The 114621-nt window shown below is 73.6% G+C and carries 103 protein-coding genes (2 of these 103 only partly in view); 50 read left to right on the top strand and 53 right to left on the bottom strand.

Features of this window, described 5'->3' with window-relative positions:
- Positions 1 to 802 carry the 3' portion of a methyltransferase gene (locus tag QOL16_RS13175; RefSeq protein ID WP_071282056.1) on the top strand. Its footprint begins 26 nt before the window's first position, so 802 of the gene's 828 nt are visible here — the last part of the coding sequence; the start codon falls outside the window, past its left edge; the stop codon is at positions 800 to 802.
- 130 nt (positions 803 to 932) lie between these two features.
- On the opposite strand, the gene QOL16_RS13170 is transcribed toward QOL16_RS13175, so the two are convergent.
- Positions 933 to 1265: a biopolymer transporter Tol gene (locus QOL16_RS13170; RefSeq protein ID WP_065962197.1), complete on the bottom strand. Its 333-nt coding sequence runs from the start codon at positions 1263 to 1265 to the stop codon at positions 933 to 935.
- Positions 1266 to 1314: 49 nt separating this feature from the next.
- On the opposite strand from QOL16_RS13170, the gene QOL16_RS13165 reads away from it, so the two are divergent.
- Positions 1315 to 2388 (top strand): spore photoproduct lyase family protein, encoded by a 1074-nt coding sequence (locus QOL16_RS13165; RefSeq protein WP_071282054.1) that lies wholly within the window; start codon positions 1315 to 1317, stop codon positions 2386 to 2388.
- 53 nt (positions 2389 to 2441) lie between these two features.
- On the opposite strand, the gene QOL16_RS13160 is transcribed toward QOL16_RS13165, so the two are convergent.
- The 3 genes from QOL16_RS13160 to QOL16_RS13150 all read right to left on the bottom strand — a co-directional run bounded on the left by QOL16_RS13160 (position 2442) and on the right by QOL16_RS13150 (position 4352).
- Positions 2442 to 2618 carry a CsbD family protein gene (locus QOL16_RS13160; protein ID WP_139197513.1) on the bottom strand — a complete coding sequence of 59 codons (177 nt, stop codon included), beginning with the start codon at positions 2616 to 2618 and terminating at the stop codon, positions 2442 to 2444.
- Between the two features lie 193 nt (positions 2619 to 2811).
- Positions 2812 to 3918 (bottom strand): SDR family oxidoreductase, encoded by a 1107-nt coding sequence (locus QOL16_RS13155; protein WP_065962191.1) that lies wholly within the window; start codon positions 3916 to 3918, stop codon positions 2812 to 2814.
- Between the two features lie 35 nt (positions 3919 to 3953).
- Positions 3954 to 4352 (bottom strand): DUF3253 domain-containing protein, encoded by a 399-nt coding sequence (locus QOL16_RS13150; protein ID WP_071282052.1) that lies wholly within the window; start codon positions 4350 to 4352, stop codon positions 3954 to 3956.
- Positions 4353 to 4529: 177 nt separating this feature from the next.
- Between QOL16_RS13150 and QOL16_RS13145 the strand changes: the two genes are divergently transcribed.
- Positions 4530 to 5810, top strand: coding sequence for an alpha-amylase family glycosyl hydrolase (locus tag QOL16_RS13145; RefSeq protein WP_071282351.1), 1281 nt, complete (start codon positions 4530 to 4532; stop codon positions 5808 to 5810).
- Between the two features lie 89 nt (positions 5811 to 5899).
- On the opposite strand, the gene mmsB is transcribed toward QOL16_RS13145, so the two are convergent.
- The 3 genes from mmsB to chvE form a co-directional block, all read right to left on the bottom strand.
- Positions 5900 to 7081, bottom strand: a complete 1182-nt coding sequence (gene mmsB, locus QOL16_RS13140; RefSeq protein ID WP_065962187.1) for a multiple monosaccharide ABC transporter permease — start codon at positions 7079 to 7081, stop codon at positions 5900 to 5902.
- On the bottom strand, positions 7078 to 8619 hold the full coding sequence (gene mmsA, locus QOL16_RS13135) for a multiple monosaccharide ABC transporter ATP-binding protein (protein WP_065962184.1): 1542 nt from the start codon (positions 8617 to 8619) through the stop codon (positions 7078 to 7080). The genes mmsB and mmsA overlap by 4 nt, the downstream gene beginning before the upstream one ends.
- Before the next feature lie 104 nt (positions 8620 to 8723).
- Positions 8724 to 9854, bottom strand: a complete 1131-nt coding sequence (chvE, locus tag QOL16_RS13130) for a multiple monosaccharide ABC transporter substrate-binding protein (RefSeq protein ID WP_065962182.1) — start codon at positions 9852 to 9854, stop codon at positions 8724 to 8726.
- Between the two features lie 248 nt (positions 9855 to 10102).
- Here chvE and QOL16_RS13125 point away from each other — a divergent pair, with 248 nt between their 5' ends.
- The 6 genes from QOL16_RS13125 to QOL16_RS13100 all read left to right on the top strand — a co-directional run bounded on the left by QOL16_RS13125 (position 10103) and on the right by QOL16_RS13100 (position 17899).
- Positions 10103 to 11152 (top strand): substrate-binding domain-containing protein, encoded by a 1050-nt coding sequence (locus tag QOL16_RS13125; protein ID WP_065962180.1) that lies wholly within the window; start codon positions 10103 to 10105, stop codon positions 11150 to 11152.
- Positions 11153 to 11283: 131 nt separating this feature from the next.
- Entirely contained in the window at positions 11284 to 12990 is a 1707-nt protein-coding gene (locus QOL16_RS13120; RefSeq protein WP_065962178.1) for a xylulokinase, read from the top strand.
- Positions 12987 to 13727, top strand: a complete 741-nt coding sequence (locus QOL16_RS13115) for an L-ribulose-5-phosphate 4-epimerase (RefSeq protein WP_071282050.1) — start codon at positions 12987 to 12989, stop codon at positions 13725 to 13727. The genes QOL16_RS13120 and QOL16_RS13115 overlap by 4 nt, the downstream gene beginning before the upstream one ends.
- Positions 13724 to 15247 carry an L-arabinose isomerase gene (gene araA / locus QOL16_RS13110; RefSeq protein WP_071282048.1) on the top strand — a complete coding sequence of 508 codons (1524 nt, stop codon included), beginning with the start codon at positions 13724 to 13726 and terminating at the stop codon, positions 15245 to 15247. The genes QOL16_RS13115 and araA overlap by 4 nt, the downstream gene beginning before the upstream one ends.
- A 10-nt stretch (positions 15248 to 15257) precedes the next feature.
- Entirely contained in the window at positions 15258 to 16517 is a 1260-nt protein-coding gene (locus tag QOL16_RS13105) for an FAD-binding protein (protein ID WP_071247984.1), read from the top strand.
- A 536-nt stretch (positions 16518 to 17053) separates the two neighbouring features.
- Entirely contained in the window at positions 17054 to 17899 is an 846-nt protein-coding gene (locus QOL16_RS13100; RefSeq protein ID WP_071247848.1) for a hypothetical protein, read from the top strand.
- Here QOL16_RS13100 and QOL16_RS13095 read toward each other — a convergent pair.
- Positions 17896 to 18783, bottom strand: coding sequence for a DMT family transporter (locus QOL16_RS13095; protein ID WP_071282046.1), 888 nt, complete (start codon positions 18781 to 18783; stop codon positions 17896 to 17898). The two genes, QOL16_RS13100 and QOL16_RS13095, sit on opposite strands and share 4 nt — an antisense overlap.
- Positions 18784 to 18823: 40 nt before the next feature.
- Between QOL16_RS13095 and QOL16_RS13090 the strand changes: the two genes are divergently transcribed.
- Positions 18824 to 19336, top strand: coding sequence for a MarR family winged helix-turn-helix transcriptional regulator (locus tag QOL16_RS13090; RefSeq protein WP_305410952.1), 513 nt, complete (start codon positions 18824 to 18826; stop codon positions 19334 to 19336).
- A 10-nt stretch (positions 19337 to 19346) separates the two neighbouring features.
- On the opposite strand, the gene QOL16_RS13085 is transcribed toward QOL16_RS13090, so the two are convergent.
- Positions 19347 to 20303 (bottom strand): DUF5937 family protein, encoded by a 957-nt coding sequence (locus QOL16_RS13085; RefSeq protein WP_071247859.1) that lies wholly within the window; start codon positions 20301 to 20303, stop codon positions 19347 to 19349.
- 56 nt (positions 20304 to 20359) lie between these two features.
- Between QOL16_RS13085 and QOL16_RS13080 the strand changes: the two genes are divergently transcribed.
- The 6 genes from QOL16_RS13080 (at position 20360) to QOL16_RS13055 (ending at position 28973) form a co-directional block, all read left to right on the top strand.
- Positions 20360 to 21640, top strand: a complete 1281-nt coding sequence (locus QOL16_RS13080) for an MFS transporter (RefSeq protein WP_065962162.1) — start codon at positions 20360 to 20362, stop codon at positions 21638 to 21640.
- Positions 21641 to 21939: 299 nt separating this feature from the next.
- Positions 21940 to 23607: an ABC transporter substrate-binding protein gene (locus tag QOL16_RS13075; RefSeq protein WP_071282042.1), complete on the top strand. Its 1668-nt coding sequence runs from the start codon at positions 21940 to 21942 to the stop codon at positions 23605 to 23607.
- Positions 23604 to 25355 (top strand): ABC transporter ATP-binding protein, encoded by a 1752-nt coding sequence (locus QOL16_RS13070; RefSeq protein WP_071282039.1) that lies wholly within the window; start codon positions 23604 to 23606, stop codon positions 25353 to 25355. Before QOL16_RS13075 ends, QOL16_RS13070 begins: the two co-directional genes overlap by 4 nt.
- Positions 25352 to 26290 (top strand): ABC transporter permease, encoded by a 939-nt coding sequence (locus QOL16_RS13065; RefSeq protein ID WP_065964161.1) that lies wholly within the window; start codon positions 25352 to 25354, stop codon positions 26288 to 26290. Before QOL16_RS13070 ends, QOL16_RS13065 begins: the two co-directional genes overlap by 4 nt.
- Complete coding sequence (locus QOL16_RS13060; protein ID WP_071247872.1) at positions 26287 to 27285, top strand: ABC transporter permease; 999 nt, start codon at positions 26287 to 26289, stop codon at positions 27283 to 27285. The genes QOL16_RS13065 and QOL16_RS13060 overlap by 4 nt, the downstream gene beginning before the upstream one ends.
- A 155-nt stretch (positions 27286 to 27440) precedes the next feature.
- Entirely contained in the window at positions 27441 to 28973 is a 1533-nt protein-coding gene (locus QOL16_RS13055) for an NlpC/P60 family protein (RefSeq protein WP_139266273.1), read from the top strand.
- Between the two features lie 195 nt (positions 28974 to 29168).
- On the opposite strand, the gene QOL16_RS13050 is transcribed toward QOL16_RS13055, so the two are convergent.
- The 11 genes from QOL16_RS13050 to QOL16_RS13000 form a co-directional block, all read right to left on the bottom strand.
- Entirely contained in the window at positions 29169 to 30491 is a 1323-nt protein-coding gene (locus QOL16_RS13050; protein ID WP_071282035.1) for a GNAT family N-acetyltransferase, read from the bottom strand.
- A 192-nt stretch (positions 30492 to 30683) separates the two neighbouring features.
- Entirely contained in the window at positions 30684 to 32162 is a 1479-nt protein-coding gene (locus tag QOL16_RS13045; protein ID WP_071247883.1) for a cryptochrome/photolyase family protein, read from the bottom strand.
- Positions 32163 to 32305: 143 nt separating this feature from the next.
- On the bottom strand, positions 32306 to 34075 hold the full coding sequence (locus tag QOL16_RS13040) for a hypothetical protein (protein WP_071282033.1): 1770 nt from the start codon (positions 34073 to 34075) through the stop codon (positions 32306 to 32308).
- Between the two features lie 135 nt (positions 34076 to 34210).
- Positions 34211 to 35818: an AtzH-like domain-containing protein gene (locus QOL16_RS13035; RefSeq protein WP_254780132.1), complete on the bottom strand. Its 1608-nt coding sequence runs from the start codon at positions 35816 to 35818 to the stop codon at positions 34211 to 34213.
- A 20-nt stretch (positions 35819 to 35838) separates the two neighbouring features.
- The gene (locus QOL16_RS13030) at positions 35839 to 36903 is read right to left on the bottom strand and encodes an acetamidase/formamidase family protein (protein WP_071282031.1); all 1065 of its coding nucleotides are present in this window, start codon (positions 36901 to 36903) and stop codon (positions 35839 to 35841) included.
- A gap of 97 nt (positions 36904 to 37000) precedes the next feature.
- Positions 37001 to 37789: a creatininase family protein gene (locus QOL16_RS13025; protein ID WP_071282029.1), complete on the bottom strand. Its 789-nt coding sequence runs from the start codon at positions 37787 to 37789 to the stop codon at positions 37001 to 37003.
- Entirely contained in the window at positions 37786 to 39171 is a 1386-nt protein-coding gene (locus QOL16_RS13020) for an FAD-binding oxidoreductase (protein WP_071247898.1), read from the bottom strand. The genes QOL16_RS13025 and QOL16_RS13020 overlap by 4 nt, the downstream gene beginning before the upstream one ends.
- 119 nt (positions 39172 to 39290) lie before the next feature.
- Positions 39291 to 40475, bottom strand: coding sequence for a nitrate ABC transporter substrate-binding protein (locus QOL16_RS13015; protein ID WP_071282027.1), 1185 nt, complete (start codon positions 40473 to 40475; stop codon positions 39291 to 39293).
- 108 nt (positions 40476 to 40583) lie between these two features.
- Positions 40584 to 41453: an ABC transporter permease gene (locus tag QOL16_RS13010; RefSeq protein ID WP_071282025.1), complete on the bottom strand. Its 870-nt coding sequence runs from the start codon at positions 41451 to 41453 to the stop codon at positions 40584 to 40586.
- On the bottom strand, positions 41453 to 42220 hold the full coding sequence (locus tag QOL16_RS13005) for an ABC transporter ATP-binding protein (protein ID WP_254780130.1): 768 nt from the start codon (positions 42218 to 42220) through the stop codon (positions 41453 to 41455). Before QOL16_RS13005 ends, QOL16_RS13010 begins: the two co-directional genes overlap by 1 nt.
- Before the next feature lie 75 nt (positions 42221 to 42295).
- Positions 42296 to 43639 (bottom strand): cytosine deaminase, encoded by a 1344-nt coding sequence (locus tag QOL16_RS13000; protein ID WP_065965083.1) that lies wholly within the window; start codon positions 43637 to 43639, stop codon positions 42296 to 42298.
- Between the two features lie 143 nt (positions 43640 to 43782).
- Between QOL16_RS13000 and QOL16_RS12995 the strand changes: the two genes are divergently transcribed.
- Together QOL16_RS12995 and QOL16_RS12990 are read left to right on the top strand one after the other, a co-directional pair.
- Positions 43783 to 44466 (top strand): helix-turn-helix domain-containing protein, encoded by a 684-nt coding sequence (locus tag QOL16_RS12995; RefSeq protein WP_083394853.1) that lies wholly within the window; start codon positions 43783 to 43785, stop codon positions 44464 to 44466.
- Positions 44463 to 45416 carry a PDR/VanB family oxidoreductase gene (locus QOL16_RS12990; protein WP_071282023.1) on the top strand — a complete coding sequence of 318 codons (954 nt, stop codon included), beginning with the start codon at positions 44463 to 44465 and terminating at the stop codon, positions 45414 to 45416. The genes QOL16_RS12995 and QOL16_RS12990 overlap by 4 nt, the downstream gene beginning before the upstream one ends.
- A 101-nt stretch (positions 45417 to 45517) precedes the next feature.
- Here QOL16_RS12990 and QOL16_RS12985 read toward each other — a convergent pair whose 3' ends face one another.
- The 3 genes from QOL16_RS12985 to QOL16_RS12975 all read right to left on the bottom strand — a co-directional run bounded on the left by QOL16_RS12985 (position 45518) and on the right by QOL16_RS12975 (position 49663).
- Positions 45518 to 46915 carry an amidohydrolase family protein gene (locus QOL16_RS12985; protein WP_071282020.1) on the bottom strand — a complete coding sequence of 466 codons (1398 nt, stop codon included), beginning with the start codon at positions 46913 to 46915 and terminating at the stop codon, positions 45518 to 45520.
- Positions 46916 to 47220: 305 nt separating this feature from the next.
- Positions 47221 to 47673, bottom strand: a complete 453-nt coding sequence (locus tag QOL16_RS12980; protein WP_065965116.1) for a hypothetical protein — start codon at positions 47671 to 47673, stop codon at positions 47221 to 47223.
- 130 nt (positions 47674 to 47803) lie between these two features.
- A complete protein-coding gene (locus tag QOL16_RS12975) occupies positions 47804 to 49663 on the bottom strand; it encodes an alpha/beta hydrolase (RefSeq protein ID WP_071282018.1) in 1860 nt (619 codons plus the stop codon).
- 199 nt (positions 49664 to 49862) lie between these two features.
- On the opposite strand from QOL16_RS12975, the gene QOL16_RS12970 reads away from it, so the two are divergent.
- Positions 49863 to 51155 (top strand): amidohydrolase family protein, encoded by a 1293-nt coding sequence (locus QOL16_RS12970; RefSeq protein ID WP_071282016.1) that lies wholly within the window; start codon positions 49863 to 49865, stop codon positions 51153 to 51155.
- A 130-nt stretch (positions 51156 to 51285) separates the two neighbouring features.
- Here QOL16_RS12970 and QOL16_RS12965 read toward each other — a convergent pair whose 3' ends face one another.
- The 3 genes from QOL16_RS12965 to QOL16_RS12955 are packed head-to-tail and all read right to left on the bottom strand — an operon-like array spanning position 51286 to position 55957.
- Complete coding sequence (locus tag QOL16_RS12965; RefSeq protein ID WP_071282014.1) at positions 51286 to 52296, bottom strand: XdhC family protein; 1011 nt, start codon at positions 52294 to 52296, stop codon at positions 51286 to 51288.
- The gene (locus tag QOL16_RS12960; RefSeq protein ID WP_071282012.1) at positions 52296 to 55115 is read right to left on the bottom strand and encodes a molybdopterin cofactor-binding domain-containing protein; all 2820 of its coding nucleotides are present in this window, start codon (positions 55113 to 55115) and stop codon (positions 52296 to 52298) included. Before QOL16_RS12960 ends, QOL16_RS12965 begins: the two co-directional genes overlap by 1 nt.
- Entirely contained in the window at positions 55106 to 55957 is an 852-nt protein-coding gene (locus tag QOL16_RS12955) for a xanthine dehydrogenase family protein subunit M (RefSeq protein WP_071282010.1), read from the bottom strand. Before QOL16_RS12955 ends, QOL16_RS12960 begins: the two co-directional genes overlap by 10 nt.
- Positions 55958 to 56274: 317 nt before the next feature.
- Here QOL16_RS12955 and uraD point away from each other — a divergent pair, with 317 nt between their 5' ends.
- The 4 genes from uraD to QOL16_RS12935 are packed head-to-tail and all read left to right on the top strand — an operon-like array spanning position 56275 to position 58753.
- The gene (uraD, locus tag QOL16_RS12950; protein ID WP_071282008.1) at positions 56275 to 56769 is read left to right on the top strand and encodes a 2-oxo-4-hydroxy-4-carboxy-5-ureidoimidazoline decarboxylase; all 495 of its coding nucleotides are present in this window, start codon (positions 56275 to 56277) and stop codon (positions 56767 to 56769) included.
- Positions 56766 to 57098, top strand: coding sequence for a hydroxyisourate hydrolase (gene uraH, locus QOL16_RS12945; protein WP_065963483.1), 333 nt, complete (start codon positions 56766 to 56768; stop codon positions 57096 to 57098). The genes uraD and uraH overlap by 4 nt, the downstream gene beginning before the upstream one ends.
- A gap of 5 nt (positions 57099 to 57103) precedes the next feature.
- Positions 57104 to 58117, top strand: a complete 1014-nt coding sequence (pucL, locus tag QOL16_RS12940) for a factor-independent urate hydroxylase (RefSeq protein WP_083394852.1) — start codon at positions 57104 to 57106, stop codon at positions 58115 to 58117.
- Positions 58118 to 58141: 24 nt separating this feature from the next.
- Positions 58142 to 58753 (top strand): NTP transferase domain-containing protein, encoded by a 612-nt coding sequence (locus tag QOL16_RS12935; RefSeq protein WP_254780128.1) that lies wholly within the window; start codon positions 58142 to 58144, stop codon positions 58751 to 58753.
- Between the two features lie 196 nt (positions 58754 to 58949).
- On the opposite strand, the gene QOL16_RS12930 is transcribed toward QOL16_RS12935, so the two are convergent.
- The 6 genes from QOL16_RS12930 to QOL16_RS12905 form a co-directional block, all read right to left on the bottom strand.
- On the bottom strand, positions 58950 to 59525 hold the full coding sequence (locus QOL16_RS12930; protein WP_254780126.1) for a signal peptidase I: 576 nt from the start codon (positions 59523 to 59525) through the stop codon (positions 58950 to 58952).
- A gap of 89 nt (positions 59526 to 59614) precedes the next feature.
- Positions 59615 to 60493, bottom strand: coding sequence for a hypothetical protein (locus QOL16_RS12925; protein ID WP_071282004.1), 879 nt, complete (start codon positions 60491 to 60493; stop codon positions 59615 to 59617).
- Positions 60490 to 61023, bottom strand: a complete 534-nt coding sequence (locus QOL16_RS12920) for a hypothetical protein (protein ID WP_083394026.1) — start codon at positions 61021 to 61023, stop codon at positions 60490 to 60492. The genes QOL16_RS12925 and QOL16_RS12920 overlap by 4 nt, the downstream gene beginning before the upstream one ends.
- 44 nt (positions 61024 to 61067) lie before the next feature.
- Complete coding sequence (locus tag QOL16_RS12915; protein WP_071282002.1) at positions 61068 to 61616, bottom strand: alternate-type signal peptide domain-containing protein; 549 nt, start codon at positions 61614 to 61616, stop codon at positions 61068 to 61070.
- Between the two features lie 459 nt (positions 61617 to 62075).
- Entirely contained in the window at positions 62076 to 62576 is a 501-nt protein-coding gene (locus tag QOL16_RS12910) for a GNAT family N-acetyltransferase (RefSeq protein WP_217637599.1), read from the bottom strand.
- Between the two features lie 2 nt (positions 62577 to 62578).
- Positions 62579 to 63130, bottom strand: coding sequence for a TetR/AcrR family transcriptional regulator (locus QOL16_RS12905; protein WP_065963474.1), 552 nt, complete (start codon positions 63128 to 63130; stop codon positions 62579 to 62581).
- 101 nt (positions 63131 to 63231) lie between these two features.
- On the opposite strand from QOL16_RS12905, the gene QOL16_RS12900 reads away from it, so the two are divergent.
- Complete coding sequence (locus QOL16_RS12900) at positions 63232 to 63984, top strand: SDR family oxidoreductase (protein ID WP_071282339.1); 753 nt, start codon at positions 63232 to 63234, stop codon at positions 63982 to 63984.
- 43 nt (positions 63985 to 64027) lie between these two features.
- On the opposite strand, the gene QOL16_RS12895 is transcribed toward QOL16_RS12900, so the two are convergent.
- On the bottom strand, positions 64028 to 64552 hold the full coding sequence (locus tag QOL16_RS12895) for a hypothetical protein (RefSeq protein ID WP_071282000.1): 525 nt from the start codon (positions 64550 to 64552) through the stop codon (positions 64028 to 64030).
- Positions 64553 to 64709: 157 nt separating this feature from the next.
- Here QOL16_RS12895 and pnuC point away from each other — a divergent pair, with 157 nt between their 5' ends.
- On the top strand, positions 64710 to 65375 hold the full coding sequence (gene pnuC, locus QOL16_RS12890; protein ID WP_071281997.1) for a nicotinamide riboside transporter PnuC: 666 nt from the start codon (positions 64710 to 64712) through the stop codon (positions 65373 to 65375).
- A 124-nt stretch (positions 65376 to 65499) separates the two neighbouring features.
- Positions 65500 to 66129 (top strand): TetR/AcrR family transcriptional regulator, encoded by a 630-nt coding sequence (locus QOL16_RS12885; protein ID WP_065963466.1) that lies wholly within the window; start codon positions 65500 to 65502, stop codon positions 66127 to 66129.
- A gap of 112 nt (positions 66130 to 66241) precedes the next feature.
- Here QOL16_RS12885 and QOL16_RS12880 read toward each other — a convergent pair whose 3' ends face one another.
- On the bottom strand, positions 66242 to 67552 hold the full coding sequence (locus tag QOL16_RS12880; RefSeq protein WP_139266272.1) for an ABC transporter permease: 1311 nt from the start codon (positions 67550 to 67552) through the stop codon (positions 66242 to 66244).
- Positions 67549 to 68475 (bottom strand): ABC transporter ATP-binding protein, encoded by a 927-nt coding sequence (locus QOL16_RS12875; RefSeq protein WP_071281993.1) that lies wholly within the window; start codon positions 68473 to 68475, stop codon positions 67549 to 67551. The genes QOL16_RS12880 and QOL16_RS12875 overlap by 4 nt, the downstream gene beginning before the upstream one ends.
- Before the next feature lie 100 nt (positions 68476 to 68575).
- Between QOL16_RS12875 and QOL16_RS12870 the strand changes: the two genes are divergently transcribed.
- Positions 68576 to 68998, top strand: coding sequence for a chemotaxis protein CheY (locus QOL16_RS12870; RefSeq protein ID WP_065963498.1), 423 nt, complete (start codon positions 68576 to 68578; stop codon positions 68996 to 68998).
- A complete protein-coding gene (locus QOL16_RS12865; RefSeq protein ID WP_065963462.1) occupies positions 68995 to 69309 on the top strand; it encodes a transcriptional regulator in 315 nt (104 codons plus the stop codon). The genes QOL16_RS12870 and QOL16_RS12865 overlap by 4 nt, the downstream gene beginning before the upstream one ends.
- A gap of 133 nt (positions 69310 to 69442) precedes the next feature.
- Here the strand turns inward: QOL16_RS12865 and QOL16_RS12860 are convergent, their stop codons facing one another.
- From QOL16_RS12860 to QOL16_RS12845, 4 genes are read right to left on the bottom strand one after another with little or no spacing between them, the layout of a single operon-like run.
- Complete coding sequence (locus QOL16_RS12860) at positions 69443 to 71104, bottom strand: glycoside hydrolase family 13 protein (RefSeq protein WP_071282337.1); 1662 nt, start codon at positions 71102 to 71104, stop codon at positions 69443 to 69445.
- Positions 71105 to 71157: 53 nt separating this feature from the next.
- The gene (locus QOL16_RS12855; protein ID WP_139266271.1) at positions 71158 to 72078 is read right to left on the bottom strand and encodes a carbohydrate ABC transporter permease; all 921 of its coding nucleotides are present in this window, start codon (positions 72076 to 72078) and stop codon (positions 71158 to 71160) included.
- Positions 72078 to 73034 (bottom strand): carbohydrate ABC transporter permease, encoded by a 957-nt coding sequence (locus QOL16_RS12850; protein ID WP_071248018.1) that lies wholly within the window; start codon positions 73032 to 73034, stop codon positions 72078 to 72080. Before QOL16_RS12850 ends, QOL16_RS12855 begins: the two co-directional genes overlap by 1 nt.
- Before the next feature lie 10 nt (positions 73035 to 73044).
- Positions 73045 to 74343, bottom strand: a complete 1299-nt coding sequence (locus QOL16_RS12845; protein ID WP_071282333.1) for an ABC transporter substrate-binding protein — start codon at positions 74341 to 74343, stop codon at positions 73045 to 73047.
- A 134-nt stretch (positions 74344 to 74477) separates the two neighbouring features.
- Between QOL16_RS12845 and QOL16_RS12840 the strand changes: the two genes are divergently transcribed.
- Complete coding sequence (locus tag QOL16_RS12840; RefSeq protein WP_071281990.1) at positions 74478 to 75686, top strand: ROK family protein; 1209 nt, start codon at positions 74478 to 74480, stop codon at positions 75684 to 75686.
- A gap of 200 nt (positions 75687 to 75886) precedes the next feature.
- Here QOL16_RS12840 and QOL16_RS12835 read toward each other — a convergent pair whose 3' ends face one another.
- A complete protein-coding gene (locus QOL16_RS12835; RefSeq protein ID WP_071281988.1) occupies positions 75887 to 76795 on the bottom strand; it encodes a glycoside hydrolase family 16 protein in 909 nt (302 codons plus the stop codon).
- 258 nt (positions 76796 to 77053) lie between these two features.
- Positions 77054 to 78064, bottom strand: a complete 1011-nt coding sequence (locus tag QOL16_RS12830; RefSeq protein WP_083230306.1) for a low specificity L-threonine aldolase — start codon at positions 78062 to 78064, stop codon at positions 77054 to 77056.
- Between the two features lie 166 nt (positions 78065 to 78230).
- Between QOL16_RS12830 and QOL16_RS12825 the strand changes: the two genes are divergently transcribed.
- Together QOL16_RS12825 and QOL16_RS12820 are read left to right on the top strand one after the other, a co-directional pair.
- Positions 78231 to 79145, top strand: coding sequence for a metallophosphoesterase (locus QOL16_RS12825; RefSeq protein WP_071282331.1), 915 nt, complete (start codon positions 78231 to 78233; stop codon positions 79143 to 79145).
- 277 nt (positions 79146 to 79422) lie between these two features.
- On the top strand, positions 79423 to 80484 hold the full coding sequence (locus QOL16_RS12820) for an NADP-dependent oxidoreductase (RefSeq protein WP_083230304.1): 1062 nt from the start codon (positions 79423 to 79425) through the stop codon (positions 80482 to 80484).
- Between the two features lie 155 nt (positions 80485 to 80639).
- Here QOL16_RS12820 and QOL16_RS12815 read toward each other — a convergent pair whose 3' ends face one another.
- The 7 genes from QOL16_RS12815 to QOL16_RS12785 all read right to left on the bottom strand — a co-directional run bounded on the left by QOL16_RS12815 (position 80640) and on the right by QOL16_RS12785 (position 88753).
- A complete protein-coding gene (locus tag QOL16_RS12815) occupies positions 80640 to 81572 on the bottom strand; it encodes an ABC transporter permease (RefSeq protein ID WP_302847169.1) in 933 nt (310 codons plus the stop codon).
- Complete coding sequence (locus tag QOL16_RS12810) at positions 81559 to 82506, bottom strand: ABC transporter ATP-binding protein (protein WP_065963447.1); 948 nt, start codon at positions 82504 to 82506, stop codon at positions 81559 to 81561. Before QOL16_RS12810 ends, QOL16_RS12815 begins: the two co-directional genes overlap by 14 nt.
- Positions 82503 to 83579 carry a sigma-E factor regulatory protein RseB domain-containing protein gene (locus QOL16_RS12805; protein ID WP_071281986.1) on the bottom strand — a complete coding sequence of 359 codons (1077 nt, stop codon included), beginning with the start codon at positions 83577 to 83579 and terminating at the stop codon, positions 82503 to 82505. Before QOL16_RS12805 ends, QOL16_RS12810 begins: the two co-directional genes overlap by 4 nt.
- 103 nt (positions 83580 to 83682) lie before the next feature.
- The gene (locus QOL16_RS12800) at positions 83683 to 84186 is read right to left on the bottom strand and encodes a ribose-5-phosphate isomerase (protein ID WP_065963444.1); all 504 of its coding nucleotides are present in this window, start codon (positions 84184 to 84186) and stop codon (positions 83683 to 83685) included.
- Positions 84183 to 85922 (bottom strand): dihydroxyacetone kinase family protein, encoded by a 1740-nt coding sequence (locus QOL16_RS12795; RefSeq protein ID WP_065963441.1) that lies wholly within the window; start codon positions 85920 to 85922, stop codon positions 84183 to 84185. The genes QOL16_RS12800 and QOL16_RS12795 overlap by 4 nt, the downstream gene beginning before the upstream one ends.
- A gap of 228 nt (positions 85923 to 86150) precedes the next feature.
- Positions 86151 to 87482 carry an RbtT/DalT/CsbX family MFS transporter gene (locus QOL16_RS12790; protein WP_217637598.1) on the bottom strand — a complete coding sequence of 444 codons (1332 nt, stop codon included), beginning with the start codon at positions 87480 to 87482 and terminating at the stop codon, positions 86151 to 86153.
- A gap of 20 nt (positions 87483 to 87502) precedes the next feature.
- Positions 87503 to 88753 carry a zinc-binding dehydrogenase gene (locus QOL16_RS12785; protein WP_083394851.1) on the bottom strand — a complete coding sequence of 417 codons (1251 nt, stop codon included), beginning with the start codon at positions 88751 to 88753 and terminating at the stop codon, positions 87503 to 87505.
- Between the two features lie 137 nt (positions 88754 to 88890).
- Between QOL16_RS12785 and QOL16_RS12780 the strand changes: the two genes are divergently transcribed.
- The gene (locus tag QOL16_RS12780) at positions 88891 to 89697 is read left to right on the top strand and encodes a GolD/DthD family dehydrogenase (protein ID WP_071245565.1); all 807 of its coding nucleotides are present in this window, start codon (positions 88891 to 88893) and stop codon (positions 89695 to 89697) included.
- 52 nt (positions 89698 to 89749) lie between these two features.
- Positions 89750 to 90715: a sugar-binding transcriptional regulator gene (locus tag QOL16_RS12775; protein ID WP_071281984.1), complete on the top strand. Its 966-nt coding sequence runs from the start codon at positions 89750 to 89752 to the stop codon at positions 90713 to 90715.
- 136 nt (positions 90716 to 90851) lie between these two features.
- Here QOL16_RS12775 and QOL16_RS12770 read toward each other — a convergent pair whose 3' ends face one another.
- Complete coding sequence (locus QOL16_RS12770; RefSeq protein ID WP_071245569.1) at positions 90852 to 91880, bottom strand: GTP-binding protein; 1029 nt, start codon at positions 91878 to 91880, stop codon at positions 90852 to 90854.
- 58 nt (positions 91881 to 91938) lie between these two features.
- Here QOL16_RS12770 and ykgO point away from each other — a divergent pair, with 58 nt between their 5' ends.
- Complete coding sequence (gene ykgO / locus QOL16_RS12765; RefSeq protein ID WP_065963431.1) at positions 91939 to 92061, top strand: type B 50S ribosomal protein L36; 123 nt, start codon at positions 91939 to 91941, stop codon at positions 92059 to 92061.
- 28 nt (positions 92062 to 92089) lie between these two features.
- A complete protein-coding gene (locus tag QOL16_RS12760) occupies positions 92090 to 92746 on the top strand; it encodes a histidine phosphatase family protein (RefSeq protein ID WP_071281982.1) in 657 nt (218 codons plus the stop codon).
- Positions 92747 to 92919: 173 nt separating this feature from the next.
- Here QOL16_RS12760 and QOL16_RS12755 read toward each other — a convergent pair whose 3' ends face one another.
- Positions 92920 to 94662 carry a glycerol-3-phosphate dehydrogenase/oxidase gene (locus QOL16_RS12755; RefSeq protein WP_071245573.1) on the bottom strand — a complete coding sequence of 581 codons (1743 nt, stop codon included), beginning with the start codon at positions 94660 to 94662 and terminating at the stop codon, positions 92920 to 92922.
- Positions 94663 to 94851: 189 nt separating this feature from the next.
- Here QOL16_RS12755 and QOL16_RS12750 point away from each other — a divergent pair, with 189 nt between their 5' ends.
- The 3 genes from QOL16_RS12750 (at position 94852) to ald (ending at position 98203) form a co-directional block, all read left to right on the top strand.
- Positions 94852 to 95814 (top strand): sugar-binding transcriptional regulator, encoded by a 963-nt coding sequence (locus QOL16_RS12750; RefSeq protein WP_065963424.1) that lies wholly within the window; start codon positions 94852 to 94854, stop codon positions 95812 to 95814.
- 84 nt (positions 95815 to 95898) lie between these two features.
- Positions 95899 to 96963 (top strand): AraC family transcriptional regulator, encoded by a 1065-nt coding sequence (locus QOL16_RS12745; RefSeq protein WP_083395118.1) that lies wholly within the window; start codon positions 95899 to 95901, stop codon positions 96961 to 96963.
- 136 nt (positions 96964 to 97099) lie between these two features.
- Positions 97100 to 98203: an alanine dehydrogenase gene (gene ald, locus QOL16_RS12740; protein WP_071285102.1), complete on the top strand. Its 1104-nt coding sequence runs from the start codon at positions 97100 to 97102 to the stop codon at positions 98201 to 98203.
- Positions 98204 to 98467: 264 nt separating this feature from the next.
- Here ald and QOL16_RS12735 read toward each other — a convergent pair whose 3' ends face one another.
- Positions 98468 to 99313 (bottom strand): tryptophan-rich sensory protein, encoded by an 846-nt coding sequence (locus QOL16_RS12735; protein WP_254780305.1) that lies wholly within the window; start codon positions 99311 to 99313, stop codon positions 98468 to 98470.
- Positions 99314 to 99527: 214 nt separating this feature from the next.
- On the opposite strand from QOL16_RS12735, the gene QOL16_RS12730 reads away from it, so the two are divergent.
- The 6 genes from QOL16_RS12730 (at position 99528) to sufU (ending at position 106658) form a co-directional block, all read left to right on the top strand.
- The gene (locus QOL16_RS12730; RefSeq protein ID WP_065963417.1) at positions 99528 to 100511 is read left to right on the top strand and encodes a magnesium and cobalt transport protein CorA; all 984 of its coding nucleotides are present in this window, start codon (positions 99528 to 99530) and stop codon (positions 100509 to 100511) included.
- 221 nt (positions 100512 to 100732) lie between these two features.
- Positions 100733 to 102868, top strand: coding sequence for an alpha-galactosidase (locus QOL16_RS12725; RefSeq protein WP_071245579.1), 2136 nt, complete (start codon positions 100733 to 100735; stop codon positions 102866 to 102868).
- Positions 102869 to 103080: 212 nt separating this feature from the next.
- On the top strand, positions 103081 to 104376 hold the full coding sequence (locus tag QOL16_RS12720; protein ID WP_071285104.1) for a chloride channel protein: 1296 nt from the start codon (positions 103081 to 103083) through the stop codon (positions 104374 to 104376).
- Between the two features lie 186 nt (positions 104377 to 104562).
- Positions 104563 to 104775 (top strand): antitoxin, encoded by a 213-nt coding sequence (locus QOL16_RS12715; RefSeq protein WP_065962308.1) that lies wholly within the window; start codon positions 104563 to 104565, stop codon positions 104773 to 104775.
- An 84-nt stretch (positions 104776 to 104859) separates the two neighbouring features.
- Positions 104860 to 106215 (top strand): SufS family cysteine desulfurase, encoded by a 1356-nt coding sequence (locus tag QOL16_RS12710; protein WP_254780306.1) that lies wholly within the window; start codon positions 104860 to 104862, stop codon positions 106213 to 106215.
- A complete protein-coding gene (sufU, locus tag QOL16_RS12705; RefSeq protein ID WP_065962310.1) occupies positions 106212 to 106658 on the top strand; it encodes a Fe-S cluster assembly sulfur transfer protein SufU in 447 nt (148 codons plus the stop codon). The genes QOL16_RS12710 and sufU overlap by 4 nt, the downstream gene beginning before the upstream one ends.
- A 13-nt stretch (positions 106659 to 106671) precedes the next feature.
- Here the strand turns inward: sufU and QOL16_RS12700 are convergent, their stop codons facing one another.
- A complete protein-coding gene (locus QOL16_RS12700; RefSeq protein ID WP_065962312.1) occupies positions 106672 to 107148 on the bottom strand; it encodes an SRPBCC family protein in 477 nt (158 codons plus the stop codon).
- A 113-nt stretch (positions 107149 to 107261) separates the two neighbouring features.
- Between QOL16_RS12700 and QOL16_RS12695 the strand changes: the two genes are divergently transcribed.
- From QOL16_RS12695 to QOL16_RS12685, 3 genes are all read left to right on the top strand, one after another.
- On the top strand, positions 107262 to 108668 hold the full coding sequence (locus tag QOL16_RS12695) for an LLM class flavin-dependent oxidoreductase (RefSeq protein ID WP_302847145.1): 1407 nt from the start codon (positions 107262 to 107264) through the stop codon (positions 108666 to 108668).
- A gap of 36 nt (positions 108669 to 108704) precedes the next feature.
- On the top strand, positions 108705 to 109238 hold the full coding sequence (locus QOL16_RS12690) for an N-acetyltransferase (protein ID WP_071285105.1): 534 nt from the start codon (positions 108705 to 108707) through the stop codon (positions 109236 to 109238).
- An 82-nt stretch (positions 109239 to 109320) separates the two neighbouring features.
- Complete coding sequence (locus tag QOL16_RS12685) at positions 109321 to 110043, top strand: VIT1/CCC1 transporter family protein (RefSeq protein ID WP_139197281.1); 723 nt, start codon at positions 109321 to 109323, stop codon at positions 110041 to 110043.
- 168 nt (positions 110044 to 110211) lie between these two features.
- Here QOL16_RS12685 and QOL16_RS12680 read toward each other — a convergent pair whose 3' ends face one another.
- Entirely contained in the window at positions 110212 to 110769 is a 558-nt protein-coding gene (locus tag QOL16_RS12680) for a VOC family protein (protein ID WP_065962320.1), read from the bottom strand.
- A 251-nt stretch (positions 110770 to 111020) separates the two neighbouring features.
- Between QOL16_RS12680 and QOL16_RS12675 the strand changes: the two genes are divergently transcribed.
- The 3 genes from QOL16_RS12675 to allB form a co-directional block, all read left to right on the top strand.
- Positions 111021 to 112583: an NCS1 family nucleobase:cation symporter-1 gene (locus tag QOL16_RS12675; protein WP_083395119.1), complete on the top strand. Its 1563-nt coding sequence runs from the start codon at positions 111021 to 111023 to the stop codon at positions 112581 to 112583.
- Positions 112584 to 112816: 233 nt separating this feature from the next.
- Positions 112817 to 113581, top strand: coding sequence for an aspartate/glutamate racemase family protein (locus QOL16_RS12670; RefSeq protein WP_065962321.1), 765 nt, complete (start codon positions 112817 to 112819; stop codon positions 113579 to 113581).
- Positions 113578 to 114621, top strand: partial view of an allantoinase AllB gene (gene allB / locus QOL16_RS12665; RefSeq protein WP_071245586.1) — the 5' portion only. It continues 369 nt past the right edge of the window; 1044 of the gene's 1413 nt are visible here — the first part of the coding sequence; the start codon lies at positions 113578 to 113580; its stop codon lies off the right edge, out of view. Before QOL16_RS12670 ends, allB begins: the two co-directional genes overlap by 4 nt.

The raw sequence follows: 114621 nt of genomic DNA, 5'->3' as shown, positions 1-114621 counted from the left end.
ATCGGATCTCTCCTCTGTCCGGACACGCGTGTTCCACAGAGGGCGCTTGGTCAGGAGCTACGAGCGAGGCGCCCCACGGTCTCTGCTGACAGACGCTGTTCGCTACGTCTCGTCCGGACTTGCGTTGAGACTGGAGGTCATCTTCGAGGAGACGCGGATCGTCTGGGCTCCCGGTGCGTATCAAATCACGCTCGACGCCTTCCGGCTGGTGCGAGCGGCGCGCGCACGCCTCGCTGGAGGGTCGACGCGGACTCTGATCGACGTCGGTTGCGGCTCGGGCGTGGTCGGACTGAACCTCATCGCCGCGCTCGATGGGCTGGAGGCCATCACGCTGCTCGACCTCAGCGAGAGCGCACTTCGGCTTGCTGAGCAAAATTTCGACGGGATCGATCAAGTGGTTCATGGTGCGTTCGTGCTTTCCGACTACAGAAGCCTCGAGCGGGGGCAGGAATTCGACGTGGCAGTGAGCAACCCTCCTTACTTCCCCAGCGGTTCTGTGATCCCAAGGGTCGGGCAAGTCACCATGAGCGATGAATTCGGACTCTACGGATCGCTTGTCGATGCGGTCGGTGTGCACGCAGAAAAAGTGATCATGACTCGCTCCGAGGCTTTCGCTTCGGAGATCGACGCGATCATCGAAACACGATCCGATCTGGTCGTCTCCCGTCTTGCCAGTTGGAGAGCACCGTTACCAGCTCACCTCATCGCGCCGCAGTTCCTGGGGCGGTTCGACGATCTTCCGAGTTCGGCTCACGAGGTTGAACACGAGGTCTCCGTGCTCGAGCTGTGCCTCAAGTCGTGAGAGCGGAACCGTGCTTGCAGGATGTGCCAGATCCGCGACTGACCTGACGAAGTCACCTCAGCAGGGCCGCTGCGGTGATGGACCTGAGCGTCGAGACCCCGCTCCAGTTGAAGCGGGCGGATCGCCGCAGTCACGATCGGTGCGAGTCGGGAACGTCGAGAGTGTCGAGCGCGTCGAGCTCCTCGAGTGCCCGCCGGGCGTCGGCGACCCGGTCGGCCTCGGGGCGCGTCCACCACTCCGGACCGCGTTCGCCGAGCCCGTGCTTCGCCAGGCCGTTCCGGTGCCGGGCCGCAGCGAGCGCGGCGTCGTCGCCCGCACGCTTCGCCTGCCGGACCCCGCCCCGCCCGCGGCCGAGGTGGGACCGGAGCGCCGCGGCGAGGTCCTCGGGGAGCGCGGGGTCGGTGCGGCGCCAGCGACGGCCGTCGACGACGAAGAAGTGGTCGTCGGGTTCGCTCGCGGGCACGACCCGAGTCTGCCAGGCGGTGTCGGCGGTGCCCGGTAGACAGGAGCCGATGACGGAACCACGCGTGCGCCCGATGCTCGACGTCCGACGCATCTACGCCGAGGACGCGGCGCTCGCACTGCCCCGGGGGCAGGAGGTGGTCGGGCGCTGGCCGGACGCCGCGATCGTCCCGGTCGCCTCGCACTGGCAGATCCCCGAGGTGCACGGCGACGAGCGCAACGTGCAGCGGTGGGTCCGGATCAAGACCGAGGCGCTCGTGCTCGGCGTGAAGAAGTCGCTCGTCACCCGGCCGAACGGCCGCTCGGCGGACTTCATCGCCCCGTCCACGGCGAACGGCTGCGCGATGGCGTGCGCCTACTGCTACGTGCCCCGGCGCAAGGGGTACTCGAACCCCGTGACGGTGTTCGCGAACATCGAGCAGATCACGGCGCACCTCGCGCGGAACATCGCGAAGCAGGGGCCGAAGACCGAGCCGAACCAGTGCGACCCCGAGGCGTGGGTGTACGACATCGGCGAGAACAGCGACTGTTCGGTCGACGCGGTGCTCAGCGACAACGTCCGCGACCTGTGCGACCTGTTCCGGATGAGCCCGACCGCCAAGGCCTCCTTCGCCACGAAGTACGTCAACCGCGACCTGCTCGACTGGGACCCCCTCGGCCGCACGCGCGTCCGGTTCTCGCTCATGCCGCACGAGACGGCCAAGGTCACCGACATCCGCACCTCGCCGATCGCCGAACGGATCGCGGCGGTGAACGACTTCGTCGAGGCCGGGTACGAGGTCCACCTCAACTTCTCGCCCGTCGTCCTCACCCCCACGTGGGAAGCCGACTGGACCGAGCTGCTCCGGCAGGTCGACGACGTCCTGTCCCCGGCGGCCAAGGCGCAGCTCGCGGCCGAGGTGATCTTCCTCACCCACAACGAGCCGCTGCACGAGGTCAACCTCGGCTGGCACCCGAAGGCCGAGGACCTGCTGTGGCGCCCGGACCTGCAGGAGCGCAAGGTGTCCCAGAACGGCGCCGTGAACGTCCGGTACCGGTCGGGCATGAAGGGACAGCTCGTCGAGCGGTTCCGCGAGCTGGTCGCCGAGCACCTGCCGAGCTGCCGCATCCGCTACGCGTTCTGAGACGACGGACGCCCGCACCGACGAACGGTGCGGGCGTCAGGGTCGAGCGAGGGTCACTTGCCCTCGAACGCGTCCTTGGCCTTCTCCTTGTCGAGGCGAGCCTCGCCCATGACCTGGTCCTTCTGGCCCTGGTGGGTCAGTTCGGCGTCGTCGGTGTGCTTGCCGACGGTCTCCTCGACCTTGCCGACGACCTTCTGCGTGACGTCCTTGGCCTTGTCTGCGAGCGACATGGTGCTTCCTTCCTGCGGGGATCCGCCGAGGGACCCCGGCGCCTGTGCACCAGACACAACCACGGGCCGCCCGCCCGCTCGCGGCCCAGCCGGAGGTTCGTGTACCCCGTCCACGAGAACGGGGTACGACGACCGGCGGTGCAGGCGCGGGCCGACCGCTGGGTCGGCCGACCGCCAGGCAGTGGCCCGCGGGCTACGGGACCAGTCGGTCCGCCCGGTACCGGTCGAACAGTTCCGCGAACGCGCGGTCCGTGCGGCGGTACCCGGTGAACCCGGCCTCGCGGCTCTTGCCCATGTCGGTGACGACCTCCATCTCGCGCCCGAGGTCGGCGTCGGTGTGCCACCACGAGGCCAGGCGTGTGACGTCCGACTCCACCAGGCCGTGCCGCTCGGCGATCGCGGGCCACGCGGACACGTGCGGCGCCATCTGCTCCTCGAGCGGTCGCGACCGGTCCGCGAAGCCGACGACCCGCGCCGGGTCCACCCCGAGGTGCGCGGCCAGCCGGGGCCACATCCACCGCCAGCGGAAGACGTCGCCGTCGACGACGTTGAACGCCTCGTCCGCGCCCTCGGGGCTCGTCGCCGCCCAGACCATGTGCTCGGCGAGGAGTCCGGCGTCGGTCATGTCGGTGAGCCCGTTCCACTGGGCCGCGCTGCCGGGGAACACGAAGTCGAGGTCGAGCTCCTTGACGAGCGTCGCCTGCACCGCGAGCGTGAGGCCCATGTTCATGGCGTTGCCGACCGCGTGGCCGATCACGGTGTGCGAACGGTGCACCGACCACGTGAAGCCCTGGCGCGCGGCGGCCGCGAACAGCTCGTCCTCCTGCGCGTAGTAGAAGTTCGGGGTGTCGAGCCGCGGTTCCTCCTCGTGGAAGGGCGTGTCCGGGACGACCCCGGCGGCGTACGCCTCGAACGGGCCGAGGTAGTGCTTCAGCCCGGTGACCAGGGCGACGTGGGCGAGGGGTGCGTGTGCGAGCGCCGCGAGGAGGTCACGGACCATGCCGCCGTTGACGCGGATGTTCTCGGCCTCGGTGTCCTGGCGCTGCCACGCGGTGAAGAACACGTGGGTCGGCCGCTCGTCGGCGAGTGCCGCGGCGAGCGAGTCCGGGTCGCGGAGGTCGGCGGCGACGGTCCGGACGCCGTCCCGGGTGAGCGGCCTGCGGGACAGCGCCGTCACCCGCCAGCCGAGGTCGAGCAGGTGGTCGACGAGCGCCGAGCCGGTGATGCCGCTGGCCCCCACGACGAGCGCTTCGGGCCGGTCGGAGGTCTGGTCGGTGGTGGTGCGCGTGGTCGAGGTCATCCCCGACTGCAACGCCCGCGGGTGACGGGTGTTCCCTACCGGGGACGCCGGATCCGGATCGGTCCCTTCGCGGTCGACGGGTCGACGACGCTGCCGTGCTGCGTGATCTCGACCTCGCCGCGGGCGACCATGCGCCGGGCGGCCCGTCGTGCCGGTTCCATCAGGGGCCGCCAGTCGTCGGGATCGAGGGACCGTGCGACCTCGGACGGGCAGATGCTGGCCGTCCGGGCGCGCGCCGCGAGGAGCTCGTCGATGCGTTGTTCGAGCGCCCGGTCGGTGGCGTCGACGCCGTGCTTCCGGCAGGCCGCCGAGCACCACTTCGTGTCCGGCCCCGCCGAGGACGGCATCCGTCGCCCGCACGCGGCGCAGGTGCGCTCGCCGTGGGCCTGCTCGACCGCCTCGGCGTCGGCGGCCGTCCTGATCGCTCGTCCCATGGGTCCATCCTCGTCCCGCTGTCCACCCGGGCGCACAGCCCAGGTACGGGTGGCAGCATCGTCCCGGTGACCGACGACACCGAGCGCACCGACACCGACCGTCCCGACACCGACCGTCACGACGACGCCCCCGGCCGCCCCGCACCCCGGCCGGAGCCCGCCTGGGTCGAGCACGCGATGTGGTGGCACGTCTACCCGCTCGGCGCGGTCGACGCCGCGGTGCGCCCCGACACCCCCGTCGACGAGCGGCCCGTCGAGCACCGACTCGACCGGCTGACGGGCTGGTTGGACCACGTGGTCGACCTCGGGCTGAACGGCCTGCTGCTCGGCCCCGTCTCGGCGAGCAGCACCCACGGCTACGACACCGTCGACCACTTCCGCGTCGACCCCCGGCTCGGCGACGAGTCGGACCTCACCGCACTCGTCGCGGCGGCGCACGAGCGTGGGGTCCGGGTGCTGCTCGACGGCGTGTTCAACCACGTCGGGCGGGAGCACCCCGCGTTCCGCGCCCTCGAGGAGCAGGGGCCGGACGCCCCGACCGTCGACCTGTTCGCCGTCGACCGGTCGGGCTGGAGCGCGGGCGAACCCGTGCCCGTCGCCGACTTCGAGGGGCACGACATCCTCGTCGCCCTCGACCACGACAGCCGGGCGACCGAGGACCTCGTCGTCGAGGTGATGACGTACTGGCTCGACCGCGGGGTCGACGGGTGGCGGCTCGACGCGGCCTACGCGGTGCCGCCGGCGTTCTGGGCCCGGGTGCTGCCGCGCGTGCGCGAACGCTTCCCGGACGCCTGGTGCAGCGGCGAGGTCATCCACGGCGACGCCGCGGCGATCGTGACCGCGTCGACGATGGACTCGGTCACGCAGTACGAGCTGTGGCAGGGGATCTGGCACGGCATCGCCGACCGGAACTGCTTCGAGCTCGCGCACGCTGTGGAGCGGCACGACGCCCTGCTCGGCACGTTCGTCCCCACCACGTTCGTCGGCAACCACGACGTGACGCGCATCGCGAGCGCGGTGGGGGAGCGGTTCGCCGCGCACGCCGCCGCGGTGCTGTTCACGGTGGCCGGCACGCCCGTGGTCTACGCGGGCGACGAGTACGGCTGGACCGCCGTGAAGGAGGAGCGCGAGGGCGGGGACGACGCGGTGCGTCCGGCGCTGCCCGCGGTGCCGCCGGAGCCCACCGACCTGACCCGCACGTACCAGGCGCTCGTCGCACTCCGGCGGCGGATGCCGTGGCTGCACCGGGCGCACACCGACGTCGTGCACCTGACGAACACCGCGGTCGTGCTCCGGACCGCGACCGCGGACGCCGCCGTGGTGACCGCCCTGAACCTGGCGGACGAGCCGGTCGAGGTGCCCGCGGCCGACGCGACGCGGGTCGAGGCGGGCGGTGGCGACCTGCGGGACGGGACCCTGCGCCTCCCGGCCGCGGGGTGGGCGGTCCTGACGTCCTGACGCCCCCGCAACGCAGCGATGGAGCAGGAGACGTCGGGTGCCTGACAGCGACCCGACGTCTCCTGCTCCATCCGGGGGAGGGGAGACCCCTACTTGCGCGCGGACGCGGCCCGACGCTTGTTGAACACGTCGAACGCGACGGCGGCGAGCAGCACCAGGCCCTTGATGAGCGACTGGTACTCGGTACCGACACCGAGGATCGACATGCCGTTGTTCAGGATGCCGATGATGAGACCACCGATGATCGCGCCCGGCACCGTGCCGATGCCGCCGGTGACGGCTGCGCCACCGATGAACACGGCCGCGATGGCGTCGAGCTCGAAGCCGTTGCCGGCACCCGGGGCGGCGAGGTTGAGCTGGCCGGTGAAGACCACGCCCGCCAGGGCCGCGATGACGCCCATGTTCACGAAGAGCAGGAACGTGACGCGCTTGGTCTTCACGCCGGACAGCTGCGCCGCGAGGGCGTTGCCACCGATCGCGTACACGTGGCGACCGAAGACCGCGCTGCGCATGACGACCGAGTAGACGACCACGAGCAGGCCGAGCACGACGAGCACGATCGGGGTGCCGTTGTAGCTGGCGAGCAGGAGCGACACGTAGACGACGAGCACGACGCCGAACGCGAGCTTGACGAGGAACCACACGAGCGGCTCGCTCTCGAGCTGGTACTTGCGGCGGGTGGCGCGACCGCGCAGCGAGACGACGACCATGATCGCGGCGGCCGCGAAGCCGAGGATCATCGTCAGCGGCTCGTAGCCCGAGGTGCCGAACGACGGCAGGAAGCCGGAGCCGAGCGAGCGGAAGCCGTCCGGGAAGGGTGAGATCTGCTGGTTCTGCAGGACGATCTGCGCCGCACCGCGGAAGGCGAGCATGCCCGCCAGCGTCACGATGAACGCCGGGATGCCGAAGTAGGCGATCCAGAAGCCCTGCCAGGCGCCCACGAGGCCACCGAGCACGAGGCACAGGACGACCGCGATCGGCCACGGGATGCCCCACTGCGTGATCATCACGCCGGCCATGGCGCCCGTGAAGGCGACGACCGAGCCGACCGACAGGTCGATGTGGCCCGCGATGATGACCATCACCATGCCGATGGCGAGGATGAGGATGTAGCTGTTCTGGACGATCAGGTTCGAGACGTTGATCGGCGCGAGGGTGATCCCGCCGGTCGTCGCCTGGAAGAAGATCACGATGACGATCAGCGCGATGAACAGGCCGATCTGTCGGAGCTGCCCGGTGAGGTAGCCGGCGGCGGACTTGAGCGCGTTCATTTGACGGTGGTCTCCCGTTCCTGGGTCATGTACTGCATGAGGACCTCGGGCGTGGCCTCGGAGCGGGGCACGTCAGCGGTGATCGTGCCCTCGGAGAGCGTGTAGATGCGGTCGCAGATGCCGAGGAGTTCCGGCAGCTCCGAGGAGATGACGATGATGCCCTTCCCCTGGTCCGCGAGCTGGTTGATGATCGTGTAGATCTCGTACTTCGCGCCGACGTCGATGCCGCGCGTCGGCTCGTCGAGGATGAGCACGTCGGGGTCGGCGTACATCCACTTCGACAGGACGACCTTCTGCTGGTTGCCGCCGGAGAGCTTCCCGGTCACCGCGTTCACCGACGGCGCCTTGATGTTCATGCTCTTCAGGAACTGGCCGGCGACGGTCGTCTCCTTCGAGCCGTTCACGAAGCCCCACTGCGCGAGCTTCCCGAGCGCCGAGCCGGAGACGTTCCGCTTGATGTCGTCGATGAGGTTCAGGCCGTAGCGCTTGCGGTCCTCGGTCGCGTAGGCGATGCCGTTGTCGATCGCCCGGGTCACGGTGTTCGTCTTGATCGGCACGCCGCGCTTGTAGACGGTGCCCGAGATGCCGGCGCCGTACGAGTGGCCGAAGACGCTCATCGCGAGCTCGGTGCGGCCGGCGCCCATGAGCCCGGCGATGCCGACGATCTCGCCCGCGCGGACCGTGAGGTTGGCCTGGTGGATGATCTCGCGCGAGGCGTCGAGCGGGTGGTGGACGGTCCAGTCCTCGATGCGCAGGAGTTCCTCGCCGATCTTCGGCTCGTGCTCCGGGTACCGGTTGGACAGGTCGCGACCGACCATGCCGCGGATGATGCGGTCCTCGGAGACCTCGCCGGCGTGCATGTCGAGGGTCTCGATGGTCTGGCCGTCGCGGATGATCGTGACCTTGTCGGCGATCGCCTTGATCTCGTTGAGCTTGTGGCTGATGATGATCGCCGTCATGCCCTCGGCCTGCAGCGTGCGGATCAGCTCGAGCAGGTGCTCGGAGTCGTCGTCGTTCAGCGCGGCGGTGGGCTCGTCGAGGATGAGGAGCTTCACCTCCTTGGACAGCGCCTTCGCGATCTCGACGAGCTGCTGCTTGCCGACGCCGATGTCCACGATCTTCGTGACCGGGTTGTCCTTGAGCCCGACGCGCTTGAGCAGCGCCGCGGCCTCGAGGTTCGTCTTGTTCCAGTCGATGAGCCCGCCGGTGGCGCGCTCGTTGCCGAGGAAGATGTTCTCGGCGATCGAGAGGAAGGGACTGAGCGCGAGCTCCTGGTGGATGATCACCACGCCCGCGGCCTCGGAGTCGTTGATGGAGCCGAACTTCACCGGCTGACCGTCGAGCAGGATCTCACCGTCGAAGGAGCCGTGCGGGTAGACGCCCGACAGGACCTTCATCAGCGTGGACTTGCCCGCGCCGTTCTCGCCGCAGATCGCGTGGACCTGACCGCGCTCGACCTCGATGCTGACGCCCTGCAGGGCCTTGACCCCGGGGAAGGTCTTGGTGATGTCCCGCATCTCGAGGATGGTGTCCGCCATGTGGACGCCTTTCCGTCGTGCGCGCGTGCGCGCGCTGGTGGAGACGGACAGGAGGCGCGGTGCGCGCTGGCACCGCGCCTCCTGTCCGTCAGATGGGGCAGGACCTACTTGAGGTCGGCCTCGGTGTAGTACCCCGAGTCGACGAGGACTTCCTTGTAGTTGTCCTTCGTGACGACCGTGGGCTGGAACAGGTAGGTCGGGACGACCTTGACCTTGTTGTCGTAGCTCTTGGTGTCGTTGACCTCGGGCTTCTTGCCGGCGAGCAGGTCCTCGGCCATCGTCGCGGACTGCTTCGCGAGCTTGCGCGTGTCCTTGTAGATGGTGGAGTACTGCTGGCCCGCGATGATCGACTTGACCGAGGCGGCCTCGGCGTCCTGACCGGTGATCACCGGGAGGGGACGGTCACCCGAGCCGTAGCCGGCGCCCTGCAGGGCCGAGATGATGCCGATCGACATGCCGTCGTAGGGCGACAGGACACCGTCGAGCTTGGTGCCGCCGGAGTACGACTTCGCGACGAGGTTCTGCATGCGGGCCTTGGCGGTCGCCGGGTCCCACTGCTGCGTGGCGGCCTGCGTGAAGCCGTCCTGGCCGGAGCCGATCTTCAGCGTGCCGTCCTCGAGGTACGGCTTGAGGGTCTTCATCGCGCCGTTGAAGAAGAACGTGGCGTTGTTGTCGTCGGGCGAGCCGGCGAACACCTCGATGTTGAACGGACCCTTCTCGTCCGTCTTCTTGCCGTCCTTGTCGAGCAGCCCGAGGCCGGTCAGCAGCGAGTTGGCCTGGTCGACGCCGACCTTCTCGTTGTCGAACGACACGTAGTAGTCGACGTTCTTGTTGCCGGTGAGCAGGCGGTCGTACGAGATCACCTTGATGCCGGCCTTGGCGGCGGCGTCGAGCTGGTCGGACAGGGCGCCACCGTCGATCGACGCGATGATCAGGACCTTCGCGCCCTTGGTGATCATGTTGCTGACCTGCTGGGCCTGCTGCTGGACCTTGTTGTCGCCGTACTCGAGGTCGACCTTGTAGCCGGCCTTCTCGAGGTCGCTCTTGACGGCGTCGCCGTCCTTGATCCACCGCTCGGAGACCTTGGTGGGCATGGCCACGCCGACGAGCGCGCCCTTGTTGTCGCCGCTGCCGGCGCCGCTGTCGGTCGCACCACGGCCACCGGCCGAGCATGCTGCCAGGGAGAACGCGATGCCGAGGGCCGCGACCCCCGCGATGATCCTGCGCTTCATCATCGAAGTACCTCTGTTCCTCTCGCGTCGACGTCGACGCGCTCAGGTGCTGGGGCTGCTGTGCCCCGCTGGGATGTGCTCGTGTGAGCGCTCACATGATGGGGTGTTCCGTGCCGGGGTGTCAACTCCCCCGTCGCGGTGACGGGATGTTCCGGCGGGGCGTGCGGCTTCGCGCAGCGGGCACCGGGGCCCGCTCGCCACCGCTCGGAGGGGTTGCGGAGCCGGACGACCCGGGCGGTACGCTCAGCCACGTGACGACCACGACCGCGCTCGGGAGCGCCGGCGGCAGACGCCGCAAGGCCCCCACGATCTTCGACGTCGCCGAGCGCGCGGGCGTCTCCCACCAGACGGTGTCCCGGGTGATCAACGGCGACCCGACGGTCCGCGAGCAGTTCCGCTCGCAGGTCACCGACGCCGTGACGGCGCTCGGCTACCGGCCCCGCGCCGCCGCCCGGGCCCTCGCCGGCGGACGGAGCCGGGCGCTCGGCATCATCACCGCGGGCGACGCGCTGTACGGGCCGTCGAGCACCTCGATCGGGTTCGAACGCGCCGCACGGTCCGCCGGCTACCACGTGCTGCTGTCCACGCTGCCCGACGCCCCTCGGCCCGCCGACCTGTCCGGCGCGCTCACCACGCTGCTCGCCCAGGACGTCGCCGCGATCGTGCTCGTCGCGGCCGACAACCGCGTGCTCGCGGCCCTCGAGTCGCTGACGATCCCGGTGACCGTCCCGGTCGTGGTCGCGAACGCCGTGCAGCGCGACGCGGTCCGCACCCCGGTGGCGCCGAGCGTCGCCGCGGTCGCGATCGACCAGGCCGCCGGCACGACCCTCGTCATGGAGCACCTGTTCGGCCGCGGGCACCGGCACGTCGTCCACGTCGCCGGTCCCGCCGTGTCGCAGGAGTCCGAGGTCCGCCGCGACACCTACGTGCGGATCATGCGCGAGGCCGGCCTGACCCCCGTCGTGCTCGACGGCGACTGGACCCCCGCGAGCGGGTTCGCGGCCGCACGCCAGATCGACACCGCGGTCGTCGACGCGGTGTTCGCCGGGAACGACCAGATGGCGCTCGGGGTCCTGCACGCCTTCGCCGACGACGGCCTCCGGGTGCCCGACGACGTGGCGGTGGTCGGGTTCGACGACGTCCCCGAGGCCGCGCACTTCACCCCGCCGCTCACCACCGTGCGGCAGGACTTCATGGCGATGGGGCAGCGGGTGCTCGAGTCCGTGCGCGCCCTGGTCGAGGGCGAGCCGCGCGACGAGACGCTGCTGCTGCCCGAGCTGGTGGTGCGGCGCAGCGCCTAGCCGCGCTGGTCGTCGCCGAGGGCCCCGCGCGACACCTGCCGCCCGCACGGCGAGTCGCACGTTGCGCGAGTGAGCGCTCACGTGCCAGGATGTGAGCGCTCACGGAGGACGACGAGGTCTCAGGAGGACACATGAGCGACGACCGCCGACGACAGGTCGAGGACGGGCGGACGACGCTCGGCATCGAGCTCGGGTCGACCCGCATCAAGGCGTGCCTGGTGGACGAGGACCTCGTCCCGATCGCCGCCGGGTCCCACGAGTGGGAGAACGAGTACGTCGACGGACGGTGGACCTACTCGCTCCTCGCCGTCGAGACCGGGCTCCGTGCGGCCTACGCCGACCTGGTCGCCGACGTCGAACGGCAGTACGGCGTCCGACCGACGAGCTTCCGCGCCGCGGGCGTCTCCGCGATGATGCACGGCTACCTGCCGTTCGACCAGGACGGCGAGCTGCTCGTGCCGTTCCGCACGTGGCGGAACACCTCGACCGGCCCCGCGGCCGAACGGCTGAGCGCCGCGCTCGACTTCAACGTGCCGCAGCGCTGGTCGATCGCGCACCTCGTGCAGGCCGTCCTCGACGACGAGCCGCACGTGGCGCAGGTCGCCGGCATCACGACCCTCGCGGGCTACGTGCACCGACGTCTGACCGGGCAGGACGTCCTCGGCGTCGGCGACGCGAGCGGCGTCTTCCCGATCGACAGCGCGCCCGTCGACAGCGGCCCGGGGGAGCCTGGTCGCCGTGACTGGGACCACGACATGCTGGCGACCACGCAGGAGCTGCTCGGCGAGGCGGTCCCGGACCTCCGCGCCCTGCTGCCCGAGGTGCTCGTCGCGGGCGAGGACGCCGGCGCGCTCACCCCCGAGGGCGCCGCGTGGCTCGACCCGACCGGGACCCTGCAGCCCGGCGTGGCCTTCTGCCCGCCGGAGGGCGACGCCGGCACGGGCATGGTCGCGACGAACGCCGTCGCACCCCGCACCGGCAACGTCAGCGTCGGCACGAGCATCTTCGCGATGGTCGTCCTCGAGCGTCCCCTCGGCACGCCGCACGAGGAACTCGACGTGGTCACCACCCCGTCCGGCGACGCCGTCGCGATGGTGCACTGCAACAACGGCGCGAGCGAGATCGCCGCGTGGGCACGGGTGTTCGGCCGCTTCGCCCAGGCGACGAGCGAGCGCACGGGCGGCGCGGCCGTCGCGATCGACGACGTCTACGCGACGCTGCTCGCCGAGGCGGCCGACGCCGAGCCGGACGCGGGCGGGCTGCTCTCCTTCAACTACCTGGCCGGCGAACCCGTCACGGGTGTCGAGGACGGGCGCCCCCTGCTCCTCCGCACCCCCGGCGCCCGGTTCACGCTCGGCAACCTCGTCCGCTCCGAGGTGCACGGCGCGTTCGCCACCCTCGCGATCGGCATGGAGGTCCTGCACGGCGAGGACGTCGCGGTCGACCGGATGACCGCGCACGGCGGGCTCTTCCGGACCCCGGGCGCACCGCAGCGCCTGCTCGCGGCGGCCCTGCGCGTCCCCGTCGCCCTCGAGGAGACCGCGGGCGAGGGCGGTGCGTGGGGGATCGCCGTGCTCGCGGCGTACCTCGAGCACACCGACCGCACGCTCGCCGACTTCCTGGCCGACACCGTGTTCGGCGGCGACGCCGTGCACGTGGCCGAACCCGACCCGACCGACGTCGCGGGCTTCCGGACCTACCTCGACCGCTACCGCGCGGCCCTGCCCGTGCAGGCCGTGGCGGCCGCGACCACCCGCACCGACGCACCGGCCGACCAGGCCGAGCCGACCGACGAGGCCGAGCCGCGCCTCCAGACCGAGCAGGAGCCAGCCGCATGACGGACCCGACCCCGACCGCCCCGACCGCGCCGAGCGCGCCGACCGAGGAGACGAAGGCGGCCGTCGCCCGCGCGCGCGAGCGCGTGGCCCGCCTGCACGGCGAGCTCGTCCGCTACGGCCTGGTCATCTGGACCGGCGGCAACGTGTCCGAGCGCGTGCGCGGCACCGACCTGTTCGTGATCAAGCCGAGCGGGGTGTCGAGCGACGACCTCACCCCGGAGAACCAGGTCGTCTGCACCCTCGACGGCGTGCCGGCAGAAGGGTGGGGCAACGCGCACGGCCCGTCCTCCGACACCGCCGCGCACGCCTTCGTCTACCGGAACATGCCCGAGGTGGGCGGGGTCGTGCACACGCACTCGACCTACGCGACGGCGTGGGCGGCCCGCGCCGAGGAGATCCCCTGCGTGATCACCGCGATGGCGGACGAGTTCGGCGGCCCGATCCCGGTCGGACCGTTCGCGATCATCGGCGACGACTCGATCGGCCGCGGCATCGTCGACACCCTCGCCGGCCACCGCTCCCGCGCGGTGCTCATGCAGAACCACGGCGTGTTCACGATCGGCAAGGACGCGAAGGACGCCGTCAAGGCCGCGGTCATGTGCGAGGACGTCGCCCGCACCGTGCACATCGCGAAGCAGGGCGGCGAGCTCGTCCCGATCGCGCCGGAGAACGTCGATCGACTCTTCGATCGCTACCAGAACGTCTACGGACAGAACCCCGAAGGAGCCATGCGATGACGCAGGTGAACCCCCAGGCCACCCTGGACAGCTACGAGGTCTGGTTCCTCACCGGGTCGCAGGGCCTGTACGGCGAGGAGACCCTCCGCCAGGTCGAGGAGCAGAGCCGGGCCGTGCACGCCGAGCTCGCCAGAGCGCTGCCGGTGAAGCTCGTGTGGAAGCCCGTCCTCAAGGACGCCGACGGCATCCGCCGCGCCCTCATCGAGGCCAGCAGCGACGACAAGGTCATCGGCGTCACCACGTGGATGCACACGTTCAGCCCGGCGAAGATGTGGATCGGCGGCCTGCAGGCCCTCACGAAGCCGCTCCTGCACCTGCACACGCAGGCGAACGTCGCGCTCCCGTGGGGCGACATCGACTTCGACTTCATGAACCTCAACCAGGCCGCGCACGGCGACCGCGAGTTCGGGTACGCCCTGGCGCGCCTCGGCGTCCGCCACGCGACCGCGGTCGGTCACGTGTCCGACCCGCGCGTGCAGCAGCGCGTGTCCGACTGGACCCGTGCCGCGGCCGGTGCCGCCGCCGTCCGGTCCCTCAAGCTCACGCGCTTCGGCGACAACATGCGGTACGTCGCCGTCACCGAGGGCGACAAGACCGAGGCCGAGATCGAGCTCGGCGTGCAGGTGAACACCTGGGCCGTGAACGAGCTCGCTGCCGCCGTCGCGGACGCGGAGGCGGACACCGCGGCGGTGGACGCCCTCGTCGCGTCGTACGAGCGCGACTACGACGTGGTCCCGGCGCTGCGGAACGGCGGCGACCGCCACGACGCGCTCCGCGACGGTGCCGCGATCGAACTCGGCCTCCGCGCCCTGCTCGAGCAGAACGACAGCGCCGCGTTCACCACGAACTTCGAGGACCTCGGCACGCTCAAGCAGCTGCCCGGCCTCGCGGTGCAGCGGCTGATGGCGGACGGCTACGGCTTCGGCGCCGAGGGCGACTGGAAGACCGCCGTCCTGGTCCGCGCGATGAACGTCGCCGGCGCCGGGCTCCCCGGTGGCGCGTCGCTCATGGAGGACTACACGTACGACCTCACCCCGGGTGCGGAGAAGATCCTCGGCGCCCACATGCTGGAGGTCTCGCCGACGCTCACCACCGCGACGCCGACGCTCGAGGTCCACCCGCTCGGCATCGGCGGCAAGGACGACCCGGTCCGCCTGGTCTTCACCGCCGACGCGGGCGAGGCCGTGGTCGTCGCGCTGTCCGACACCCGCGACGGCTTCCGCCTCACCGCGAACGTCGTCGACGTGGTGCCCCCGACCGAGGCGCTGCCGAAGCTCCCGGTCGGCCGTGCCGTGTGGGAGCCGCGCCCGTCCTTCCCGGTCGCCGCGGAGGCCTGGCTCACCGCCGGGGCCGCGCACCACACCGTGATGACGACGGCCGTGGGCCTGCAGGTGGTCGAGGACCTCGCGACGATGGTCGGCACCGAGTTCCTGGTCATCGACGAGCACACCACCGCCCGCGCGTTCACGGACGAGCTCCGCCTGCAGCAGGCGTGGCACCGGCTCGACCGCGGGTTCTAGGACCGTGACCGTGGCCGCGACGACGCGCACCAACTGGGCCGGGAACGTCACGTACCGTGCCTCCGCGCTGGCCCGCCCCACCTCGGTGGCGGACCTGCAGCAGCTCGTCGCGGCCACACCGCGCCTGACGGCGCTCGGCTCGACGCACTCGTTCAACGAGATCGCCGACACCGACGCCGTCCAGGTCACGCTCGCCGGGCTGCCGCCCGTGCTCGACGTCGACGCCGAGCGTCGGGTGGTGCGGGTCGCCGCCGGCATGACGCACGCGCAGGTGGCCGCCGGCCTGGAGGCCCGTGGCTGGGCCCTCGCGAACCTCGCGTCCCTGCCGCACATCTCGGTGGCCGGTGCGGTCGCGACCGGGACGCACGGCTCGGGCGTCCGCAACCCCTCGCTCGCGCAGGCGGTGGTCGGACTCGAGGTCGTCCGCGCGGACGGCTCGCTCGCGGTCGTCGACGCGTCCTCGCCGGACGGTGCGCTCGACGCGCACCGGGTGGCGCTCGGCGCGCTCGGCGTCGTGTCCGCGGTCGAGCTCGCGATCGAGCCGACGTTCCGGGTCGCGACGACCGTGCACCTCGACCTGCCGTGGGACGCGGTGCTCGGACACTTCGAGGCGGTGGTGTCCGACGCCTACTCGGTCTCGCTGTTCACGGCGTTCGACGACCGCGGCGCCCGCCAGGTCTGGACGAAGCACCGCGTCGACGAGCCCGCGCCGTCGGTCGACCTCGTCGCGCTCGGTGCCCGACGCGCGACCGGGCCCGTGCACCCCGGAGAGAACGACACCGCCGGCGTCACCGAGCAGGGCGGCGTCCCCGGGCCGTGGTCCGAACGGCTGCCGCACTTCCGGTCGACCTTCACGCCGTCCACCGGCGCGGAGATCCAGGCGGAGTACCTCGTCCCGGCGGCGTCCGCCGTCGCCGCGCTCGAGACGCTCCGCCCGCTGCACGACGTGTTCGCGCCGATCCTCATCGCCGCCGAGGTCCGGACGATCGCCGCGGACACCGCGTGGCTCGCGCCCTCGACCGGTCGGCAGTCGGTGGGCCTGCACTTCACCTTCCGTCGGGACCCCGCGGCCGTCGCGGCGGCGGTCGAGCGGATCGAGGAGGTCCTCGCGCCGTTCGACCCGCGGCCGCACTGGGGCAAGGTCTCCGCAGCGGGTGTCGAGCGCCTGCACGAGGCGTACCCGCGGCTCGACGACTTCGCAGCCCTCGCGCGGGACCTCGACCCGACCGGGCGGTTCCGCAACGCGTTCCTGGCGCGGCTGCTGGCCTGACGGCGGGGGTGCCCCTCGCCGCCGGCTGCGACGAGGGGCACCCGCTTCCCTAGCCCTTGCGGAGCAGGTCGACCAGGAGCCGGACGGAGTTCACGAGCAAGCTCGCGACCCCCAGCCACAACGCCTGACGCCTGGTCCGGTCGTCGTCGTCTCGCGACATCGATGACCTCCCGGTGTCGTCGCCGGCGGACACGAGGAGCTTCCGGTCAGGGATGCGGTGCCGAGCGGGCTCGGCTACCATCGATCCGAGCGACGAGCTCGGGGATGGTGATGCATCCCTGGCTTTCCACTCGGAAGGCGAACTGAGGCCCGGATCTGTTCCAGCAGGTCCGGGCCTCGCTCGTCCGCCTGGCTGCGGTCCGGCGGTCCCGCAGCCGCGGAGAGACTACCGGAGTGTCCGGTGATGTACCACGTGCGGGTCTCCACGCGGGAACTGTCGGGTGCCGACGCCTGCCTCAGGAGATGCGCAGGCGTTCGACGGCTGGGGCACGGCTGCGATGCTGAGTGCTCACATGTGTGATCACAAAGGTTGGGTCATGGCGAACCTCAACCGGATCCTCGGCATGGCCTCGAAGGTCATCGACAAGCAGATGCAGAAGCAGCGCGGGCAAAGGAGCCCGGACTCCGCGACCCCGCAGTCGTCGGGTGGGACCGATTGGCGCAACATCGTCCGGACCGCGGCGGACAAACTGACCGGGGACGACCGGCAGCGGGAGCAGGCGCCCCAGCAGCAGTCGTACGGACAGTCGCAGCAGCACGGCCAGCAGTCGTACGGACAGTCGCAGCAGCACGGTCAGCGACCGCAGCAGCGCGGGCACGTCGACCCGGACGCGGTCGCCCTCGCGAAGTACGACTACCTGCTCCGCACGGCGCCCCCGGAGCGTCTCGAGCAGGTCCACCACGACGCCTTCGCCCGGCTCACGCCCGCGCAGCGCCAGCAGGTCCGTGACCGCCTCAACTCCGAGCTGCCGCCACACGAGCACCTGCGCGACGACTCCGCCGGCGGCATGGCCCGTGCGGCGACCCGCGCCGAGGTCGCGCGGCCCGGACTCCTCCGGCGTGCCCTCGGCGGCCGGGGTGGCTCCTTCGCGGGCGGCGCGGCGGTCGGTGCCGGTGCGATGGCGGTCGGCGGCCTCGCGGTCGCCGTCGCCGGGGGAGCGGTCCTCAGTGCCGCTGCCGGGCCGGTCCTCGCGGGTGCCGCGGACCTCGGCGTCGACTTCGAGGGCGTCGCCGCCGGTGGCGGGGAGTTCCTCGGCGGACTCGGTGAGCAGGCCGGCGGGCTGGGTGAGCAGGTCGCGGGCTTCGGCGAGCAGGCCGGTGGGCTGGGCGAGCAGGCGTCGAACCTCGGCAGTGACTTCCTCGGTGGGTTGTTCGACCGCTAGGGGTGTGCGCGCGCGGCGGGAGCCACCGTGGTGGTGCCCCGCGGTCCGAGCAGCAGCGGTCCGGCGATGCCGGTCAGGACGAGCCCGAGGCCGATCAGCTGACGCGTCCCGAGGGCTTCGCCACCGACCATCACGCCGAGCAGCACGCCGGCGACCGGGTTGAGCAACCCGACCAGTCCGATCACGTCCCCGCGGAGGTGGTCGAGTGCCGTGAACCACGTCAGGTACGCGACGGCGGTCGCGGCGAGCGTGAGCCACACGGTGGCCGCGAGCGCCGCCGGCCCGAGGTGGGGCGGCGGACCGTCGACGAGGAACGCGGCCGGCAGCAGGACGATGCCCCCGACGACGAGCTGCCACGCGGTGGACGGGAGGACACCGACCTCCGGGTTCCACTTCTTGCCGAGGACGAAGCCGAGCGAGGACGCCCCCATCGCCGCGACCGACGTCACGACACCGGTGCCGTCGACGTGCCCGGCCCCGCCGAGGAGGAGCAGCGCGACGCCGCCGATGCCCACGGTGGCCCCGGCCAGGCGCCACCCGGACGGACGCTCGCCGAGGACGGCCCAGGCCAGGAGCGCGAGGGTGATCGGTGCGGTCGCCATGACGGTCGACGCGATGCTCGAGGGCAGCAGCTGCGCCGCCTGGTACACGAGCACGAAGAACCCGCCGACGTTCAGCACGCCGAGCACCACGGCCTTCCACCACCACGAGCCGTGCGGGACCCGCCGGACGATCGCGAGCAGGAGGAGTCCCGCCGGGAGCGCGCGGAGGGTCCCGCCCCAGAGGGCACCGGGTGGGAGGAACGTCCTCGTGACGAAGTAGGAGCTGCCCCACAGGACGGGTGCCAGCGCCGCGACGAGGATCCACCGCTTGTTGTCTTCCATGGAAGACAACATAGCTTCCCGGGAAGTTAAAGTGGTGCTCGTGGACGGAGACGACGAACGCCAGGACCGGGTCGCGCGCATCCAGGAGGAGTGGCGCCGCGAGCGCCCCGACGTCGACGTCGCGCCGCAGGGGGTCGTCGGACGCCTGCACCGGTTGGCGGCGCGGCTCACCGAGGAGATCACCGCCGTGTACGCCGAGCACGGCCTCAGCGAAGGGGAGTTCGACGTCCTGGCGGCGCTGCGTCGGGCCGGGGCACCCTACGAGCGGAGCGCCGGCGACCTCGCCGTCTCCACGATGGTGACCAGCGGTGGGATGACGAAACGGCTCGACCGGCTCGAACGTTCCGGGCTCGTGGTGCGGCGTGTGAGCGACGCCGACGGTCGGGGCCGGGCGGTGCGCCTCACAGCGGCCGGGCTGCAGCTGATCGACGCGGCCCTCACGGCGCACATGGCGAACGAGCGGCGACTGCTCGACCTGGTCCCCGCGCGTGATCAGCGGCTGCTCGAGGACGTGCTGCGCTCGTGGCTGGGCCGGCTCGACCCCGGGGACTGAGGGGCGGCGGTCACTCCCGCCGGAGGAGCGCGTCGCCGACCGTGCTGCGGTAGTACAGGACCGCCCTGCCGTACCGCGTGCGGTTGAGCAGCCCGCCGCGCTCCATCACGCGCAGGTGCTGGTTCACCGCCGACGTCGACACCCCGAAGCGCATCGCCAGGTCGGTCGACGACGACGGCTCGCCCAGGGCCTCGAGCAGCGCCGCCCGGGTCCGGCCGAGCAGGTCCCGCACGGCTCCGGCGTCGGGGTGGGACGCGGTCGACCACATGGCGCCCTGCCCGCGGGCCGGGTACATCACCGTCGGGGGCAGGTCGTCGTCGATCGGCGTCGACGCCCGGACGACGAACACGGACGGCACGAGCGTGAGCCCCTCGCCCTGCACGGGCCGGTCCCGGGCGATCGGACTGCTCAGGCGGACGTCCACGTGCCGGCCGTCGAACCGCACGCTCTCGGACAGTCCGGCGAGCACCGCGCCGACCCCCTCGTGCGCAGCGACCCGGCCGCGGTGGGTGACGTCCGCCTGCAGCACGCGGCGCATCCGCGGCCAGTACGGCGCGAAGCACAGCTCCCACGTCGTCGCGAGGGCCTGTTGGAGCCGTTCGACCACGCGGTCGTGGCGTCCGGTGAACACCGCGGGGACCGTGCCGTGCACGCGCTCGAGGTCCCCGCGGAGCCGCTCCGGCCGGATCCGACCGAGGGCACGGAGCTCGTCGTCGAACGACGTCAGCGGTGAGTCGGGCCGCGGGTTCACGAAGTCCGCCACCCACCGGCGGTCGTCGACGAGCCCGGACAGGACCTCGCGGTCGAGCAACGGCAGGACCCCCGCGACGCGATCGGTCCACGGGCGCTGCAACGGGTACCGCTCCGGCTCCCGGAACGCGCGGAGTCCGAGCCCGAGTTCGGACAGCGGCGAGATCCCGAACCGGACGGCCGACACGTCCGACGGTTCGAGGCGGTAGCGGATCATGAAGCCCGAACCTACATCCGTTCGCACGGCACCCCCGTCCCTGCCAGAACTGTGGGATGAGCACCGCCGAGCAGCAGGTCCCGATCCGCGAACTCGTCCGCCGGGACACCACGCTCCGACGCCTGCTCACCGTCACGCTCGTCGACACCCTGGGCCGCGGCGCCTTCTTCACGCTGACGTCCCTCTACCTCATCACGATCGTCGGCATCCCCCCGGTCGCGGTCGGCCTCGGGCTCACGGTGGCCGGTGCGGTCGGCGTCGCGTCCTCGCTGGTGTTCGGGCACCTGGCCGACCGGTACAGCGCCCGTCGCATGCTCGTCTGGCTGCACGTCGTCCAGGGCACGGCGCTGGTCGCCTACGTGCTCGTGCACGACCTCCCGACGCTGATCCTCACCGCCTCGGTCGTCACGCTCGCGCAGCAGGGCGGCGGCTCGGTCCGCAGTGCCGCGGTCGGCCGGGCCTTCCCGGGACCGGACCGCGTCCGGGTGCGCGCGACCATGCGCACCGTGACGAACGTCGGCATCGGGGTCGGCACGGCGCTCGCGGCGATCCCCCTCGCGATCGGGACGGGCGAGGCGTACCGCGTGACGATGGTCGTGTCGGGGCTGCTCTTCGTCTCGTCGGCGTTCCTCGTCGCCGGACTCCGGGCGGCACGCGTCGACCCCGCCCCCGCCGAGCGCACCGACACCGGCACGATCCTCCGTCGGGAGCCCGCGGGCCGCAGCCCCTACCGTGACGTGCGGTTCCTCGCGGTGTCGGCCCTGACGGGCGTGTTCGGCATGCAGTTCGGACTGTTCGAGGTCGCGGTGCCGCTCTGGGTCGTCCAGCACACGGTCGCACCGGACGTGCTCGTGTCGCCGCTCCTGCTCGTGAACACCGTGGCCGTGGTCCTGCTCCAGGTGCGGATGAGCCGCGGTACCGACACCGTGGCGGGCGCGGCGCGGGTGATGCGGCACGCCGGCTGGGTGATGGCGGTCGCGTGCGGGCTGTGGGCGGCGGCCGGGTGGGTGCGCGGGGACGACTGGGTGCCGGTCGCGGTCGCGGCGGCCGTGTTGGTCGTGGCGGCGGTCGCGCACTCGCTCGCCGAGATCACCTCGAGCGCAGCCGGGTGGGCGCTGAGCTTCGAGCTCGCACCGGCCGACCGGATCGGTGCCTACCAGGGCGTGTACGGCACCGGCTACGCCGTGGCGGCGATGCTCGCGCCGACCGTCGTCACGGTCACGGCGATCGACATGGGGACGGTCGGGTGGGCGATCCTGGCGGTGGTGTTCCTCGGCGCGGCGCTCGCCGTGGCCGCCGTCGCCACACGGGCCGCCCGCGCGCTCCCGACCACCTGAGCCGCGGCGCGCCCCCGCGCCCGACCGGACCACCCGCGCGCCGCGACCGGCCCAGCGGCGCCGCACCGCGCCTCCCGGACCCACCGGGGAATACCCGGCACGCACCCGCGTTGCACCTCGGGTCCGACACTGTTGCGTCCTGCAATGTTGCGCCCCGTGTCGTCCGGACCCCGCGGGGTTCGGACGCCCGCGCGGCACGGTGTCAGGATGGACGCCGCCCGGCCACCCGAACCGACGGCGCCAGCCGCCCAGCCGCGGCAGCCACCCCCACGACCCCCCCCCACGAGGAGCAGCACGCCATGCACCGCCCCAAGCGCTTGACGATCACCGCGGCCGTCGCCGCAGCCGCAGCCCTGGTGCTGACGGGCTGCACGGGCGGCAGCGCCTCGGACGACGCGTCCGCCGGCACGAGCAAGGGCGGGACGCTCAACATCCTCACGCCCCAGACCGCGCTGCACTTCGACCCGGCGACGAGCCAGAGCCTCGGGATCACGTCGATGGGTCTCGTCGCACGGCGGCTCACCACGTGGGACGTCGAGCCCGGCAAGACCGCGAAGGTCGTGCCGGACCTCGCCACCACGACGGGCGAGTCGAGCGACGGTGGCAAGACCTGGACGTACACGCTCAAGGACGGCCTGAAGTTCCAGGACGGCACACCGATCACCACCAAGGACGTCAAGTGGGGGATCGAGCGCTCGTTCGCCCCGAACCTGACCGGTGGCCTGAGCTACCACAAGTCGCTGCTCGTCGGCGGTAGCGAGTACCAGGGGCCGTTCGAGGGGAAGACCCTCGACAGCATCGAGACCCCGGACGACAAGACCATCGTCTTCAAGCTGGACAGCGCGTACGGCGACTGGCCGTGGCTCGCCTCGATGCCGGCGTTCGCCCCCGTCCCCGAGGGCCAGGGCACGGACACCGGTGCGTACGACGCCAAGCCCGTGTCCTCCGGCCCGTACCAGGTCCAGTCGAACACGCAGGGCTCGCAGGTCACGCTCGTCCGCAACAAGGAGTGGAGCGCGAAGACCGACAGCATCCGCACCGCGGGCCCGTCGAAGATCGTGTTCAAGGAGTCGCAGGACGCCTCGACCACCACCCAGAGCCTGATCGCCGACAACGGTGACGCCAAGGACTCGTTCGGCGCGATCTACCTCGGCGCCGCCGAACTCAACCAGGTCCGCGCGAACCCCTCCGCGCAGGACCGCCTCGCGACGAGCAAGGCCGGCCCGATCACCTACATGGCGATCAACACGCAGCGCGGCCAGCTCCAGGACCTCAAGGTGCGCCAGGCGCTGCAGTACGCCGTGGACCGCAAGTCGTTCCGCATCGCCGCCGGTGGTGCACTGGCCGGCGAGTACGCCTCGACGCTCATCACGCCCGGCATCGCGGGCCGCAAGGACTACGACCTCTACAAGACGAGCCCCACCGGTGACGTCGACAAGGCGAAGGCGCTCCTCAAGGAGGCCGGTGCCACCGACCTGAACCTCACGCTCGTCACCCAGAACGACCCGACGTACCTCGCACAGGCGCAGGCGCTCCAGGCCGGCCTGAAGCGCGTCGGGATCCAGGTCACGCTGAAGCCGCTCGACTACGACTCCTTCACGCAGGCGACCACGAACGGCACCGACTTCGACCTGTCGCTGTCGAGCTGGCAGCCGGACTTCCCGAGCGCGAACGCCAACCTGCAGCCGCTGTACGACTCCTCGCAGATCGGCGGGGGCGGCTACAACGTCTCGAAGTACAGCAACCCCGAGGTCGACGCCCTCATCGCGAAGGCCACCGGCACGATCGACCAGTCCGACGCCCAGCAGCTCTGGGCCGAGGCCGACCGGAAGATCATGGCCGACGCACCCGTCGTCCCGCTGATCTACGCGAAGCAGTCCTTCCTGGCCGGCTCGAACGTCGAGAACTTCCGGATCGCGGACTTCCCGGCGTACCCGAACTACCTCAAGGTCTCGCTCGCGAAGTGAGTGCGCCGCTGCTCGAGGTCGAGGGGCTCCGCGTCGCGTTCGGCGACGCGGAGCCCGTCGTCCGTGACGTCTCCTTCGCCCTGACACCCGGCCGGGTGCTCGCGCTCGTCGGCGAGTCCGGGTCGGGCAAGTCCGTGAGCGCGATGAGCGTGCTCGGTCTGCTCCCACCCGAGGCTCGGGTCAGCGGCAGCGTCCGGTTCCGCGGCGACGAGCTCGTGGGCGCCTCGGCGGACCGGCTCCGGGCGGTCCGCGGCGCCGGCATCGGCGTGGTGTTCCAGGAGCCGATGAACTCGTTCACGCCGGTCCTGTCGATCGGCACGCAGATCGCCGAGGCCGTCCGCGCGCACCCGACCGACCTCGACCGCGCCGGGGTCTCGGCCCGCGTCGACGAGCTCCTGCGGTCCGCCGGGCTCGACGACCCGCAGCGGATCCGGAAGGCCTACCCGCACGAGCTCTCGGGTGGCCAGCTGCAGCGCGCGATGATCGCGATGGCGCTCGCGGGAGACCCGGTGGCGCTCATCGCGGACGAGCCGACGACGGCGCTCGACGTCACCGTGCAGGCCGGGATCCTCGACCTGCTCCGTCGGCTCGGCGTCGAACGCTCGCTCGCCGTCCTGCTCATCACGCACGACATGGGCGTGGTCGCGGACGTCGCCGACGAGGTGCTCGTGATGCGTCGCGGCGACCCCGTCGAGACCGGCTCGGTCGTCGACGTCTTCGCCCGCCCCGCCGCCGCGTACACGCGGCAGCTGCTCGACGCGGTGCCGGTCCTCGAGACGGGCAGCGGCCGGGAGGCGCGTGCCGCGTCCGCCACGTCGGTCACGCGACCCGGGACGGACGCCGACCGGGAGGCCCGTGACGGGTCCGCCCCGTCGGTCACGCGACCCGGGACGGACGTGGGCGACGCGACGGAGGCGAGCCGCGCCTCCCGTCCGGTCGTCGCGCGCCTGCGCGACGTCGCCGTGCGCTACGCGCGCCGTGGTGAGCCGACCGTCAGCGGCATCGACCTCGACCTGCAGGCCGGGCGGACGCTCGGGCTCGTGGGGGAGTCCGGTTCCGGCAAGTCGACCATCGGGCGCGCGCTCGCCGGGCTCGTCCCCGTCGTGCACGGCAGCGTCGAGGTGGACGGCAGCGACCTCCGCACCGCCCGCGGCAGGCGGCTGCGCGAGCTCCGCAGCCGCGTCGGCATCGTCTTCCAGGACCCGGCGTCGTCGCTCAACCCGCGGCAGACGATCGGGTGGAGCATCGCCGAGCCGCTCCTGGTGCACACGGCGGCGTCACCCGCCGACCGGGCTGCGCGCGTGGCCGAGCTCCTCGCCGCGGTCCAGCTCGACCCGACGTGGGCCGAGCGGTTCCCGCACCAGCTCTCGGGCGGGCAGCGCCAGCGCGTGGCCGTGGCCCGGGCGCTCGCCCTCCGCCCCGCGCTCGTGATCGCCGACGAGCCCACGAGCGCCCTCGACGTCACCGTGCAGGCGGCCGTGCTCGACCTGCTCGCCGACCTGCAGGACGAGTTCGGCTTCGGCATGCTGCTCGTCAGCCACGACCTCGCCGTCGTCCGGCAGCTCGCGGACGAGGTCGTCGTGCTGCACGGCGGCCGGATCGTCGAGCGGGGCACCACCGAGCGGGTCCTCGACGACCCGGAGCAGGACTACACGCGCATGCTGCTCGCCGCGGCGCCGGTCGCCGACCCGGCACGGCAGGCCGAGCGCCGGGCCGCCTGGCGTGCGTGGGAAGGAGTGGCACCGTGACCGCGAACGTCGTCGACAGCCCGGTCCCCGTGGCCGGCGGACGGACGACCGGCTTCCGTGCCGTCGTGCGTCGCGTCGCCCGGGACCGGTGGGCGGTCGTGGCCGCCGTGGTGATCGCGCTGTTCGTGGTCGTCGCCCTCGCCGCGCCGCTCATCGCCGCGGTGAGCGGGCAGGACCCGTACCGGTACCACGTCGACGCGCTGAACGACTTCGGTGCTCCGCGCGGTGCCGCGGGCGGTGTGAGCGGCACGCACTGGTTCGGCGTCGAGCCGCTGACCGGCCGCGACCTGTTCGCGATCGTCACCTACGGCGCCCGGACCTCGCTCGGGATCGGGATCGCCGCGACCGCGATGTCGATCGTGATCGGCGTGCTCGTCGGCGTCACGACCGGGTTCCTGGGCGGCTGGTACGACCGGGTGCTGTCCCGGGTCGTCGACGTCATCTTCGGCTTCCCGTCGTTGGTGTTCATGATCGCGCTGACCGCGGTCGTGCCGACGTCGTTCCCGAAGCCGCTGCTCGTCGTGCTCGTGATCGGGTTCTTCGGCTGGCCGGCCGTCGCCCGGGTCGTGCGCGGGCAGACGCTGTCCCTCGTCACCCGGAACTACGTCGTCGCCTCGACCGCGATGGGTGCCGGCCGCTGGCACGTCATCCGGACGCAGCTGCTGCCGAACCTCTCCGCCACGATCACCGTCTACGCCACGATCTCGATCCCGTCGATGATCGGCGCCGAGGCCGCGCTGTCGTTCCTCGCCGTCGGGGTCACGCCGCCGACGCCCTCGTGGGGTCGGAGCATCGGCGACGCGATCGGCTGGGTGCAGACCGACCCGATGTACCTCGTCTTCCCCGGAGCCGCCCTGTTCCTCATCACCCTGGCCTTCAACGTGCTGGGTGACGCCCTGCGCGACGCCCTCGACCCGCGCGGAGGTGCCCGGTGAACGCCCTCCGCTTCCTGGCCGTCCGCGTGCTCGGCGCGGTCGTCGTGCTGCTCGTCGTCGCGGCCGTCACGTACGCGCTGTTCATGCTCCTGCCGACCAACCCGGCGCAGGCCATCTGCGACAAGCCGTGCACGCCCGAGCGCCTGGCCGACGTGCAGTCGTTCCTCGGGACCGACAAGCCCTGGATCGCCCAGTTCGGCGCGTACCTGGCGGGCATCTTCGCCGGGCGCACGTTCGGCTCCGGTGCCTCGACGATCAGCTGCGCGGCGCCCTGCTTCGGGTACTCGTTCCAGCTGCACGACTCGGTCACGAACCTCATCACGTCGCGCCTGCCCGTCACCGCGTCGATCGCGGTCGGCGCCGCCGTGCTCTGGCTCGTGGTCGGGGTCGCCGGCGGGACCGTGTCGGCCCTGCGCCGCGGGTCGCTCGCGGACCGCGCCGTGATGACCGTCGCGGTCGCGGGGGTGTCCTCGCCCGCGTACCTGATCGGACTGCTCGCGATCCTGCTCTTCGGGTTCACCCTCGGGTGGCTGCCGACCAGCGGGTACGTGCCGTTCGCCGAGGACCCGGTCGGCTGGTTCGTGCACCTGGTGCTGCCGTGGTGCGTCCTCGCGTTCATCAGCGCCGCGATCTACGCCCGGCTCACCCGCGGCGAGATGCTCGAGTCGATGTCGCAGGACTTCGTGCGGACCGCCCGGGCCAAGGGCCTGCGCGAACGCCAGGTCGTCGTGCGGCACGGGCTCCGGACGGCGATCCTGCCCGTGGTCACGCTGTTCGGGCTCGACCTCGGTTCGCTGCTCGGCGGGGCGGTCATCACCGAGAAGGTGTTCTCGATGCAGGGCCTCGGCGCGCTGCTCATCGACGCGGTGCGGTCCCTGGACCTGCAGGTGGTCGTCGGGTTCACGGTGTTCTCGGCGCTGCTCATCGTCACGGCGAACCTGGTCGTCGACGTCGTCTACGCGTTCGTCGACCCCCGCGTGCGGCGCCGGGCCTGAGCGCCCCCACACGCTCGGGCACCGGATCCCGGGCGCGCCGCTGAGACTCCCCACACCTCTGACGGGGCGAGCCCGCCTGGACGCTGGGGCCGTCCCCCGCGTGTCCTCCGAACGCCGGACTTGTCGCGCTCCGTGGACAGGTCGAGCATTCGGCCGTGATCAACTCTCAAGGGGATCCCGCAGTGGTGCCGACGACGGCACGCTCGCGGGCGAAGAAGACGCTCATCGGGATCGCGGCCGCCGCGATCGCCATCGCCGGGACGGTCGGCCTCGCCGCTCCGGCCGTGGCGAGCCAGCCCGGACACGACACGGGCGGCGGTCCCTCGGCCGCGGCGAACTCGGCCATCGCCTACGCCGAGAGCATGTGGAGCAGGACCGACGGGGGGACGGCCAACACCGAGTACGTGCTCGGGGGCAACGGGCCGACGGAGTGGGACTGCTCCGGGCTGGTCTGGAAGTCGTACCTCCAGGCGGGCATCGACCTGTCGAACGGGGCATCGCGCCCCGTCGTCGGTGACGAGTTCAACGCGCTGAAGGGGAACCTCGTGTCCCGGGCGAACGCCGAGCCCGGGGACGTCCTGTTCTGGACGTCGACCGGCACGACCTCCGGGAACTTCCTGCACGACGGGATCTACCTCGGCAACGGGTACATGGTCGCGGCGGCCGCTCCGGGCGAGGGCGTCAAGGAGCAGACGCTGTGGTCGGAGCCCGGTGAGCAGCTCCTCGACGTCGTCGGGCGCCCGACCGGGTCGCTGTCCGGCTCCGGTTCCGGTGCGGGCACCGTCCACACCACCTCGTACGTCACGGCCGAGCAGGTGAACACCGGCAAGCTCTGGAGCATCACCGCGAGCAAGGCGGCCACCGCCTACCCGGTCGGCGTCGCCGCGGGTACCAGCCCGGCGGTCGCCACCCTGGGCGGCGGCAAGTACGTGTCGGCGTTCCAGGCCGCCGGCGGTGCCCTGTGGACGATCACGTCCGACGGTGCCGCGACCTCGTTCCCGGTCGGCATGAAGGCCGGGACGAGCCCGTCGATCATCCCGACCTCGGGTGGCGGGTACGTCATCGCGGTGCAGACGAACACGGGCGCGCTCTGGACGATCACGAACACCAAGGCGGCCACGGCCTTCCCGGTCGGCATGGCCGCCGGCACCAGCCCGTCGATCGCCGCGACCCCGGGCGGCGGGTACGTCGTCGCTGTGCAGACGAACTCGGGCGACCTCTGGAGCATCACCGACACGAAGGCCGCGACGGACTTCACCGTCGGCATGCAGGCCGGCACGAGCCCGTCGGTGACGACCACCGCGAACGGCGGCTACGTCATCGCAGCGCAGACGAACACCGGTGCGCTCTGGAGCGTGACGAACACGAAGGCCGCGACGGCGTTCCCGGTCGGCATGAAGGCGGGCACGAGTCCGTCGGTCCTGGCACTCCCGTCGGGCGGCTACGTGATCGCGGCGCAGACGAACACCGGCAAGCTGTGGACGATCACCGACGGCAAGGCGGCGACGGCGTTCGACATCGGCATGGCGGCGGGGACCAGCCCGGCGATCGCCGAGGTCGGCAGTGGCTACGTGGTGGCGGTCCAGACGAACACGAACGACCTCTGGACGGTCACGAACGACGATGCGGCCACGGCCTTCGACGTCGGGATGCAGGCCGGCACGAGCCCGGCGATCCTGGCGCAGTGAGGACCGGGAGGTCGGGGCGTGCCCCGACCTCCCTCGCCTCCGTCCCCCGCTCGGTGCGACGTGGGCGGTCCCTCGCAGCGATTCCTCGCTGCTGGGGACCGCCCACGTCGCGTTCGGCGGCACGAACCGTTTCGGGCGCGGGCGTGGACCCGGCCGGGCCCGGCGCGGGGGACGCCCGCCGACCGGGGGCGTCCCCTAGAAGTACGTGATGCCGTGCGGCGTGCGCACCGGGGTCAGCATCGCCGCGAAGCGCGTCACCGCCGCCGGGTCCGTGGCCCGCACGAGCCCGGCCGCCGCGAGCGTCCGCGGCGAGACCGAGCCGATGAGGACCGCGCCGAGCTCCGCGACGTCCATCTGCAGGTCGGCGTCGTCGCGCGGCTCGTCCGCCGTGCGGGTCACCGTGCCGCGGCCGTCCACGACGTCGAGCCGGTACGTGCCCGCCGCGAAGCCCATCGCGTCGGACACGGCGAGGGTCAGCGAGCCGTCGACCGCGAACGGCCGCGCGGACAGCACCGCCGCGACGTCGAGCACGCGGAGCCAGACGTGGTCCTCCTCGTGGTCGACGTCGTACGCGCGGTTGTCGCCGATGGCCGCGACGATCGGGTCGTCCAGGCGCGAGCGGCTGTACCGCACCACGTCGTTCAGGTCGATCGAGAGCAGGAACTCCCAGAGCGACAGGTACGCCTCGTCGGTCGCGTAGACCAGGTCGACGACCTCGAGCACGGTGTCCTGGTCGCGGCCCGAGCCCTCCTTGACGCGCCAGGTCACGTAGCCGTCGACCTCGTCCGAGTCGTCGGGGCGGTGCACGGCGCCGCGGACGTCCTTCGCGGGGGAGCCGTCGCCGTTCCGGAGCCCGAGGACGATCGGCCAGGTGCCGGCGTTCCGCACCATCGACCCCGGGGTGCGGGCGTCGAACCGGTCGAACACGGCGCGGGCGGTGCCCTCGTCCAGCCACTCCGGCGTGACGACCGACACCCGGCCGCTCGTCGGTGCGAGCAACGGGAGCGCCCGTGCGCGACGGACACGCACCGCGCGCTCGCGGATCGCGCAGCCGAAGCCGAAGCGCCGGTAGATGGTGCCCTCGGAGGCGGTCAGCGACGCGACCGCGTACCCCTCGGCGACGCCGCGCTCGAGGGCGTGCGTCATCATCCGGCGGAGGATCCCGCGCCGACGTTCGGTCGGTCGGACGGTCACGGCGGAGATCGCCTGGGTGTCGATGGTCGCGCCGTCGCCCCAGCTCAGGGCCTTGCGGAACCAGGTGAACGTGCCAGCGGGCCACGTCGCGTCCACCGAGCCGGGCAGGGGCTCGCGGACGTACACCCCGAGGAAGGTCTCGTCGTCGGCGACCATGTTCGCCACCATCCGCGCGGCGCCCTCAGCGTCCGGGTGCGGCTCGTGGAAGCCGAGCCCGACGGCGTGCATCCACGCGTCGGTCACGGCGTCCGGTGCCCCCTGCTCGTCCGTACCGGGCGCGAACTCGCGCAGCTCGTAGCGGTCGTCGAATGCATCGTTGCTCACGTTCCCGACCCTACCGGGGCGGCTCGCGCGGCCGCCTCCCTCCGCGGACGGAGCAGGAACCGTCGGGTGGACGGGCGCGAGCCGACGTCGTCTGCTCCATCCGCGGGGCGCGACCCGGCGCCGGACGGGAGGCGCGGGGCGGGCCCGCCACGGGCCTCCCGGCCGGTGCCGACCACCCTGGGACCGACGCCGTCAGGGCGTCCCGCGCCGCGCCTCCTGTGCGACCACCTCGTCCAGGTCGGCGAGCTTCCGCATCTGCTGCAGGGGCCGCATCATCCGGGGGTTGTCCCGCAGGGCGGGCTCGGTGCGCGCGAGGAACGCCCAGTAGCCGGCCGTGAAGGGGCAGGCGTCCTCGCCGACCCGCTTCGTCGGGTCGTACCGGCACCCGCCGCAGTGGTCCGACATCCGGTCGATGTAGCGCCCGCCGGACGCGTACGGCTTCGTCGCGACCATGCCGCCGTCGGCGTGCTGCGACATCCCGATGATGTTCGCGGGCATCACCCAGTCGGTGCCGTCGACGAACACGTCGGTGAACCACTCGGTCAGGTGCACGGGGTCGTAGCCGCGCTGCAGGGCGAAGTTGCCGAGCACCATGAGCCGCTGGATGTGGTGCAGCCACCCGTGGTCGTGCAGCCCCTCCATCGCCGTGCTCAGGCAGACCGCGTCGACCTCGGAGGCGTCGAGCTCCCGCCACCACCGGGGCAGGCGCGCGGTGGCGTCGAGGGCGTTCTCGGTCGCGCCGTAGTCGTCGCCGAACCACCAGTAGAGGTGCCACACGTAGTCCCGCCAACCGGCGACCTGGCGGACGAAGCCCTCGACGCTCGCGAGCGGGGCGTCGTGGTCGCGGTACGCGGCGAGTGCGGCCTCGACGACCTCGAACGGGTCGAGCACGCCGAGGTTCATCGGCACGCTGAGGAGCGAGTGCGCCATCGTCCAGTCGTTCGTGAGCGTGGCGTCCTCGAACGGACCGAAGTCGCCGAGCCGCACCTGCACGAAGTCGTCGAGGGCGGCGCGGGCCTCGTCGGCCGTGACCGCGAAGCGCCGGGTGTCGTCCTTGCCGACGAAGCGCACGAGTCCGTCGCGCTCCCACCGGTCGAGGTCGTGCCGCACCTCGTCGTCGACCTCGTCCTCGGTCGGCCACCACGGGTCGGGCAGGCCGAGGGTCGTCGCACCCTTCGGCGGCGGCTGGCGGTTCTGCTCGTCGAGGCTGAACTTCCCGCCGAGCGGCGCGTCCGACTGCATGAGCCAGCCCTCGCGGCGGCGGACCCGCTCGTAGTGGGTCTCCATCCGGAAGCGCCCGGTGCCCTGCGCAGCCCACTCGGCGAACTCGGCCTCGTCCGTGATGAAGCCCCGGCTCGGCAGGACCTCGGTGCCCCGGCCCCAGTGCCGGACCTGCGCGCGGAGCGTCCGGGACGGCGGGTCGACCACGTCCAGGTCGTCCCGGCCGACCAGGGCCTCCTCGAGGGTCTCGACCTGCACGTGCTCGGCGCGGTCGCCGAGCTCGCGGACCCGGTGGCGCAGGGCGCTCAGCCACAGGTGGGCCTTCGCGCGGTGCATCGGTCGGGCGGCGAAGAACTCCCGGGCCTCGACCACGAGGGCGGGGCCGCCGTCGTCGAACAGCGGCCCGTACTGCCCGGGGAGGACCAGGCGGGTCCGTGGGGTGTCGGTCACCCTGCGGACGCTACCGACGGCGCGTGCCGGTGGGCTGACGGTGCGTGTGCCCCGACGGTCACGCACGGTCGGGGCGCACGCGCGGGCGGGGCCGCCGCGGCTCCCACCCGCGTCGGCCCCGCCCCCGGTCGCCCCGGATCGGGTCAGTTGTAGGACGCCACCCGGTTCGGCGCGGTGTTGCCCGCCGGCGTCGGGACGGCACCACCGACCCCGTTGACGACGCTGGAGATCGTGCCGACGTCACCGAGGGACACCGTGACCAGGCCGTGTGCCCGCACCCCGGCCGTCTGCGGGACCTCGAACGCCCGGTCGGCGTGCACCGCGGGGTTGGTGTTGAAGAAGCAGTAGACGCCACCGCCCCAGATCTCGTGCTTCGTGACGGTCGACGCGACCTTGTACGCCGCGTACCCGGCTCCGGTCGGGCTCTGCCACGAGGCGTTGTCCGGCACGTCGTACGGCATCTCGTTCTGGAAGAAGATCGTCCTCCCGTTGTTGCCGTTCCAGAGCACCTCGTACTGCTGGTAGTGCTCGACGAAGAGGCCGGTCGCGAGGACGTCGTTGCCGTTCACCTCGACGCCGGTCGCGCCGGTGTTGACCGTCCAGCCCGTGGCCGCTCCGCCGTGGTCGGCGCGCCAGGCCCAGATGTGGTCGACGAGGGTGTCGTCGGCGTTGACCTGCAGCGTCGTCGTCGCCTTGCCCTGGATGCTCGAGCCGACACGGAAGAAGACGTCCTGGATGCTCTGCGGGTCGGCCGCGTGGTCGACGTGCGAACCGCTCGTGCCGAGTCGGACCAACTGCGCGCTGTTCTGCGGTCCCGCGTCCACCACGAGGTTCGACACGTTCACGCCGGCGACGTCGTTCGAGGTCAGGACCGCGTTGCCGGCCGTCGGCACGAGCGTGGGGAACCCGATGCCCGTCACGACGGTGTCCGCACGCGTGACGTTCAGCGCGGCGTCCAGTCGGTAGGTGCCCGGCGTGAAGAACAGGTTCAGGCCCTGGGCCAGCGCGCTGTTGATCGTGGCCGCGGAGTCACCCGGGTGCGCGACGTAGAAGTTCCGCATCGGGAGGTCGGTGCCGCCGGTGTTCGGCCAGGTGACGCCGGACGAGTCCTGCCGCAGCGACGGGACGAACACGTGGTACTTGTTCGACGAGTCGACCCACAGGTACGGCTTCTCGCGGGTCGTCGGCGTGGTGGCCAGGGTCGTGTAGCTCTTCGAGAAGTCGTTCACCGGTGCGCCCTGCACGCCCGAGAACGTCATGTTCCAGTTGCCGCCCTGCCACGAGCCGAGCGTGGAGTTGCGCGTGTACCACTGCTGCTGCGACCCCGAGGTGACGGTGCCGTCGACCTTCGTGTCCGCGATGTAGCCGCCGGACGAGTAGCCCTGGCCGCCGTCCTGGTTCGACGGGCCCATCGTCAGGTTGCCCTTGACGTGCACGCGGCGCATCGGCGCGGCCTGGGACACGGCCCAGCGGTCGGTGCCGCCCTCGGGCACGATCGCCAGGTTCTCGACCGAGCGCCAGAAGTTCTGCGTGGCGTTCTTCTCGTCGCCGGCGTTCCAGCCCGAGTCGACGTTGACCGCGCCGCTGATCGTGACGTCGTCGGGGTTCTTCCCGAGACCCGCGACCGACGTGTAGAAGCCGAGGTTCGCCCAGACCCGGCCGTAGCTGCCCGGCTTGAACAGGAAGGCGTACCGCTGCGACCCGAACTGCGCGGTGGTGCTGCGGAGCTGCGAGCTGAACGCGGCGTCGACGTCGGCCTGGATGGTCGAGGTCGGTGTCGAGGGGCTGTAGACCTTGACGTTGCTCCCGAAGTCCGGGGTGTCGCTCGTCGTGACCGCGGCCTGTGCCTGCAGGGCCGGTGCGAGGGCACCGACCAGCCCGACCGCCGTGATGGTCGCGAGGAGCTTGCTCATCCGTCGTTGCATGATGCTCGATCCGTCGTGGACGGCCCCGTTGCCGCCCGGGACCGACGGTAGACCCGGGCGTCGTCGACGACAGTCGGTGCGTCGGCGGACAACCGCGTACCCCGGCGGGCAGGCGGTCGTCCGTCAGGCGGCCCCGGCGAGGGTCGCCGCCAGGGCCAGCACGGCGCGGTCGGACCCCGCGGCCCCGACCAGGCACACGCCGACCGGCGCCCCGTCGACCCGGAGCAGGGGCGCGCTCACGGCGGGCAGGCCGCCGATCCCGGCGACGGCCGTCATCCGCAGGGTCGCCCGGCGCGTGGCCAGGACGTCGGGTCCGGTCGCGGTCCGCAGCGGGGCCGGCCCGGGCACGGTCGGGAGGCACAGCACACCCGGTCCCACCGCCTCGCGCACGCGGTCGCGCAGCTCCGGCAACCGGGCGCGGGCCGCTGCTTCCTCGTCGGCGGTCACGGCGGCGGCCGCGGCGAAGCGTTCGGCGACGTCCGTGCCGAGCGCGCCGGGGTGCTCCGTGACCCACCGGCCGTGGTTCCGCCACGCCTCGGCGGCCTGCACGATGCGCAGGGTCTCGGCGAGGTCGTCGAGGTCCGGGAGCGCGACGGGACGCAGCGGCCGGCGGGTGCCGTCGGCCCAGGCGGCGAAGGCCCGTGCGGTCGCGGGGTCGGCGGCGTCGAGCAGGGCGTCCGACACGAGCAGCGACCCGTCGTCGACGGCGGTGTCCGACGCGGGCGCGGAGACCTCCAGGGCGTCGGCGAGGACCCCCGCGGACCGCGCCACCCAGCCGACCGTGTCGAACGACTGCGCGAGGGGCAGCAGGCCGTCGCGGGACACCGCGCCGTGCGTCGTCCGGATGCCCCAGAGCCCCTGGTACGAGGACGGCACGCGCAGGCTGCCGGCCGTGTCGGTGCCGAGCCCGAGGTCGGCCTGCCCGAGGGCGACGGCCGACGCCGACCCCGAGGTGGAGCCGCCGCCGATGCGGGCCGGGTCGGCGCCGTTCGGCGGTGACCCGAAGTGCGCGTTGCGCCCGGCGAGCGCGTACGCGAACTCGTCGGTCCTGGCGATGCCGGCGATGTCGGCCCCCGCGTCGAGCAGGGCGCGGACCGCCGGGGCGTGCTCGGCGCAGGTCGGGGCCGACCGCTCCCGGGTCGGGTTGCCGGCGCCGACCACGTGCCCCGCGACCGCGAACAGGTCCTTCACCGCGACGCGCACCCCGGTGAGCGGACGGGGTGCGGCGCCGCCACGGTCCCCGCTGCCGTCGGCGCCGCCGTCGGCCCGGTCGCGGTCGGCCGAGGCACCGCGGACGAGGGGATCGCCGACGACCCGCCAGACCGACCGGTCGAGGGCCCTCGGTCGGCCGGTGACGTGCGCGGCGCTGATCCGCCAGCGACCCGTGGTCCGCCGCCAGACCTGTGTCTGGAGTCCGTTCCCGCCGCCGTCGAACGCCGAGACGCCGACGACGAGCACGACGTCCTCGGCGAGGGGGCGCACCTCGACCGACGTGATCGTGCGGGGCGCGACACCGCCGCGGGCGGACCGGAAGGCGCTGATCGCGTCGTGCCCGCGGAGCAGTCCGGCGTCGTCGCCGCGCAGGGTGTCCGGGCCGGGCTCGAACAGGTCGTCGAGCACGGCGGTGTCGTCCCGGGCGAGGGCGGCCTCGTACGCCGTCCAGGCCCGTTCGAGTCCGTCCGGCCACGCAGTCGCGTCGACGACCACCGGTCCGACCGCGTCGGCGGCCACCGGTCCGCCTGCCCGGGCCGTCACCGGTCGAGCCCGGCGAAGTCGGCCTTGCGGATCATCGCGTGCGAGCCGCACACCAGGTCGACCACCTGCGAGATCCGGAAGTCGGTCGCGGCGCTGAGGTACGCGTACGCCAGGTGCTCGTCGACGCCCCAGCGCGCCCGGAGCAGCGCGATCGCGGCCCGGACGCAGCGCCGCACGGCCTCGTCGAGGTCGTGGTCGAGTCCCGTGGGCACGAGGTGCTCGGTCGTCTCGGCGAGGGGACCGACGAGCTCGCCGAACCGCCGCAGCGCCTCGGCCCGCGGGACCAGGTCGAGCCGGAGCACCAGCCGGAGCGAGGCCTCCAGCGCCGTCAGCGCGACCTCGCCGTCGCCCTGCGCGAAGTGCGGGTCGCCGACGTACACGCCCGCGCCCGGCACGAGGACCGGCAGGTGCAGGGCCGCCCCGGCGGTGAGCAGGGCGATGTCGAGGTTGCCGCCGTGCGGCCCGGGCGGCACCGAGTGCGCCCGCTCGTCGCTGTCCGGGGTGACCCCGACGATGCCGGGGAAGGGCCGCAGCGGGAAGGTGACGACGCGCGGTCCGCCCTCGACGGCGGGGAGCCTGCCGACGTCCACACCGTCACGCTGCACGACGTCGGCGAACACCGACACGGTCTCCTCGGCGCGCGGCAGCTCGCCGGGCAGGGCACCGTGCCCGTGCCGGTTCGACACGACGCCGTACGGCACGCGCGGGTCCGCCGCGAGCACGGTCACCGACACGACGTCGCCCGGCTCGGCGCCGTCGACCGCGATCGGCCGCGACACCACGTGCGGACCGTCGTCGGGGCCGCGTCGCAGCTCCCGCGCGACCGCCACGGCGTCGTCGAGCACGTCGGCGCGGGCCACCCCGTGCCGCCCGAAGAACGCCACGGGGTCGGAGCCCTGGTCCTCGAGGACGCCCTCGTGGCTCAGGGTGTCCACCGTGACGACGGCCCCGGGCCGCACGGTCAGCGCCGGGGTGTCGGTCCGGGCGGGCAGACGGCCCCAGAGGACGTCGGACGGGCTCGAGCCGAGGTGCAGGTCGGTCGTGGTCGGTGACGGGGTCACGGTGCTCCGATCGTGGTGCGGTGGTGCGGTGGTGCGGTGGTGCGGTGGTGCGGTGGTGCGGTGGTGCGGTGGTGCGGCGCGCTCGCGACGGCCGCGCTCAGGCCGGCGGTGCCGGGTCGAACCGGGCGATCTCGTGCAGCGACGCGACCGCCTCGGCCAGGGAGTGCTCCCACAGCGCGGCGCCGTACGAGGCGGAGGCGCGGCTCGCGTCCCCGACCACGCCGGCCGGTCCGAAGTCGTCCGACAGCCACCCGAACGACACCGGGCCGCCGTTGAACGCGATCTTCTCGAAGTCGGCGAGGTGGTCGGGGACCCACCGCTCGGCGAGGGTGGTGTCGACGAGGTCCGGCCGCAGGTGCAGGATCATCGACGTCTCCGCAGCGCCGCCGTGGATGCCGAGGCCGCGCTCGTCGGCGTCCTCGCCGTCCGGCCCGGGCACCCGGGCGAGGGCCGGCATGAGGAAGGTCTTCAGGCCGTACCGCTTCCGGATCTCGCGCAGGGCGACCTGCAGGAGCGCCACGTTGCCGCCGTGGCCGTTCGCGAACACGAGCGTGCCGGCGCCGGTGAGGGCGACCGCGCGGCCGATCTGCACGACCGTCTCGAACATCGTCGACGCGTCGAGCCACACGGTGCCGGGCGCCCAGCTGTGCTCGTCGGACTTCGTGAACGCCAGGGTCGGCAGCTGCCAGACGTCGAGGCCCTCCGCCGCGGCCTGTTCGACCGCCGCACCGCCGATGTGGTCGGCGAGGAGGAAGTCGGTGAGCAGCGGCAGGTGCGGTCCGTGGTGCTCGACGGCGCCGGTGGGCTGCACGACGATCGTGTCCGCCGTGAACCCCGCGGCGACCGCGGGACCGGACAGCTCGGCGAGCCTGCGCGTGCCGCTCACTTGCCGAACCCCGGGACGACCGGCTGTGCGGAGGCGGTCGAGCCCCCGCTGACCACGAGCGACGGGTCGATCACGTGGCCCGGGTTGAGCAGCCCCTCGGGGTCGGTGCGCTGCTTGAGCGCCACGAGCTCCTCGACGCCGTGGTCGACGTAGTACTGGTGCGGGCTGTGCACCCGGACGCCCAGCTCGCGGAGCACCGGGTAGCCCGCGTAGACGTCCTCCGCCCCGGTGTACGGCGCCGTGAGCATGCCGATCGGACCGACGTGGGCCGCCTCGATGTGGAGCATGCCGCCCGGGTACACCGCCTCGACCTCGGCGATCCGGTCGATCAGCGCCTCACCGCCGACCTCGACGTGGAAGTACTCGGTGTCGGGGGTGTTCCGCTTGAGCCACCAGATCGGGTGGTTGTACGACAGCATCGACACCTTGGTGGTCTGCTGCAGGCCTTCGCGGACGTCCTCGACGGTCCCGCCGGCGAGCTCGATGAGCTCTCTGGCCTGGTCGAGCACGGCGTCGTCGATGATCGCGCGCAGGCTCGCACGGTCGTCCGGGATCGCGGCGTCCGACGGCAGGGCCGCCGCGACCTCGGGCCGGTCGGCGCTGACGAGCCGCGGCACCGGGTCGAGTCCGCGGAGCGTCCGCACGGCGACGAGCGCGTGCTCGAACGTCGGGAACGCCGCGTACACGGCACGCCACTCCTGCAGCGGCTCGAGCCGGACGGTGGCCCGTGCGATGACCCCGGCCGTGCCGTACGTGTGCACGAAGGGCTGCGCCTCGTCGCCCTCGACGTGCAACAGCTCGTCCGAACCCGGGAGCGCGACGTCGAGCGCGGTGACGAAGCCCTGCCAGTTCGAGCCGTGCGCGATCGACCCCGTACCGCCGGAGCCGCCGGACAGGAACCCGCCGATCGTGGACTGCGCGGTCGAGGGGTACATCCAGAGCTGCTGCCCGGTGGCCGCCGCGGCCTGCTCGAGCGCGACCATGGACGCGCCGGCCTCGGCCGTGACCCAGCCGTCGCCGACCTCGACGACGGCGCGGGCCCGCGAGGTGTCGAGCACGAGCCCGCCGTGCAGCGGGATGCCCTGTCCGTAGTTGCCGGTGCCCTTGCCGCGGGTGGTGACGGGGACGCCGTGCCGGACGGCCGCCCGCAGGGTGGCGGCGACGTCGTCGGCCGACGCCGGGTACGCGACCAGGTCGGCCAGGCCGAGGGGCAGCTGGGCGCTGAGGATCGGGCTCATGGTCGCCTCGTCGACGGAGGCGCGGGTGCGGGTGCGTTCGTCGGCGCTCACGCCGCGCTCGCCGAGGAGCGCGACGAGGTCGGCGTGGAGCGCCGCCAGGGCGGCGGGGGAGACGGTGGTGGAGGCGGGGGTGACGGTGGTCATGCTCACTCCTGTGGGGTGGGTGGTGCGGGGACGGCGGACGGGAGGCGCGGGGCGGGCGTGCTCCGCGCCTCCCGTCCGGCAGTCGGTCGGCTCCGTGCGGTCGGCTCGGCCGACCCGCGTCAGTTGCCGAGCCCGATCGTCTTGTCGAGGAACGCGTTCGTGTACAGGTCGGACGGCTTCAGGTCGCTCTTCACGTCACCGGTGCCGGCGAAGACGGGGGTCGCCTTCGCGATGAAGTCCTGCATGCGCTGCTCGTCCATCGAGCCGATGTAGCCGTCGGTGTCCTTCGCGAGCCCGAGCTTCACCATCTGGCTCGCCGCGAACGCGCCGACCTTCGCGTCGTACGTCCAGCCGTTGTTGTACTGCTGCACGAGCTTCGTGATGAGGTCGTTCGTGGCCTGCGGGGCCTTCAGGTAGTCGACGTCCGCCTGCTGCATGACGGGCACGAGGGCCTTGAGGCACGGCGTCAGCTTCGCCAGGTCGCCGGTCCGGACGCTCATCGCCTCGGGGTAGGGGTTCCAGCCGGTGCTCGAGACGAGCGCGTAGTCGACCTTCTTGCCCCAGGCCGCGACCTGGTTCTGGTAGATGTACGGCTCGGCGGTCGCGAAGCCCTGCTGGGCGTCCTTGCCGCCCGCGGAGACGAACTTCGCCGGGGTGCCGTCGTAGCTGCCGTCGAGGACGCTCTTCGGCAGGACGCCGGACTGCTCGAGGTAGGTCATGTACGCGGCACCGTTGAAGTAGCGGACGACGCCGCCGTCCTTCTCGAGCACCTTGCCGAGGCTCGCGATGCTGTCGACCTTCGGGTACGTCGCCGGGTCCCACATGATCGACATCGGGGACTGGTCGTTCTCGGCGAAGACGGCCGTGGTGGGCAGGTTGCCGGAGAACTGCACCTGCTCGTCCGTCGACATGTAGCCGAGGGTGATCGACTTGTCCTGGTACATCTGCGAGGCGACCTTGGTGTAGCCGATCGCCGGGCCGCCGGCGCGGATCTCGAGCTGCACGCCCGTCGACTTCCCGTTGGCGTACAGGTCGCCCGTCACGGTCTTGCCGGAGGCGTCGATCGTCGGGTTCGGTCCGAGCATCTCGTACAGGTGCCCGTGCTCGCCCTCGGGGTTCCAGTCGGTCTGCACGACGATCTTCGCGGGGCAGGCGGAGGACAGGTCGACGGCGGGGCCGGTGGCGGCCTTCGCGCTGGCGGTGCTCGTGCTGCTGCCGGACGAGCCGGCGGCGCACCCGGTGAGGGCGATGGCGGTCGCGGCGAGGGCGGCGGTCGCGACGCCGAGTCGGGTGGTGGTGCGCATGGAGGCTCCGTTCGTGGTGCGGGTCTCGTGGTGCTGGGGGGTCGGGTGGGGAGGTGGGGCAGGGGTGGGGCAGGTGCTCCGCGGGCGGAGCGGGGGACCGTGGGTCGGTCAGCTGAAGTCGTGCCACCGACCGACCGCGAGGCGGCCGACCAGTCCGAACACGAGGAAGACGGCGACGCCGTAGAGCGAGGCGATGATGATGGTCGCGTAGAGCTCCGGGCCCATCAGCCGCGAGGCGGTGACCTGGATGAGGACGCCGAGGCCGGGGTTGCCGCGCTGGAAGAACTGGTCGCCGACGATCGCGCCGATGACGCTCAGACCGGCGGAGGTGCGCAGACCGACGAAGATCGACGGCAGGGCGGCCGGGACCTGCAGCTTCACGAGCTGGGCGAACCGGCCGGCCTGCTGCAGGCGGAACAGCTCGCGCTGCGCCCGGTCGGCGGACTGCAGGCCGAACAGCGTGTTCGACACCATCGGGAACAGGGCGATCATCACGGTGACGATGACCCGGCTGGCGAACTCGTAGCCGAACAGGGCGCCGATGAGCGGGACGAGCGCCAGGATCGGCACGCACTGCAGCACCACGGCGTACGGGTAGAGCGAGCGCTCGAGCCACTTCGCCTGCGCCATCGCCATCGCCCAGGCGACGCCGATCACGATCGCGACGCCGAGCCCGACGAGCGACACCACGGTGGTGCGGCCGAGGGCGGACCACAGGTCGGAGCCGAACGTCGACGGCGACCCGTCCGGCATCGTCGGCGCGACGATCGCCTTCGCCACGAGGTTCGGGTACGGCACCAGGAACGCCAGTCCCCGGACGTGGTCGTAGTAGGCCGCAGCCGCGTACCAGATGCCGACGAGCACGGCGAGGACGACGAGCGGCGGCCACCACGTGGCGGTGCGACGCGGGCGAGCGGCCCCTCGCCGGGCTGCCGCGCGGACGGCGCGGGCCTCGGAGACCTCCTGCAGGGTGACCATCAGCGGTGTCCTTCCCGGAGCGCGTGCGAGACCTCGCCGACCAGTTCGGCGAACTCGGGGGTGAAGCGGATGTCGGGGTCGCGGGGCATCGGGAACGGGACGTCGAACCGGCCGACGATGCTGCCGGGACGACCGGACATCACGATGACCTCGGTGGACAGGTAGACCGCCTCGGAGACCGAGTGGGTGATGAACAGGCCGGCGAACCGCTGCTCCACGAACAGCCGGAGGAGTTCGTCGTTGAGGCGCTCGCGGGTGATCTCGTCGAGGGCGCCGAACGGTTCGTCGAACAGGAACAGCTCCGGGTCGAGCGTGAGCGACCGGGCGAGCGAGACGCGCATCCGCATGCCGCCCGACAGCTGCTTCGGCAGGTTCGACTCGAAGCCGTTCAGTCCGACGAGGTCGATGGCCCGGGCGGCCTTCGCGGCCCGCTCGGCCCTCGGCACGTGTCCGAGCTCGGCGAGCAGCTCGACGTTGCCCTGCACCGAGCGCCACGGCAGGAGCGTGGCGTCCTGGAACACGTACCCGATCCGGTCGGTCGCCACGCCGGCCGTGCCGTGGGACGCCGACTCGAGGCCGGAGGCGATGCGGAGCAGGGTCGACTTGCCGCAGCCGGAGGGGCCGACGACGGACACGAACTGGCCGCGGTCGACGGTCAGGTCGACGCCCTGCAGCGCGACCGTGCCGTTCGGGAAGGTCATCTCGACGTCGCGGAAGTCGAGCAGGGTGTCCGTCGCGGTGACGGGCGGTGGGGCGGTGGTGGTCACGGTCACCTCGGGTTCTCGGTGGGGCGCGGGGGCGGGGTCGGGTCGGGTGGGTGCGCGGCGCGGTGCCGTGCGCGGTCAGGCCGGCACGGGTGCCGCGGCTGCCGGTGTCGGTGCGGACGCGGGTGCGGCCGCGGACGCGGGAGCGGCGATCGTGGTGTGCACCTCGGTGCGGGCGACGAGTCGCCCACGGGACAGGACGATGCGGTCCGCCGGCGCGTTCGCGACGGCGTCGGTGACGCTGGTCGCGGCGACCGCCAGCAGGTCGGCTCGCCGTCCGGGGACGGGACCGGCGGCCGGGAGGCCCATCACGCTCCGGGCGGTGTCGCTCACCATCGCGTACGCCTGGTCCGGCGTCACGTGGCCCGCGGTCACGAGGAGGGACGCCGTCTCGAGCGCGTCGCTGCGGCCCACCGGGTTGAACGGGTCGCGGACGTTGTCGGCGCCGGCGGCCACGCGGACCCCGGCCGCGGTGAGGGCCTGGATCGCGGTCAGTCCGCGGGGCGTGGACACCGGGTGCTGCCAGCCCTGCAGGTAGAGGTTCGTGATCGGCAGCGTCACGATCCCTAGGTCGGCGGCGGCGACGTCGGTGACGACCTCGGCCAGACGCTCGGGGCCCAGGGTGCCGAGCCGCACGCAGTGGCCGGCGGTCCAGGTCCTGCCGTCGCGCTCGCCCGTGCCGGCGTGGGCACCCCGGCGTGCGCTGACCGCGCGGGCGAAGTGGTCGAGCGTGAGCGGGCCGTCGAGGTTCTCGTCGGTGTGCAGGTCGACCCCGACGCCGTGCCGGTCGGCCAGCGCGAGCAGCCGGTCCACGTCGGCGAGCGGGTCCGCCGCCAGGTGCGGCGCGCCGCCGACCAGGTCGACGCCGCAGGCCAGGACGGCCTCGACGTGGTGGTCGGGCGCGAGCGGTCCGGCCAGGGCGACGAGCTCGATGTCCACGAGCCCGGCGAGCTCGTCGCGGACCCGGACGAGCGCCCGTGCACCGCGCACGGCGGACTCGGTGGACGCGGGGGCGTCGTCGGCCGTGCGGCGACCGCTCAGGACGTCGACGTGGCTGCGGACGGCGGTGGTCCCGGCGGCGAGCAGGGCCAGGGCGGCGGTGCGCGCCCGGTCGGCGATCTCGTCCACGGTCATGGTCGTGGCGTGCGCCGACCACGAGGCGATCGCGGCACCGAGGTCCCCGAGCGGCGGCCGGATCACGTCGGCACTGAGGGCCTTGTCGAGGTGCGCGTGCGGCTCGGCGGGAGCGGTGAGGAGCAGCCGTCCGCCGAGGTCGAGCGTGTCCTCGGCGAGGGCGTGGAGGCTGCCCGCCGGGGCGACGGCCACGACCGTGTCGCCTGCGATCGCGACGTCGACGCGGTGTCCGTCGGCCAGCAGGGCGTCCCGCAGCAGGGCGACCGGTCGTGGTGCTGTCGAGCCCATGGCGCCTCCCGGGGAAGTGTGAGAATGTTGATCGCATCAACATCTCCGATGCTAGGGCGGCTCTGTTTCCCTCACGTTTCGCGGCGGTTGCCGTGTGTGACAGCCGTCCCGGACCGGAACGAACCGGAACGACAGGAGCACGCGTGAGCCCGGGGACCCGCACCAGCACGACCGCCGACGGGGCGAGCACCGACACCACCGCCGACGGGGCGGGCACCGACTCCCGTCCCGACGCCGACCGGGTCGTCGACGCGCAGACCCGTCGGATCGGCGAGCAGATCCGCGCCCGGCGCCGGGCCGCGGGCCTGACCCTCGTGCAGGTCGCCGCCGCCACCGGCTTGTCGCACCCCTTCCTCAGCCAGGTCGAACGCGGGCACTCCCGGGCGAGCATGGTCTCGCTCGAGAAGATCGCGGCGGCGCTCGGCACGACCCAGGTCGCACTGCTCGCCGCCGGTGCCCCGGAGCACGGCGGCCACGACGGCGGTGCGCCCGAGGTGCTGCGGGCCGGGGAGGGTGCTCGCGGACCCTCCTCCGACGGCGAGGCGCGGCTCCTCGTGCACGCCGGACCGCACGCCTTCGAGCCGCTCGAGTGGACCGGCGAGCACACCGACCTCGGCGAGTACTTCGAGCACGGCGAGGACGAGTTCCTCACCGTGCTCTCCGGCCACGTGCTGCTCGACCTGCGCGGCCAGGAGCCGATCCGCCTCGGGCCAGGTGACTCCGTCTACCACCGGGGCGGCACCGCACACCGCTGGTGCAGCGCCGACGGCGGACGCTTCCACATGCTCGTGGTCAAGGAGACCCCGCGGGTCGGGGGTGTCGCGTGACCGCCGTCCCCGAGCGCCTGCGGCTGCGCGTCGCCGCACGCCGCGAGGTCGCGACCGACGTCGTCGCGCTCGACCTCGCGGCCACGGGGGACACCCCGCTGCCCGACTGGGAGCCCGGGGCGCACCTCGACCTCGAGGTCACGCCGGGCACCGAGCGGCAGTACTCGCTCGTCGGGACCACCCGCGCGGGGCACTGGCGGATCGCGGTCCTCCGGGAACCCGACGGCCGCGGCGGATCGGCGGCCGTGCACGACGCGCTCGCGGTCGGGACCGAGGTGCTCGTCGGTGGGCCGCGCAACCACTTCGGGTTCGACCCCGGCCGCCCCGCCGTGTTCGTCGCCGGGGGCATCGGCATCACGCCGCTCGCCGCGATGATCGACGCCGCCGAGCGTTCCGGGACGCCGTGGGAGCTCCACTACGCGGGCCGCACCCGCGACCGGATGGCCTTCGTCGACGACCTCGTCGCCGCGCACCCCGACCGGGTCACCGTGGCCGCGGCGGACGAGGGCGTCCGGCTCGACGTCCCCGCGCTCCTCGCCGAGCCGCGGGACGCCGTCGTGTACTGCTGCGGCCCGCGGGCACTGATGGACGCCGTCGAGGCCGCGGCCGCGCACTGGCCGGCCGGCAGCGTCCGGGTCGAGCGCTTCGAACCGGCGGACGCCGTCGACGCCCCGGGCGAGCCGTTCGAGGTCGAGCTGACCGTGACCGGCGTCACCGTGACGGTCCCGGCCGACCGCACCCTGCTCGAGGTCGCCGAGGAGGCCGGCGCGTTCGTCCTGTCCTCGTGCCGCGAGGGCACGTGCGGCACCTGCGAGACCCCGGTGCTCGAGGGCGCGGTGGAGCACCGCGACACCGTGCTCAGCCCGGAGGAGCAGGCCGACGACCGCACCATGATGGTCTGCGTCTCCCGTGCCCGGCGCGGGTGCCCGCGCCTCGTCCTGGAGCTGTGACCGGCCGCTGAGCCGGGTCGGGACGAACGGGAGGCGCGGCGCACGACGGGTGCCGCGCCTCCCGTCCGTCCCGTGGTGCGACCGTCGGGCGGTCGCCGCCGCTACGGACGCTCGGTGTCGTCGAGCGGGCCGCCGGTGAGCGCCGACAGGCGCTCGAGCCCCGCCTCGGCGACCAGCTGCCGGGCGAGCGGTCGGGCACGGGCCACGGCCTCGCGCACGTCGACCTTCGTGACGTCGTGGTCGGCCAGGCTCAGCTCGCCGTCGACCCAGACGTCGCGGACCTCGCGGCTGCCGGCGACGAAGACGACCGCCTGGTAGGGGTCGTGCACGTTCGCCAGGGCCGGGGAGTCGCCGTCGAAGACCACGACGTCCGCGCGCTTGCCGGGCTCGAGCGACCCGATCTCGGTGTCCATGCGGAGCGCACGGGCGCCGCCGATGGTGCCCATCTCGAACGCCTCGCGGGCGCTCATCGCCGTCGCCTGCAGGTCCCGGACCCGAGCGAGCAGCGCGGCGGTCTTCATCGCCTGCAGGAAGTCCTGCGAGTCGTTCGAGGCCGGGCCGTCGACCCCGATGCCGACCGGGACGCCGAGGGCGCGGAGCTCCGCGACCGGGGCGATGCCGCTCGCCAGGATGCCGTTCGCGACCGGGTTGTGGGCGACACCGACGCCGTTCGTGGCGTAGCGCTCCCGGTCCTCGCGGTCCACCCAGACGCTGTGCGCCGCGATCACGGGCACCTGGAACATGCCCGTCGCCTCGGCGTGCCCGATCGCCGTCCGGCCGGTGCGCTGCCGGGCCGCCGTGACCTCCTCGCGCACCTCGTGGAAGTGCACGTGCACGCCGTGGCCGCCCGCGACCGCGTAGTCGACGTGCTCCTGCCAGGTGTCGTCGGTGTAGCGGCCGATCGACGAGACCCCGACCCGGAAGGTGCTGTAGCGGCTGGCGTCCGCCGCCTCGCGCAGCGCCTCGAACTCCTCGAGGATCGGGGTCGCGCCGAAGTCCCGGTCGACGTCCCCGGAACCGAACGACACGACGCCGCGCAGGCCGAGGTCCTCGAGCGCCTGCACGACACCGGGGGTTGCGGGCTCGTCGGGCACCGGGTCCGCGCAGAACATGTCGTTCGCCGTCGTGACACCGCTCCGGAGCAGCTGGATGCCCTGCAGCACCGTGCCGGCGTACGCCTTCTCGCGGGTCATCACCGGGTTGACGCGGCTGATCAGCGCCGTCAACCACTCCCACAGCGTGTACTGCGAGCCGATGCCCGTGACGAGGCCCTCGCTGAAGTGCCCGTGCGTGTTGACGAAGCCCGGGGTGACGACGTCGTACGCGCCCCCGCGGACCGGTGCGTAAGGGTGGGCGGCGGACAGCTCGGCGAAGGTGCCCACGGCGGCGATGCGGTCCCCGTCGAGCAGGACGGCGCCGTCGCGGATCGCAGCGGGGGTGGGGGAGTCGTCGGGCGCTGCGGTGAGCACCCAGCCGGCACGGATCAGGGTCGTCGTCATGCCTGGACCGTAGGGTCCGCGTGTTTCGCGGGCGTCACCACGGGGTTTCCCGGAGGGTGTCGGCGGGGTGGTCGGAACGGCGGAGCCGTCCCGGGGCCGGGCGCGGCCGGGCGGTGCCGTGCGCCGGCGTCTCCGCTCGCGCGCCCGGCGGTGCCGTGCGCCGGCGTCTCCGCTCGCGCGCCGGGCGGTGCCGTGCGCCGGCGTCTCCGCTCGCGCGCCGGGCGGGGCCGTGCGCCGGCGTCTCCGCTCGCGCGCCCGGCGGTGCCGGGCGCCGGCGTTCCTGCCCGCGCGCCCGGCGGTGTCGGTCAGGGGGTCGGGCTCCCCGTGGCCAGGTCGCCGTAGTCGCCGTCGGCGCACTGCGACTCGCCGTCGATGCTGTAGCCGCCCGCGGAGGACGCGAGGAAGTCGATGCTGCTGACCGGACCGCCGCGCCCGGTCAGCCCGAGGTCAGGGTCGTCGCCACCGCTGCGGTACCGCTTCGTCGTGATCCCCATGCTCTGCCAGAGGGACTCGACCTTGCGGAGGTCCTCCTTCGGGTCGTCGGACCCCGGCCGTTGCTTCACGTACACCCACGTGACGCCGCCCGGGTCGTCGGCGTCGCCGGAGCCGTCCGATCCCGGGCAGAGCCCGAGCCTCGGCCCGCTGAGGACCTCCCAGTCGCCGTCGACGAGGCTCGCGGTCCGGTCGACGACGTCGACGACGGATCGCTTCGCCTCGTCCGGCGAGACGGTGGGCTGCTGGGTCTGGTCGGGCTCCATGGGTTCTCCTCCTGCGCATCCGGTCAACAGGGCCATCGTCAGGACCGTGACCACCGCCCTGGCGAGGTGGTGCGGTCGGACACTCAGTCGGGCGGCATTCCGCACGGGGACCGGTCGGATCATGATCGACTCACCAGGCTTCCTCTTCTTCCGTGGGTCGGCTCACACGGTCTCCCTGTCCGGTGGAGGTCCGTGCGACGTTCTTGAGCGACTCGGTGCCCTTGTCCAGGTACCCCCGGTCGTCCTTCGTGTGGACGCCGTGGTCGAGCACCGGGTTGCCCGATCCGCCGTCGTCGACCTCGAACACGGTGGCGCCGAAGTCCGCGTCGGTCGGGTCCTTCCGGCGGCTGCCTTCCCGACCGAGCCAGGCCCACTGGTCGCCCCGCGGGCCGTCGTCGTCCCACGGGTACGCCTTGCGCGCCTGGCCGGCGTACACGTGGTCGGCGCTCAGGTCGCCGGCGTCTCGCACGCTCCCCGGGATACCGGCGGAGCCGATCGTCGTCAGGGTGTCCACGTGCACGTCCTCGCGGTCGAGGGCGATCGCGGCGGTCGTCGACCCGTACGAGTGGGCGACGACGTTGGTGTGCGGCACGTCCCCCGCCCGGACCGCGTCGAGACCGTGGATGCTGTCGACGAGGTGCGGTGCGCCCTCGGTGGCCGAGCGGTTGCCGAGCACCCCGAGGTCACGGTTCTCGGCGTCCGGGACCGGCGGTGGTGCGTACCCGATCCACGCGAGCACGGCGTTGTCGGTCCGACCCGTGGTCCGGGCCTGCTGCTCGGCGAGGTTCTGGGAGGCGTTCGCCCAACCGACCGTGTCCGCCGAGGTCGTCCCCATCCCGGGTACCGTCCACGTGACGTTCGCAGCGGTGTCGAGGTCACCGATCGAGACCGCCGCGAGCGGGGGCACGTCGGCGGACAGCGTCGTGAGTGACCGCGGCCAGTCGTCCACCGCCCCGCGGAGTGCCTTGTCGATGTTCTGCAGTGCGGCCAGTTCGACCGGATCGTCGCCGGTGCGGGCCGCCGCCAGGCGCTCGCGCAGTACGACGCGGTTGGCGGTGTCCCGGGCCCAGTACGGCACGCCCTCGAGGTTCCCGAGTGCGGCGAGGGCGGTGACCGGCAACGACTCCAGGTCGGAGCGGCGCTCCGGGGAGAAGCCGAAGGCGTTCCAGAGTGCGTTCACCTCGGTCGGGGTCAGCCCGTCGGCCGTGAGGCGCTGCACGGCAGCCGGGACGTCGTCCGACACGGCGACGTCGAGCGTGGCGTTCGACAGCGAGCCGGCGCTCCCTGCTCGCTCGAAGGCCGCGGCCACGCGCTCCGTCCACGCGGCGTCCCCGTCGTTCTCGCGCAGGTACGCCTCCGCACCGGACAGGAGTGTCGTGCTGCCGATCCGGGCCCAGCCGCACGACCCCACGAAGGCGTGCCACGCTCGACGGACGTCGCCGACGGCGGTCGACGCCGCTCGGTCGGAGGCCCTGGTGGTCTGTGCGAACCGTCGGAGGTTCTCCGGGACGGCCGAGCTGCGTCCGCCGCTCGTCCCCGTCCCGGTGCGCTCGCGCTGACGCGCCGTGAAGGAGACCGAGACCTCCGGCGGCATCACCGGTGTCGTCGACGGCCGCGGGTCCGGGAACGTGCTCGGCGGGATGCCGAGCGCGCGGAGCGGATCGGCGGCCGCAGCGTCCTGACGGTGCTGCTCACGCTGGTTCCACGACGCGAGGTCCGCCAGCCGTTCGCGCTCGCGGACGGCCGCGGCCGCGACGGCGCTGACCTGGTCGGACAACGACGCGAGCTGTCGTGCGAGGCGGGCACGGTCCGCCGCCTCGACCTGCACGGCTTCGAGGAAGCGCTGGGAGTAGGCACCCTCGAAGTTCCAGAGCGCGTCCTCCGCCGCGGCCGCCCTCGTCCCGCCCTGACCGCGGAGCCGATCGTCGCCGGCGTCAGCCGCTGCGATCAACCGCTTCGCGGCGCCGTCGTCGAACTCGATGTCGCTCATGTCCCCCCCGGATCGTTCCCCAGGCCGAGCGTACACACGGGCGAGCCGATCTGCCGGTATTCCACATCCAGGACCACCGATGGAGCGCGGAGTGCGATCCGCCGGGTGCTCCCGCGCCGGAGACCGGCACGGCCGGTTCCTCCGGCACGGCCGGTTCCTCCGTCACGCCGCGGAAACAGACGACTGCTACAACCGACGCATGCTGACCGTCACCGGTGCCCGCCGCGTCCTCGTCGACCCCCGCACCGAACGGGAGGGCGACGTGGTCCTCGACGACGGCAGCGGCCTCGCGACGACCCTCGACGCCTCGGGCTGCGTCGTCACCGCCGGCCTCGTGAACGCCCACCACCACCTGCTGCAGACCGCCTTCCGCACCCTGCCCGGGACCCGCGGCGTGCCGATGGCGGACTGGCTCCCGACGATGGCCGGCGCGTACGGCCGGGTGGGGCACGATCCCGAGCTGTACGGACTGGCCGCGTCCGCCGGGGCCGCGGAGGGCCTCCTGTCCGGCGTCACGACGATCGCCGACCACCACCTGAACTGGCCCGCGGACGCGACCACCGACGACACCGTGGCGCTCGCCGCGGCGACGGTCGACGCCGTCCGCGGACTCGGCGGGCGTCTCGTGTTCGTGCGGGGCTCGGCGCGCGACGACCCGGCGCGCGCTGCTGCGTCGGCGGACGCGATCGCCGCGCGGTTGCTGCACGAGGAGGCGGTCGGCGGGGTCGACCCGGACGGCGGCCTGCAGGTGGCCGTGGGCCCGGCCGGCGTGCACTCCGACGGTGAGGCGACCTTCCGGGCGCTCGGCGAGGTCGCCGCCCGGCACGGACTCCGACGGCGGACCCAGGCGAACGAGCAGGTCGACACCGCGATCGCGCTCGAGCGGTACGGGCGGCGGCCGATCGACCTGCTCGAGGAGTGGGGCTGGCTCGCACCCGACGTCACGATCGCGCACCTGTGCGACGTGACCGCCGACGAGGTCGCACGGCTGGCCGCGGCCGGGGTGTCCGCGACGCACGCACCGGGGTGCGACGTGCCCATGGGGTGGGGGATCGCCCCGGTCGCGGCGCTCGCGGCGGCCGGGGTCCCGGTCGGCCTCGGGACGAGCGGCGGCGGCAGCAACGACGCGGGGCACCTGCTCGCGGACGCACGGCTGGCGATGCAGGTGTCGGCGCTCGTCGGGCCGCAGCTCCCCGCGCGGCAGGTGCTCGGCATGACCACCGAGGGGTCCGCGGCAGGGCTCGGGCGGCCGGAGCTCGGGCACCTCGCCGACGGGACGGCGGGGGACCTGTGCGTGTGGGACGTCTCCGGGGTGGCGGACGCGGGGGTCGCCGACCCGGTTGCGGGCCTGCTCTGGGCGTCCCCGGGGCGGCGCCCGCGGCACGTCGTCGTCGGCGGGCGGGTGGTCGTCCGCGACCACCGGCTCGTCACGGGGGACGAGCGCGAGATCGCGGCGCGGCTGTCGGAACGGCTGGCCCGCACGCCCGTGTGAGGGCGCTCCCCGCGGGTTCCTCCCCGGGACGGGCGCTGTGGGAGGTGGGAACGGGCGTCCCTGGTCGGACGGGACGACCGGGGACGCCCGGGACGACCGGGTACGACCGGGTGCGCCCGGGTGCGCCCCGTCAGCCCGCGACGACCGCGTGCCGGTGGATCGGCCCCGCCCCGCCCGCGAGCGCACCGCCCGGGGCTCCCCGGCGCACGGCGACCACCTCCGCCATGACCGCGAGCGCCGTCTCGGCCGGGGTCTCCGCCCCGATGTCGAGCCCGATCGGTGACCGCAGCCGCTCGAGGTCCGGCGTCCCGAGCGCGACCAGCTCCGCAAGCCGCCGCTCGTGCGTCGCCCGCGAGCCCATCGCCCCGACGTAGCCGGCGCCGCGGCGGAGCGCGAGGTCGACCACCCCGGCGTCGAACCGGTCGTCGTGCGACAGCACCACGACGGCGGTCGTCCCGTCGATCGGCAGTCCCGCGAGCACGCGCGTCGGCCACCCCACGATCCGCTCGTCCGCCGCCGGGAAGCGCTCGTCGGTCAGGAACACCGACCGTGGGTCGACGACGGTCACCGCGTAGCCGAGCACCGCCGCCGCGTTCGTCACGGCGACGGCGGTCTCGACCGCGCCGACCACGACGCACCGGGGACGCGCGTCGGCCCGCTCGACGAAGACCCGGCCCCGGCACCTGTCCGGCGCGCTGACGACCGCACCCAGCGAGTCGGGTTCGAGGGAGAGCGCGAGCGACGTCGGCTCGCCCGAGGCCGCCCGCCGCAGGGCGTCGACCGCGGGATCGCCGGGGTCCACGCGGCGGACCAGGACCTCGACCCGGCCGCCGCAGCGGAGCGCCGGCGCCCAGACCGCGTCGGGCCCGACGGCGTCCGGGTCCTCCGCGTCCGGGTCGGCGTCGAAGCCGAACCGCTCGAGCACCGGCACGCCGTCGTCGAGCACCTGCCCGGCCGTGACGAACAGGGACCCCTCGACGCAGCCGCCGGAGATCGTCCCGACGACCCGGCCGCCCGGCAGGACCGCCATCGACGTGCCGACCCCGCTGGGCGCGCTGCCGGACATCGCGACGGCCGTCGCGACGACGACGGGGTCGCCGTGGTCGAGGACGGCCAGGAGGCGCGGTGCCAGTTCGAACATCACGCGCCTCCGGCGTCGGGCGCGTCCGGCGACGCCCGCTGCGCGAGACGCCAGACCCGGTCCCGCGTCATCGGCAGGCGGTACGGCCGGACGCCGAGGGCGTCACGGACGGCGTTCGCGACCGCCGGGGCGACGGGGTTGTAGGGGGCCTCGCTCATCGACTTCGCGCCGAGCGGCCCGAGCGGGTCGTGCGTCGCCGCGAAGAGCACCTCGGTGCGGGGCACGTCGGAGATCTTCGGGACGCGGTACGACCGGAACGCGTCGGTCGTGACCCGGCCCTCGTCGTCGAGCACGACCTCCTCGTACAGGGTCGAGCCGATCGCCTGCGCCGCGCCGCCCTCGACCTGCCCGCGGAGCTGTTCCGGGTTGAGGACCGTCCCGGCGTCGACCGCCTGCACACTGTGCAGGACGCGGACCTCGCCGGTGGGGCGGTGCACCGCGACCCGGGCGCCGTGCACCGTGAAGGCCAGGGACCGCGGGGTGCCGTCGTGGCTGCCGTGCGCGACGAGGGGCCCCTCGGCCAGGAGCTCGGCGTGCCCGACCACCTGGTCGCCCACCCGCACGCCGTCCGGGAGCACGGCGACCGCCGGGCCGAGCGGGCCGACCGCGGCGCGGGGCGTCCGGGCTGCCACGATCGTCAGCGCGCGTGCCGTCATCTGCTCGTGCAGGTCCAGCGCGGCCGCGTACAGCGCCTTGCCCGCGACGACGACGCCGGCCGACCCGAACGCACCGGTGTCGTACCGGGCGGCGTCGGTGTCGGACTGGTGCACGTCGACCCGGTCCGGGGTGGTGCCGAGGGCGGTGGCGACGAGCTGCGTGTGCACGGTCGTCGTGCCGTTGCCGAACTCGGCCGTGCCGACTCCGATCCGGTAGCGGCCGTCCGCGGTCGCCTCGACCGAGGCGTGGGCGTGGTGGCCCCGCGGCGGCATCGTGGCGATCGCGGCGAGGGCGACCCCGGTGCCGAACGCCCAGTCGCCGGTGCCTGCCGGTGCCGTGCCGTCCACTGCCGCGCGGTCGAGCGGCGGCCCGTCCATCGCGGGGACCTCGGGCAGGGGTGCGCGGAGGGCGTCCTCGACCAGGTCGAGGCACTGGTCGAGGCCGTAGCTGCCCTCCCACCGCAGGTCGTCCTCCTCGTCCGGGTCGGTGACGACGAGCGGGTCGCCGGGCACGACCACGTTGCGCCGCCGGAGCTCGAACGGGTCGAGGTCGAGCTCGCGGGCCAGCTCGTCCATCGCCGACTCGATCGCGAACACCACCTGGCCGAGGCCGTACCCGCGGAACGCCCCCGACGGCAGGTTGTTCGTGTAGACCGACTCCGCGTCGACCCGCTTCACCGGGCAGCGGTACACGGCGACGGACTCGCTCACCGAGTGGAACATGACGCCGACGCCGTGGTTGCCGTACGCGCCGGTGTCCATCACCTGGTCCACGTGCATCGCGGTCAGGCGGCCGGAGCGGTCCGCGCCGAGCCGGACCCGCACGCGCATCGGGTGCCGGGTCGGTGCGATCGTGAACTCGTCCCGGCGGCTGAACTCGTACTGCACCGTGCGGCCGGTGCAGAGCACCGCGAGCGTGACGAGGTCCTCGGTGAGCATCTCCTGCTTGCCGCCGAACCCGCCGCCCACCCGCTTCGCGACCACGCGCACCCGTGCCGGGTCGAGACCGAAGACGTGCGCGATCTCGTCCCGCACCAGGAACGGGACCTGCGTGGCGGTCCGCAGCACGAGCCTCCCGTCCCGGTCCAGCGACCCGCGGGTCGCGTGCGTCTCGAGCGCGGCGTGCGAGACGCGACCCGTCGACCACGTGCCGTCGACCGTCGCCGCGGACGCGGCGAGGGCGGCCTCGAGGTCCCCGGTCCCGCCGTGCCGGGCGGCCACGACGTTCCGGTCCGGCTCGGCGATGCGGTGCTCGGCGGTGGTCTTGTCGGCGTGCAGCAGCGGTGCCCCGGGGCGCCGGGCGGCGTCGACGTCGTGCACGCTCGGCAGGACCTCGTACGCGACGCGCAGCAGGGCGCACGCCTGCTCGGCGGTCCGGACGCTGTCGGCGACGACCGCCGCGACCCGCTGCCCGCGGAACCGCAGCACCGTGTCGAACACCCGGGTGTCGTCGGGGTCGTCGAGCCGGGACTCGTGCCGCCCGGTGGAGAACAGCACGCCCGGGTCGTCCCGGTGGGTGAGCACGGCGTGCACGCCGGGCAGGGCCTCGGCGGCGCTCGTGTCGATCGCGGTGATGCGGGCGTGCGGGTGCGGGCTGCCGAGGACCGCGAGGTGCAGGAGCGCCTCGGTGCGTCGGACGTCGAGCGTGTACTCCTCGGTACCCGTCACGATGCGCATCGCCGCGGGGGCCGCGACCGACGTCCCGACGGCGTCCCCGGCGCTGGCGCACGCGGTGTTCCGGACCCCGTCGAGGGCGTCCTCGATCGCGCGGTACCCCGTGCAGCGGCAGATGTTGCCCTTGAGCGCACGGTGGCGGTCGGCGAGCTGGTCGTCGTCGAGCGCCGCGGCCGTGACGACGTACCCGGCCGTGCAGAAGCCGCACTGGAACCCGGGGGCCTCGGCGAAGGCGCGCTGCACGGGGTGCGGGTGCTCCGCCGTGCCGAGGCCCGCCGCCGTCGTCACCGTGGCGTCCGCGAGCCGGTGGGCCGGGGTGATGCAGGCGTGCACGGGGACGCCGTCGAGGAGCACCGTGCAGGCGCCGCAGTCACCCGCGTCGCAGCCCTTCTTCACCGCGGTGACACCGTGTTCGCGCAGGAGCGTGCGGAGGACCTGCCCGGGCTGCGGGGCCACGTCGAGCGTGTGCCCGTCGACCGTCAGCTGCACGACGCCACCCCCTCGGTGCCGCCGGGAGCGGAGGCCCGGGTGTCCGCCGCCGCCTCGTCCCGGAGCTCCTGTGCGGCACGGGTGGCGACGGCGCGGCGCCAGTCCGGCGAACCGTGCGGGTCGTCGTACCAGTCGTCGTGGCCACCGACCGCGGCGTCGACCGCGGCGCTGCTCGGCACGTGGTCCCAACGGAGCACGAGCGGCCGTGGGGTCGCCGCGGTCACGACGAGGACGAACCCGTCCGCCGTCCACCGCGCCGTGACGAGCGCCCCGGAGCGCCCGTGCGGGCTGAGCGCGACCCGTCGGTACCCGGTGCGGGCGACGAGGGCCGCGACCGGCACGTCGAACGCGCGGATCACCTCCTGCGGGGCGAGCGCGACGGTGCGCACACCCGTGACCAGGTCGGCGACGGGGGTGCGTCGCTCCCCGCCGTCGGCCGTCCACACCACGGCGACGGCGTCCAGGGTGGCGAGCAGCGCCGTGATCGCCCCCGCCGGCAGGGCGACCGCGACGTTGCCCCCGACGGTCGCGGCGTTCCAGACCTTGAACGACGCGAGCAGGGCGTTCGCGCACCGGTCGACGAGCGGCCACGCGGTCCAGGCCGGGTCCGGCTCGGCGCGGAGCAGGGACGCGATCGTGCAGGTCGCCGCGATCGTCAGGGTGTGCCCGGACCGTTCGAGGTCGGGCCACCCGAGGGCGGTGAGGTCCACCAGGCCGGTCAGCCCGGGTTGCTCCTCGGAGAAGAGCCAGGTGCCACCGGCGAGCGGGCGGTCACCGGCGGTCAGCCGGAGGTCGGAGCGGTGCGTGGGGGTCCGCACGGCGCGGACGGAGACGAGGTCCAAGGGGTGGTCCGATCGCGAGGGGTCGACGAGGGGCGGGAGCGGGGTCCCGGCCGTCGTCCGTGCGCGATCATCCCGCGGGACCAGGCGGTCGTGGGCACGGCGGTGGTGGTGTTCGCTCGCACGGTCGCCTCCTCGGTGCCGGTCGTGTCGTGGGGTGGGTCCGCCGCGCGGTGTGTCCGCCACGCGGTGTGTCGTCACCGTACGGAACGGGTGTTTCAGCGGTGTGACGGGCCCGCGACGAACGGCGACCGGGCCGGGCGACGAGTGGTGACCTGCCGGAGACCTCCCCGAAACACGGCGGTGCGACGCTTCGGGACATGGAGATCACCGAGTTCGACGCCCTCGACGACGCAGCCGCACGTGCGGTCGTCGCGGCGTGGGCGCCGGTCCCGCGCTGGGTCGGTGCCGTCGTCGCCGGCCGACCGTACGGTGCCGTGTCGGCGCTCGCCGAGGCCGCCGACGCCGCCGCCCGGACCTGGACCGACGACGAGGTCGCCGCGGCCCTCGCCGACCACCCCCGCATCGGCGAGCGCCCGACCGGGACGGACGCCGCAGCCCGGGCCGCCCGCACCGAGCAGGCTGCCTCGGCGGACCGGGACGACGCCACGACCGCGGCGCTCCGGACCGGCAACGCGGCGTACGAGGAACGCTTCGGCCGGGTGTTCCTCGTCCGTGCCGCCGGCCGGACGGCGCCCGAGGTCCTCGCCGAGCTCGACCGGCGGCTCGGGAACGACGACGTCACCGAACGCGCGGAGGTCGCCGACGCCCTCCGGGACATCGCCCTGCTCCGACTCGGGAGGACCGTCGCGTGAGCCACCTCAGCACCCACGTGCTCGACACCACGCACGGCCGTCCCGCCGCGGGCATCGCCGTGACCCTCCGCGACGCCGGGCACGTCGTCGTCGCGGCGGACACCACCGACGCCGACGGCCGGGTCGCCGACCTCGGGCCGGACCGCCTGGCACCGGGGGAGTGGACGCTGTCGTTCGCCACCGGCGCCTACTGGTCGGCCCTCGGCACGGCGGCGTTCCACCCGCGCGTCGACGTCGTCGTCACCGTCCGCGAGGACCCGGCGGACGGGCACCTGCACGTCCCGCTGCTCCTCAGCCCGTTCGCCTACTCCACCTACCGAGGGAGCTGACCCCCATGACCGACACCACCACCAGCACCGTGCCGACCGCCACCGCCCCGGCGGACCCCGACGCGGTGCCGGCCGGCCCCGACGCCGCGTCCGCCGCCGCCACCACGGCGACGACGGTGCACCTCGGCGCCAACCAGTACGGCAAGGCCGAGGTCCGGCTCGTCCGGGTCACCCGCGACACCCCGCGGCACACCATCGAGGACCTGACGGTCACGACCCAGCTCCGCGGCGAGGCCCTCGCCGACTCGTACACCGACGGCGACAACGCGAAGGTCGTCGCCACGGACAGCCAGAAGAACACCGTGTACGCCTTCGCCCGCGAGCACGGCGTGCACAGCCCGGAGGAGTTCCTGCTCCGCCTCGGCCGCCACTTCACCACGGCGTTCGACTGGTACGACGGCGCGACGCTCTCCGCCGAGCAGCACGCCTGGGAACGCATCGTCGTGGACGGTGCCGAGCACGACCACGCGTTCGTCCGCGCCGGTCGGGGGACCCGGACGGCCGTCGTCCAGGTCGACGGCGAGGACGTTCACGTCCTGGCCGGTGTGACGGACCTGACGGTGCTCAAGTCGACCGGCAGCGAGTTCCACGGGTTCCCGCGCGACGGCTACACGACCCTGGCGGAGACCGACGACCGGATCCTCGCGACCTCGGTGACCGCGCGGTGGCGGTACACGCCCGAGGCCGTCGCCGCCGGGATCGACTACGACGCCCGGTACGCGGGCGTGCTCGACGAGATGCTCGCGGTGTTCGCCGACCTGCACTCCCTCGCCCTGCAGCAGACGCTGTTCGCGATGGGCCGCGCCGCGATCGAGGCCTTCCCGGAGATCGCCGAGGTGCGGTTCGCGATGCCGAACAAGCACCACTTCCTCGTCGACCTGGCCCCGTTCGGGCTCGAGAACCCGGGTGAGGTGTTCTTCGCGGCAGACCGCCCCTACGGCCTCATCGCCGGGACGGTCGTCCGCGACGGCGTGGCCGAGGCACCGGCCGCCTGGGCGACGGTCCCCGGCTTCGTGTGAGCCCGGACGCGGACGGCTGACCCCGTGACCGGCGGGCACGTGGCGGGGCTCCTCCTCGCCGCGGGTGCCGGGTCCCGGATGGGGACCCCGAAGGCGCTCGTCCGCTCGGCGGACGGCAGGCCCTGGGTCGAGCGCGCGGTGACGACGCTCGTCGACGGCGGGTGCGACGAGGTGGTCGTCGTGCTCGGCTGCGCCGCCCACGAGGCACGGGTCCTGGTCCCGCGGTGGGCCGTCGTCCGCACCGTGGTCGCGCCGGACTGGAAGACGGGGGTGAGCGCGTCGCTCGCGACCGGCCTCGACGTGCTCTCCGCCGCCCCGGCGTCGCGCGGTGCGGCGACGGCCCTGGTCTCCCTCGTCGACCTCCCGGACCTGCCCCCAGCCGCGGTGGACCGCGTGGTCGGCGACGCCGGAGGTCGTCCCGACGCCGTGCGCCGCGCGGCCTTCGGTGGCCGACCCGGTCACCCGGTGCTCCTCGGTCGCGCGCACTGGTCCGGTCTGCTCGCGGCGCTCCGCGCGTCCGCGGGGTCGGCCGCCGTGGCGGACCGCGGGGCCGGGCCGTACCTGGCCGCCGTCGGAGCCGAGCCGGTCGACTGCGGTGACCTCTGGGACGGACGCGACCACGACCTCCCGTCCTGACCGTCCCGACCCGGCCGGGAGGCGCGGTGCCGGTCCGTCGGACCGCTCGCCGTCCCGTCGGCCGGGGCCGGGAGGCGCGGTGCAGGTCCGTCGGACCGCTCGCCGTCCCGTCGGCCGGGGCCGGGAGGCCCGGTGTCGGTCCGTCGGACCGGTCGCTGTGCCGTCGGCGCGGCCCGGGAGGCGCGGTGCCGGCCGGTCAGGCCGGCAGCCGCCGCGACGGGTCGCCGTCGGTCGCGCGTCGTCGGCCACGCCGCCGTCCGGACCGACGTCGCCGGACCTCCGTCACCACACCCGTGACGACCTGCACCAGGCCGTACGCGATCAGGACCACGGCCGCCGTGGGCAGGAGCCAGCCGCGCTCGCGGTTCACGGCCTGGCTCGCCCACCCCACGCCGGGCACGCTGTACCAGACGACGCCCCGCACCTGCGCGCCGAGGACGGGCGGGTCCGCCTCGGCGTTGGCGTCGCCGCGGACCGTGAACGTCCGGCTGCCGTCCGACGCCGTCGTGACCGCCACCACCCGGTGACTGGTCACGGCGGGGTCGCCCGACACGGGCTGGTAGGTGACGACGTCACCCACCCGGACGTCCGCGAGCGGGGTCGGCCGCACCACGAGCAGCGTTCCCGGCGGCAGGGTCGGCTCCATCGACCGGGTCAGGACCGTGAGCGGGACGGACCCCGTCACCCTCGGCACGACGACCATCGCGACGGCGAGCGCCGCGGTGACCAGGAGGATGCCGACGGACAGTCCGGTCCCGACGGCACGGAGCACCGCCCGCCATCCGGTCCGACGCGGGGACCGACCTCCGGTCGCGCGGCGGATCGGTGGTCGACCGTCCGCCGTCCGGATCCGGAGCGACGTCACGACCCGCACCGGATCCGCGGCCCGTCGTCCCGCTGGAACAACGTGACGGTCCCGCTCGCCACGACGGTGTCGGTCGGCTGTCGGGCGGAGTCGAGGACCCGGACCACCACCGTCTGCGTGCCGCTCGTCGCGACCGGACGCACCTGCTCCGGCGCGATCGTGGTGAAGCCGGAGTAGCCCTGCGCGACGGCGCCCACCACGGTGCCCTGGACGAACGCGCCGTACCAGGTGTCCATCGGGCGGTCGGCAGTGGGCCACGTGACCGTCACGTAGTTGTCGTTGTCGCTCGTGCACCCCATCGCCGGGACCGCCGCCGCCGTCGTCAGGGTGAAGGTGCCCCGGGCCGGTGCGGACCGCCAGGACCCCGTGGTCGTGGTGAGCGTGAGGACGACGTCCGCCCGGCTCGACGCGGGGGCGTCCGGTCGTGGGGTGCTCCGGGTGCACCACACGGCGCTCGACCGGGCGCCGAGCGACGACGACATGCTCGGCAGCGCCGCCCAGGTCCCCGACACCGACCCGGCACCGACGGCGGCGGCGTCCGTGCAGGCCGCCGCCGAGGACACCGGCCACGCGACGACGTCGACGGCCGCGGCGAGGGCGGCCGTCGTCCCGGACGCGGTCGACACGGTGGTGGCGGTGGTGCCCGCGAGGGTGCCGGCGTTCGTCAGCGTCACCGGCCGGGTGGTCGGGGTGGAGCCGGACGACGCGACGCTCATCGCGTCGGTGCCGCTGATGCCGGCGACGAGCGTGCCGACCGTGGTCCGCGAGCTCGTCGCACCGCTCGCGGTCCAGAGCGCCCAGGCGGCGGACGGACCCACGACGACGAGGACCACGCCGAGGACCACCGCGACGACGGTGCGGAGCCGGGCGGTCACGGGGCGACCTGCGTGCCGGTGACGGTCAGCGTGAAGTCGGTGACGGCCCCGGTCACGCTCTGCGGGGCGTCACCCGCCAGGGCGACCTCGACGCAGGCCGTGCTGCTCGCGCCCGGGGACACCGTGAGGAGACCGCTCCCGGTGTCGAATGTGCCGAGGGCACCGCTCGTGCCGCGGAGCCCCGCCCGACACGCACGGGACGACGTGACCGGTGCCAGGGTCACCCGTTGCGCACCGAGCACGACGGCGGCGGTGGTGCCGGCCGACGAGACCCGCGACGCGGTCGTCGCGACCCGGATCGCGAGCGGGACGGTGCCGGTGTTGCGGACCGCGAAGGACCCGACGGTGCTCGATCCCGGGCCGAGCACCGTCGCACCCGTCGCCGACAGCTGCGAGACGGTGAGGGTCGCGGTGCCGGACCGCACGGTCGCACCCGCCGTACCGGCCGAGTCGGTGAGCAGGGCGTACGTCCCGCCGGTCCCGGCCAGCGCCGCGGCGACCCCGGCCACGAGGACCAGGGTCGCGCCCACCGGTCTCCCGTGCCGGGGGCGTGCGCGGTGTCGACCGGTCACGGTCAGACGGTGACGGGTCGCTGCTTCAGGGTGAAGGCGAGCCCGCCGACGTCGAGCGTGCCGCCCTGGCCCGTCGTCGCCGACTCGGGCAGCGCGATCGTGAAGACCACCTGCACGGTCGCCGTGCCGCTCGTCGGCCGGACCTCGAACGTGCCCGGGGAGGTCTCCGAGATCGACGTGCTCGACGACGTCACCGACAGGGTCTTCGTCGTCGCGGCGAGCAGATCGGCGTCCCCGGTGATGCTCTGCGGCGCGTACGTCAGGTCGGCGACGAGGTCGTTCCCGGTCGCGTCGATCGCGAGCGTCTGCGTGAACCGGTAGGTGTTGCCCGGGACCATGAGGACCTGCGCGGGGTCGATCGACGCCGACCGCCCCTTCGTGACGTCGGTCCAGGCGCCGGCGTCGGCGGTGCGCAACGAGAGGGTCCCGGAACTGATCCGCGCGGCCGCCGTCGAGGCGTCCGCGTTCCAGAGGGCGAAGGTGCCGGCACCGCCCAGGAGGAGGGCGACGCCGACCGCGCCGGCGATGGTGCCGGTGACGAGCTTGTGCATGTTCGATCCGTTTCCGCGCAGCGTGCAGCGCTCCAGCCCGCGCACGGGTGTCGGGTCGGGTGCGCGGGGACTCGTGCCTTCCGTCGCGCTGTGGGAGGCGGGACGCGGCTGGCCGGTGCCAGGCCGTCCGACGGGGCTCCGGAGCGCAGGGACGCTCGGGCGTGTCGGGACGTGCCAGGGCCGAACGTACCGGTCTGTCCCCGGTTCGTCCGGAAGAACATGCACATGCATCCACCCCAGAACGGGGGACAGTCGTTGTCGGTGACATGGCCGACAGCGGTGTACCCCGGCAGCAGGGCGGTGTGGGACGCCGTCGCCGGAGCGCATCGTGGCGTGGTGCACCGCCCGCCTGGTCGAGTCGGCACTCTGGTCGGTGTCCCGGGGTGCGCACGACGACGGCGCGGACGCGGTGTCCCGTGCAGCGCTGACGGTGCGGCTCGTCGACCCAGCGGGCGACCGTCAGTCGGTGCCCGCGGTGTCCACCAGGGTCTTGCGGTACCAGCGGTCGGAGTGCGGGTCGTCGCTGAACGCAGCCACCTGCTCGTAGCCCGCACGCTCGTACATCGCGCACGCCTCGACGAGCTCGGCCCGGGTGTCCAGTCGGATCGTCGTGGTCCCACGGTCCCGGCAGACCCGTTCGACGGCGGCCACGAGCGCGCGACCCGTGCCGTGCCCGCGGTGTCCCGGCAGGGTGAAGACCTTCGTCAGCTCGGCGACGTCGCCGAGGAACCGCGCTCCGGCGCAGCCCACGGCCCGGTCGTCGTCGACCGCCACGAGCAGCACACCGGAGTCGCCGTGGAGGTCGGCCGCTGGTTCCTCGACGAGTGCACGGTCGACCTCGTCCACCGTGGCCGGGCGCCCGTACCACCGCGACGCGACGTCCTCGAGGTAGGCGCGCACGATCGCCACCGCGAGCGGCGACGCCGGGTCGACCGCGCGGATCCGGGGTCCGTCGTGCACGGTCACCGTCGGGGGAGCCCCGCCACGAACGCGGCGACGACCGCCCGGGCGTCCACGGGGGCGACGTCGGCGACCCGGTAGAGCAGCAGTGCGTCGACGAGTCCCACGAGGTCGACGGCTCGTCGGTCGACGTCCGCCGCGCCGACGGCCACCAGGAGGGTGCGCGCGACCGCGACCAGTGCCTCCCGGGCGGGGTCGTCGCCGGTCAGCGTGGTGCGGAGGTCGTCGTCCCGCAGGTCCACGAGCAGGGCGAGCCGTGCTGCCTGGGCGTCGGCGCGAGCCGCCAGGCGGTCGAGGAACCCGAGGGCGATCGCCACGACCGCGTCGTCGTCGGGGACCGGCGGGAGTACCAGGTCGGAGAGGTCGACGGCGAGCTGGTCGGTGATCCGGTCGACGACCAGCGCGGTGAGGTCGCGACGGGTGGAGGCGTAGTACGAGGTCGACCCCGGTGGCACCGCGGCCTCCTGGTCGACGGCACGGTGGGTCAGTGCGCGACTGCCGCCGCGGGCGGCGAGCCGGATGCCGGCGTCCGCGAGCTCCTCACGGCGTCCCATGCGCGTCCCTCCTCGTCGGTCTCATCGTAGGGTCCTCTACACGTGTAGTGTCCTCTACGGATGTAGTGGACATCCGACCGGAGTGCGACGAGGGGAACGCGATGCGCGCAGTGGTGATCGGCGGGGGCAGGTCCGGACGAGCGATCGAGCGGGCGATCGCCGCCCGGGGCTGGGAGGTCGTGCGGTGCTCCCGGTCGACCGGGTTCGACGTGCTGCGGGACGACGTCGCCGCGCTCCTCGACGGTGCGGACGCGGTGGTCGAGGCGGCCGGGCGTGCCACCACGAGCAGGCGGGTCGCGACGGACTTCTCCACCCGCTCGACCCGCGCGGTCGGTACTGCCGCGGCCCGGACCGGTGCGCACCACGTGCTCCTCTCGATCCACGGGTGCGAGCGACCGGCCGTCCAGGGGTACGGGTACTTCGCGGGGAAGGCGGCGCAGGAGGCGGCTGCCGCCCGCACCGGCTCCCGCCTGACGGTCGTGCGGTCGACGCAGTGGTTCGAGTTCGCCGCACAGAACGCCGGGCGGCTGCGCGTGGGGCCGGTCGCGCTCGTGCCGGGCATGACGATCGCGCCGGTCGCCCTCGACGCGGTGGCGGGCGTGCTGGCCGACGTCGTCACGGGTGTCCGCGCGGATCCCCGGGTCGACGTCGCCGGGCCGGACGTCACCACGCTCTGGGCCCTGACGCGCGCGGTGCGACCGGCTGGGGTGCTGCCGGTGCCGTTCCGGATCCCCGGGTCGCTCGGTGCCGCCTTCCGCGGCGGCGCGCTGCTCCCCGACGAGACCGCCGAGGTGGTCGGGCCGTCCGTCGCCGAGTGGATCGCCGTGCCCGGCCGGGTCGGGAACCGGGCCTGACACCGAGCCGACCCCGCGCTGGGCGACGGGTGGAGGAGGCGGCTCAGTCGGTCGCGCCCCGCGGCGGCTCGACGAGCAGCCCGACGCGGTCCCGCAGGTAGGCCTCGAGCGGCACCGTCCCGGCCGCCGGGGACCACCGCACGACGGGCTCGTCGTCGACGACCGCGAGCACGCCGTCACCGTCGACGAGGGACCGGTCGAGGGGGATCGGCACCGCCCCGTGGTTGACCGTGTCGCCCTCGGGGAAGTGCCCCTTCGCGGCGGCGGCCCGGTAGGCGCGGCGCACCTCCGCCGAGACCGACACGAACTGCGACCGCCCCGGGTCGGTGACGCGGGTGATGCGCCCCGTGGCCCAGACCCGGCCGGCGGTCTCGTCGGTCGAGCCGAGCAGCAGCGCGCCGACGCGCCACACCCGACCGAGCGACCGGATCGTCGGCTCGCGGCGGATGCCGAGCACGGCGCGCGGCTCGACGTACTCGCCCAGGGCCTCGTCCTGGACGGCCGCGGCGCGCAGGCGGACGGCCGCCTCGTCGAGCAGGTCCCGCGCCCGTTGCACCCCGTCCGTCACGTCGCCCGAGCCTAGACCGGGACGCCCACGCGGGGCCGGGCAGCGGTGGTCCGTGGTGCCCGCGCCGGGTCCGGACCGGGTCGTCACACGGGGTCGCGGCAGCCCGGAATGCGCGGTGACCCCCTACCGTTGGCCTGTCCGGAGACGAGGAGGGCCCGTGGGCATCGTGCGGTGGCTGTTCGACGCGCAGCTCGTGATCGGCGACCAGACCGTGCTGTGGCGCGAGGTGATCGGCAACCTGTTCGGGCTGGCGAGCGCCCTCGGCGGCATGCGGCGCCGGGTCTGGGCGTGGCCGGTCGGCATCCTCGGCAACGCCCTGCTCTTCACGGTCTTCATGGGGGCGCTGTTCGACACCCCGAACCCGGTGAACCTGCTCGGCCAGGCCGGGCGCCAGGTGACGTTCATCGTCGTGAGCGTCTACGGCTGGTACCGGTGGACGCACCGCGCGGACGAGGCGACGACCGTCGTCGAGCCGCGGTGGGCCTCCTGGCAGACCCGCGGCCTGCTGGTCCTCGCGCTGGTGGGCGGCACCGCGGTCCTGACCCCCGTGTTCCGCGCCCTCGGCTCGTACGAGCCGGTGTGGAGCGACGCGTGGATCTTCGTCGGCTCGCTGCTCGCCACCTACGGGATGGCGAAGGGGTGGGTCGAGTTCTGGCTGGTCTGGGTGGCCGTCGACCTGGTCGGGGTGCCGCTGCTGTTCTCGGCGGGGTACTACGCGTCCGGGCTGATGTACGTCTTCTACGGCGCGTTCACCCTGACCGGCTTCTTCGTGTGGATGCGGCAGCGCGTCCGCCCGTCGGCCGCACCCGTGACGCTCGGCTGACGAGGCGGCGGGCGAGCCCGGCCGGCCGGCCCGGCCCGGCACACCGGCCTCGCCGGGCCGACCTGGCGACTGGCCCCCGCTCGGGGTCGCGACAGCCGGCGCCCGGATGCGGTGGACTGTCCCCATGGACGACCTGCAGGCGACGCCCGTCGACGACGGCGTCCTCGCCGACCGCGTCGTCCGGAGCGCGATCCGCGCCTACCGGCTGTACCCGTTCGACCAGGTCGACACCGCGGCGGTCGCCGACACGTGCGGGGTGACCGTCGAGGACGTCCGACGCGTCTTCCCGAGCTGGGACGCCCTGCTCCTGGTGACGTACGACCGTTGGGTGCAGCTGCGCGGCACCGGTCGGTCGCAGCCGGCCGCGTGCACCGTCGACCACGTGCGGCGCTCGCTCGCCGAGGACGTGGCCGACCCGGGGCTCGTGCGGCTGCTGGCCGGCGTCGTCAACCTGGCGTCGTCGGAGTGCGACTTCGGCGAGCTGTTCCGCGCCCGCTTCGACGAGTACGTCGGCGAGGTCGCGCACGGCCTCGAGTTCGACGTCGTCCGCGGGATCGAGCAGCTCGGCATCCCGGCGCACCAGGCGGCGACGCAGCTCATCGCGGTCTACCAGGGGCTCCAGGTGCAGATGCTCGTGCGGCCCTACCTCGACGTGCTCGTCGAGTTCGACCGGATGATCCGCACCGTCCGCGCCGGGTGGCGCGAGCAGGAGCCGGCACCCTGGGACCTCGACGCGGCCCCCGTCCTGGGCTGAACCCGTCCTGGGCTGATCGGCGACCGGGGCCGCCGCCTGGCACCCGGCGCCCGACTCCCGGCGCCCGAGCACCGGCGCCCGACCACCCGGACGCTCACCGGTGGGGACCCGCCTACCGGCCCCGCCGCCCCGGCCGCATCGCGAGCACCTGCCGCAGCGTCACCTTCGACCCGTACTGCGCGACCGAGTGCCGGAACAGGTGCTCGGCGGCCCACAGCAGCACGGCCGCCACGACGAACACCTCGACGACGGCCCCGACCGACTCGGCGACCGACAGCGTCCCGACCGCGTTCCGCACCATCGCGGTGATCGGCGTGAACGTCGGGAACCACGTGAAGAACGCCGCCACCGGGGACGTCGGGGTGGTCGCCACGAAGAACGCGGCGTAGAGCGGCACGACGAGCGCGAAGATCGCCGCGGACTGCAGCGTCGAGGCGTCCTTGATCGAGGGGACCGCGGCACCGACGGCGACGAAGAGCCCGGACGCGAGCAGCACTCCACCGACGAGCAGCAGCGCGCCCACCACCATCCGCCACGGGTCGACCGTGAGCCCGCCGAGCCGCGGCGCGACGAGGGGGAGCGCGACGAGGGCGACGACGAGCCCGGGGACCACGACGACCCCGACCTGCACCAGGCCGACGAGGAGCATCGCCACGACCTTGCCGCGGATGAGCTGTCCGGCCGTCACGGTGGTCAGGACCATCTCGGAGATCCGGTTCTCCTTCTCCTCGACCACCACCGTCACCATGCGGGTGGCGAGCAGGACGACGAGTCCGAAGAACGCCACGACGTAGAGGAACGGCGGCACGATCGACAGCCACCCGGGGGCCTCCCGGCCGTCCGACCAGGTCGTGAGCTCGGTGTCCGGCGGCGAGCGGAGGAGCGAGACGGCCTCGGGGTCGTCGACCGATGCGGCCACGCTCCGTTCGAGCACCTTCTCGGCGAGGGTCGCGTACCCGCCGTTCTCGAACAGGCCGCGATCGGCTCCCTGCAGGCGGATCGGCGACGACGAGGGCGTGCGGGGGTACTCGACGAACAGGTCCAGCGTCCCGGCGCGCACGGCGGCGCGGTCGGCGGCCGGGTCCTCGGAGGGGGAGCCGCCCCACTCCGCGGCCACCGACGCCGACACGAGCCCGGAGTGGTCGACGTAGTGGAACGGGGTCCGCGCGGCCGCTGCGCTCGACGACGCCGAGTCCGTCCCGGCCGCCTGTCCCACCCCGACGAGCAGTGACACGACCACGACGACGAGCGGCAGGGCCAGCGTGCCGATCCAGAACGCGGGCTTCCGCACGGCACGCACGAACTCGAAGCGGACCACCGTGCGGAGCACACCGGCGCGGCCGCCGCCCCGGCCGCTTCCCGGCGACCCGCGCATCCCGTCAGCCGCGCCCGAGTTCACGGCCCGGCGTCCTGCCCGGCTCACGCCGCCGCCTCCGCCTCGGTGCCGGCCCCGTGCCCGTACACCTGCACGAAGACCTCGTCGAGGGGGACCCGCCGCATCGCGAAGCCCGTCACGTGCGCACCCGCGGCGACGAGCGCGGCGAGCACGTCGGAGCCGTCGGGTGCGGCTGCGGCGGTCGGTGCGAGGTGCGCGACGTGGCCCTCGTGCCGGACCAGCCGGTACAGCGGGGACGGCGGGACGGGCCCGTCGAGCGCGACCTCGGCGACCGCGCCGCCGAAGGCGTCCTGCACGTCCGGCACGGATCCGTACGCGGCGGCCCGACCGTCCTTGAGGAGGAGGATCCGGTCGCACAACCGCTCGACCTCGTCCATGTGGTGGGTCACCAGCACGACGGTCGCGCCGTCCGCCTTCCGCTCGTCGACCAGGTCGAGGAGGAGCCGGCGGTTCACCGGGTCGAGGCCCTTCGTCGGTTCGTCGAGCACGAGGAGCCGCGGGCGGTCCATGATCGTGATGCCGAGCTGCACCTTCTGCTGCTGACCGCCGGAGAGCCGGTCGACGCGGACCTTCGCCCGGTCGCCGAGGCCGACGCGCTCGAGGAACCCGGTGCTCCACGCGGTCGCCTCGGCCCGCCCGAGCCCGCGCAGGACGCCGAAGTACGTCATCACGTCGAGCACCGACTCCTTCCGGTACAGGCCGCGCTCCTCGGGCAGGTACCCGACGCCGCCGGTCGCCGGTCGGAAGGGCTGGCCGTCGATCGTCAGCGTCCCGCTCGTGGGCGTGGTGATGCCGAGCAACGCCCGGATCGTCGTGGTCTTGCCGGAGCCGTTGCTGCCGAGCAGCCCGAAGGTCTCGCCCGGCGCGACCGCGAAGGTCAGGCCGTCCACCACCGTCCGGTCCCCGAACCGCACGACCAGGTCCCGCACGTCGATGGCAGCGCCGCTCATGCCGCGAGCCTAGCCGGGCGCCACCGACGCGCCACGGCATGGAAACCACTTGCCAAGATGGAAAGTACATGCCAGGGTGGAGACCGGAGAGGGGAACCACATGACCGAGATCCAGCCCGCCGAGGCCCGAGCGCTCCTGGCGCAGGCCGACCGCATCGCCCGCCGCGCGCACGACGGGGTCCGGTGGCCCTACGTCGCCTTCATCGTCGCGCTCGGCGCCGCGACCTCACTCGGGACCTTCGCGATGGGCCTCAGCGAGGGCCGCGCGTTCGCCGCCGCCTACGTCGGCACCATCGCGGTGGTGCTCGCGCTCGTCCTCTGGTTCACCGCCGCGATCCGCGGGCGCTCCGCCTTCGCCCGGGGGCGTCGCTGGACCGGGTACATCGCGGCGTGGACCGTCACCTACGGCGCGTCCATCGCGGTCGTCGCGTGGGTGCACGGCTCGGTGCTGTGGTCCGCGGTGACCTCGGGCGCGGTGCTCGTCGTCACGCTCGCCTGCGCTGCGCGGGAGTCCCGGTCGTGACCGTCACGTCGGGCACGCACCCGCGGCACCGGCTCGACGACCTGCTGCAGAACCCGGTCCGGTTCTCGGTCGTCGCGGCGCTCGACCGCGCCGGCACGCTCGGCTTCCGCGAGGTCCGCGACGCCGTGGAGGTCACCGACTCGGCGCTGAGCAAGCAGGTCAGCGCGCTCGAGGCCGCCGGGTACGTGACCGTCGGCAAGGCCTTCGTCGGCAAGACCCCGCGGACGTCGCTCACCCTGTCGCGGGCGGGCCGTGCCGCCTGGCGGTCGCACCTGGCGGCGCTCCGCGAGATCGCGGACCCGTCGGCCTGAGCGGGCGGGTCCGTCCGGCCGGTCGAGGTGACCCAGGACGGGCGGGTCCGCCCGGTCCGTCGACGCGACCACTGGACGGACGGGAGGCGCGGTGCCTGCCCGCACCGCGCCTCCCGTCCGCCTCCCGGTCCCGTCAGGAACGCAACCAGGCGGTCCCCACCCCCGACAGTGCGCCGTCTGCCACCGGCGCGGAGGCGAGCAGCAGCTCGCCGGCGGGGAGTGCGTACGGCTCGTCGCCGAACACCGTCACGCTCGTCCACCCGTTCGGGCGGCGGAACGCGAGCACGTCGTCGCGGCCGGTCTCGATCCACTCGAGGTGCTCCTCGGTCTGGAGTTGGCCGCGCAGGCCCAGGGCCTTCCGGTACAGGTTCAGCGTCGACTCCGGGTCGGCGTCCTCGGCCTCGACCGACGAGTCGGCGAACCACGCCGGCTGCGGCAGGTGCGCGCCGCCCGCGCCGAAGCCGAACGACGGCCCCGAGCGGGTCCACGGGATCGGGACGCGGCAGCCGTCACGCCCGACGTCGACGCCCGGGTTCCGGAAGAACGCCGGGTCCTGTCGCTCGGCGTCGGGGATGTCGCCCACCTCGTGCAGGCCGAGCTCCTCGCCCTGGTACAGGTAGGCGGAGCCGGGGAGCGCGAGTTCGAGCAGCGTCGCAGCCTGGGCCCGCCGGAGCCCGAGCGCACGGTCGAGTGCGTCCTGCGAGCCGCCGGCCAGCAGCCACGCGGCGCCCTGCTTCTGCTCGTCGCCGTCCCGGGCGGGGAGCGCGTAGCGGGTGGCGTGCCGGACGACGTCGTGGTTCGAGAACACCCACGTCGTCGACGAGCCGGACTGCTCGGCGAGGCCGAGGTTGAACTCGATGACGCTCCGGAACTGCCCGGCGTCGAAGTCGGCCTCGAGCAGGTCGAAGTTGAACGCCTGCCCGAGCCCCTCGGCGCTGGCGTACCGCGCACGGCGGTCGGCGGCGACCCAGGCCTCGGCGACCGCGGTGCGAGCGGGGGTGTACTCGTCGAAGACCTGGCGCCACTCGGCGTAGACCTCGTGCACGTCGTCACGGTCCCACAGGATGTGCGAGCCGTCCTTCGGCGCCGCGGTCACCTCGGCCCAGGTCGGCAGCGGACCGTCGGGCAGGTCCTTCGTCAGGCCGTGGGCGACGTCGATCCGGAAGCCGTCGACCCCGCGGTCCGACCAGAAGCGCAGGGTGTGCAGGAAGTCGTCGCGGACCTCCCGGTTCGCCCAGTTCAGGTCCGGCTGCTCCGAGGCGAAGTTGTGCAGGTACCACTGGCCGTCGCCGACCGCGGTCCACGCCGGGCCGCCGAAGATCGACACCCAGTCGGCGGGTGGCTGCTCGCCGGACGCGCCGGTGCCGTCGCGGAAGACGTACCGGTCCCGGGCCGGGCTGCCCTTCGGCGACGCGAGGGCCTCGCGGAACCAGGCGTGCCGGTCGCTCGTGTGGTTCGGGACGATGTCGACGATGACGCGGATGCCGGCGGCGTGCAGCGCCCCGACCATCTCGTCGAAGTCGTCGAGCGTGCCGAGCCGCGGGTCGACGTCGCGGTAGTCGTCGACGTCGTAACCGCCGTCGGCGAGGGCGGACGGGTAGAACGGGCTGAGCCAGACGGCCTCGATCCCGAGCGACGCCAGGTAGGGCACCCGGCTGGTCACGCCCCGCAGGTCGCCGATGCCGTCGCCGTCCGCGTCGGCGAAGGAGCGGGGGTAGACCTGGTAGACGCTCGCCTGGCGCCACCAGGTCTCGTCGGTGGTGGCCGCAGCGGGCTGGGCGAGGGTGTCGGTCACGATGGTCCTTCCGTGGTTCGTGGTCGTCGGTGCGGGGTTCGTGGTGGTGCTCGTCACTTGATGGCGCCCTGGGTCACGCCGGCCATCACCCAGCGCTGCGTCACGAGGTAGACGATGATCGCCGGCGCCATCGCCATCAGGTACGACGCGAACGAGACGTTGTAGTTGTTGCTGAACTGCGTCTGGAACATCTGCTGGAGCACCGGCAGGGTCTGCAGTGCCGGGTCCGAGGTGATCAGCGACGGCATCACGAAGTCGTTCCACGACGCCAGGAACGCGAAGATGCCGACCGTGGCGCTCATCGGCGCGAGCAGCGGGAACACGAGCCGCCAGAACACCTGCCCGGTGCTCGCCCCGTCGATGCGTGCACTCTCCTCCAGCTCCGCCGGGATCGAGCGCAGGAAGGCGGTGAAGAGCAGCACGCTGAAGGACAGCTGGAACATGACGTGCAGGATCGCGACGCCGGAGGGGTTGTCGAGGCCGGCGAGCCCGGTCAGCTTCACCTGGGACAGCGCGAGCACCGGGAACGGCAGGAACATCGCGGCGAGCAGGTAGAAGAACGACCAGCGGAAGAGCCGGCGGTCCCAGTTCCGGGCGATCGCGTACGCCGTGAACGACGCGAGCAGGATCGTGCCCGCCACGGTGATCGCGGCGACGAGGACCGAGACGCCGAACGCCCGCGGGAAGTCGGTGAGCTCCCACGCCTGCACGAAGCCGTCGACGCTGAACGGTGCCGGTAGCGAGAACGCGTTGCCGTCGACCGCCTGGGCGGTGGTCTTGAACGCCATCGCCACCGTGACGTACAGCGGCACGAGCACGGACAGCGTGCAGACGACGAGCAGGATCGTGACGGGCCAGTTGGACCGTCCGCCGCGACGACCGGCGGCGCGGCCGCCGGCGTTCCGGTCGGCGTCGACGGAGCGGATCGAACCGGTCGCGGTGGTCCCCGGTCGGAGGGGTGCCTGGAGGGACATCAGAGCGCTGCCTTCCCGCGGGTGGCCCGCAGCTGGATCACGGCGATGACGACGGCGATCACGAAGAAGACCGTCGCGTTCGCCATCTGGTAGGCGTAGTCCCCGCCGCTGAAGCCCTTGAAGATCGACATCGCGACGCTCGTGGTCGAGGTGCCGGGACCACCGTCGGTCAGGCCGACGATGATGTCGTACGAGTTGAGGAAGTTCTTGAACCCGATGACGAGGTTGATGAGGATGTAGCCCGCGGTCAGCGGTGCCGTGATCGACACCAGCTGCCGCCACGCGCTCGCGCCGTCGAGCGCGGCGGCCTCGTACACCTCGCCGGGGATCGACAGGACGCCCGCGATGTAGATGAGGAGCGTCGACGGGATCGCCTGCCACGCGGTCACGACGACGACCGCGACCCACGCGAGGTCCGGGTTCGCGAGGATGCTCTGCTCGAGCGGTGCGAAGCCCAGCGTGGTCGCCAGTGCCGGCAGCGAGTTCGCGAACAGGAACGAGAACACGTACGCGATGACGATGCCCGAGATCACCATCGGCAGCACGAACACCGCCCGCAACGCGATCTTCCCGCGCACCCGCGAGGTCAGGGCGATGGCGAGCAGGAACGCGATCGCGTTCACGACGAGCACGGTGACGAGCGAGAACCCGATCGTGAACAGGTACGCCTGCAGGATCGCCGGGTCGGAGAACAGCGCGACGTAGTTCGTCAACCCGGTGAACCGGAACTCGCCGAACCCGACCGAGTCGGTGAAGCTCAGCACGATGCCCATCACCGCGGGGAGCGTGATGGCGAGCGTGAAGAGCACCAGGGTGGGGACGAGGAAGAGCAGGAAGAGCGGGTCGACCCGCTGCTTCCGGCCGGCGCCGGCCCGCCCGGACTGGAGGCGCGGTGCGTTCCCGCCCCGTCGGCGGCGGCCCGCCGTCGTGACGGCTTCGGTGGTCGTGGTTGCCAAGGTCGTCTCCTTACGCGGCCGTGCGGAGCGCGAGACGCGCCCAGTCGCCGTCGAGGGTGCGGAGTTGCGGAGCGGGGGCACCGCCGAAGGCGATGGACTGCAGGTAGTTCGCCACCGGGATCTCGGCGGGGATGAGCTGCGAGGCGCCGAGCGAGAACCGTGCGGCGTCGTAGGACGCCTGCATGCCCTGCAGGGCCGGGTTCGCCGCGGGCGGGGAGTCCTTGCGGACACCGAACCCGTTGTTGTCGGCGTTGTACCGGTCGTTGACCGCGGGGCTCATCAGGAACGACAGGAACTCGCGCGCGGCCTCCTGCTTGCGCGACGCCTCCGGGATCCAGAGCCCCAGGTCGACGTTCACCCGCACCGTGTTGTCGGCGGGGTCGTCGGTCGCGGGGAACGGGAACGTGCCGAGGTCGATGTCCTTGTTCGACTTCGCGATCTCGCCGAGCGCCCACGGCCCCTGCAGGTACATCGCGGCCTTCCCCTGCGCGAACGCGAGGTTGCCGTCGCCGTACCCGCGGCTCGCGGCGCCCTCCTGGTGCCACTGCAGCAGGTCGACCATGCGGTCCACCGGTGCGGCGAAGTCCTTCTCGAACGACACACTCGAACCCCGGCCGACCGAGGTGCCCTCGCGGTCGAGCGCGGCGAAGGTCTCCTGCAGGTCGAGCATGCCGCCGACCGAGTAGTCGAACATGCCCTGCGCGATCGTCCAGTTGTCCTTGTACGTGCCGTACATCGGCGTGATGCCGGCCCGGACGAGCCGTTCGCACACGTCGCGGAACGCACTCCAGGTGGTCGGTACCTCGAGGCCCTGGTCGGCGAAGATCCGCTTGTTGTAGATCACCGACGCGGCGGTCACCGAGTAGGGCAGGACGCTCGTGCGGCCCGGGTACGTGGCGGTCTGCTGCATGAGCGGCCACAGGTCCGGGTTGATCGTGTCCTTCTCGGGCAGGCCGGACAGGTCCGTCAGGGCGCCGTGCTCGACGAACGAGACCATCGCGTAGTTGTAGTTCAGGCACCCGAGGTCCGGCGGTCGGTTCCGGACGAAGTTCGCCGACATGTTCAAGGTCGAGTCGCGCACGACCCGGATCCTCGACTGGCTGTCGTGGAACGTCGCGATGACGTCGTCGAAGTAGCCGATGACCTCGGGCTTCGACACGTAGAAGGTGATCGTCTCGGGGCGGCTGCTCGAGGACCCGAGCGGGGCGCACCCGGCGAGCGCGAGGCCCGCCCCGATGCCGCCGGCCCCGAGCAGGAACCCGCGGCGGCTGACCGCTGCGGCGCTCCTGGTGGTGGCGTCTGCTTGCACGTCGTCTCCGTCCGTCCGGATCGGCGTCACTGCCGTCCCGGGTGTCGCGTCCGGCGTCGGTGCCGGCTCACGGGAGTAAATCTACCCAGAAAATCTAATCGCGCAAGCAACTGTTCCGACGGTAGGGTCGGCGCATGCCACCACGTCGTGCGACCGTCCGCGCCACCAGCGCCGAGACGGTCCTGGCGTACGCGTTCGACGCCGAGGCGTTCACCGCGACCGAGGCGATCGACGCCACCGGCCTGACCCGCTCGACCGTGCTCGGGGCGTGCGCCGAGCTGGTCCGGCTCGGGTGGCTGCGCGACCTCGACGACGCCCGGGCCGCCGGTGAGTACCAGAAGGGGCGTCCGGCCCGTCGGTACGCGCTCGACCCCGACGCCGGTGTCGTCGTCGGCGTCGACGCCGGGCAGCACCGCGTCGCCGCCCTCGTCGCGGACCTGCGCGGCACCGTCCTCGCGCGGGCCGAGGGAGCGCTCGGCGACACGGGCCTCGACGTCCCGGTGCGCCTCGGCGTCACGGCCGACACGATCGCGACGGCGCTCGCCGGTGCCGGGGTCGATCCGGAGCGGGTGCTCGTCACGGTGGTCGGCGTCCCGGCGCCCGTCGACGCCACGGGTGCCTCACCGGCCGACGGCGGCTTCTGGGACGCGATGAACCCCGGGTTCCGCGGCGTGGTCGGGCACGGACGTGTCGTCGTCGAGAACGACGCGAACGCCGCCGCGCTCGCCGAGCGGCCGTCCTCCGGCGACGCCTCCTTCGCGGCGCTGCTGTCGGGGGAGCGCTTCGGCGCCGGGCTCGTGGTCGACGGGTCGTTGCTGCGCGGCGCACGCGGCGGTGCCGGCGAGCTCCGTGTGCTCGACCTGGTGGACGGCGTGGGGTCGTCGAACGGCATCGGCCGGACCGCCCGCGACCTCGTCCGCGCAGCACGCGACGCCGGACGGATCGGCCCCGGGTCCCTGCTCGACGCCGGGGTCTCCGCCGACGGCGAGACCGGGCCGGGCGCCGCGGAGGTGTTCGCCGCCGCCGCGCTCGGCGATCCGGTAGCGCTCGAGGTCGTCGACCGGCTCGGGGACCGCCTGGCCCGGGTGTGCGTCCTGCTCGCCAGCCTGCTCGACATCGACCGCGTGGTCGTGGCCGGCGCGATCGCCGAGGCTGCCTCGGGCGTGATCGACCGTGCGCGGGCGCACCTGGCCGCGTGGGCGTACGACCCGACGCCGGAGGTCGTGGCCTCCCGGCTCGGCGGCGACGTCGTCGTGCTCGGGGCGCTCGCGTCGGCGCTCGACACCGTGCGCGCCGACCCGCTGGGGTTCCCGCTGCCGGCACGGACCGGCGCCGCGGTCTGAGCGCGGCCACGCCGCGACGTACGGCTCGCTGCTGTCCGGCGACACCCTCGCTGTCGAACGACAGCGGGGGTGTCGTTCCGCGACCGCGACCGCGACCGCGACCGCGCCCGCGACCGCCGGGGCCGTGTCGCGACGGACGGGAGGCGCGGTGCCGGCCGGCACCGCGCCTCCCGTCCGTCAGGTGGTGCGGACGACGCGCGTCACTCGCTCGTGGCGACCCAGTCGACGAGCAGGTTGCCGGACGCGCCCCAGTTGCCGGTCTGGAACATGAAGCGGTGCGCGGTCGTGGGGACGTCGTGCGTGATCGTCTCGAGCACGCGGCCGTCGACGCTGTACGTGACGGAGTGCCCCGGGTCCCACTGGACCGTGTAGGTGTGCCAGTCGCGCCACGAGACGCCGCTGTCGACCTGGGTGCGCTCGGCCTCGCGACCGGGCGTCATAGCGTGCTGGAACGCCTGCGGGCGCTCCTCGAAGTTGCCCTCCGGGAAGTCGATCTCGCCGTCGGACCAGACGTTCGAGCTCGGCCACAGCATGAAGGCCGCGCCGTTCCCGTCGCCGCCGGTCGCCTTCGCGCGCACCGAGAAGGTGCCGCCGACGTGGCCCCAGGCGCCCGCGAGGGAGCCGAACGTGCCCGCGGTGCCGGCACCACCGAGCGGGACGTCGAGGACGCCGTCGTGCACCGAGACGGTCCTGCTCGGCTCGTAGATGCCGGACGTGCCGTCCGGGTAGGGCTGCCACGCCTGCGGGTACGTCGACGCGACTCGGCCGACCGCTGCCTGCGTGTCGAAGTCCTCGACGAAGGACAGTGCGGGCGGGCGGGTGTCGTCCGCGAGGGCCGCGGTCACGGGGGTCGTGTCCGGGGCGGTCTCTGCCTGCTCCGTGGGGGCCTCGGTGGGCTCCGTGGTCGGCTGCTCGTCGCCCGACCGGTCGTCGGGAGCGGGCGTCGTGTCCTCCGGCTGCTCCGTCGGTGTCGGCGTCGGGGAGGCCGCCGGAGGGAGGTGGTGTTCGCGCCACCACCCGCACCAGGAGTTCGCGGAGGCGGCGGTGGGGACGACGATCAGCACGCAGCTGAGCGCTGCGGCGGCGACCGTGACGCGCCGGCGGTTCACCGGGCGCTCCGATCGGTGGTGGGCGGGACGGGCGTTGCGCACGTGAGGGTGCGCGGGCACGGGACGGGGATGGCGGGCTCCTCGGGACGGGGCTCGGGCACGGAGGTGGACCGCACCGGAGTCCCGGGGGAGTCGGTGACGCGTCCACGAGCATTGTGCCCCAGCTGTGCCCCGTTCGGGGGGTACCGACGGATTCCGGCCTGCGGGCCACGCGGGCAGCCGCTCGACCGCCGCGGCGTCGGCTCCCTGCTCGTCCCGTCAGCGGGGCAGGGCCGCGAGCACCTCGGCCGCACGTTCGACGTCGTCGGCGCTGACGTCCAGGTGCGTGACGAGCCGGACGCTGCGCGGCCCGAGCTGCATCACCCGGACGCCCCGCTCCGCCGCGGCCGTGACGAAGGCGGCCGGGTCGGCGACCTCGGCGAACACGATGTTCGTGTCCACCGTCGCCGGGTCGACGTCGAGCGCCGCGGCGAGGACCCGGGCGTTCCGGTGGTCCTCCGCGAGCCGGTCGACGTGGTGGCCGAGCGCGTACCGACCGGCGGCGGCGAGGAAGCCCGTCTGCCGCATGCCCCCGCCGAAGCGCTTCCGCCAGGTCCGTGCGGCGGCGACGTGCTCGCGCGTGCCGAGCAGCACCGAGCCGACCGGGGCACCGAGCCCCTTCGACAGGCAGACGGACACGGTGTCGAACCCGGCGGCGAGCTCGTGCAGCGGGGTGCCGGTCGCGACGTGGGCGTTCCAGAGCCGGGCGCCGTCGAGGTGCAGGGCGATCCCGTGCTCCCGGGCGAAGGCCTGCACCGCGCGGATCTCGTCCTGCGGCTGCACCGTGCCGCCGCCGAAGTTGTGGGTGTTCTCGACCGCGATCGCCGTGGTGGAGACCGAGTACGCGCCGGCGTTCGGTTCGGCCAGCTCGCGCACGGTCTCGGCGACGAGGCGCCCGCGGTCCGAGGGCCAGGTGCGCGTGGTGATGCCCGAGAACACCGCGGCCGCACCGAGCTCGGCACGGACGACGTGTGCGCGGACGTCGGCCAGCAGCTCCTCGCCCGGGGCGACGTGCAGGCGGAGCCCGAGCTGGTTCGCCATCGAGCCGGTCGGGGTGAACAGCCCGGCCTCGTACCCGAGCAGCGCGGCGACCTCGCGTTCGAGGGCGTTCGTCTCCGGGTCCTCGCCGAACACGTCGTCGCCGACCTCGGCCTCGGCCATCGCCCGGCGCATCGCGGGGGTCGGGCGGGTGACGGTGTCGGAGCGCAGGTCGATCGGGGCGTCGGTCACGCGGCAACGGTAGCGCGGTGGGCCGCCGCGCGCCCCGGCGTCCGCGTCCGTCGGCGCCACCCGCGGCGGGGCCGCCGCACGCACCCCCGCGTCCGCGTCCGCCGGCGCCACCCGCGGTCCACCCGCCGTGCAGCCCCCGGACCACCGACGTCGCTAGCGTGTGCGCATGCAGCCGCCCGCACCGGGGACCCTCCGTGTCCTCCACCTGTCCGACACCCACCTGACCGGCGACGGCGCCCTGCACCAGGGGACCGTCGACACCACCGCGGCCCTCGACGCGGTCCTCGCCCACGTCGACCCGGTCCCCGGCGTCGGGCTCGTCGTCGTGTCCGGCGACGTCTCCGAGGACGGCAGTCCGGAGTCGTACCGCACCGTGCGCGAACGGGTCGGGTCCTGGGCCGAGCGGCACGGCGCCGCGTTCGTCGCCGTGCCGGGCAACCACGACCTGCGCGAGGGCTTCCGGCAGGTCCTCGCCGACGGGCACGTCCTGGGGGAGGGCGGGCGTCCGCTCGCGCACACGATGCAGTACACGCCGTCGAGCGTCCCCGTCTCGGGGCAGTCCCTCGTCGCGGGCTTCCGGATCGTCACCGTCGACACGAGCGTCCCGGGCGCGGGCTACGGCGAGGTGAGCGACACCGCCCTCGAGCACCTGCGCGCGGCGCTGACCGGCGACCCGGTCGAGCACGGCAGCATCGTGGTCCTGCACCACCCGCCGGTGCCCGCGCCGACCGCGCTGCACGAGGCGCTCCGCCTGCAGAACCCCGAGGACCTCGCCGAGGTGCTCGACGGATCCGACGTGCGGCTCGTCCTCGGCGGGCACCTGCACCACCACTCCGCCGGGTCCCTCGCGGGCGTGCCCGTGCTGGTCGCGCCGGGCGTCGCGAACGACTCGGACGTCGTCGGCCCGTACGACGAGGAGTCCGCCTGGGTCTCCTCCGGTGCGCTCGTCGTCGACGTCGCCACCGACGGGTCGGTCTGGTCGACGCCCGTCCGCGTGCCCCGGTCGGAGGGCGACCGCCGCGCGTTCCGGTTGGACGCGGCGACCGCGGCGCGCGTCGCGGAGGCGGCCGGCAAGCGCTGACCGGTCGCGTCACCGACGCGGTGCGGGGCGGACGGGAGGCGCGGGGCGGGCCCGCACCGCGCCTCCCGTCCGCCCGTCCCGCGTCCGTGCGCGTCGGTCCGCCTGTCCCGTGCCCACGCGCATCGGTCCGCCGGTCCGCCTGCCCGGCGACCGGACCGTCGGCCGGTCCGGCTGTGGCTCCCGCGCGTCGCGGGGGACCCGCGGAGTACCCCGCGCTCACGGACACCGTCCCGTCTGCGCGAGTACACCGGTGGCATGCAGACGGAAGGAGTCCTTCATGCGCATCGGTAGTGCAGTGCAGTACGACCGGTACGGCGGGTTCGACGTGGTCGAGCTCGTCCCGCAGGAACGTCCCGAACCCGGCCCCGGCGACGTCGTCGTCGAGGTGGTCGCCGCCGGACTCAACCACGTGGAGCGCTTCCTCCGCGAAGGGAAGCTCCGCGACCACGTCGACCTCGCGTTCCCCGCCCACCAGGGCGTCGACTTCGCCGGCATCGTCCGCGCACGCGGCTCCGAGGTCCGCGACCTCAAGGTCGGCGACGAGGTCATGGGCCACGCGCCCGACGGCGGCGCGCACGCGACCTGGGTGCGCGCACCCCGCGGCGCGGTCATCAAGAAGCCCGAACACGTCGGCTGGGAGGTCGCGGGTGGCCTGTACCTGGCCGGCTGCACCGCGGCGTCGATCGTCCGCGCCCTGCGCCTCGGACCGGACGACACCGTCGTCATCAGCGCCGCGGCGGGCGGGGTCGGGCACATCCAGTGCCAGCTCGCGCACGACGCCGGCGCGACCGTGATCGCGCTCGGCAGCCCCCGCAACCACGACTACCTGCGGCAGATCGGCACCCTCCCGGTGGCCTACGGAGACGGCGAGGAGGACCGCATCCGCGAGATCGCCGGCGGTCGCCCGATCACGGCGTTCATCGACAACCACGGCGACGACGCGGCGAAGGGCCTCGCGGCACGACTCGGCGTCGGCGAGGACCGCTTCGTGTCGTCCGAGGAACGGCGCGACGTCGAGATCCGGTTCCTCCGCGCGCCTGCCGAGGACGAAGAGGCGCGCGAGCTGCTCACCATGCTCGCGAAGGCCGTGCAGGACCGGCGGGTGCAGGTCCTCATCTCGGGCTTCTACCCGTTCGAGTACATCGTCGACGCGTACGAGGACCTCGCCGAGATGCGGTCCCGCGGCAAGGTCGTGATCGGCATGCAGACCGTCGAGACCGGCGCGCGCCTGGACTGGTACCGCTCCGAGAAGGCCCGGGATCTGCGCGACCGGTACGCCGACCAGCGCGGGGCCGACACGGAGACGATGGCGGGCGGGACGGCCAGCCCCGCTTCCTGAGCCCTGCCGCTCGTGACACGGGCCCGACGTCCTGGTGGACGTCGGGCCCGTTCGTCGTCGGCGCGGGTCGCGCGCGTCGGTTCGGCGCGGATCGCGCCCGTCGGGTCGGCGCGGGTCGCGCGCGTCAGTTCGGCGCGGGTCGGCCGCGTCTCGCGTCAGCTCAGGACGTCCTTCGTCGCGAAGCGGCCGTACGCGAGCGCGCCGAAGACCGCGACGTACCCGAGCTGGAGCAGCGCGTTCGACCCGAACGAGTCGAACGCGATCGGGTCGCGCAGCAGGTCGCCGAACCCGAGCCACAGGTGCGAGAACAGGAACGGGTGCAGCCAGTCGAGTTGCGGCAGCTGGTCGAGCACCTGGGAGACCCCGGCGAGCACCACGGTGGTCGCCATCGCCCCGACCGGCACCGTCGTCAGCGTCGACGCGAACAGGCCGATCGCCGCGAGCCCGAGCATCGACAGCGTCACGTAGAGCGCGAGGAGCACCGCCCGCCCGGCGTACGACCACCCGTCGACCTGGGTCCCGGACAGCAGGGTCACCGGGCCGATCGGGAACAGCAGCGCCCCGACGAGGGCTCCGACGAGCACCACGAGCAGGGTCGCGGCGAGGCAGAACGCCACCGCACCGACGTACTTGACGAGGATGAACCGCAGTCGCCCGGTCGGCGCGACGAGCAGGTACCGGATCGTGCCGTGCGACGCCTCGCCCGCGACCGTGTCGCCCGAGACGACCCCGACCGTGAGGGGCAGGAACAGCGGGATCGACACCGTCAGTGCCGTGAACGCCACGAAGAGTCCGTTGTTCGTGATGTCCCCGAGGAAGGCCGGGCCGCCGTCGTCGCCGTCGGTGGTCAGGCGGACCGCGATCGCGATGAGGACCGGGACGAGGGCGAGCGCCCCGAGCATCGCCCAGGTGCGGTGCCGACGGAAGACCAGGGCGAGCTCGGAGCCGAGCAGGGCGAACGTGCGACCCCGCCGGCCGGTGGGGGCGGCGGGCTGCGGCGTGGTGGCGGTGGCGGTCGCGTCCGCGCGGTGGGCCGTGGCCTCGGCGGCCGTGTCGGGCTGCGGTGCGGTGGTCTCAGGCTGCGACATCGAACCCCTCCCCGGTGAGCGCGACGAACAGGTCCTCGAGCGTGCCGCCGCCGACCGTGATCCCGCGGACCCGGACGTCGGCGTGCACGAGCGCCGCGGTCACGGCCTCGGGTTCCGTCTCGGCGGGCAGGTCCGCGACGAGCGTGTCGGCGCCGGCGTCCCGTCGGGGCGTCAGGCCCAGGCCGATCAGGACCGTGCCCGCGTGCCCCACGTCGGGCGTCCGGACCGTGATCGTCCGGCCACCCTGCGCGCGGAGGTCGTCGAGCGCGCCCTGCGCGACCAGGCGCCCGGTGCGCATCACCGCGGCGTGGGTGCAGACCTGCTCGATCTCGGCGAGGAGGTGGCTCGACACGAACACGGTCGTCCCGTCGTCGGCGAGGGACCGGATGAGGTTCCGGACCTCGCGGGTGCCCTGAGGGTCGAGGCCGTTCGTCGGTTCGTCGAGCACGAGCAGGTCCCGGGGTGCGAGCAGCGCGTTCGCGAGCCCCAGGCGCTGCTTCATGCCGAGCGAGTACGCGTGCGCCTTCTTGTCGGCCGCGTGCGTCAGGCCGACCCGGTCGAGGGCGGCGTCGACCCGGGTCTTCCGGGACCGCGGGTCGGACGTGGGATCGGCGGCGTCGAAGCGGTGCAGGTTGGCCCGACCGCTCAGGTACGGGTAGGAGGCCGGCCCCTCGACGAGCGCCCCGACCCGGGGGAGCACGGTGTGGCGCGCGGCGGGCATCGGCTGGCCGAGCAGGTCGATGCGGCCGCTCGTCGCCGACGAGAGTCCGAGGAGCATCCGGATCGTGGTGGTCTTGCCGGAGCCGTTCGGACCGAGGAACCCGAAGACCGACCCGCGCGGCACGGCGAGGTCGATCCCGTCGACGGCGCGCTGGCGGCGGAAGACCTTGGCGAGCGCCTCCGTCCGGATCGCGAGGTCGGCGGTCGCGGTCACTTCGCCGCGGCGACCAGGGTCGACACCGGTACGGCACCCGCGAACACGCGGCCGTCGTCGGTCAGGTAGACGGAGACGAGCTTCGTCTGCACCGCACGTCCGCCGTCGACCGGCTTCGTCAGCTGGTCGAGCAGGCCGGAGGCGTCGGCGTCGCCCTGCAGCGCCGGGCGGTCGACGGAACCCGCGGGCAGCTCGACGACGGTGTCCCAGCCCGAACCCGTGACGGTGGGCGTGCCGCGGTCGGCTGCCGTGCCGTCGCCGTGTGCCGCGTGGCCGCGGTGGTCGGCGTCGGACAGGTCCTTCGTCGTCACCTCCGCGCCGCTCGGCGGGGTGAAGTCGAACAGGCGGGCGGCCGGCGCGCCGTAGTCGAGGCTCGTGAACCCGACCTGGAACGCCGGGTCGGCACTGCCCGCGGCGAGGACCGTCGCGCGGAGCGGCAGGCCGGTCTGCTGGTCCACCGCGAGCCGGACGGAGCCAACCAGGGTGTCGTCCGACTTCGGCGTCAGCGTGACCTGCCACGCGTCGTGGCCCGCCACCCGGACGGCCGTGGGCTTCGACACGGTCGTGCTCGGCGTGATCGCGTCGATCGCGCGCCGGGCGACGTCGGCCGGGGTCGTGGTGCCGGCGGCGGGCGCGTCCCCGTGGGCGGGGAGCGTGACGTGCACGGCCGTGCGCTGCTTCGAGTCCCACGTCCAGACGTCGTCGCCGTTGCGGACGACGTCCTGCTCGGCGAGCTGCTGGGTGAGCTGCACGCGCTGCTTGTCGGGTCCGTCGACGTAGACGCGCGCGGTGTGCGGTGCGGTGAGGAGCCCGAGCACGTCGGACGCGTCGCCCTGCACGGAGGACCCGCCGGCACCCGAGGGGAGCTCGGGCAGCCCGAGGTCGCTCGTCTGCGAGAGCCGGCCCGAGTACTGTGCGTCGCGGGACTGCGCCACGCTCGCGATCACGTCCGCGGCGCTCGGGTCCTTCCCCGCGACGGGGTCGGCGGCGGCGTTCGCGATCACGGGGGCGGCGACGGCCCCCGCGACGACGAGCGGCGCGAGGACGGCGGGCAGCCAGGCTGACTTCTGCATCGGTGTTCCCCTCGGTGGAGCGTTGCGTCCCGGGTACCGTACGTCCGGCAACCGACAGCCGGCTGGGACCCACGGCCCGGTACCCGGGACGCGACGGGCTGCCTCAGTCCCGGGGGCCGCCGCCGGTCTCGAGGGCGTCCGCGCCGACCGGGGCGGAGCCGTCGTACCCGCAGATCGCGGCGACCTTGTCGGCACTCGCGCTGCCCGGGTCGAAGACGTAGCCGAGCCACTCCCGCACCATGCGTCGCGCGACCTCGAGCCCGACGACCCGCTGCCCGAGGCACAGCACCTGGGCGTCGTTGCTGAGCACCGACCGCTCCACGCTGAAGCTGTCGTGCGCGGTCACCGCACGGATGCCCGGGACCTTGTTCGCGCTGATCGCCACCCCGAGCCCGGTGCCGCACACCAGGACCGCCCGGTCGGCCTCGCCCGTGGCGACCATCCGTGCCGCGTCCACGGCGACGTGCGGGTACGCCGTGTGCCCCTCGGCGTCGACCCCGACGTCCACCACCGACGCCACCCGCGGGTCGGCCTCGAGGTCCCGCCTGATGACCTCCTTGTAGTCGAACCCGGCGTCGTCCGAGCCCACCACCAACCGGTACGTCACGCGACCACTCCTTCCTTCGGTGCGCGTGCGGCGAGGACCTCGCCGACGCGGGTGAGGACCATCCCCATCGAGGTGGCGCCCGCGTCGGGCGTCCCCTTGCTCTTCTCGGCGAGCGGTCGCGCCCGTCCGACCCGCGGCGTGAGGTCGGCGGTCGCCGCCGCCTGCTCCACCGCGGTCCGGGCGGCGACCTGCCACGCCTCGGGCAGCGCCGCGCCCTGCTCGACCGCTGCGCGCAGTTCGTCGACGAACGGCAGCAGCGCGTCGAGCAGCGTCTTGTCGCCGCGCGACGCGCGGCCGAGCTGCACGATCGAGTCGGCGAAGGCCTGGGCGGCGTCGACGACGTCGGCGGGCGCGACCGTCTCGCGGTCGTCACCGAGCGCCCGCCCGAAGGCCTCGAGCGCCGCACCCCACAGGACACCGGACGTGCCGCCCGCCGACGCGGCCCACGCGTCACCGGCACGTCCGAGGACGAAGGCGACCCCCGCCTCCCGGCCGGTCTGCTCGACCGCCCTGCGGGCCGCACCGATCCCCTTCACCATGCCGCGTCCGTGGTCGCCGTCCCCGGCGACCGCGTCGATCCGCCCGAGGGTCTCCTCCTGCTCACGCAGCAGCTCGTCCATCGCCGCGACGGCGGCGCGCGCCGCGTCGGCGGCCCGACGGGAGGCGTCGGTCGCCTCCGGCACGACCGTCGCCTCCGCCTCGGCCTCCTGCACCGCGGTGGCCGGCACGAGCGCGGCGACCGGCGCCCGCAGCTTGCGGTAGGCCGGGGTGTACGCGTCGGCACGCCAGAGCCGTTCGAGGTCGTCGTCGAGCCACTGCAGGGTCAGGGAGCAGCCGCCCATGTCGAGGCTCGTCACGAGTTCGCCGACCTCGGGCTCGACGACCTCGAGTCCGGCCGCGGTGAGCAGCGGCAGCACCCGGCCCCAGAGCAGGAACAGTTCCTCGTACTTCGTGTCGCCCAGGCCGTTCAGGACGGGCGCGACCCGCGTGCCGGCGCCGTCGGGGCGGGCGGCGAGGACCCGCTCGACGAGCAGCTGTGCGAGGTCGGTCGCGGGCAGGACGGGCACGTCGCGGATGCCGGGCTCGCCGTGGATGCCGAGGCCGAGGCCGAGGTGGCCGTCCGGGACGCTGAAGAGCGGGCCGGTCGCCCCGGGCATGGTGCAGCCCGAGAAGGCGACGCCGATCGTGCGGGTGGCCGCGTTCGCCGCGTTCCCCAGTCGCTCGACGGTGTCCAGGTCGGCGCCGTCCGCGGCCGCCGCGCCCATCGCCTTGAAGACCGAGAAGTCGCCGGCGATGCCGCGACGCTGCGCGACCTCGTCGGAGCTCGCGACGTCGTCCGTCACGACGACGATGCGGGTGTCCACGCCCTCGGCGCGCAGCCGCTCGGCGGCGAGCCCGAAGTTCATCGTGTCGCCGGCGTAGTTGCCGAACGACAGGACCACGCCGCGGCCCTGGTCGGCGGCCTTGGCGACCGAGTAGACCTGCGCCGCGGACGGCGAGGTGAAGACGTTGCCGACGACCGCGCCGGTGGCGAACCCGGGGCCGACGAGCCCGCAGAAGGCGGGGTAGTGGCCGGAGCCACCGCCGACCACGACCGCCACCTGCGGCGGGGCACCCTCGGTCGGCAGGGCGACGGCGCCCCCGTGCACGCCGCGGACGCGGTCACCGTGGAGTGCCAGCCAGCCGGCCAGCTGGTCCTCGGCGAACTCCTCCGGGTCGTCGTGGATCGTGGTCATCTCGTTCGTTCCTTCGTGTGTGTCGGCCGACCCGTGGTGGGTCGGGTGGTGCCGGGCGACGGCGGGACGGCCGCCGTCGCCCGGGGTCGGGGCGTCGGTGCTGCGGGGCGGTGCCGGCGGTACCGTTCGGTGCCTTCGGTGCCTTCGGTGCCTTCGGTGCCTTCGGTGCCTTCGGTGCCTTCGGTGCCTCCGGCGCCTCCGGCGGCACCGGCTGGCGGTGCCGCGGGGTCAGTGCTGCCGGTGCGGTGTCGCCCGGCGCTGCGGGACGTCGAGGAAGTGGATCATCACGAACGCGCAGGCGTAGAGCCCGACGAAGGTCCACGTCACGGCCTCGCCACTGCCGCCGAGGGCGAACACCGCCGCGACGACGCCCGTCCCGAGGAACGCGGCACCGCCCGCCGCGGTCGTGTACATCGCCATCGCCGCACCCTTGTGCTCGGGGGCGAGCGCCGGCATGATCGCGCCCATCGGCACGAACCCGGCGAGCAGGCAACCGAACACGCAGCCCGCGACGACCGAGAGCACGTAGCCCCAGTCCGAGCCGGCGGGCACGAGCTGCGGGACGTACCACCAGGCGACGAGGCCCGTGGCGGAGCCGACGATGCCGAACCACTTGACGGTGCGCTGCCAGCCGATCCGGTCCCCGACCCAGCCGAACAGGGCGTTGACGAGGATGTTCGTGGCGTAGACGCAGACGGTCATGAGCAGCCAGCGGCCCTGGCCCCACCCGCGCTGGTCCGCGATGACGGCGGGCAGGACGACGAACATGCCGAACTCCGGCGCCGTGTTGATCAGCCGGACCAGGAAGCCCATGAGCACCTTCGGCCGCGTCGCGGTGAGCCGGATGCCGCTCGTCAGCACGCGCCACGCGCTCTCGCCCGCCGGGGCGATCCGGGAGAACCCGTTCGGCAGGCGGACGCCGAACAGCATGATCAGGAAGCCCGCGACGACGAGCGCGATCGACGCGACCATGGCACCGGTCTCACCGGTCGTCCCGCCGCCGAACACGGGGATGGCGCCGATCGCGAAGAGCGACCCGAGCGTCGGCAGGCCGCCCGTGAACGCGACGTAGAACCAGCCGACCGCCGAGCCGTTGCGCTCGACCGGCGTCGTGATGTTCACCCACACGAGGAAGGCGAACGCGAACAGCGGGTAGCCGAAGCCGCGGATCGCGTACGCCACGGCGGCGAACGGGACGCTGCCGAGACCGAGCGCGACGAGGAAGAGCACCTCGAACACGACCCAGACGGCGAACCCGAGGATCATCACGCGTCGCGGCCCGACGAGGTCGGACAGGGCGCCCGAGACGTAGCTGCCGATCAGTGCGGCGAGGCTGTAGAACGTGACGATGGTCGCGACCGTGGCCTCGGGGCTGCCGAGGACGGCGACCATGTGCGGCGTGATGAAGTTGGACTCGACGCCGTTGCCGGTCATGAAGACCAGCACGGCGACGAACCCGAGGGCGAGCGGACGGGGGATCCCCATCCGGTCGAGTCGGCCCTCGGTGCGGGCCGGGGCGGCGGTGGGCGCGGTGGTCGGGCGGGCGGTCGTCGTCGACATGCCTCGGACTCCTCGTGCGCTCAGGCCCGCGCGGCGGCGGCCGCGGGGACGGACTCGGCGGTGGACGACGCGGCCGACGACGCGGCCGACCCGGACGCCGCCGCGGTCGTGGGCGCGCTGAGGGACGGGACGATCGAGACCTTGACGCTCGCGCCGGCCGAGTCGCCGACCAGGTCGAGCGCCTGCTGGAAGTCCTCGAGCGGGAACTGGTGCGTGCAGATCTCGTCCATCGGCAGCGTCCCGGACTCGAGCAGCTTGATCGCCGCGGGCCAGGTGTGCGGTCCGAGGTGGGCGCCGCGCACGTCGAGCTCCTTGTCGTCGGAGATGATCGACCAGTCGACCGAGACGGCGTCCTTGAAGACCGAGTACTCGACGAACGTGCCGAGCTTCCGCAGGAGGTCCAGGCCCTGGGGGACCGCGGACGGGTGCCCGGTGGCCTCGATGTACACGTCGGCGCCGTAGCCGTCGGTGAGCTCCTTCACGCGGGCCACCGCGTCCTCCCGGGCGATGTTGATCGTGACGTCGGCACCGACCTTGCGGGCCAGGTCGAGCTTCGCGTCGACGACGTCGAGGGCGACCACCCGCAGCGGGTTCTTCTGGCGGGCGCCCGCGATGGCGGAGAGACCGATCGGGCCCGCGCCGGCGATCACCACGGTGTCGCCGAACCGGATCTCGCCGCGCTCGACGGCGTGGAAGGCGCAGGAGAGCGGCTCGGCGAAGGCGGCGACCTGGCCGGGCAGCGCACGCGAGACGGGGTGGGTCAGGGCCCGCGTCGGGACGAGCACGTACTCGGCCATCGCGCCGTCGAAGCCCTTGAAGCCGAACATGTCGTGCACGGCGCACATCCAGTAGGAGCCCTCGAGGCAGTACCGGCACTCCCAGCACGGCACGATCTGCTCGCATGCGATCCGGTCGCCGAGCGCCAGGCCGCGCTTCGCCAGGGCCGCGTCGTCGGCGGCGACGACGGTCCCGACGAACTCGTGCCCGGGGACGCGGTCGGTCTCGGCCCACGCGGCGCGGTGCTCGTCGCCCCAGAACTTCGCGGCGCCGTGCCAGCACTTCAGGTCGCTCGCGCAGATGCCCACGGCGTCGGTGCGGAGGAGCAGTTCGCCCGGACCGGGCGTCGGCACCGGGCGCTCCTCGAGGCGGTAGTCGCCGGGTCCGTGCACCACCACGGCGCGCATCGCCGTCGGGATCGTGGCGGTGACGGTGTCCGCGTGGGCGGTCGTCGTGGTCGGTGTCGCTGGGGTACCGGTCGTCGTCGTCGACATGCGCTGTTCCTCCGTTGGTCAGCCGGGCTGGGCCCGTTCCGATGGTTCGGCGACGACTGTACACCCGACGGAACCGTTGTCCAGCACACAATTTCTGCTACGGTTCTGCCCACCACCGACGCAAGGGAGCGACCAGCATGACCACCGACCTCGACGCCGCACTCCGCCCCGGGCCCGACTCCGTCGACCTGACGAACGACCTCTCCGGACGCACCGCTGTCGTGACCGGTGGGGCCTCCGGGATCGGTCTCGCGATCGCCCGGGCCGCCGCCGCGCGGGGAGCCCGGGTCGCGATCGTCGACGTGCACGAGGACGGTGCACGCCGGGCCGCCGACGCACTGTCCGGTGCCGGGGAGAGCGCGCACCTCGGGGTCGGGTGCGACGTCACCGACGACGCCTCGGTGGCCGCCGCGGTCGACACGGTCGTCGCCGCCACGGGCCGGGTCGACGTGCTCGTGAACTGCGCCGGCATCGTCGCGCTCGACGCCGCCGAGGACCTCTCGGCCGCCGCGTGGAGCCGGACGCTCGACGTCAACCTGACCGGGACGTTCCGGGTCGCGCAGGCCGTCGGCCGGCACATGCTCGCCGCCGGGTACGGCCGCATCGTGAACATCGCGTCGCAGGCGGCGCACGTCGGTCTCGACCGGCACGCGGCCTACTGTGCGTCGAAGGCCGGCGTGCTCGGGCTGACGAAGGTGCTCGCGCTCGAGTGGGGCGGGCGCGGCGTCACGGTGAACACGGTGTCCCCGACCGTCGTGCTCACCGACCTGGGCCGCGCGGCCTGGGCGAACGAGGCCGGCCTGCGGCACCAGGACGAGATCCCGACCGGCCGCTTCGCCACCCCGGACGAGGTCGCCGCGGCCGTGCTGTTCCTGGCGAGCGAGGCGGCGGGCATGGTGAACGGCGCGGACCTCCGCGTCGACGGCGGGTTCACGATCCGCTGAGCGACGGCCGGACTAGCATCGCGGTGTCCGATCGATCGAAGGGTCCCGCAGCATGTCCTCCGAGAGCACGACCGGAGCGGAGGGCACCCGGCCCCGCTTCCCGCTCGACACCGTGTACCAGGCCGCGCGGATGTACTACCTCGAGGACGCCACCCAGGTCGAGATCGCCTCGCGCCTCGGGGTCTCCCGCCCCACGGTCAGCCGGCTCGTCGCCGAGGCCCGCCGCGCCGGACTCGTCCGCATCGAGGTCGTCGACCCGTTCCAGGACGAGACCGTCGCGCTCGCCGAACGCCTGACGGTCGTGCTCGGGCTGCGGGCCGTGCACCTCGCGGCCGTGACGCACGGGGCGACGCTCGGCGCCGACCTCGCGGCGCCCATCGCCGCCGCGGTCGACGGCATGGGGCTCGTCCCGGGCGACGCGGTCCTGATGAGCTCGGGGCGGACCGTGTACGACGTCGCGCACGCCGGGATGCCGCCCCTCGCTGGTGTGCAGCTCGTCCCGACCGTGGGCGGCCAGGCCGACCCGATGCCCTGGTTCCAGACGAACGAGATCACCCGCACCGCTGCCGAGCACTCGGGCGCGATCCCGGCCTTCCTGTTCGCGCAGGCGCTCCCGAGCGAGGCGATGCGGGCCTCCCTCGACGAGGACCCGGCGTTCCAGCACGTCGTGGGCCTCTGGAGCCGGGCGAAGGGCGCGATCCTCGGCATCGGCGCGCCGACCCCGACGCGGGACGCCCTCGCCCGGGGCATCCCGGTCGAGGACGCCGTGTTCGACCAGGCCGCCGGCGACGTCTGCCTGAACTTCTACGCCGCCGACGGCTCGGCGATCGAGTTCCCGGGGAGCGAGCGCATGGTCCGTACCTCGCGGGAGATCCTGGCCGGTGTGCCGCACGCCGTCGGGGTCGCGGTCGGCACGGCCAAGGTGCCGAGCATCATCGGGGCGGTGCGTGCCGGTCTCGTCAACGAACTCGTCACCGACGCGGTCACCGCGCGCGCCCTGCTCGACACGCTCGCCTGACGCGCGGGCCCGCCCGGACCGGCCGGTCGGCTCGACACACGGTCCCGGTCGGGGCCGGCCACACGCCCTGCTCGACACGCGGACCCGGTCGGGACCGGCCACACGCCCTGGTCGACACGCGCAGCACCCGGACCGGTCACTCCGGCTGCTGCGCGTCCACGGCCGGCCAGGCCGGGAACGGGTCCGCCCACGAGCGCCACAGCGCCGGGCCGGCGAGCAGTTCGGCCGGGGTCAGCAGCGCGGTGTCGAGCGCGCGCTCGATGCCGTGCACGTCGAGCCGTTCGCCGACGAACCAGATCGCCTGCCCGATCGGGGCGTCCGCGTCCCACGACGGGTTCGCGGTCGGGTCGAGGGCGAGCATCGCCCCGAAGCTCGACCACGACCCGACGTGGTCCGGTCGGGACGCCAGACGGAAGAACCCCCGCGACCGCAGCACCCGTCCGTTCACCCCGGCGGCGAGGTCCTCGGCGATGACCGTCGCGAGTCGTCCGGGGTGGAAGGGCAGCGGTTCCCGGTAGCGGAGCGTCACCAGGTCGTCGCACGGCGCACGCCCGCTGTCGGTCCGCCCGGCGTCGGTCGACAGCGCGCGCATCCACCCGGCGCCGGAGGCCAGCAGCCGCGCCGCTCCGCCGTTCGATGCGGGGAGGTCGGCGGCCGACCGGACGGTGTGCCGGGCGACGATCGCCGCGTGCGGTGCGAGGCGGTGCAGGAGTGCGACGAGTGCCCGTCGGCGCCGACCCGAGAGCGGCTCCATGCGGTCCAGCACGACGACCGTGGCGTACTCGACCACCGTGGTGACCCGGTCGGCGGCGACGAAGGCGTCGTCGACGTCGGACCACAGCAGGTGCGCGACCTCGTCGGCCCGCAGGACCGCGACGACGTGCCGCAGCACGCGGTCGTCACCGGTCTCGGAGCGGGCGGCGTTCGCCAGGAGCATGCCGACCGCGCGGACGTCGGTTCCTGGGCTCGTGCTGACGACGAGCCCGTGGTCGGCGTCGGGCCCGCACACCCGGTCGAGCTGGTCGGCGCGGGCGGCGATCGCGCGCGCCGCGGCGAACGCGGTGCCCGACACGTGCATGCGGTGTCCGAGGGCGATCCGGGACGCGACCTGGTCGGCGTCGACGTCGTGCAGCGCGGAGACGAGGGTGATGGCGGCGGGACGCATGTCCGGTACCCTACATGACAACCGTTCTCAACAAGAGGGCATCGACCAGGAGGAACCCGTGAAGGTCCGCAACTCGCTCAAGGCACTCAAGCAGGTCCCCGGCTCGCAGGTCGTCCGTCGCCGCGGACGCGTGTACGTCATCAACAAGCGTGATCCCCGGTGGAAGGCGCGGCAGGGCTGACGTCACCGGCGGTCCGTAGGGTGGCCGCATGCGACTCCTGCTCATCCGCCACGGCCAGACCCCCGCGAACGTGCACGGCATCCTCGACGCCGAGGTCCCCGGCCCCGGCCTGACCGAGCTCGGGCAGCGGCAGGCCGCCGCGCTGCCGGTGGCGCTGGCCGACCGGGGCATCGAGCGCCTGTTCGTCTCGTCGATGGTGCGGACGCAGCACACGGCCGCGCCGCTCGCCGCCGCGCTCGGGATCGAGCCGGTCGTGCTCGACGGCCTCCGCGAGATCGAGGCCGGCGACACGCAGGGCAAGTCGGACCGGGTGTCGGTCCAGATGTACATCTCGACCGTGCACGGCTGGTCGGCCGGCGACCGCGCGAGCCGCATGCCCGGTGCGGAGAGCGGCGAGGAGTTCTTCGCCCGCTACGACGACGCGATCGCCCGGGTCGAGGCGTCCGGGGCGGCCGTCGCGGCGGTGGTCAGCCACGGCGCGGCCATCCGGACCTGGGCGTGCGCGGTCGCGCAGAACACCCCCGACGACTTCGGCACGAAGCGGCACCTCGAGAACACCGGGATCGTGGAGCTCGAGGGGTCGACCGCCGACGGGTGGCGCCTGGTGGACTGGGAGGGCGAGCCGGTCGGCGGCGAGGACCTCGTCGACCGGACCGCGCAGGACCCGACGGGCGAGCGCTTCTAGCGATCGCACGACCGCGCGGGCTGCGCGACCGCGCGGGCTGCGCGACCGCGTGGACGGCGCGCCCGCCTGGACGGCGCGACCGCGCCCGCCCGCCGGACGCAACCGGACGACGGACGGGAGGCGCGGTGCCAGCCGGCACCGCGCCTCCCGTCCGTCGTGTGGACGCGACCCGACTACGCGGGCTGCGCCGTCGTGTGCAGCGGCACGATCACGCCGTGCGACTCGCGCAGCACGTCGAGCGTGCGCTGGACCTCGTCCGCGCGCTCCTCGGTCGTCCAACCGAGCGACCCGGCGAGCACGTCCGCCAGCTCGTCGAGCAGGTCGATCGTGACCCCGCCGACGAACGCGAGGTTCGTGCGACGCAGCACGACGTCCACCAGGTGGACGGCCTGCTCGTGCTCGGCGAAGTACGCCACCTCGGCGCGGGTGAGCGACGGCTCGGACTCGAGCGGCTCGACCGGGCCGTCGACCAGGACGTCCACGACCTCGGCGGCACGGGTGCCGTAGCGCTCGAGCAGCCCCTCGACGAGCTGCGGGTCGAGCCCGTCGCGGTGCGAGGTGATCCACAGGTCGCGCTGCGCGTCCGTGGTCGGGAAGTCCTTCCCGCCACCGATCGGCATGCCGGTGGTGTCGACCGTGCGGGCGACGCCGAGCTTCGTGGTGGCCTCGGTCGACAGGTGCGCGGCGAGGGCGCGGAACGTGGTCCACTTGCCGCCGACGAGCGACAGCACGGTGCTGTCCGGCAGGCCGGCGATCGGGGTGTCGACGATCCGGTAGTCGCGGGACACGAAGCCGGGGGCGGTGTCCTCGTGGCGGGGGAGCGGCCGGATGCCCGAGTAGCTGTAGACGATGTGGTCGCGCGTGACCTCGATCTGCGGGAACACGTGCTTGACCAGGCCGAAGAAGTAGTCGATCTCCTCCTCGGTCGTGGTGACCGGCTTCGACGGGTCGGCGTCGATGTCGGTCGTGCCGATGAGCACCCGGCCCTTGAGCGGGTAGATGAGCACGATGCGTCCGTCGTCGTTCTCGAAGAACAGCTCGCGGCCCTTGGTGGCCTCGAGGAGCTCGTCGTTGTGCACGACGATGTGGGAGCCCTTGGTGCCGCCCATGAACTTCGTCTCGCCGCCGAACGCCTGGTTCGTGAGGTCGGTCCACGGCCCGGAGGCGTTGATGACGACGTCGGCGTGGAACGCGAACTCCTCGCCGGTCTCGCGGTCGCGCAGCAGGACGCCGCCGTCGCGGGTGCCAGCGGCCTCGACGTAGTTCGTCGCTCGCGCGGTGCTCGCCGAGCCGGTCCCGGTGCCGGCGGCGAGGCCGTCCTTGAGCACGTCGAGCGCCAGGCGCTCCGGCTCGTGGACGGACGCGTCGTAGTAGGTGCCCGTGTACTTCAGGTCCTTGTTGAGCGCCGGCATGTCCTCGAGCGCAGCCTTCTTGGTGCGGAAGACGTGCTTCGGGACCGAGCCGCCGTCGCGCGAGAAGGAGTCGTAGATCGTCATGCCGATCTTGATGAGCATCGCGCCGCGCTCCTTGGTGGAGCGCTGCTTGTGCGTGAGCATGCGCAGCGGGGCGTTCATGATGCCGGAGAACGTCGAGAAGATCGGCATCGTCGTCTGGAGCGGCTTGACGTAGTGCGGGGCGATGCGGATGAGGCCGTTGCGCTCCTGCACGCTCTCGCGCACCAGGCGGAACTCGCCGTTCTCGAGGTAGCGGATGCCGCCGTGGATCATGTGGCTCGACGCGGCCGAGGCGCCGCCGGCGTAGTCGCCGCGCTCGACGAGCACGACGTCGACGCCCTGCAGGGCGAGGTCGCGGAAGGTGGCGATGCCGTTGATGCCGCCACCGACGACGAGGACCTGTGCGGTCGGTCGCTCGGTGAGCGCCGTCACGGTGTTCCGGGGCTGCGTCTTCTTCGACATTGGTGCGTCGCTTCCTTGGGTCGGTTCCGTGGGTCGACTTCGATGGTGCGCCTGCTCGGGAGGGCGGGCAACACGCGTGCACGAACGTGCAGGACAGGTGTCGTCCGGCCCGGCAGGTGGCCGGGAGAGCGGTCTGGAGGCGCGACAGGGGTTGCAGAGGCCGTGCACGTCCGTGCATGCTCGGTTCCCATGAGCGACGCTGCGCAGCCGATGCGGACCCAGCAGGCGCTGCGCGCCGCACACCTCTACTACCTGCAGGACCTGACGATGGACGCCATCGCCGACGAGCTCGCGACCTCGCGATCGTCGGTGTCGCGTCTGCTGAAGTACGCCAGGGACACCGGGCTCGTCGACATCCAGATCCGGTCGCCCCTCGACCAGGCCGCGGCGCTGAGCCGGAACATCCGGGCGCGGTACGGGGTGCACGCGCACGTCGTCCCGGTGCCCGACCACACGAGCGACGTCGACCGGCTGGAGCGGGTGGCCCTGTCCGCCGCGCGGATCCTCACGCAGTACGTCGAGTCGAACATGGTCGTCGGCATCTCGTGGGGGTCGACCGTGAGCGCGGTGAGCCGGTACCTCGTGCCGAAGACCACGCACGGGTCGACCGTCGTGCAGATCAACGGCGCCGCGAACACCCGCACGACCGGCATCGTCTACGCCTCCGAGATCCTGCGGCGGTTCGGCGAGGCGTACGGCGCGTTCGTGCAGCAGTTCCCCGTCCCGGCGTTCTTCGACGACCCGGCCACCAAGGAGGCGCTGTTCCGCGAACGCTCGATCCGACGGGTCCTCGACCTGCACGAGCGGATGGACCTCGTCGTGTTCGGCGTCGGTGCCCCGCAGGCCCCGGTGCCGTCGCACGTGTACTCGGGCGGGTACCTCGACCCCGAGGACCGCGACGAGCTCGCCGAGGCCGGCGTGGTCGGGGACGTCTCGACGGTGTTCTACCGGGCCGACGGCTCGTGGAAGGACATCGGGGTGAACGCCCGCGCGGGCGCTCCCGACCTCGACACGATCAAGCGCGCCCCGCGCCGGGTCTGCGTCGTCGCTGGCCGGTCGAAGGCGGCCTCGTTGAAGGGGGCGCTGGCGGCCGGACTGGTGACCGACCTGATCCTGGACGAGAGCGTCGGGCAGGCGATCCTGCAGCCGTGACCGGCGTGACCCGGCGGGTCCGGGCACCCCACCTGCGTCAGGGTCTGACCGACTTTGTCGGTGGCTCCTCCTAGGCTCCGGTGCATGGTGCCTTCCCGCGAGACCCGTCAGCCGGCGACGGCTGCTGCGCGCCCTGCGTCACCCGCCCCGGGCCCGGCGTCGGCCGGTGCCGCGGTGTCCGCGACCGCGGGCACGGACCCGTCCACCGACGGCTCACCCCGCTACTTCCGCCGACTCGTCGGCACCGACGTCGACGAGGCGCTCGCCTTCTTCACCGGCGACTACGACTTCACCGCACCGCGCGTCCGCCGCACCCGTCCGCAGCCCCAGTGGGACTTCGCGGGCGTCGGCGACGACCGCATGTCGCTCCGGTCGTCGCGGTTCCTGGTCGACCTGCGCACCGAGAGCCGCGTCGACGACGAGTTCGTCATCGCGTGGATGCGCAGCGGCTCGAGCACGATCACGTACCGCGGGCAGGCGTTCGAGCTCGAGCCCGGCGTGCCGGTGGTCCTGCCGTTCGCCGACACCTACGAGCTGCACCACCGCGACATCGGCCTCAACCTCGTGCAGCTCGACCGCGACTTCGTCCGGAGCGTCGTCGGGGACGAGGACTTCGCGTTCGAGCCGATGCGACGGCCCACCAGCGAGGGCATCCGCGCGTGGCAGGCGGTCGTCCGGGCGCACTCGGCGACCTGGCTCGACCGGACGCACGACCTGACCCCGACCGCCCAGCGCGCGATCGCCGAGTCCTTCGTGACCGCCGCGGTCGAGGCGTTCCCGCACCGGGACCGCTGGCGTTCGGCGGTGTCCGGGAACGGTCCGGAGCACGACCGCCTCCGTCGGGCGCTCGACTACGTGCACGCCCACGCGCGCGACCCGATCGGTACGCCCGAGATCGCCGCGGCGGCCGGCCTGAGTCCGCGTGGGCTCCAGCAGTCGCTGCGCCGACACCTCGACCAGACCCCGGGCGACCTGCTGCGCGGTGTCCGACTCGACGGCGCCCGGGGCGACCTGCTCCGCGGTGACCGGGACGGCACGAGCGTGGCGGACGTCGCACGAGCGTGGGGCTTCGGGCACCTCGGCCGGTTCTCGGCGACGTACCGCGCACGGTTCGGCGAACTGCCGAGCGAGTCGCTCCGGACGCGCTAGCCGGCTCCGGGCACCCGCTCGCCGAACTCCGTCGCACCGAACGGCCTCCGGGTGAGCAGATGTTCGGATGAGGCGTTGCCGGGTCGAACGGCGTCGCATCGTGGGCTCACCTGCACCGCCCACGAAGGAGTCCGTGATGCTGATCGGCGTCCCCACCGAAGTCAAGAACAACGAGTACCGCGTCGCGGCGACCCCGGCGGGCGTCGGCGAGCTGTCCCTGCACGGCCACGAGGTCCTCGTGCAGGCCGGGGCGGGCGAGGGCTCGTCCTTCACCGACGACGAGTACCGCGCTGCCGGCGCGACCGTCGTCGACACCGCCGCCGAGGTCTGGGCGCGCGCCGAGCTGGTCCTCAAGGTGAAGGAACCGGTCGCCGCGGAGTACGCGTCGATCCGACCCGGACAGGTGCTCTTCACGTACCTGCACCTCGCCGCCGACCGCCCGTTGACCACCGCGCTCGTCGAGTCCGGCGCCACCGCGATCGCGTACGAGACCGTGCAGCTGCCCGACCGCTCGCTGCCGCTGCTGTCGCCCATGTCCGAGATCGCCGGGCGCCTGTCCGTGCAGGTCGGCGCGTACCACCTGATGCGCACGAACGGCGGCCGCGGGCTGCTGCTCGGCGGGGTTCCCGGGACGCCGCGCGGCCGCGTCGTCGTGATCGGCGGCGGCGTCGCGGGGGAGCACGCGGTCACGATGGCGCTCGGCCTCGGCGCCGAGGTCACCGTCTTCGACATCAGCCTGCCGCGGCTCCGAGCGCTCGACGCCCGCTTCGACGGTCGGGTCACGACCCTGCGATCGTCCTCGCACGCGATCGCCGAGGCGCTGCAGTACGCCGACCTCGTCGTCGGTTCGGTGCTCATCCCGGGGGCGTCCGCGCCGAAGCTCGTGACCGACGCGATGGTCGCCGACATGCGCCCGGGTTCGGTGCTCGTCGACATCGCGATCGACCAGGGCGGCTGCTTCGAGGGCTCCCGGCCGACCACGCACGACGAACCGACCTTCCGGGTGCACGACGCGGTGTACTACTGCGTCGCGAACATGCCGGGCTCGGTGCCGCGCACGAGCACGATCGCGCTGACGAACGCCACGCTGCCGTACGCCCTCGCGATCGCCGACCAGGGCTGGGAGCGCGCGACCGCGGCGGACCCGGCGCTCGCGAAGGGCGTGAACGTGCACGCGGGCGAGGTCGTCAACGAGGCGGTCGCCGCTGCCCACGGCCTGACGCCCGCCGCCGCCCGCTGACCCGGGGCGGCCACCGCCGCCGACCACCTCGCGGGAGCGACACTTCGCGCCCGCCGACTTCCGCACCGACGAGTCCGCGAAAGCGACACTTCGCGCCTCCGGGCGCTCGTCATGCACGCGGAAGCGACAGTTCCCCGCCGACCATCGGCGGGGAACTGTCGCTTTCGCGTGGTCGGCCGCGGCCCTCGCGTCACCGGTTGTCGCTCTCGCGTGACCGGCCGCGGCCCTCGCGTGACCAGCCGGCCGCCGGCGGCAGCCGCCCGCCTACGCCACCCGTGCCCGGGGGCGGGCGGCCGAACGGCCGCCGACCCAGCCGACGCGCGTGCGCACCACGAGCGTCGTGACGACCACCGCGGCGACCGCGACCACCGCGGCCACCGCCGTCGGCACGGACACGAGCGGCCCGTCGAGCCGACCGACCGCGACCCACGCGAGCCCCCACGCGATCGACAGCGTCGGCGCGATCCGACCGCCGTCCCACACCGCGAGCAGCACGCCGACGAGCCCGGCGACGAGCGCGACCGCCACACCCCAGAGGTCCTCCCCGAGCCCGAAGCCCCGGAAGCCCGCGGCCGACAGCACCGCGGCGGTGTTCGCCGCGGTCGCGACGCACAGCCACCCGAGGTAGAGCCCGAAGGTCCCGTCGGTGAGCACCCGTTCGACGAGGCCCGACCCGGAGGCCGTCCCCGCGGCCGGGTTCCGCCGCAGCACCACGAACGTCCAGACGAGCACCACGAGCAGCGCGACGATGACCGGTTCGCTCAGCCACAGCGCGCCGAACTGCACGGACAGGATCCACGCGGCGTTGAGCAGCAGGGACAGCGTTGCCGGCAGGGCGATCGCACGGTGCCGGGCGTCGTCGGCGGTGCGGAAGCACTGCCGCACCGCGTACGCGACCAACCCGAGGTAGATGACGCTCCAGATCGAGAACGCCGGTCCGTCGGGCGCGATGGCCGTCGACGACGCCGAGAGTGCCCCGCCGGACGCCTGCGCGATCGGCGTCCCGACCACCGCGCCGGATCCGAGGAAGCCGCCGACCACCGCGACGACCGCGCTCGCCGCGACCACGATCCTCCAGGCCTTGCCCATGTCCACTCCCATCGTCAGCATGCTGATGACCTGGACCGTAGGCCGTCCGCCCGACCGCGCGCGCAGCGCGCGCCCAGCCTGCGGGGGACGACCGGAGCCGGACCCGGTGTCCGCGTCCGGACGCGCCCCGGCAGGGAACGGGCTCCCCGGACACGACGGGCGGGACGGAAGGCGCGACCCACCCCCGCGGGCGCGTCCCGTCCGCGCGTGGCCGGCCGTGCGTACGGTGGCCAGCGTGACCGTCGAGCTCAACACCGTCTACGTCGACCGGATCGCGCCGATCGTCTGCCCCTCGCTGGAGACCACCTTCCGCATGGTGGGGGAGGAGGGCGCGACCGCGTGCATCGTGCTGCACCGCCCCGACGCGCAGGAGCTCGGCGACGTCGCGGTCGCACTCGGCCTGCACGAGCTCGCGGTCGAGGACTCGGCCGAGGGGCACCAGCGCCCGAAGCTCGAACGGTACGGCTCGACGCTGTTCGCGGTCCTCAAGCCCGCGGTGTACCACGACGACCGCGAGGAGGTCGAGTTCGGCGAGGTGCACGCGTTCGTCGGCAGCGACTTCTTCCTGGCGGTCGTGCCCGCCGACCCGCGCGGTCCGCAGGCGGTGCCCCGGGCCCTGCAGCGGATGAGCGGCAAGCCGGGCCTCGTGACGGTCGGCCCGCAGGCGCAGCTCTGGGCGCTCATGGACTCGATCGTGGACGGGTACGCCCCGGTGATCGACGGGCTCGAGGAGGACATCGACCAGATCGAGGACCAGCTGTTCGCGGGCGTCCCCGGCGTCTCGAAGCGCATCTACGAGCTGTTCGGCGAGGTCGTCGACTTCCAGCGGGCCGCACGACCCCTGATCGGCATGATCGAGAACCTGCACCGCGGCGCCGAGAAGTACCACCTGCCGGTCGAGATGCAGCGGCGGTTCCGGGACGTGCTCGACCACGCCATCCGCACGGTCGAGCGGCTCGACACGTTCCGGCAGCTCCTGCAGAACGCCCTGACGGTCGACGCGACCCTGGCGGCGCAGAAGCAGAACGACGACACGAAGCGGATCTCGGGCTGGGCGGCGATCCTGTTCGCGCCGACGCTCATCGCGGCGATCTACGGCATGAACTTCACGCACATGCCCGAGCTCAGCTGGACGTGGGGCTACCCGCTGTCGATCGTCGCGATGGTGCTCTTCGCGGTCGTCCTGTACGTCGTATTCAAGGTGAAACGCTGGTTCTGACCCTCCCGGCGGCGCGGCCGCCGTCCGGGCACCGCCATCCCTGACCGGGTGCCGCCATCCCTGACCGGGCACCGCCATCCCTGACCGGGCGCCACCATCCCTGACCGGGCACCGCGGCCCGGTCCGGGCGCCGCGGTTCCCGTCGCGTTGGCGCGTCGGGTTGCGGGAGCGCTCCCAGACCGGCGAGGCTCGTCCTGTCACCGCCGCCGACAGGAGCAACGATGCCCACCGACACCACCCCCGCGCCGACCTCGGGGATCGTCCACCTGACCGCAGGGGGCGTGTCCCTCGTGCTCGACTGCCGCGACGCCGCCCTGCCCGCCGTCCTGCACTGGGGTGCGGCGCTCGGTGACCTCGACGACACCGCGCTCGCAGCGATGGCCGCGGCCGACGTGATGCCGGTCGCCCCGAACGAGATGGACGTGCCGGTGCGCCTCGCCGTGCTGCCGGAGCCGCACCGCGGCTGGACCGGACGCCCCGGACTGTCCGGGCACCGGGACGGTCGGGACTGGTCGCCCGCGTTCACGGTCACGGCGCTCGAGGTCACGGACACCGCGGTCGTCGCCGACGCCGAGGACCGGACCGCCGGGCTCGCCGTGCGGGTCACGGTCGAGGTGCTCGTCTCCGGGCTCGTCCGCGCGCGTGCCGCCGTGACGAACACGGGCGAGGGTGTCTACACGGTCGAGGACCTCACGGTCGCGCTGCCCGTCCCGCCCCGCGCCCGCGAGGTCCTCGACTTCGCCGGCCGCTGGGGCAAGGAGCGCACGCCGCAGCGCCGGGCCCTGGTCGTCGGGACGCACGAGCGCGACAACCGCAAGGGCCGCACGGGCTCCGACGCCGCGACCGTCCTGAGCGTCGGCGAGCCCGGCTTCGGCTTCGCCCGCGGCGAGGTCTGGGGCGTGCACACCGCGTGGAGCGGCAACCACCGCCACCTCGCGGAGCGCCTCGCGACCGGGCGCCAGGTCGTCGGCGGCGGCGAACTGCTCCTGCCCGGCGAGGTGCGGCTCGCACCGGGCGGGACCTACGAGGGCCCCTGGGTGTACGGCGCCTACGGCGACGGCCTCGACGACCAGGCGCGCCGGTTCCACCGCTGGCTCCGGAGCCGCCCGCAGCACCCGACCTCGCCGCGCCCGGTCACGATCAACGTCTGGGAGGCCGTGTACTTCGACCACGACCTGGCCCGGCTGACCGACCTCGCCGAGCGCGCCGCACGACTCGGGGTCGAGCGGTACGTGCTCGACGACGGCTGGTTCCGGCACCGCCGCGACGACCACGCCGGGCTCGGTGACTGGTACGTCGACGAGGACGTCTGGCCCGACGGCCTCGGGCCGATCGTCGACCGCGTCCGTGCGCTCGGCATGCAGTTCGGGCTGTGGTTCGAGCCGGAGATGGTGAACGAGGACAGCGACCTCGCCCGCGCGCACCCCGAGTGGATCATGCAGGCCGACGGTCGCCTGCCGGTGCGCTCCCGCGACCAGCAGGTGCTCAACCTCGCGATCCCCGAGGCCTTCGCGTACGTGCTCGAGCGGATGACGGCCGTGATCGGGGAGTACGGCGTCGACTACGTCAAGTGGGACCACAACCGCGACCTCGTCGAGGCCGGCCACCCCGGGGGCGGCGCCGCCGTGCACGAGCAGACCCTGGCGACGTACCGGTTGATGGCGACGCTCAAGGAGCGGTTCCCGGCGCTCGAGATCGAGTCGTGCTCGTCGGGCGGCTCGCGCGTCGACCTCGGCGTGCTCGAGCACACCGACCGGGTCTGGGTGTCCGACGACATCGACCCGGCCGAGCGCCAGGAGATGCACCGCTGGACGCAGCAGCTGCTCCCGCCCGAGCTCCTCGGCGCCCACGTCGCGAGCGGCCGGAACCACACGACCGGACGCGTCCACGACGTGTCGTTCCGCGCCGGGACCGCGCTCGTCGGGCACTTCGGCATCGAGTGGGACCTGACCCTCGCGACCCCGGACGAGGAAGCCGTGCTCGCCGAGTGGATCGCCCTGCACCAGCGGTGGCGCGCCCTGCTGCACGGCGGGGACCTCGTCCGTGTCGACGAGGTCGACCCGACCCGCCGCGTGTACGGCGTCGTCGCACCCGACCGGCGGGAGGCCGTGTTCTTCCTCGCGAGCGTCGGCCGGTCCGAGGTGTCGGGCACCGGCCCGATGCTGTTCCGCGACCTCGACCCGGACACGCGGTACCGCGTCGACCCGGTCGTCCTCGGCGACGCCCACCTGGTCACGCCGCCGGCGTGGTGGAGCGGCGACCGCACGGCCACCGGACGCGTGCTGCAGACCGTCGGACTGCAGGTGCCGCTGCTGCCGGCCGACTGCGTGGTGCCGTTCCACGTCACGGCCGTCTGACCGCGACGGGGCGGACGGGAGGCGCGTGCCGGGCCCACCCCGTCCCTCCCGTCGTCCCCGCGGGGCGGACGGGAGGCGCGTGCCGGGCCCGCCCCGTCCCTCCCGTCGTCCCCGTGGGGCGGACGGGAGGCGCGTGGCGGGCCCGCGCCGTCCCTCCCGTCCGTGACGCGGTCGCCCCCGGCGACCCCCGGCGGGCCGGTAGGCTTCCCGGCATGCCGCAGACCGGAACCGCGACACGCACGTCCACGCCGGTCTGGGCCGTCAAGCTCGGGGTGGTGACCGCCCTCGTCGGCCTCGCGGGCGGCGTCGCCGGCATCACGGTCTGGCTGGCGCTGCAGCTCATCCAGTTCGTCGCGTTCGGGTACCCGTTCGGCGGACACCTCGAGGCGGCCGATGCGCCGTCCGGGTGGAACCGGTTCCTCGCGCTCGCCGCGGCCGGTGTCCTCACGGGCGTGGCCTGGTGGGCGCTCCGACGCTGGGGGCGGCCGGTCGTCTCCGTGCCCGCCGCGGTGGGCGGGAAGCGGATGCCGGCGCTGGCGACCCTCGCGAACGCGGGGGTGCAGATCCTCGCGGTCGGGCTCGGCGCCTCGATCGGCAAGGAGGTCGCCCCGCGCGAGGTCGGGGCGTGGCTCGCCCAGGTCGTCACCGTCAAGGCCGGGCTGACCGACCGCGAGCGGAAGATCCTCGTCGCGTGCGGTGCCGCGGCCGGTCTCGCCGCCGTCTACGACGTCCCGCTCGGCGGCGCGCTCTTCGCGGTCGAGGTGCTGCTCGGCGAGCTCACCTTCGCCACCGCGCTGCCCGCCTTCGCCACGAGCGCGATCGCCGCGGTGACCGCCCGGCTCGTGATCCCCGACGAGGTGCTGTACCACGTGCCGGCCACGCACCTTTCGCCGTCGCTGCTCGTGTGGGCGGTGGTCGTCGGCCCGCTCCTGGGCTTCGCCGGGGTCGGGTTCGTGAAGCTCACGAACCGGTTGCAGGCGACCGCGCCGAAGGGGTGGCACCTGCTCGTCGTGCTGCCGGTCGTCTTCGCGATGGTCGGCCTCATCGCCGTGCCGTTCCCCGACATCCTCGGCAACGGACGCGCGCTCGGGCTCGTCGCGATGAACGCGACGACGAGTGCGCCCGACTTCGCGGGGGTCGGCCCGATCGTGTTCCTGCTCCTCCTCGCCGTGCTCCGCACCATCACGACGTCGGCGACGATCGGCGCCGGTGCCGTGGGCGGGACGCTCACCCCGTCGATCGCGATCGGCTCGGCGGTCGGTGCGGCCCTCGGCGGTGCGTGGGTGCTGCTCTGGCCCGCGGACGGCTCGACGCTCGTGTCCTTCGCGTTCGTCGGGGCGGCGGCGTTCCTCGCAACGACCATGCGGGCGCCCTTCACCGCGCTCGTGCTCGTCGTCGAGTTCACCCAGGAGGGCACGGACGTCCTCGTGCCGTCCATGCTCGCGGTCGCCGGCTCGGTCGCGGTCGGGTACCTGCTCGCCCGGCGGCGCAGCGCGCAGATGACCTGACGCTCCGTGGTGCGGGACCGCCGGACGTCGCGGGGGCGGTCGGCCCGACGCGGGCGTCGTGGGTCGGTCGGCCCGACGCGGTCGTCGTGGGGCCGCTCTGACCGACGCGGACGTCGCGGGGTCGGTCGGCCTAGCATCGGCGGCAGCGCGGGGTGCACCGCTCCGCCCCACGACGAGGAGGGCACGATGGCCGGGTTCGACGACATCACCAAGAAGGCACAGCAGTTCCTGCAGGACGGCAAGGTGCAGGACGCCCTGAAGAGCGAGAAGGCCGAGGGCATCAGCGACAAGGTGCTCGACGGGGTCGCCGACGCGGTCAAGAAGGCCACCGGGGGCAAGTACGACGACAAGATCGACGGCGCCCGCGACACCGCGGACGAGCACATCGGCAACCAGTAGGCCGTCCGCGCGGGGACCGGCCGCGCGGTCGGTGTCCGCTCTGGGCGATTGGACGCGGGGGCCGTCGGGGACCACGATTGTGTGGTGACCGACGCCCCCGCTCCGCACGTGCCGACCCGGCCACTGACCGCCGCCGAGGTCGAGGCGATCCGCCGGGACTTCCCGATCCTGCACCAGGAGGTCAACGGCGCCCCGCTCGCGTACCTCGACTCCGGGGCCACCGCCGAGCGGCCCGTGCAGGTCCTCGACGCCGAGCGCCGGTTCCTCGAGCGCGACAACGCCGCCGTGCACCGCGGTGCCCACACGCTCGCGGCCCTGGCGACCGACGCCTACGAGGACGCCCGTGCCACCGTCGCCCGCTTCGTCGGGGCGTCGAGCCCGTCCGAGGTCGTCTGGACCGCCAACGCCACCGACGCGCTGAACCTCGTGGCGTACGGCATCGCCAACGCCAGCCGCGGCCGCGGGGGAGCGGCCGCCGAGCGCTTCCGCATCGGACCCGGCGACGAGCTGCTCGTCACCGAGGCCGAGCACCACGCCAACCTCGTGCCGTGGCAGGAGCTCGCCGCCACCACCGGTGCGACCCTGCGATGGGTGCCCGTCGCCGACGACGGCACCTGGACCGCCGACGACATGGTCGGGATGATCGGGGAGCGCACCCGGGTCGTCGCCTTCGCGCACGTGTCGAACGTGACCGGCATGGTCGCCCCGGTCGCCGAGGTCGTCGCCGCCGCGCACGAGCACGGCGCCCTCGTGGTCCTCGACGCCTGCCAGTCCGCACCGCACCGTCCGCTCGACGTCCGCGCGCTCGACGTCGACTTCGCCGCGTTCTCCGGGCACAAGATGCTCGGCCCGAACGGCATCGGCGTGCTGTGGGGCCGGCGCGAGCTCCTCGACGCCCTGCCGCCGTTCCGCACGGGCGGCTCGATGATCACGACCGTCACGATGGAGTCGTCGGACTACCTGCCCGCCCCCGAGCGCTTCGAGGCCGGCACGCAGCCCGTGTCGCAGGCGGTCGCGCTCGCCGAGGCGGTCCGCTACCTCGAGCGCATCGGCACCGACCGGGTCCGCGACCACGAGGAGGCCCTGGCGCAGCGCATGCTCGAGGGGCTCGCGACGGTCCCCGGTGTCCGCGTGGTCGGGCCGCCCGTCGGGGTGCCCCGGTCCGGGCTCGTCGCGTTCGACGTCGCGGGCGTGCACGCGCACGACGTCTCCCAGTACCTCGACGCGCAGGGCATCGCGGTGCGGTCGGGCCACCACTGCGCCCAGCCGCTGCACCGCCGACTCGGCCTGACCGCGACGAGCCGGGCGAGCACGTACGTGTACACGACCGACGAGGACGTCGACCGCTTCGTCCGGGCCGTGGCCGAGGTGCGGGGCTACTTCGGGGCGGACGACACGGCCCACCCCGCGGCCGGCACCACCGGGGAGGACCGCGCATGAGCTCCCTCGACGCGCTCTACCAACAGGTCATCCTCGACCACGCGAAGGCGCGGCACGGCCACGGGCCGCTCACCGACGCCGATGCCGAGCACTTCGAGCGGAACCCCACGTGCGGCGACGAGATCACCGTGCGGGTGCGGCTCGAACCGGGCACGGACCGGATCGCCGCGCTCGCGTGGGAGGGCGACGGGTGCTCGATCTCGATGGCGTCGGCCTCGGTGCTGACCGACATGGCCGTCGGCCGGACGGTTCCCGAGCTCCTCGCGCTCACCGAGGCGTTCCGCGAGATGATGCGGTCGCGCGGCGCGGGGGAGCCCGACGAAGACGTGCTCGAGGACCTCGTGGCGTTCCACGGCGTCTCGAAGTTCGTCATGCGCGTGAAGTGCGGGATGCTCGCGTGGGTCGCGGCCGAGACGGCGGCGCAGCAGGCGCTCGCCCGCTGACGCCGGCCCGCCGTCAGGCGTCGATCGCGGCGAGCACGACGGGGTCCACGCAGCCCGCGGCGAACCCCCGGATCCGGCGGTCGATGTCCCGCTGCAGCACGACCGTGCCGATCCGTTCGGCGATCGGCGCGAGCCAGGCCGGGCGGCACGTGAAGTTGTAGCGCCAGACCGCGAGCGTGTGGTCCGGCCGGTCGGGGACGGGGGTGAAGCGCCAGCCGCCGCCCATCTTCTCGAAGAACCACGAGCCCTTCGTCATCTTCATCCCGACGTTCGACGGCGGGTTGTACGACACGTACTCGCTCTCCATCGCGAGCCCGAACCGCTGCACCGTGTACGTCCGGACGCCCTTCGCGGGCACGGTCGCGTCGATCAGGTGCTGGCGGCGGATGAACGGGTCCCAGCGCTTCCGGGTCGCGCCCTGGGTCTGCGACACCGCGAACGCGACCTCGACCGGGACGGGGACGGTGACGCGCGACTCGACGACGGGCATGTCGCCATCGTGCCAGGTCGGGTCCGCCGCCGGTCGTGTCACACGGCGTCGCGGTGCGTCACGGATCGTCACCGTCCGTGACCGGACCGTCCCGGGCGTCGTACGGTCGCGGCGTGACCCCGACGAACGAGCCCGCGCCCCGGCAGATCCGCTTCAACGCGTTCGACATGAACTGCGTCGCGCACCAGTCCTCCGGGCTGTGGCGCCACCCCCGCGACCGCTCCCGCAGCTACCGGGACCTGTCGTACTGGACGGACCTGGCCCGCACGCTCGAGGCCGGGGCCTTCGACGGGATCTTCATCGCCGACGTGCTCGGGACCTACGACGTGTACGGCGGCTCGAACGAGGCCGCGCTGCGGACCGGGTCCCAGGTGCCGGTGAACGACCCGATCCTGCTGGTGTCCGCGATGGCCTCGGTCACCGAGCACCTCGGCTTCGGCATCACCGCGGGCACCGCCTACGAGCACCCCTACCCGTTCGCGCGCCGTGTGTCGACGCTCGACCACCTGACGAAGGGCCGCGTCGGCTGGAACGTCGTCACGGGCTACCTGCCGAGCGCCGCACGGAACATGGGGCAGACGGACCAGCTCGGCCACGACGACCGCTACGACGTCGCGGACGAGTACCTCGAGGTCCTCTACAAGCTGTGGGAGGGGTCGTGGGAGGACGACGCCGTGGTCGAGGACCGCGCGTCCGGCGTCTTCACCGACCCGGCGAAGGTGCACCCGATCGAGCACCACGGCCGGCACTTCGACGTCCCGGGCATCCACCTGTCCGAGCCGTCGGTGCAGCGCACCCCGGTGATCTACCAGGCGGGCGCATCGCCGCGCGGCATCGCGTTCGCCGCCGACCACGCCGAGGCGATCTTCGTCGGGGCGCCGACGCTGCCGCAGCTCGCCGCGACCGTGCGCAGGATCCGGGACGCGCTCGAGGCCGCCGGGCGCGACCGGTACGCCGCGAAGATCTACACACTCCTGACCGTGATCACCGACGCGACCGACGAGGCCGCCCAGGCGAAGTACGAGGACTACCTGTCGTACGCCTCCGAGCTCGGCGCGCTCGTGCTGAACTCCGGCTGGATGGGCGTCGACCTGTCGCAGTGGGACCTCGACGAGCCGCTCGGCGACGTCGAGTCGAACGCGATCCAGTCCGCGGCGGCGAACATCTCCGCCGCCACGGGCGAGGACGGCACCGCGTGGACGATCCGCGACCTCGCCCGGCACACCGCGATCGGTGGGCTCGGTCCGGTGGCCGTCGGCGGGGGAGCGACCATCGCCGAGCAGTTGCTCGACATCCAGGCGCAGACCGACGTCGACGGGTTCAACCTGGCCTACGCGGTGACCCCGGGCACGTGGGAGGACGTCATCGAGTTCGTCGTCCCGGAGCTCCGCGCACGCGGCGCCTACCCCGAGGGCTACACGCCGGGGTCGCTCCGGCACAAGCTGCACGGCCGCGGGGACCGGCTGCCCGAGGAGCACCGGGGTGCCGGGTACCGCGTCGGCGCCCGCGCGACCACCTGACCCGGTCGGCGGGGCGGCCCGGCGTAGGGTGGAACGGTGATCGGGTCGTCCTTCGTCGTGCGGACCGCGGACGACGAGACGACCGCGGTGGCCTGCACCGAGCTCTGGGTCGCCGCCGTGGCAGCACGGGACGGGCAACCGCCGTCGGACGCGGTGCGGGAGCGTGCCCGCGACAAGTTCGCCGCGGACCGCGTCGCCCTGGTCGTCGCCGACGCGGGCCCGCGCCCCGACGGCACCCGTGACGGCACGGCGCCGGTCGCTGGCTTCGCCCTCGTGTCGGCCCCCGGTACCGGTGGCGGCCCGGCGAGCGACGCCGCGTACCTCAGCCTGCTCGCCGTCGCGCCGCACGCGCAGGGGCACGGTCTCGGCCGACGCCTGCTCGCCGCCGCCGTCGAGGCAGCCGCAGCGGCCGGCCACGACCGCTGCGAGCTGCACGCCCTCGACGACAACGCCCCCGCGGTCGCGCTCTACCGCAGCGCCGGGTTCGCGCCCGTCGGCCCGCCGTTCCCGCACCCCCTGAGCGGCCGTCCGACCCGGGTCTGGCGGACCGGACCCGAGCCGGTCAGGTAAGGCGAACCTCACCAGGAAACCCCCGGTCAGGGCAGCCTTCCCTTGCTGGCGCGATCCCCCGGACGGTGGTTCGATGGCCGACATGTCGACCGCAACGGACCTCTCGCTCCCCGTCTCCGAGCACGACGACGCCGCGAGCGCCGCCCGCCTCAACTGGCTCCGTGCCGGGCTGCTCGGCGCCAACGACGGCATCGTCTCGGTCGCCGCCGTCCTCGTCGGTGTCGCGGGTGCCGGGGCGAGCACCGGTCCGGTCGTCGCCGCCGGCACCGCCGCGCTCGTGGGCGGTGCCGTGTCGATGGCGCTCGGCGAGTACGTCTCGGTCAGCGGAGCGCGCGACGCGCAGCGCACCGGCCAGGCGGCGCAGCAGGCCCAGCTCGAGGCCGACGCCGAGGACGCACCCACCCTGGCCGCGCACTACCGGTCGCTCGGCGTCGACGACTCGGTGGCCGACGCCGTGGCACGCGAACTGACGCGGCCCGAGGTCCGTCGACGTCGGGCCGCCGCCGCCCTGCGCGACGCCGAGGACGAGGTCGTCAGCCCCTGGCGTGCGGCCTGGGTCTCCGCGGCGACCTTCACGGTGGGCGCCCTGCTGCCGTTCGTCGCGCTGCTGCTCGCCCCCGAGGGCCTCCGCGTCCCCGTCACGGTCGTCGCCGTGCTCGTCGCACTCGCGGTGACCGGCACGACCGGCGCGACGCTCGGCGGCGCACGCCGCGGTCGCGCGGCCGCGCGGGTGCTCGTGGGCGGCGCGCTCGCGCTCGCCGCGACCTACGCGGCGGGCGCGCTGCTCGGGACGCACGCGTTCTGACGGGCGCACCCCGGAGGCCGGACGGGAGGCCCGGACCACCGCAGCGGACGGGCTGCGGTGATCCGGGCCTCCCGTCCGTCGGTCCGCCCCGCGAGTCGGCGCGCGTCTCGGGTGGACCGACCGCGTCCCGCCGGGCGGAGCCCGTCGCCGTCGACGGCAGGACAGGTGTCAGGGCGCCGGGCTGAGCAACCGGACCTGGTCGACGTCCGGCCACGGCGCCCACTTCGGGCGCGGGGCGTGCAGCAGGTACGGCTGCGGCGTCGGGTAGGTGACCAGTTCGAGCGTCGACCCCCACGGGGTGCGGGTGTACACGAAGCGGTTGCCCTCGCCGGCCTCCACGCCGCGCAGCGGTCGGGGGTCGGCGTTCCGGACGCCGCCCGCGGCCTCGACCCGTGCGAGCGCGGCGTCGAGGTCGTCGGCGTACAGGGCGAGGTGCTGCCAGCCGAGGTCGGACGGGGCCGCGGCGTCGCGCTGCTCGGGACCGGCGTACTCGAACAGCTCGAGGCCGGGACCCTCCGGGAACGCGAGCATCCGGATCGCCCCCTGCGCCATCGACGACGGGATGCCGAGGTAGCGGTGCGCCTCCGGGGTGCCGTTGACCGGTTCCCAGCGCGACCGGACGTCGTACAGGACGACGGCGTCGAAGGCCGCCACGAAGAACGCGGTCGCGGCGTCGACGTCGGGCACGGTGACGCCGACGTGGTCGATCCTGATGCCCCTGGTCATCCCCCGATGATCCCCACCGGGGAGCGGGACCGGACCGTCCCGGGACCCCGGCTGCGCCATCGGTGCGGCAAGCCGCAGAGGCTGTGGCCCCGCTCAGGCGCGGCGGACCGGGGACCGGTCGGAACGGGCGTTCCAGACCGGACGACGCGACACACGACCGTTACACGAGGGAAACGGGCGGTGTCGGGAGCCTCAATAGCTTCGTCCTCGAGCGGGGACCCACCCCCGCCGCCACTCCCACGGAGGACGCCTTGGTCACAGAGATCGCGACCCCGGTCGCCGCGCCCCACGCCCCCACCCAGACGTCGACCGCCCGAGCGGGCGCCGGCGTCGTCAAGCCCGGGTACGACCCGTCGCTCACCAACGAGGACCTCGCCCCGCTGCGCGAACAGCGCTGGACGAGCTACAACATCTTCGCGTTCTGGATGTCCGACGTGCACTCGGTCGGCGGGTACGTCACCGCCGGGTCGCTCTTCGCCCTCGGGATCGCGAGCTGGCAGGTCCTCGTCGCCCTCGTGGTCGGCATCCTGGTCGTGCAGGTGTTCGCGAACCTCGTCGCGAAGCCCTCCCAGCGCACCGGTGTGCCGTACCCGGTGATCAACCGCGCGGTGTTCGGGGTCCTCGGGGCGAACGTGCCCGCCGTCATCCGCGGGCTCATCGCGATGGCCTGGTACGGCGTGCAGACGTTCCTCGCGGCGCAGTCGCTGAACATCGTGTTCCTGAAGTTCGTGCCCGGGGCGGCCGGGCTGCTCGAGCCGTCGTTCCTCGGGCTCTCCGCGCTCGGCTGGATCTCGTACGCGATCCTCTGGGTCGCGCAGGCCGCGCTGTTCTCGATGGGCATGGAGGCGATCAAGCGCTTCATCGACTTGGCCGGCCCCGCCGTCTACGTCGTGATGATCGCACTCGCCGTGTACCTGGTCGCCCGGGCCGGCATCGGCAACATCTCGCTCACGCTGCACACCGGCGCCCCGATGTCCTTCGGCGACTCGATCCCGGTGATGCTGTCGGCGGTCGCGATCGTCGTGAGCTACTTCTCCGGCCCGATGCTGAACTTCGGCGACTTCTCGCGGTACGGCCGTTCGTTCCGGGCCGTGAAGCGCGGCAACTTCTGGGGCCTCCCGGTCAACTTCCTGTTCTTCTCGGTGCTCACGGTGCTGTGCGCGAGCGCGACCGTCCCGGTGTTCGGCAAGCTCATCACCGACCCGATCCAGACCGTGCAGGCGATCGACGCGCCGTTCGCGATCCTGCTCGGTGGCTTGACGTTCGTCACCGCCACCGTCGGCATCAACATCGTCGCGAACTTCATCAGCCCCGCGTTCGACTTCTCGAACGTGTCCCCGCGCCGGATCAGCTGGCGGACGGGCGGCATGATCGCGGCCGTCGGCTCGGTGCTCCTGACGCCGTGGAACTGGTACGGCAACGACCAGGCCATCCTCTACACGCTCGGCATCCTCGGGGCCCTGATCGGCCCGCTGTTCGGCATCCTGATCGCCGGGTACTACGTGGTCGCGAAGCAGCGCGTCGCGGTCGACGACATGTACACGCGGTCGACGACCGGCCGGTACTGGTACCGCGGCGGGTGGAACCCGAACGCCGTCTGGACGCTCGTCGTCGCCGGGGCCCTGTCGGTCGCGTGCGCGGTGCTGCCGCCGGCGACGGGCGTGCTGCCCTGGCTGAGCAACTACAGCTGGTTCGTCGGCTGCGGGCTCGGGTTCGTCCTGTTCTGGGCACTCGAGCGCCGGTCGCCGCAGATGCCCGCGCTCGCCGAGGACGACCCGACCGTCGACCACGGGGCCGCCGCCGGGCGGGCCTGACGGAGGGCGGGCGGCGCCCGGGACGGTCGTCGCCCGCCTCGTCGCCGGGGCGGTCGCGACGGTCGCGGCGGTCGCGATGGTCGCGATGGTTCCTCCACAGGCCGTGTGCCCCCAGTCACCTTCCACAGGACCCGCGATCGGTCCGGGAGGCGCTCGTCGCCTCCGCCACGCTGGTCGCGATCCCGTCCACCCGCTCCACTGCTCCTCCACCGCTCCACCCCGGAAGGACCCCGATGCGCATCCGCGTCGTCAACCCCAACACCACCGCCGCCATGACCGCGGCCGTCGGCCGCGCAGCGGCGGCGGTCGCCGCCCCCGGCACCGTCGTCGAGGCCGTGCACCCCACGATGGGCCCGGCCTCGATCGAGAGCCACTACGAGGAGGCGCTCGCGGTCCCCGGGCTGCTCGAACAGGTCGCCCGCGGTGAGCAGGAGGGCGTCGACGCGTACGTCGTCGCGTGCTTCGGCGACCCCGGACTCGACGCCGCGCGGGAGCTCGCGTCCGGGCCGGTGGTCGGCATCGCCGAGGCCGGGTACCACGCGGCGGCGATGCTCGGCCGGCGCTTCGGCGTGGTCACGACCCTGGAGCGCACGACCGGGCGCGCGTGGGAGCTCGCCGGACGGTACGGCTTCGCGTCCCTCGTGACGGAGGTGCGCGCGTGCGAGGTCCCGGTCCTCGCGCTCGACGACCCGGCGTCCGGCGCCCGGGACCTCGTCATCGAGCACTGCCGGGCCGTGGTCGCCGGTGGTGCCGACGCCGTCGTCCTCGGCTGCGCGGGCATGGCGTCGTTCTGCGCCGAGGTGTCCCGTGCGATCGGTGCCCCGGTCGTCGACGGCGTCGCCGCGGCGACCGTGCTGGCCGAGTCCCTGGTGCGCCTCGGGCTGCGGACCGGCAAGCGGGGCGAGTACGCCGAGCCGCCGCGCAAGCCGATGGCCGGACTGCTCGCCGGGTTCGAGCGCGCGGGGACGACGGGCGCGACGGTCGGGGCGGCGGCGTGACGCGCCTCCCGGCCGACCTGGTGCTGCGCGCGCACCGGGCGTGGGTCGACGGAGCGTTCCGACCGGCTGCGGTCGTCGTCCGGGACGGACGCGTCGACGCGGTCCTGCCCGTCGACGCCGAGGTCGCGGCGGTCACCGACCGCACCGTGCCGGACGTCCAGGTGCTCCTGCCCGGGCTCGTCGACACGCACGTGCACGTCAACGAACCCGGCCGCACCGAGTGGGAGGGCTTCGCCTCGGCGACCCGCGCCGCCGCGCTCGGCGGGGTCACCACCATCGTCGACATGCCGCTGAACTCGATCCCCGCCACGGTCGACGTCGACGCCCTCACGGTCAAGCGCGCGAGCGCAGACGGCCGGGTGGCGGTCGACGTCGGGTTCTGGGGCGGCGCGGTGCCCGCGAACGCCGGAGCGCTCGCCGACCTGCACGACGCCGGGGTGTTCGGCTTCAAGTGCTTCACGGCGCCGTCGGGCGTCGACGAGTTCCCGCACCTCGACCCGGAGCAGCTGCGGGCCGCGATCGCCGAGGTCGCGTCGATCGACGCGCTGCTCATCGTGCACGCCGAGGACCCGGACCACCTCGTCCCGCACGACGCCCTCGGGGGCCGCTACGAGGACTTCCTGGCGACCCGCCCGCCGGCTGCCGAGCGGTCGGCGATCGGCCGGGTGGTCGACGGTGCCCGCGCGACCGGTGCGCGGGTGCACGTCCTGCACCTGTCCGACGCGGGCGCGCTGCCGATGATCCGGGCCGCCAGGGACGAGGGCGTCCGGATCACCGCCGAGACCTGTCCGCACTACCTGGCGTTCGCCGCCGACGCGATCCCGGACGGTGCGACCGAGTACAAGTGCTGTCCGCCGATCCGCGACGACGCGAACCGCGACGCGCTCTGGCAGGGGCTCCTCGACGGGACGATCTCGTGCGTCGTGACCGACCACTCGCCGTCCACGGCCGACCTGAAGACCGACGACTGGGGGCTCGCCTGGGGCGGGATCGCCGGCCTGCAGGTCGGGTTCCGCGCCGTGTGGACCGAGGCGTCGCGG

Origin of the sequence: Curtobacterium sp. MCBA15_004, from assembly GCF_001865055.2 — a bacterium.
GTDB lineage: Bacteria > Actinomycetota > Actinomycetes > Actinomycetales > Microbacteriaceae > Curtobacterium.
This window is presented reverse-complemented; position numbering and strand designations above follow the sequence as displayed.

Coding starts and splice junctions, on each gene's coding strand:
- QOL16_RS13165 (WP_071282054.1), top strand. CDS start 1,315: ATGACGGAACCACGCGTGCGCCCGATGCTCGACGTCCGACGCATCTAC.
- QOL16_RS13160 (WP_139197513.1), bottom strand. CDS start 2,618: ATGTCGCTCGCAGACAAGGCCAAGGACGTCACGCAGAAGGTCGTCGGC.
- QOL16_RS13155 (WP_065962191.1), bottom strand. CDS start 3,918: ATGACCTCGACCACGCGCACCACCACCGACCAGACCTCCGACCGGCCC.
- QOL16_RS13150 (WP_071282052.1), bottom strand. CDS start 4,352: ATGGGACGAGCGATCAGGACGGCCGCCGACGCCGAGGCGGTCGAGCAG.
- QOL16_RS13145 (WP_071282351.1), top strand. CDS start 4,530: ATGTGGTGGCACGTCTACCCGCTCGGCGCGGTCGACGCCGCGGTGCGC.
- mmsB (WP_065962187.1), bottom strand. CDS start 7,081: ATGAACGCGCTCAAGTCCGCCGCCGGCTACCTCACCGGGCAGCTCCGA.
- mmsA (WP_065962184.1), bottom strand. CDS start 8,619: ATGGCGGACACCATCCTCGAGATGCGGGACATCACCAAGACCTTCCCC.
- chvE (WP_065962182.1), bottom strand. CDS start 9,854: ATGATGAAGCGCAGGATCATCGCGGGGGTCGCGGCCCTCGGCATCGCG.
- QOL16_RS13120 (WP_065962178.1), top strand. CDS start 11,284: ATGAGCGACGACCGCCGACGACAGGTCGAGGACGGGCGGACGACGCTC.
- QOL16_RS13115 (WP_071282050.1), top strand. CDS start 12,987: ATGACGGACCCGACCCCGACCGCCCCGACCGCGCCGAGCGCGCCGACC.
- araA (WP_071282048.1), top strand. CDS start 13,724: ATGACGCAGGTGAACCCCCAGGCCACCCTGGACAGCTACGAGGTCTGG.
- QOL16_RS13100 (WP_071247848.1), top strand. CDS start 17,054: ATGGCGAACCTCAACCGGATCCTCGGCATGGCCTCGAAGGTCATCGAC.
- QOL16_RS13095 (WP_071282046.1), bottom strand. CDS start 18,783: ATGGAAGACAACAAGCGGTGGATCCTCGTCGCGGCGCTGGCACCCGTC.
- QOL16_RS13085 (WP_071247859.1), bottom strand. CDS start 20,303: ATGATCCGCTACCGCCTCGAACCGTCGGACGTGTCGGCCGTCCGGTTC.
- QOL16_RS13080 (WP_065962162.1), top strand. CDS start 20,360: ATGAGCACCGCCGAGCAGCAGGTCCCGATCCGCGAACTCGTCCGCCGG.
- QOL16_RS13075 (WP_071282042.1), top strand. CDS start 21,940: ATGCACCGCCCCAAGCGCTTGACGATCACCGCGGCCGTCGCCGCAGCC.
- QOL16_RS13040 (WP_071282033.1), bottom strand. CDS start 34,075: ATGAGCAAGCTCCTCGCGACCATCACGGCGGTCGGGCTGGTCGGTGCC.
- QOL16_RS13020 (WP_071247898.1), bottom strand. CDS start 39,171: ATGACCACCGTCACCCCCGCCTCCACCACCGTCTCCCCCGCCGCCCTG.
- QOL16_RS13015 (WP_071282027.1), bottom strand. CDS start 40,475: ATGCGCACCACCACCCGACTCGGCGTCGCGACCGCCGCCCTCGCCGCG.
- QOL16_RS13010 (WP_071282025.1), bottom strand. CDS start 41,453: ATGGTCACCCTGCAGGAGGTCTCCGAGGCCCGCGCCGTCCGCGCGGCA.
- QOL16_RS13000 (WP_065965083.1), bottom strand. CDS start 43,639: ATGGGCTCGACAGCACCACGACCGGTCGCCCTGCTGCGGGACGCCCTG.
- QOL16_RS12985 (WP_071282020.1), bottom strand. CDS start 46,915: ATGACGACGACCCTGATCCGTGCCGGCTGGGTGCTCACCGCAGCGCCC.
- QOL16_RS12980 (WP_065965116.1), bottom strand. CDS start 47,673: ATGGAGCCCGACCAGACCCAGCAGCCCACCGTCTCGCCGGACGAGGCG.
- QOL16_RS12975 (WP_071282018.1), bottom strand. CDS start 49,663: ATGAGCGACATCGAGTTCGACGACGGCGCCGCGAAGCGGTTGATCGCA.
- QOL16_RS12970 (WP_071282016.1), top strand. CDS start 49,863: ATGCTGACCGTCACCGGTGCCCGCCGCGTCCTCGTCGACCCCCGCACC.
- QOL16_RS12965 (WP_071282014.1), bottom strand. CDS start 52,296: ATGTTCGAACTGGCACCGCGCCTCCTGGCCGTCCTCGACCACGGCGAC.
- uraD (WP_071282008.1), top strand. CDS start 56,275: ATGGAGATCACCGAGTTCGACGCCCTCGACGACGCAGCCGCACGTGCG.
- pucL (WP_083394852.1), top strand. CDS start 57,104: ATGACCGACACCACCACCAGCACCGTGCCGACCGCCACCGCCCCGGCG.
- QOL16_RS12915 (WP_071282002.1), bottom strand. CDS start 61,616: ATGCACAAGCTCGTCACCGGCACCATCGCCGGCGCGGTCGGCGTCGCC.
- QOL16_RS12905 (WP_065963474.1), bottom strand. CDS start 63,130: ATGGGACGCCGTGAGGAGCTCGCGGACGCCGGCATCCGGCTCGCCGCC.
- QOL16_RS12900 (WP_071282339.1), top strand. CDS start 63,232: ATGCGCGCAGTGGTGATCGGCGGGGGCAGGTCCGGACGAGCGATCGAG.
- QOL16_RS12885 (WP_065963466.1), top strand. CDS start 65,500: ATGGACGACCTGCAGGCGACGCCCGTCGACGACGGCGTCCTCGCCGAC.
- QOL16_RS12875 (WP_071281993.1), bottom strand. CDS start 68,475: ATGAGCGGCGCTGCCATCGACGTGCGGGACCTGGTCGTGCGGTTCGGG.
- QOL16_RS12870 (WP_065963498.1), top strand. CDS start 68,576: ATGACCGAGATCCAGCCCGCCGAGGCCCGAGCGCTCCTGGCGCAGGCC.
- QOL16_RS12855 (WP_139266271.1), bottom strand. CDS start 72,078: ATGTCCCTCCAGGCACCCCTCCGACCGGGGACCACCGCGACCGGTTCG.
- QOL16_RS12840 (WP_071281990.1), top strand. CDS start 74,478: ATGCCACCACGTCGTGCGACCGTCCGCGCCACCAGCGCCGAGACGGTC.
- QOL16_RS12825 (WP_071282331.1), top strand. CDS start 78,231: ATGCAGCCGCCCGCACCGGGGACCCTCCGTGTCCTCCACCTGTCCGAC.
- QOL16_RS12820 (WP_083230304.1), top strand. CDS start 79,423: ATGCGCATCGGTAGTGCAGTGCAGTACGACCGGTACGGCGGGTTCGAC.
- QOL16_RS12815 (WP_302847169.1), bottom strand. CDS start 81,572: ATGTCGCAGCCTGAGACCACCGCACCGCAGCCCGACACGGCCGCCGAG.
- QOL16_RS12805 (WP_071281986.1), bottom strand. CDS start 83,579: ATGCAGAAGTCAGCCTGGCTGCCCGCCGTCCTCGCGCCGCTCGTCGTC.
- QOL16_RS12795 (WP_065963441.1), bottom strand. CDS start 85,922: ATGACCACGATCCACGACGACCCGGAGGAGTTCGCCGAGGACCAGCTG.
- QOL16_RS12790 (WP_217637598.1), bottom strand. CDS start 87,482: ATGTCGACGACGACCGCCCGCCCGACCACCGCGCCCACCGCCGCCCCG.
- QOL16_RS12785 (WP_083394851.1), bottom strand. CDS start 88,753: ATGTCGACGACGACGACCGGTACCCCAGCGACACCGACCACGACGACC.
- QOL16_RS12780 (WP_071245565.1), top strand. CDS start 88,891: ATGACCACCGACCTCGACGCCGCACTCCGCCCCGGGCCCGACTCCGTC.
- QOL16_RS12775 (WP_071281984.1), top strand. CDS start 89,750: ATGTCCTCCGAGAGCACGACCGGAGCGGAGGGCACCCGGCCCCGCTTC.
- QOL16_RS12770 (WP_071245569.1), bottom strand. CDS start 91,880: ATGCGTCCCGCCGCCATCACCCTCGTCTCCGCGCTGCACGACGTCGAC.
- QOL16_RS12760 (WP_071281982.1), top strand. CDS start 92,090: ATGCGACTCCTGCTCATCCGCCACGGCCAGACCCCCGCGAACGTGCAC.
- QOL16_RS12755 (WP_071245573.1), bottom strand. CDS start 94,662: ATGTCGAAGAAGACGCAGCCCCGGAACACCGTGACGGCGCTCACCGAG.
- QOL16_RS12750 (WP_065963424.1), top strand. CDS start 94,852: ATGAGCGACGCTGCGCAGCCGATGCGGACCCAGCAGGCGCTGCGCGCC.
- QOL16_RS12745 (WP_083395118.1), top strand. CDS start 95,899: ATGGTGCCTTCCCGCGAGACCCGTCAGCCGGCGACGGCTGCTGCGCGC.
- ald (WP_071285102.1), top strand. CDS start 97,100: ATGCTGATCGGCGTCCCCACCGAAGTCAAGAACAACGAGTACCGCGTC.
- QOL16_RS12735 (WP_254780305.1), bottom strand. CDS start 99,313: ATGCTGACGATGGGAGTGGACATGGGCAAGGCCTGGAGGATCGTGGTC.
- QOL16_RS12725 (WP_071245579.1), top strand. CDS start 100,733: ATGCCCACCGACACCACCCCCGCGCCGACCTCGGGGATCGTCCACCTG.
- QOL16_RS12720 (WP_071285104.1), top strand. CDS start 103,081: ATGCCGCAGACCGGAACCGCGACACGCACGTCCACGCCGGTCTGGGCC.
- QOL16_RS12715 (WP_065962308.1), top strand. CDS start 104,563: ATGGCCGGGTTCGACGACATCACCAAGAAGGCACAGCAGTTCCTGCAG.
- sufU (WP_065962310.1), top strand. CDS start 106,212: ATGAGCTCCCTCGACGCGCTCTACCAACAGGTCATCCTCGACCACGCG.
- QOL16_RS12700 (WP_065962312.1), bottom strand. CDS start 107,148: ATGCCCGTCGTCGAGTCGCGCGTCACCGTCCCCGTCCCGGTCGAGGTC.
- QOL16_RS12685 (WP_139197281.1), top strand. CDS start 109,321: ATGTCGACCGCAACGGACCTCTCGCTCCCCGTCTCCGAGCACGACGAC.
- QOL16_RS12680 (WP_065962320.1), bottom strand. CDS start 110,769: ATGACCAGGGGCATCAGGATCGACCACGTCGGCGTCACCGTGCCCGAC.
- QOL16_RS12670 (WP_065962321.1), top strand. CDS start 112,817: ATGCGCATCCGCGTCGTCAACCCCAACACCACCGCCGCCATGACCGCG.